The 112166-nt window shown below is 67.8% G+C and carries 104 protein-coding genes, 3 tRNA genes, 1 other RNA gene and 3 pseudogenes (2 of these 111 cut by a window edge); 52 read left to right on the top strand and 59 right to left on the bottom strand.

Annotation, left to right across the window (positions count from 1 at the left end; translation table 11 throughout):
• Positions 1-244, bottom strand: the beginning of a protein-coding gene (locus tag B0A89_RS11430) for a DUF4202 domain-containing protein (protein WP_085378259.1). 329 nt of this gene lie to the left of the window's left edge; 244 of the gene's 573 nt are visible here — the first part of the coding sequence; the start codon lies at positions 242-244; its stop codon lies beyond the left edge, outside the window.
• Between the two features lie 127 nt (positions 245-371).
• Between B0A89_RS11430 and B0A89_RS11425 the strand changes: the two genes are divergently transcribed.
• Entirely contained in the window at positions 372-980 is a 609-nt protein-coding gene (locus tag B0A89_RS11425) for a gamma-glutamyl kinase (RefSeq protein WP_085378258.1), read from the top strand.
• On the opposite strand, the gene B0A89_RS11420 is transcribed toward B0A89_RS11425, so the two are convergent.
• Complete coding sequence (locus tag B0A89_RS11420; protein ID WP_085378257.1) at positions 941-1420, bottom strand: type II toxin-antitoxin system RatA family toxin; 480 nt, start codon at positions 1418-1420, stop codon at positions 941-943. The genes B0A89_RS11425 and B0A89_RS11420 overlap by 40 nt on opposite strands.
• A 57-nt stretch (positions 1421-1477) precedes the next feature.
• On the opposite strand from B0A89_RS11420, the gene B0A89_RS11415 reads away from it, so the two are divergent.
• Positions 1478-1663, top strand: a complete 186-nt coding sequence (locus B0A89_RS11415; protein WP_085378907.1) for a hypothetical protein — start codon at positions 1478-1480, stop codon at positions 1661-1663.
• Here B0A89_RS11415 and B0A89_RS11410 read toward each other — a convergent pair.
• From B0A89_RS11410 to B0A89_RS11385, 6 genes are all read right to left on the bottom strand, one after another.
• Positions 1660-2322, bottom strand: a complete 663-nt coding sequence (locus tag B0A89_RS11410) for a DUF1045 domain-containing protein (RefSeq protein ID WP_085378256.1) — start codon at positions 2320-2322, stop codon at positions 1660-1662. The genes B0A89_RS11415 and B0A89_RS11410 overlap by 4 nt on opposite strands.
• Positions 2323-2394: 72 nt before the next feature.
• Positions 2395-2595 (bottom strand): CsbD family protein, encoded by a 201-nt coding sequence (locus tag B0A89_RS11405; RefSeq protein WP_085378255.1) that lies wholly within the window; start codon positions 2593-2595, stop codon positions 2395-2397.
• 66 nt (positions 2596-2661) lie between these two features.
• Positions 2662-3612 carry a 2-hydroxyacid dehydrogenase gene (locus B0A89_RS11400; protein WP_085378254.1) on the bottom strand — a complete coding sequence of 317 codons (951 nt, stop codon included), beginning with the start codon at positions 3610-3612 and terminating at the stop codon, positions 2662-2664.
• Positions 3612-3968, bottom strand: a complete 357-nt coding sequence (locus tag B0A89_RS11395; RefSeq protein WP_085378253.1) for a tRNA-binding protein — start codon at positions 3966-3968, stop codon at positions 3612-3614. Before B0A89_RS11395 ends, B0A89_RS11400 begins: the two co-directional genes overlap by 1 nt.
• Positions 3965-4774: a pyrroline-5-carboxylate reductase gene (proC, locus tag B0A89_RS11390; RefSeq protein ID WP_085378906.1), complete on the bottom strand. Its 810-nt coding sequence runs from the start codon at positions 4772-4774 to the stop codon at positions 3965-3967. Before proC ends, B0A89_RS11395 begins: the two co-directional genes overlap by 4 nt.
• Positions 4775-4938: 164 nt before the next feature.
• The gene (locus B0A89_RS11385) at positions 4939-5442 is read right to left on the bottom strand and encodes a type III secretion system chaperone family protein (protein ID WP_085378252.1); all 504 of its coding nucleotides are present in this window, start codon (positions 5440-5442) and stop codon (positions 4939-4941) included.
• A gap of 320 nt (positions 5443-5762) precedes the next feature.
• Between B0A89_RS11385 and B0A89_RS11380 the strand changes: the two are divergent.
• The 5 genes and pseudogenes from B0A89_RS11380 to B0A89_RS11365 all read left to right on the top strand — a co-directional run bounded on the left by B0A89_RS11380 (position 5763) and on the right by B0A89_RS11365 (position 9652).
• Positions 5763-6979 (top strand): annotated as a pseudogene (locus tag B0A89_RS11380) (glutathionylspermidine synthase family protein).
• A gap of 4 nt (positions 6980-6983) precedes the next feature.
• Positions 6984-7403 carry a DUF1190 domain-containing protein gene (locus tag B0A89_RS15400; protein WP_338045728.1) on the top strand — a complete coding sequence of 140 codons (420 nt, stop codon included), beginning with the start codon at positions 6984-6986 and terminating at the stop codon, positions 7401-7403.
• Complete coding sequence (locus B0A89_RS15395; protein ID WP_338045727.1) at positions 7379-7714, top strand: DUF1190 domain-containing protein; 336 nt, start codon at positions 7379-7381, stop codon at positions 7712-7714. The genes B0A89_RS15400 and B0A89_RS15395 overlap by 25 nt, the downstream gene beginning before the upstream one ends.
• A gap of 73 nt (positions 7715-7787) precedes the next feature.
• A complete protein-coding gene (eda, locus tag B0A89_RS11370; protein WP_085378251.1) occupies positions 7788-8429 on the top strand; it encodes a bifunctional 4-hydroxy-2-oxoglutarate aldolase/2-dehydro-3-deoxy-phosphogluconate aldolase in 642 nt (213 codons plus the stop codon).
• 62 nt (positions 8430-8491) lie between these two features.
• The gene (locus B0A89_RS11365; protein ID WP_085378905.1) at positions 8492-9652 is read left to right on the top strand and encodes an MFS transporter; all 1161 of its coding nucleotides are present in this window, start codon (positions 8492-8494) and stop codon (positions 9650-9652) included.
• On the opposite strand, the gene B0A89_RS11360 is transcribed toward B0A89_RS11365, so the two are convergent.
• Positions 9649-12534 (bottom strand): [protein-PII] uridylyltransferase family protein, encoded by a 2886-nt coding sequence (locus B0A89_RS11360; protein ID WP_085378250.1) that lies wholly within the window; start codon positions 12532-12534, stop codon positions 9649-9651. The two genes, B0A89_RS11365 and B0A89_RS11360, sit on opposite strands and share 4 nt — an antisense overlap.
• A 299-nt stretch (positions 12535-12833) precedes the next feature.
• Here B0A89_RS11360 and B0A89_RS11355 point away from each other — a divergent pair, with 299 nt between their 5' ends.
• The 3 genes from B0A89_RS11355 (at position 12834) to ilvN (ending at position 16374) form a co-directional block, all read left to right on the top strand.
• The gene (locus tag B0A89_RS11355) at positions 12834-13661 is read left to right on the top strand and encodes an arginyltransferase (protein ID WP_085378249.1); all 828 of its coding nucleotides are present in this window, start codon (positions 12834-12836) and stop codon (positions 13659-13661) included.
• A 158-nt stretch (positions 13662-13819) separates the two neighbouring features.
• Positions 13820-15580 carry an acetolactate synthase 3 large subunit gene (locus B0A89_RS11350; protein WP_085378248.1) on the top strand — a complete coding sequence of 587 codons (1761 nt, stop codon included), beginning with the start codon at positions 13820-13822 and terminating at the stop codon, positions 15578-15580.
• A gap of 236 nt (positions 15581-15816) precedes the next feature.
• Complete coding sequence (ilvN, locus tag B0A89_RS11340) at positions 15817-16374, top strand: acetolactate synthase small subunit (RefSeq protein WP_085378246.1); 558 nt, start codon at positions 15817-15819, stop codon at positions 16372-16374.
• A 330-nt stretch (positions 16375-16704) separates the two neighbouring features.
• On the opposite strand, the gene B0A89_RS11335 is transcribed toward ilvN, so the two are convergent.
• From B0A89_RS11335 to B0A89_RS11310, 6 genes and pseudogenes are all read right to left on the bottom strand, one after another.
• Positions 16705-17931, bottom strand: a complete 1227-nt coding sequence (locus tag B0A89_RS11335) for a glycosyltransferase (RefSeq protein WP_085378245.1) — start codon at positions 17929-17931, stop codon at positions 16705-16707.
• The gene (locus B0A89_RS11330; protein WP_240558536.1) at positions 17928-19490 is read right to left on the bottom strand and encodes an ABC transporter ATP-binding protein; all 1563 of its coding nucleotides are present in this window, start codon (positions 19488-19490) and stop codon (positions 17928-17930) included. Before B0A89_RS11330 ends, B0A89_RS11335 begins: the two co-directional genes overlap by 4 nt.
• Positions 19491-19618: 128 nt before the next feature.
• A complete protein-coding gene (locus B0A89_RS11325; protein WP_085378243.1) occupies positions 19619-20719 on the bottom strand; it encodes an ABC transporter permease in 1101 nt (366 codons plus the stop codon).
• The gene (locus B0A89_RS11320; protein WP_085378242.1) at positions 20716-21792 is read right to left on the bottom strand and encodes a microcin C ABC transporter permease YejB; all 1077 of its coding nucleotides are present in this window, start codon (positions 21790-21792) and stop codon (positions 20716-20718) included. Before B0A89_RS11320 ends, B0A89_RS11325 begins: the two co-directional genes overlap by 4 nt.
• Before the next feature lie 29 nt (positions 21793-21821).
• Positions 21822-23695: pseudogene (locus tag B0A89_RS11315) on the bottom strand (extracellular solute-binding protein).
• A 189-nt stretch (positions 23696-23884) separates the two neighbouring features.
• The gene (locus tag B0A89_RS11310; RefSeq protein ID WP_085378241.1) at positions 23885-24430 is read right to left on the bottom strand and encodes a c-type cytochrome; all 546 of its coding nucleotides are present in this window, start codon (positions 24428-24430) and stop codon (positions 23885-23887) included.
• A 118-nt stretch (positions 24431-24548) separates the two neighbouring features.
• Here B0A89_RS11310 and B0A89_RS11305 point away from each other — a divergent pair, with 118 nt between their 5' ends.
• Entirely contained in the window at positions 24549-25427 is an 879-nt protein-coding gene (locus B0A89_RS11305; protein ID WP_240558535.1) for a prephenate dehydratase, read from the top strand.
• Between the two features lie 30 nt (positions 25428-25457).
• On the opposite strand, the gene B0A89_RS11300 is transcribed toward B0A89_RS11305, so the two are convergent.
• The gene (locus B0A89_RS11300) at positions 25458-25916 is read right to left on the bottom strand and encodes a hypothetical protein (protein WP_085378240.1); all 459 of its coding nucleotides are present in this window, start codon (positions 25914-25916) and stop codon (positions 25458-25460) included.
• A gap of 145 nt (positions 25917-26061) precedes the next feature.
• Between B0A89_RS11300 and ffs the strand changes: the two genes are divergently transcribed.
• Positions 26062-26158, top strand: an RNA gene (gene ffs, locus B0A89_RS11295) — signal recognition particle sRNA small type.
• A gap of 48 nt (positions 26159-26206) precedes the next feature.
• Here the strand turns inward: ffs and B0A89_RS11290 are convergent.
• Together B0A89_RS11290 and nudC are read right to left on the bottom strand one after the other, a co-directional pair.
• Positions 26207-26590 carry a translation initiation factor 2 gene (locus B0A89_RS11290; protein WP_085378239.1) on the bottom strand — a complete coding sequence of 128 codons (384 nt, stop codon included), beginning with the start codon at positions 26588-26590 and terminating at the stop codon, positions 26207-26209.
• An 80-nt stretch (positions 26591-26670) separates the two neighbouring features.
• Positions 26671-27582, bottom strand: coding sequence for an NAD(+) diphosphatase (gene nudC, locus B0A89_RS11285; RefSeq protein ID WP_085378238.1), 912 nt, complete (start codon positions 27580-27582; stop codon positions 26671-26673).
• A gap of 162 nt (positions 27583-27744) precedes the next feature.
• On the opposite strand from nudC, the gene B0A89_RS11280 reads away from it, so the two are divergent.
• The 4 genes from B0A89_RS11280 to B0A89_RS11265 are packed head-to-tail and all read left to right on the top strand — an operon-like array spanning position 27745 to position 30965.
• The gene (locus B0A89_RS11280; protein ID WP_085378237.1) at positions 27745-29529 is read left to right on the top strand and encodes a DNA polymerase III subunit gamma/tau; all 1785 of its coding nucleotides are present in this window, start codon (positions 27745-27747) and stop codon (positions 29527-29529) included.
• 6 nt (positions 29530-29535) lie between these two features.
• Entirely contained in the window at positions 29536-29889 is a 354-nt protein-coding gene (locus B0A89_RS11275; RefSeq protein ID WP_085378236.1) for a YbaB/EbfC family nucleoid-associated protein, read from the top strand.
• 3 nt (positions 29890-29892) lie between these two features.
• Complete coding sequence (recR, locus tag B0A89_RS11270; protein ID WP_085378235.1) at positions 29893-30492, top strand: recombination mediator RecR; 600 nt, start codon at positions 29893-29895, stop codon at positions 30490-30492.
• Entirely contained in the window at positions 30489-30965 is a 477-nt protein-coding gene (locus B0A89_RS11265; RefSeq protein ID WP_240558534.1) for a thioesterase family protein, read from the top strand. Before recR ends, B0A89_RS11265 begins: the two co-directional genes overlap by 4 nt.
• A 100-nt stretch (positions 30966-31065) precedes the next feature.
• Here the strand turns inward: B0A89_RS11265 and B0A89_RS11260 are convergent, their stop codons facing one another.
• From B0A89_RS11260 to B0A89_RS11245, 4 genes are all read right to left on the bottom strand, one after another.
• On the bottom strand, positions 31066-31545 hold the full coding sequence (locus B0A89_RS11260; protein WP_085378234.1) for an Hsp20 family protein: 480 nt from the start codon (positions 31543-31545) through the stop codon (positions 31066-31068).
• A gap of 186 nt (positions 31546-31731) precedes the next feature.
• Positions 31732-33102: a glycolate oxidase subunit GlcF gene (glcF, locus tag B0A89_RS11255; RefSeq protein ID WP_085378233.1), complete on the bottom strand. Its 1371-nt coding sequence runs from the start codon at positions 33100-33102 to the stop codon at positions 31732-31734.
• Between the two features lies 1 nt (position 33103).
• Positions 33104-34240, bottom strand: a complete 1137-nt coding sequence (locus B0A89_RS11250; protein ID WP_085378232.1) for an FAD-binding protein — start codon at positions 34238-34240, stop codon at positions 33104-33106.
• A complete protein-coding gene (locus B0A89_RS11245) occupies positions 34230-35678 on the bottom strand; it encodes an FAD-linked oxidase C-terminal domain-containing protein (RefSeq protein WP_085378231.1) in 1449 nt (482 codons plus the stop codon). Before B0A89_RS11245 ends, B0A89_RS11250 begins: the two co-directional genes overlap by 11 nt.
• 147 nt (positions 35679-35825) lie before the next feature.
• On the opposite strand from B0A89_RS11245, the gene B0A89_RS11240 reads away from it, so the two are divergent.
• Complete coding sequence (locus tag B0A89_RS11240; protein ID WP_085378230.1) at positions 35826-36542, top strand: DUF599 domain-containing protein; 717 nt, start codon at positions 35826-35828, stop codon at positions 36540-36542.
• On the opposite strand, the gene B0A89_RS11235 is transcribed toward B0A89_RS11240, so the two are convergent.
• The 6 genes from B0A89_RS11235 to B0A89_RS11210 all read right to left on the bottom strand — a co-directional run bounded on the left by B0A89_RS11235 (position 36516) and on the right by B0A89_RS11210 (position 44068).
• Positions 36516-37703, bottom strand: coding sequence for an MFS transporter (locus B0A89_RS11235; RefSeq protein ID WP_085378229.1), 1188 nt, complete (start codon positions 37701-37703; stop codon positions 36516-36518). The two genes, B0A89_RS11240 and B0A89_RS11235, sit on opposite strands and share 27 nt — an antisense overlap.
• Before the next feature lie 405 nt (positions 37704-38108).
• Positions 38109-38894, bottom strand: a complete 786-nt coding sequence (locus B0A89_RS11230) for a crotonase/enoyl-CoA hydratase family protein (RefSeq protein WP_085378228.1) — start codon at positions 38892-38894, stop codon at positions 38109-38111.
• Positions 38891-39745: a hydroxymethylglutaryl-CoA lyase gene (locus B0A89_RS11225; protein ID WP_085378902.1), complete on the bottom strand. Its 855-nt coding sequence runs from the start codon at positions 39743-39745 to the stop codon at positions 38891-38893. The genes B0A89_RS11230 and B0A89_RS11225 overlap by 4 nt, the downstream gene beginning before the upstream one ends.
• Complete coding sequence (locus B0A89_RS11220) at positions 39738-40457, bottom strand: glutathione S-transferase family protein (protein ID WP_085378227.1); 720 nt, start codon at positions 40455-40457, stop codon at positions 39738-39740. The genes B0A89_RS11225 and B0A89_RS11220 overlap by 8 nt, the downstream gene beginning before the upstream one ends.
• Positions 40454-42379, bottom strand: coding sequence for an ATP-binding protein (locus tag B0A89_RS11215; protein ID WP_085378226.1), 1926 nt, complete (start codon positions 42377-42379; stop codon positions 40454-40456). The genes B0A89_RS11220 and B0A89_RS11215 overlap by 4 nt, the downstream gene beginning before the upstream one ends.
• An 84-nt stretch (positions 42380-42463) precedes the next feature.
• A complete protein-coding gene (locus B0A89_RS11210) occupies positions 42464-44068 on the bottom strand; it encodes a carboxyl transferase domain-containing protein (protein WP_085378225.1) in 1605 nt (534 codons plus the stop codon).
• Positions 44069-44271: 203 nt separating this feature from the next.
• On the opposite strand from B0A89_RS11210, the gene B0A89_RS11205 reads away from it, so the two are divergent.
• The gene (locus B0A89_RS11205) at positions 44272-44883 is read left to right on the top strand and encodes an OmpW/AlkL family protein (protein ID WP_085378901.1); all 612 of its coding nucleotides are present in this window, start codon (positions 44272-44274) and stop codon (positions 44881-44883) included.
• Positions 44884-45031: 148 nt separating this feature from the next.
• On the opposite strand, the pseudogene B0A89_RS11200 reads toward B0A89_RS11205, so the two are convergent.
• The 3 genes and pseudogenes from B0A89_RS11200 to B0A89_RS11190 form a co-directional block, all read right to left on the bottom strand.
• Positions 45032-46399 (bottom strand): annotated as a pseudogene (locus B0A89_RS11200) (AMP-binding protein); the annotation flags it as partial.
• A 118-nt stretch (positions 46400-46517) separates the two neighbouring features.
• The gene (locus tag B0A89_RS11195) at positions 46518-47678 is read right to left on the bottom strand and encodes an isovaleryl-CoA dehydrogenase (RefSeq protein WP_085378900.1); all 1161 of its coding nucleotides are present in this window, start codon (positions 47676-47678) and stop codon (positions 46518-46520) included.
• Positions 47679-47952: 274 nt separating this feature from the next.
• Positions 47953-48028, bottom strand: a tRNA-Val gene (locus B0A89_RS11190).
• Between the two features lie 281 nt (positions 48029-48309).
• Here B0A89_RS11190 and B0A89_RS11185 point away from each other — a divergent pair.
• Complete coding sequence (locus B0A89_RS11185) at positions 48310-49002, top strand: GntR family transcriptional regulator (RefSeq protein ID WP_085378224.1); 693 nt, start codon at positions 48310-48312, stop codon at positions 49000-49002.
• Here the strand turns inward: B0A89_RS11185 and B0A89_RS11180 are convergent, their stop codons facing one another.
• On the bottom strand, positions 49003-50367 hold the full coding sequence (locus B0A89_RS11180) for a formimidoylglutamate deiminase (protein ID WP_085378223.1): 1365 nt from the start codon (positions 50365-50367) through the stop codon (positions 49003-49005).
• A gap of 80 nt (positions 50368-50447) precedes the next feature.
• Between B0A89_RS11180 and hutI the strand changes: the two genes are divergently transcribed.
• The 8 genes from hutI (at position 50448) to B0A89_RS11140 (ending at position 58462) form a co-directional block, all read left to right on the top strand.
• Entirely contained in the window at positions 50448-51632 is a 1185-nt protein-coding gene (gene hutI / locus B0A89_RS11175) for an imidazolonepropionase (RefSeq protein WP_085378222.1), read from the top strand.
• Positions 51622-53157, top strand: a complete 1536-nt coding sequence (gene hutH, locus B0A89_RS11170) for a histidine ammonia-lyase (protein WP_085378899.1) — start codon at positions 51622-51624, stop codon at positions 53155-53157. The genes hutI and hutH overlap by 11 nt, the downstream gene beginning before the upstream one ends.
• Before the next feature lie 10 nt (positions 53158-53167).
• Positions 53168-54850, top strand: coding sequence for a urocanate hydratase (gene hutU, locus B0A89_RS11165; protein ID WP_085378221.1), 1683 nt, complete (start codon positions 53168-53170; stop codon positions 54848-54850).
• On the top strand, positions 54847-55386 hold the full coding sequence (locus B0A89_RS11160; RefSeq protein ID WP_085378220.1) for a HutD/Ves family protein: 540 nt from the start codon (positions 54847-54849) through the stop codon (positions 55384-55386). Before hutU ends, B0A89_RS11160 begins: the two co-directional genes overlap by 4 nt.
• A 106-nt stretch (positions 55387-55492) precedes the next feature.
• Positions 55493-56314: a transporter substrate-binding domain-containing protein gene (locus B0A89_RS11155; RefSeq protein ID WP_085378219.1), complete on the top strand. Its 822-nt coding sequence runs from the start codon at positions 55493-55495 to the stop codon at positions 56312-56314.
• A gap of 39 nt (positions 56315-56353) precedes the next feature.
• Positions 56354-57019 (top strand): amino acid ABC transporter permease, encoded by a 666-nt coding sequence (locus B0A89_RS11150; protein WP_240558532.1) that lies wholly within the window; start codon positions 56354-56356, stop codon positions 57017-57019.
• Positions 57019-57678, top strand: a complete 660-nt coding sequence (locus tag B0A89_RS11145) for an amino acid ABC transporter permease (RefSeq protein WP_085378217.1) — start codon at positions 57019-57021, stop codon at positions 57676-57678. The genes B0A89_RS11150 and B0A89_RS11145 overlap by 1 nt, the downstream gene beginning before the upstream one ends.
• A 1-nt stretch (position 57679) precedes the next feature.
• Entirely contained in the window at positions 57680-58462 is a 783-nt protein-coding gene (locus B0A89_RS11140; protein WP_085378216.1) for an amino acid ABC transporter ATP-binding protein, read from the top strand.
• A 35-nt stretch (positions 58463-58497) separates the two neighbouring features.
• Here B0A89_RS11140 and B0A89_RS11135 read toward each other — a convergent pair whose 3' ends face one another.
• From B0A89_RS11135 to B0A89_RS11105, 7 genes are all read right to left on the bottom strand, one after another.
• A complete protein-coding gene (locus B0A89_RS11135; RefSeq protein ID WP_085378215.1) occupies positions 58498-59739 on the bottom strand; it encodes a hypothetical protein in 1242 nt (413 codons plus the stop codon).
• Positions 59740-59756: 17 nt separating this feature from the next.
• A complete protein-coding gene (locus tag B0A89_RS11130) occupies positions 59757-61076 on the bottom strand; it encodes a putative Ig domain-containing protein (RefSeq protein WP_085378214.1) in 1320 nt (439 codons plus the stop codon).
• A gap of 3 nt (positions 61077-61079) precedes the next feature.
• Positions 61080-61556: a hypothetical protein gene (locus B0A89_RS11125; protein ID WP_240558531.1), complete on the bottom strand. Its 477-nt coding sequence runs from the start codon at positions 61554-61556 to the stop codon at positions 61080-61082.
• Between the two features lie 268 nt (positions 61557-61824).
• Positions 61825-61899: transfer RNA gene (locus B0A89_RS11120), tRNA-Val, on the bottom strand.
• Between the two features lie 76 nt (positions 61900-61975).
• Entirely contained in the window at positions 61976-62329 is a 354-nt protein-coding gene (locus B0A89_RS11115) for an HU family DNA-binding protein (RefSeq protein WP_085378213.1), read from the bottom strand.
• Between the two features lie 152 nt (positions 62330-62481).
• Positions 62482-64896: an endopeptidase La gene (lon, locus tag B0A89_RS11110; protein WP_085378212.1), complete on the bottom strand. Its 2415-nt coding sequence runs from the start codon at positions 64894-64896 to the stop codon at positions 62482-62484.
• Positions 64897-65010: 114 nt separating this feature from the next.
• Positions 65011-66336, bottom strand: coding sequence for an ATP-binding protein (locus B0A89_RS11105; RefSeq protein ID WP_240558529.1), 1326 nt, complete (start codon positions 66334-66336; stop codon positions 65011-65013).
• Positions 66337-66442: 106 nt separating this feature from the next.
• Here B0A89_RS11105 and B0A89_RS11100 point away from each other — a divergent pair, with 106 nt between their 5' ends.
• The 4 genes from B0A89_RS11100 to B0A89_RS11085 all read left to right on the top strand — a co-directional run bounded on the left by B0A89_RS11100 (position 66443) and on the right by B0A89_RS11085 (position 70485).
• The gene (locus tag B0A89_RS11100) at positions 66443-67312 is read left to right on the top strand and encodes an MBL fold metallo-hydrolase (protein ID WP_085378211.1); all 870 of its coding nucleotides are present in this window, start codon (positions 66443-66445) and stop codon (positions 67310-67312) included.
• A 157-nt stretch (positions 67313-67469) separates the two neighbouring features.
• Positions 67470-67544: transfer RNA gene (locus B0A89_RS11095), tRNA-Asn, on the top strand.
• A gap of 107 nt (positions 67545-67651) precedes the next feature.
• Complete coding sequence (locus tag B0A89_RS11090) at positions 67652-69220, top strand: site-specific integrase (protein WP_157115329.1); 1569 nt, start codon at positions 67652-67654, stop codon at positions 69218-69220.
• Positions 69221-69906: 686 nt separating this feature from the next.
• Positions 69907-70485 carry a response regulator gene (locus tag B0A89_RS11085; protein WP_157115328.1) on the top strand — a complete coding sequence of 193 codons (579 nt, stop codon included), beginning with the start codon at positions 69907-69909 and terminating at the stop codon, positions 70483-70485.
• A gap of 43 nt (positions 70486-70528) precedes the next feature.
• Here the strand turns inward: B0A89_RS11085 and B0A89_RS11080 are convergent, their stop codons facing one another.
• The 3 genes from B0A89_RS11080 to B0A89_RS15195 form a co-directional block, all read right to left on the bottom strand.
• Positions 70529-71953: a plasmid recombination protein gene (locus tag B0A89_RS11080; RefSeq protein WP_085378208.1), complete on the bottom strand. Its 1425-nt coding sequence runs from the start codon at positions 71951-71953 to the stop codon at positions 70529-70531.
• A 166-nt stretch (positions 71954-72119) separates the two neighbouring features.
• The gene (locus B0A89_RS11075; protein WP_169712164.1) at positions 72120-72704 is read right to left on the bottom strand and encodes a PDDEXK family nuclease; all 585 of its coding nucleotides are present in this window, start codon (positions 72702-72704) and stop codon (positions 72120-72122) included.
• Entirely contained in the window at positions 72691-72840 is a 150-nt protein-coding gene (locus tag B0A89_RS15195) for a helix-turn-helix domain-containing protein (protein WP_240558702.1), read from the bottom strand. Before B0A89_RS15195 ends, B0A89_RS11075 begins: the two co-directional genes overlap by 14 nt.
• Before the next feature lie 137 nt (positions 72841-72977).
• Between B0A89_RS15195 and B0A89_RS11070 the strand changes: the two genes are divergently transcribed.
• Positions 72978-73940, top strand: coding sequence for a DNA-methyltransferase (locus B0A89_RS11070; protein WP_085378207.1), 963 nt, complete (start codon positions 72978-72980; stop codon positions 73938-73940).
• 225 nt (positions 73941-74165) lie between these two features.
• On the opposite strand, the gene B0A89_RS11065 is transcribed toward B0A89_RS11070, so the two are convergent.
• Positions 74166-74789: an SOS response-associated peptidase gene (locus B0A89_RS11065; protein ID WP_240558528.1), complete on the bottom strand. Its 624-nt coding sequence runs from the start codon at positions 74787-74789 to the stop codon at positions 74166-74168.
• A 60-nt stretch (positions 74790-74849) separates the two neighbouring features.
• Here B0A89_RS11065 and B0A89_RS11060 point away from each other — a divergent pair, with 60 nt between their 5' ends.
• From B0A89_RS11060 to B0A89_RS11015, 10 genes are all read left to right on the top strand, one after another.
• Complete coding sequence (locus B0A89_RS11060; protein WP_085378206.1) at positions 74850-75548, top strand: phage portal protein family protein; 699 nt, start codon at positions 74850-74852, stop codon at positions 75546-75548.
• Positions 75545-77122, top strand: coding sequence for a PBECR2 nuclease fold domain-containing protein (locus tag B0A89_RS11055; RefSeq protein WP_157115327.1), 1578 nt, complete (start codon positions 75545-75547; stop codon positions 77120-77122). Before B0A89_RS11060 ends, B0A89_RS11055 begins: the two co-directional genes overlap by 4 nt.
• Before the next feature lie 113 nt (positions 77123-77235).
• Positions 77236-77835, top strand: a complete 600-nt coding sequence (locus B0A89_RS11050; protein ID WP_085378205.1) for a phage virion morphogenesis protein — start codon at positions 77236-77238, stop codon at positions 77833-77835.
• 263 nt (positions 77836-78098) lie between these two features.
• Positions 78099-79229 carry a hypothetical protein gene (locus B0A89_RS11045; protein ID WP_085378204.1) on the top strand — a complete coding sequence of 377 codons (1131 nt, stop codon included), beginning with the start codon at positions 78099-78101 and terminating at the stop codon, positions 79227-79229.
• A 10-nt stretch (positions 79230-79239) separates the two neighbouring features.
• Complete coding sequence (locus tag B0A89_RS11040) at positions 79240-79578, top strand: capsid cement protein (RefSeq protein ID WP_085378203.1); 339 nt, start codon at positions 79240-79242, stop codon at positions 79576-79578.
• A gap of 13 nt (positions 79579-79591) precedes the next feature.
• The gene (locus B0A89_RS11035) at positions 79592-80545 is read left to right on the top strand and encodes a major capsid protein (RefSeq protein WP_240558526.1); all 954 of its coding nucleotides are present in this window, start codon (positions 79592-79594) and stop codon (positions 80543-80545) included.
• An 11-nt stretch (positions 80546-80556) separates the two neighbouring features.
• A complete protein-coding gene (locus B0A89_RS11030) occupies positions 80557-81027 on the top strand; it encodes a DUF7210 family protein (RefSeq protein WP_085378202.1) in 471 nt (156 codons plus the stop codon).
• 63 nt (positions 81028-81090) lie between these two features.
• Entirely contained in the window at positions 81091-81330 is a 240-nt protein-coding gene (locus B0A89_RS11025) for an Acb2/Tad1 domain-containing protein (RefSeq protein WP_085378201.1), read from the top strand.
• 3 nt (positions 81331-81333) lie between these two features.
• Entirely contained in the window at positions 81334-81693 is a 360-nt protein-coding gene (locus B0A89_RS11020; protein WP_085378200.1) for a gp436 family protein, read from the top strand.
• Complete coding sequence (locus B0A89_RS11015) at positions 81693-82355, top strand: hypothetical protein (RefSeq protein ID WP_085378199.1); 663 nt, start codon at positions 81693-81695, stop codon at positions 82353-82355. The genes B0A89_RS11020 and B0A89_RS11015 overlap by 1 nt, the downstream gene beginning before the upstream one ends.
• On the opposite strand, the gene B0A89_RS14705 is transcribed toward B0A89_RS11015, so the two are convergent.
• Positions 82330-82608: a hypothetical protein gene (locus tag B0A89_RS14705; RefSeq protein ID WP_157115326.1), complete on the bottom strand. Its 279-nt coding sequence runs from the start codon at positions 82606-82608 to the stop codon at positions 82330-82332. The genes B0A89_RS11015 and B0A89_RS14705 overlap by 26 nt on opposite strands.
• A gap of 48 nt (positions 82609-82656) precedes the next feature.
• On the bottom strand, positions 82657-82935 hold the full coding sequence (locus B0A89_RS11010) for a hypothetical protein (RefSeq protein WP_169712162.1): 279 nt from the start codon (positions 82933-82935) through the stop codon (positions 82657-82659).
• A 32-nt stretch (positions 82936-82967) separates the two neighbouring features.
• Between B0A89_RS11010 and B0A89_RS11005 the strand changes: the two genes are divergently transcribed.
• The 9 genes from B0A89_RS11005 to B0A89_RS10965 all read left to right on the top strand — a co-directional run bounded on the left by B0A89_RS11005 (position 82968) and on the right by B0A89_RS10965 (position 94450).
• The gene (locus tag B0A89_RS11005) at positions 82968-83378 is read left to right on the top strand and encodes a DUF6950 family protein (RefSeq protein WP_085378197.1); all 411 of its coding nucleotides are present in this window, start codon (positions 82968-82970) and stop codon (positions 83376-83378) included.
• Positions 83378-88555: a phage tail protein gene (locus tag B0A89_RS11000; protein WP_085378196.1), complete on the top strand. Its 5178-nt coding sequence runs from the start codon at positions 83378-83380 to the stop codon at positions 88553-88555. The genes B0A89_RS11005 and B0A89_RS11000 overlap by 1 nt, the downstream gene beginning before the upstream one ends.
• Before the next feature lie 59 nt (positions 88556-88614).
• Positions 88615-89934, top strand: coding sequence for a phage tail tip fiber protein (locus B0A89_RS10995; protein WP_085378195.1), 1320 nt, complete (start codon positions 88615-88617; stop codon positions 89932-89934).
• The gene (locus B0A89_RS10990; protein WP_157115324.1) at positions 89931-90500 is read left to right on the top strand and encodes a hypothetical protein; all 570 of its coding nucleotides are present in this window, start codon (positions 89931-89933) and stop codon (positions 90498-90500) included. The genes B0A89_RS10995 and B0A89_RS10990 overlap by 4 nt, the downstream gene beginning before the upstream one ends.
• Positions 90497-90796, top strand: a complete 300-nt coding sequence (locus B0A89_RS10985) for a hypothetical protein (protein WP_157115323.1) — start codon at positions 90497-90499, stop codon at positions 90794-90796. Before B0A89_RS10990 ends, B0A89_RS10985 begins: the two co-directional genes overlap by 4 nt.
• 2 nt (positions 90797-90798) lie before the next feature.
• On the top strand, positions 90799-91392 hold the full coding sequence (locus tag B0A89_RS15340; protein ID WP_276207420.1) for a collagen-like domain-containing protein: 594 nt from the start codon (positions 90799-90801) through the stop codon (positions 91390-91392).
• A 44-nt stretch (positions 91393-91436) separates the two neighbouring features.
• Positions 91437-92201 carry a hypothetical protein gene (locus tag B0A89_RS10975; RefSeq protein ID WP_157115322.1) on the top strand — a complete coding sequence of 255 codons (765 nt, stop codon included), beginning with the start codon at positions 91437-91439 and terminating at the stop codon, positions 92199-92201.
• Complete coding sequence (locus tag B0A89_RS10970) at positions 92198-92590, top strand: hypothetical protein (RefSeq protein ID WP_085378190.1); 393 nt, start codon at positions 92198-92200, stop codon at positions 92588-92590. Before B0A89_RS10975 ends, B0A89_RS10970 begins: the two co-directional genes overlap by 4 nt.
• 645 nt (positions 92591-93235) lie before the next feature.
• The gene (locus B0A89_RS10965; protein ID WP_240558524.1) at positions 93236-94450 is read left to right on the top strand and encodes a hypothetical protein; all 1215 of its coding nucleotides are present in this window, start codon (positions 93236-93238) and stop codon (positions 94448-94450) included.
• Between the two features lie 52 nt (positions 94451-94502).
• On the opposite strand, the gene B0A89_RS10960 is transcribed toward B0A89_RS10965, so the two are convergent.
• From B0A89_RS10960 to B0A89_RS10935, 6 genes are all read right to left on the bottom strand, one after another.
• Complete coding sequence (locus tag B0A89_RS10960; protein WP_085378188.1) at positions 94503-95249, bottom strand: DUF6339 family protein; 747 nt, start codon at positions 95247-95249, stop codon at positions 94503-94505.
• Positions 95242-96147, bottom strand: coding sequence for a hypothetical protein (locus B0A89_RS10955; RefSeq protein ID WP_085378187.1), 906 nt, complete (start codon positions 96145-96147; stop codon positions 95242-95244). Before B0A89_RS10955 ends, B0A89_RS10960 begins: the two co-directional genes overlap by 8 nt.
• Positions 96144-97937 (bottom strand): hypothetical protein, encoded by a 1794-nt coding sequence (locus B0A89_RS14700; protein WP_169712161.1) that lies wholly within the window; start codon positions 97935-97937, stop codon positions 96144-96146. Before B0A89_RS14700 ends, B0A89_RS10955 begins: the two co-directional genes overlap by 4 nt.
• A gap of 50 nt (positions 97938-97987) precedes the next feature.
• Positions 97988-99007 (bottom strand): PD-(D/E)XK motif protein, encoded by a 1020-nt coding sequence (locus B0A89_RS10945; RefSeq protein WP_085378185.1) that lies wholly within the window; start codon positions 99005-99007, stop codon positions 97988-97990.
• Positions 99004-101838, bottom strand: a complete 2835-nt coding sequence (locus B0A89_RS10940; protein WP_169712160.1) for a Z1 domain-containing protein — start codon at positions 101836-101838, stop codon at positions 99004-99006. The genes B0A89_RS10945 and B0A89_RS10940 overlap by 4 nt, the downstream gene beginning before the upstream one ends.
• Positions 101839-102026: 188 nt before the next feature.
• Entirely contained in the window at positions 102027-103604 is a 1578-nt protein-coding gene (locus tag B0A89_RS10935) for a DNA cytosine methyltransferase (RefSeq protein WP_085378183.1), read from the bottom strand.
• Positions 103605-103671: 67 nt separating this feature from the next.
• Between B0A89_RS10935 and B0A89_RS10930 the strand changes: the two genes are divergently transcribed.
• Positions 103672-104136 (top strand): very short patch repair endonuclease, encoded by a 465-nt coding sequence (locus tag B0A89_RS10930; RefSeq protein WP_085378182.1) that lies wholly within the window; start codon positions 103672-103674, stop codon positions 104134-104136.
• 236 nt (positions 104137-104372) lie between these two features.
• Here the strand turns inward: B0A89_RS10930 and B0A89_RS10920 are convergent, their stop codons facing one another.
• The 8 genes from B0A89_RS10920 to B0A89_RS10885 all read right to left on the bottom strand — a co-directional run.
• Positions 104373-104630, bottom strand: coding sequence for a hypothetical protein (locus B0A89_RS10920; protein ID WP_085378180.1), 258 nt, complete (start codon positions 104628-104630; stop codon positions 104373-104375).
• Positions 104627-105301: a YcbK family protein gene (locus tag B0A89_RS10915; RefSeq protein ID WP_085378179.1), complete on the bottom strand. Its 675-nt coding sequence runs from the start codon at positions 105299-105301 to the stop codon at positions 104627-104629. The genes B0A89_RS10920 and B0A89_RS10915 overlap by 4 nt, the downstream gene beginning before the upstream one ends.
• Before the next feature lie 159 nt (positions 105302-105460).
• Entirely contained in the window at positions 105461-105748 is a 288-nt protein-coding gene (locus B0A89_RS10910) for a DUF6127 family protein (RefSeq protein ID WP_085378178.1), read from the bottom strand.
• Between the two features lie 19 nt (positions 105749-105767).
• Complete coding sequence (locus B0A89_RS10905; RefSeq protein WP_085378177.1) at positions 105768-106844, bottom strand: DUF2793 domain-containing protein; 1077 nt, start codon at positions 106842-106844, stop codon at positions 105768-105770.
• A gap of 7 nt (positions 106845-106851) precedes the next feature.
• A complete protein-coding gene (locus B0A89_RS10900; protein ID WP_085378176.1) occupies positions 106852-110817 on the bottom strand; it encodes a baseplate multidomain protein megatron in 3966 nt (1321 codons plus the stop codon).
• A gap of 10 nt (positions 110818-110827) precedes the next feature.
• The gene (locus tag B0A89_RS10895; protein ID WP_085378175.1) at positions 110828-111277 is read right to left on the bottom strand and encodes an NlpC/P60 family protein; all 450 of its coding nucleotides are present in this window, start codon (positions 111275-111277) and stop codon (positions 110828-110830) included.
• The gene (locus tag B0A89_RS10890) at positions 111274-112158 is read right to left on the bottom strand and encodes a DUF2163 domain-containing protein (protein WP_085378174.1); all 885 of its coding nucleotides are present in this window, start codon (positions 112156-112158) and stop codon (positions 111274-111276) included. The genes B0A89_RS10895 and B0A89_RS10890 overlap by 4 nt, the downstream gene beginning before the upstream one ends.
• Positions 112155-112166: the final stretch of a DUF2460 domain-containing protein gene (locus B0A89_RS10885; RefSeq protein ID WP_085378173.1), read on the bottom strand. It continues 615 nt past the right edge of the window; the window shows 12 of its 627 coding nt (coding positions 616-627); its start codon lies off the right edge, out of view — the gene reads right to left on this strand; its stop codon occupies positions 112155-112157. The genes B0A89_RS10890 and B0A89_RS10885 overlap by 4 nt, the downstream gene beginning before the upstream one ends.

Raw genomic sequence — 112166 nt, 5'->3', positions numbered from 1 at the left:
GCCGCCAGGTCAGATAGCCTTCGCGCCCCTCGGGATAATCCTGACGCGGCAGCAGCCAGCGTTCGATGTGCTGGCCGCGGCAGGCGATCGCCAGCGCATCCGAGGCATCGGGGTAAAGCCGCTGCTGTTCGGCCGTCATGCGCTGGCCGTAAAGCAGCTCGACCGGCTGGCCGTCTGCCTCGCGCCGGGGGTCGGCGGCGTTGGCGGCGTCGATGGCGGCAAAAACGGTCTGGCGGGCGGACATGGCATCTCTCGGCTGGGATCGACGATCCTAGCTGCCACGGCGGGGACGCGGGGTAAACCGCCGCGCTTGCCAAGGCGGCCGCGCTTGGCCGATACGGTGGCTCGCCCCATCCGCAGAAAGGACCGTCATGCTGGGCTTTGTCGCCCCCCGCATCGTGCTGCTGTCAGTGCCCAAGACCGGCACCACCGCGCTGGAGGAGGCGCTGGCACCCCATGCGCAGCTGGTCCTGCGGGCCCGGCCCGAGATCAAGCACCTGACGCTGCGCCAGTATCAGGCCGCGATCGAGCCGCTGCTGCAGGCGATCCCCGGCCCGCCCTTCCGCACGGTCGGGGTGGTGCGCGAGCCGCTGTCCTGGCTGGGCAGCTGGTATCGCTATCGCGCGCGGCCGCAGCTTGACGGGCAGCCCAACAGCACCGCCGGGATCGGGTTCGAGCGGTTCGTGACCGATTACCTGTCAACCGGCCCGCGGCCCCGCCATGCCGCGCTGGGCCGGCAATCGGCGTTCCTGCGCCCCGGCTCGGGGCGGAGCGGGCCTGACCTTCTGTTCCGCTATGAGGCGATGGGCGCGCTGGTCGGCTTTCTGGAAAGCGCCCTCGGCGTTCCGCTGAGCCTGGGGCGGGCGAATGTCTCGCCCCCCGGCGATCTGACGCTGGGCAGCGACACCGCGGCCGCCCTGCGCGCCGCACTGGCCGAGGATTATGCCCTGTGGGACGGCGCGTTGACCGAGGCGCCGTAAAGCGCGCGGGCGCGATCCTCGAAGGCGCGGACGATCCGGCTCATCGCCTCGGCAAAGACGACGCCGATGACACGCCGCAGGATGGCGTTGCGAAACTCGAAATCCACGAAGAAGCGCACCTCGCACCCGCCCTCGGGCCGGTCGGCGAAGGCCCAGCCGGAATGAAGATGGCTGAAGGGACCGTCCAGATATTCGGTGTCGATGCGCCGCTGCGCCGGATACAGCGTCACCCGGCTGCCGAAGCGTTCGCGGAACACCTTGAAGCTGATGACCAGATCCGCCTCGATCACCTCGGACCCGTCCGGGCCGGGCCGGCGCGAGCGGATGCGCGCCGCGCTGTTCCATGGCAGGAACTGCGGATAGCTTTCCACGTCGGCGACAAGATCATACATCTGCTGCGCGCCATAGGGCAGGACGCGGGTTTCGGCGTGGTTCGGCACGAGCGGTCCTTTGGTGGCACCTGAAAGGCGCCGCAGGTCTAGCAGAGGATGCAGGGGATGAACAATATGATGTGGCTTGTCCGCGCCGCGCACTGGGTGCGCAACCCGCCTTCGGCAGGGCGGGTCTGGCTGTCGGTCGCGGTGGTCGGGGCGGTCATCGCGCTCGGCACCATCGAATGGATGGGCTGGTGGCCCGACTGGGCGCATGTGAACGGACGCGGCATGCGCATGATGCGCCCCTAACCGCCCAGGGCGCAGCGCCGGATCAGGTGAAAGCGCCCTTCCGCATCCTCGCCCATCAGGGCCAGCGCGGCTACCGGATGGGGATCGGCCAAGAGGGGGTCGAGCAGCGGCGCGAGCCTTTCCTGCGCAGCGGCGCGCCCCTCGGCATCCAGATCGCCCGTCAGGGTCATGTGATAGCGGAAATCATCCATGACATGGGGATAGCCCCAGCGGTGCAGGTTCTGCCGCTGGCTGCCCGTCAGCCGCTCGGGCCGGCGGCGGGCGATCTCGGCCTCGCTCAGCGGCGCGCGAAAGGGGTCGAGCGCCGCAACCACGTCGGCCGCAAGATCGGTCAGCGCCTGCGGCTGGGGCTGGGGCATCAGCGCCAGAAAGCCGCCGGCATCGGTCAGGCGCAGCCGCGGCAGGGCGAGCGGCGCAAGCCGGGCGCACAGATCAGCGAAGGATTGCGACAGCGTCTCGGCCAGGGCCCCTTCGGCCAGGCGGAAGGGCGCCTTGATCGTGGCGTGAAAGCCATAGCGGCGGGGCGTGCCAGTCCAGCCCCCGCCCCCGGCCGGAACGGCCTGCCCGCTGCGCGTATCCCATCCCAGCCATCCGGCCCCGACCTGCGCCAGCGGGTCAGGGCCGAGGTCATAGACGGCAAATCGGCGAAAGGCGGGCATGGGGCTGACCTTTGATCCACAAGCAGAAGGGGGCACCAGCGGCGCCCCCATCCAATCCGTTCCGGCCTGATATCACAGGTGACGGCGGAAGAAATCGTTCATCTTTTCGTCGACTTCGGTTTTGGTCCAACCGTATTTTTCCTGCAGCTTGCCGGCCATCTTGTCGCGGCTGCCGGCGACCTGGGTCAGTTCGTCGTCGGTCAGATCGCCCCACTGTTCCTTGACCGAGCCCTTGATCTGGTCCCATTTGCCGTGGATGACATCCCAGTTCATGACGCATGCTCCATTGCTGCTGACTATGCCGGGAAAACGCCTGCAGGCCCGGACGGTTCCGCCCGGTCAGCCGACCGGGTCGCAGGGCGGCAGCCCGTCGCGCACCGCGACCAGATTGGCCAGCGCGCGCAGGGCCATGTCGGTGCGCACCTGTTCGGCCGCGGTGCCCAGATGGGGCAGCAGCACCACATCCTCGCGCATGCGCAGCGCCTCGGGCACCAGCGGCTCGCGCTCATAGACATCCAGGGCCGCGCCGGCGATCGTCCCGGCCTCCAGCGCCGCGATCAGCGCCGATTCGTCCACCACATCGCCGCGGGCGATGTTGACCAGGATGGCATGGCGCTGCATCCGGGCCAGTTCGGCCGCACCGACCAGATGGCGCGTCTGCGCCCCGCCGGGAACCGCCAGCACCACGATGTCGGCGCCCGCCAGCACCGCATCCAGCGGCACCTGCCGGGCAGGAAAGCCCAGCCCCCCCACCGCCGAGCGGTTGTGGAACAGCACCGTCATGCCAAAGCCGCAATGACAGCGCCGCGCGATCGCCTGCCCGATCCGGCCCATGCCGACAATGCCGACAGTGCGGCCGGTGACATGCATGCCCAGCATCTGCGTCGGCTGCCAGCCGGTCCAGCGGCCGGCGCGCACCAGCCTTTCGCCCTCGCCCGCGCGGCGCGCGGCCATCAGGATCAGCGTCAGGGCAATATCGGCGGTCGCATCGGTGACGACATCGGGGGTGTTCGTCACCGCGACCCCTGCCGCACGCGCCGCCGCCACGTCGATGTGGTTATAGCCCGCGCCGAAATTGGCCAGCACCCTTGCGCGCGGCGCCGGGCCGGCAAAGGCGGCGGCGTCAAAGCGATCGCCCAGCGTCGGCATGATCGCGTCATAGCGCGCCAGCGCCTGTGCCGCCTCGGCCTGCGTCAGGGCGGCGGCGCTGTCGCGAAAGCTGGCGTCAAAGGCGGCGGCGATGGCGGCCTCGGCCGCGGCGGTCATCCTGCGGGTCACGAGCAGGCGCATCAGAACAGCCGCGCCCCGTCAGGCACCGCAAGGCCAGGGCCGACCAGCACCACGGCCCCGTCTGCATCCGGCAGGCCGAGGACCAGCACCTCGGACAGGAAGGGGCCGATCTGCCGGGGCGGAAAGTTGACCACGGCCAGCACCTGACGGCCGACCAGCGTTGCCGGGTCATAATGCTGCGTGATCTGGGCCGAGCTGCGGCGTTCGCCCAGGCCGGGGCCGAAATCGACCCAAAGCCTGATGGCGGGCTTGCGCGCCTGAGGGAACGGCTCGGCGCGCCGGATGGTGCCGGCGCGGATGTCCACGCGGGCGAAATCATCCCAGGCGATCTGCGCAGGGGCTGCCGCGCCGCTCATGCGCCAAGCTCGCGTCCGCGGGCGGCGGCGGCGGCGACGGTGCGGCCGATCAGGGGAACAAGGCCGCTGCCCGCATCCATCAGATGGGCCAGCCCCGCCGCCGTGGTCCCGCCGGGCGAGGTGACCGCCTCGCGCAGGGCAGCCGGATCGGGGCCGTCCTGCATCGCCAGCGCCCCCGCCCCCGCGACCGTGGCGCGCGCCAGCGCCAGCGCGAGGGGGGCGGGCAGCCCTTCGGCCTCGCCCGCCGCGACAAGCGCCTCGATCAGGTGAAAGACATAGGCCGGGCCCGATCCCGACAAGGCCGTGACGGCATCCATCTGCGCCTCGTCCGTCAGGCGCACCACCTGGCCGACCGCGCCCATCAACGTCTCGGCCAGCGCCATGTCAGCCTCGTCCGCGCGGGCATTGCCGACGATGGCGGTGATGGCCTGCCCGATCGCGGCGGGCGTGTTGGGCATGGCGCGCACGACCGGGGCGGCGGGAAAGGCGCGCTCGTAAGCGGCGATGGTGACGCCGGCGGCCACCGACAGGACCAGCGCCCCGCCCCGCGCCGCATCCGTGACCTGCGGCAGCGCCGCGCCCATCATCTGCGGCTTGACCGCCAGCACGATGACCGCCGGCTCCTCGGGCAGCGCGCCTTGCGTGGCAATGCCGCGTTCGGCCAGCCAGCCCGGCGCCGCCGGATCCATGACGCGCACGGCGGCGGGGTCAAGGCCGCGGTCCAGCCAGCCGCGCAGCAGCGCCCCGCCCATCCGGCCGCAGCCGACCAGCAGCAGCCCCCGTTCGTTCAGTTGCGCCAGCGTCATGATCCCCCCCTCGGTCCTGCCCGCTGCAAGGGAACCCATCCCCGCGCCGCTGTCCAGAGCGATGGCGCCGGCCCCCTGCCCCGCCCGTCCGCGATGGCGCCGCGCCATCGGCTGCGCGACGGGCAAGGGGCGGCAAGGAACGGCGCGGTTCACAAGGGCGCGCGTCAGGCCCGCCCGTAGGCTTCGCCCATGGCGATCCCGATGGCGGCGGCCGGCGCGGTATCGCCCCAGCAAGTCAGCTGAAAGGCGGGGTAGAAGCGTTCGCAGCTGTCGACGGCGCTGCGGATCATCCGGTCGATCTGCTCGGGCGCGGCGATCGCCCCGCCCGACAGCACCAGGCCATAGCGCCACACCATCAGCCGCTGCGCCGCCCAGAAGGCGAAGCCACCCTCCCACACCGCGTCATTGGCCAGGTTCAGCACCTCGTAAAGCGCCGCCTGTCGCGCGACCGGCGGGTCCATGTCAAAGCTGCACACCAGCCGCAGGACCTCGTCGCGCCCGCACCAGGCCAGCGTGATCGCATAGCTGCGCCACTGGCCCTGCATGGCGAGGGTGAGCCGGTCATCGGCCAGGCGGTCACAGCTCCAGTCACGATGGGCCGCGACCGTTTCGGCAATGTCGATCGGGTGGATCGCATCGCTGAAAAGAGGATGGTCCAGCTGCGCCATGTCGCCCGCCCTTGCCCTGATCCCTGTGCTTGCACCGGCGGCCCGGTTTATCCCCAGCCCTTGGCGATCCGACCAGAGTGCGCGGTCGGCGGCGGGGCGGATACCATATGTTGATCAGTTCGGCTGGTGTGTAAAGCCGATTCGCCCATCCGCAAGGGCCCGGGCCGCCTGCGGGGCGCCGGGGCGCCGCCTTGTGCCCTGCGAACAGGCGGCCCGCGGCCGGCAACATGGCTCTGCCAGGCGCGCCGGGCGCGGCTGCGGGCTTGCATCGGCTGCCCTGCCTTGCCACATCGGGCTGGACAAGACCGCACAGGCGATCCATGCAAAAGCTGACCCTTCCCGAACGCCCCGGCTGGCGCGAACGCGCCGCCGAACTGGGATTCACCTTCGCCGACATGGGCGGCGAGCCGTATTGGGACGAGACATCGGCCTATCGCCTGACCCTGCGCGAGATCGAGGAGGGCATCGAGGCGCCGTCGAGCGAGCTGCATGCCATGTGCCGTGAGGCGGTGGCGCTGGCGGTGGGTTCCGAGGAATGGCTCTCGCGGCTGGACATTCCCCGCACCCACTGGGATCTGGTCGAGCAGTCCTGGTCGCGCGGCGAGCCGGAGCTTTATGGCCGCCTTGACCTTGCCCATGACGGGCGCGGGCCTGCCAAGCTGCTGGAATACAACGCCGACACGCCGACCTCGCTTTATGAATCGGCCTCGTTCCAGTGGCTGTGGTTCGAGGAAAGCCGCGATGCGGGCGTGCTGGGGCCGCATACCGACCAGTTCAACCGCATCCACGAGGCGCTGGTCGAACGCTGGGGGCAAATATGCGCCCCCGGCGAGGACGTGCATTTCGCCGCCGACAAGGACAACCCCGAGGATTACGCCACCGTCGAGGCGCTGGCCTGGGCCGCCCGCGAGGGGGGCTTGGCGCGCATTTCACCGACCTGTCCGAGATCGGCGTGACCGAGGAAGGCCAGCTTGCCGACGACCGGGACCGGGTGATCGGAACGCTGTTCAAGCTCTATCCGTGGGAGGACATGCTGCGCGACGACTTTGCGGCGCATCTGCAACCCTCGGGCGCGCGCTTCATCGAGCCGCCGTGGAAGGCGGTGCTGTCCAACAAGGGCCTGCTGGCGCTGCTGTGGCATATGTTCCCCGATCATCCGAACCTGCTGCCCGCCTTTTTCGCCGCCGATGTCGAGGCCGCGCGCCGGGGCGAGGCGACCCCCTTTGCCGAGGCGATCGCGGCCGCGGGCCCCGCCCTGTCGCGCGGGCATGTCACCAAGCCGCTGTTCTCGCGCGAAGGCGCGGGCGTCGTCATCACCGAGGCGGGGCGCGAGACCGAGCGCGCCCCGGACGACACCTATTCCCACCATCCCCGGATCGTTCAGGCGCTGGCGCCTCTGCCGGTGTTCGACGGCTTCCATCCGGTCCTGGGCGCGTGGATCGTGGGCGAGGAATGCGTGGGCCTTGGCATCCGCGAGGATCGCGCGCGCATCACCCACAACCTGTCCCGCTTCAAGCCGCATTTCATCGAAGGATGACCCGATGACCGCTCGTCCCGCCGCCCCGTTGCCGCGCCCCAAGCGTTCCCGCCATGTCGCCCTGGTGCTGGCGGGCACCGCTGCGATCGCCCTGGCGGGATGCAAGGACGACAAGGTCGATGCGCAGGCGTTCCCCGATCTCGAAAGCTGCATCGCCGCGACGCAGAAGGACGGCCTGTGGTTCACGGCAGACGACTGCCGCACCCAGTTTGCCGCCGCCCAGAAGGAACTGGCCGAAACCGCGCCGCGCTATGAATCCAAGGAACTGTGCGAACAGGAACACGGCCAGGGGGCCTGCGGGGCCGATCCGGCCGCAGCCCCCGCCGCGGCCCCGGCGGGCGATCCCAACGCCCCGCCCCCCCGGCGGCCCAGCAGCAGCAGGGCGGGGGCTTCAGCTTCATGCCGCTGCTGGTGGGCTACATGATGGGCTCGATGCTTTCACGCGGGGGCGGGGTGTTCAGCCAGCCGATGATCCGCACGCCGGGCGGCTTCTCGACCCCCTCGGGCAACCAGACCTTTGCCAGCAACAGCGGCGCGGGCCGGGTGCCGGCGACCACCTTCAACCGTGCGCCGACGACCGTGGGCCGCGCGCCCATGACCAGCGCGCAGGTGGCCCAGCGCGGCGGCTTTGGCGCCTCGCGCACCGCCGCCAGCCCGGCGGGCAGCACCGCAGGCAACAGCCGCGCGACAACCAGCCCGCGCAGCAGCGGCACCACTCGCAGCTATGGCGGCTGAGGGCGGCCGATCCGCCTTGCGCCCCGTCAGCCCTTGACGCAGGATCGGCCCGCAACCTGTCGGAGCCTGAGCCATGACCCCGGATCGCCAATCGGCGCGGATGCGTGCGGTCTGCGCGCTCGCCCCCGTCATCCCCGTCATCGTCATCGACGATGCCGCCCATGCCGAGCCGCTGGCCCGCGCGCTGGTCGCGGGCGGGCTGCCGGTGCTCGAGGTGACGCTGCGCACCCCGGCGGCGCTTGAAGCCATCGGCGCCATGGCGCGGGTGCCGGGCGCGGTCGTGGGCGCGGGCACGGTGCTGTCGGCGCAGGACGTGCGCCGCGCACGGGATGCGGGGGCGGGGTTCGCCGTCTCACCGGGCCTGACCGACGCGCTGGCCACCGCCTGCGGGGATGCCGGCCTGCCGCTGCTGCCGGGCGCGGCCACCGCGTCCGAGGCGATGGGCGCCCTTGAGGCGGGCTATGACATGCTCAAGTTCTTTCCCGCCGGTCCGGCCGGGGGGCCTGCCTATCTCAAGGCGCTTGGCGGGCCGCTGCCGGGGATTGCCTTCTGCCCGACGGGCGGGGTTTCGGTTCAGAACGCGGGCGATTATCTGCGCCTGCCCAATGTCGTCTGCGTCGGCGGCAGCTGGGTCGCGCCCGAGGCGATGATGCGCGCGGGCGACTGGGCCGGGATCGAGGCGCTGGCCCGCGCCGCAGCCCTGCTGCGTTCTTGACCGCCGCAATCGAGGATACGCCGCAGAACCGGCGGCGGGCCTGGCACAATATCGCGGTGCTGATGTGCGCCCAGGCCGTGCTGGGCGCGCAGATGTCGATGCTGTTCATCACCGCCGGCCTTGCCGGGGCGATCATCGCGCCCAGCCGCTGCCTTGCCACGCTGCCGGTTTCGATGGTGATGCTGGGATCGGCGCTGTCCGCCCGCTTTCTGTCGGGGTTCATGGCGCGCCATGGTCGCCGCGCGGGCTTTACGCTGGCCTGCCTGATCGCCGCCGGGGGGGCGGCGGTCGCCTTTGCCGGGCTGCGGGCCGGCAGCTTTGCCCTGTTCACGGGCGGCTGCGCGCTGATCGGGGCCTATATGTCGGCGCAGGGATTTCACCGCTTTGCCGCCGCCGATGCCGCCCCTGCCGCCCTGCAGCCGCGGGCGATCAGCCTTGTGCAGGGGGGCGGGCTGGCATCGGCGCTGATTGGCCCGCAGCTGGTGCGCATGACCGCCGAGGCAAGCGCCGTTCCCTTTGCCATGACCTTTGCCGCGATCATGGCGCTGAACCTGACGGGGCCGCTGCTTTACGGCCTTTTGCGCCTGCCCGGCGGGGCCGGGGCGCAGCCGGGCCGCGCCGCCGGGCGCAGCCTGTCCGAACTGCTGCGCACGCCCGCGATCGCCGTGGCGGTGATCTGCGCGACGGTGTCCTATGCGCTGATGAACCTGGTGATGACGGCAACGCCCCTGGCGATGGTCGGCTGCGGCTATCGGACCGAGGATGCGGCGAATGTCATTTCCGCCCATGTGCTGGCGATGTTCGGCCCCGCTTTCTTCACCGGCAGCCTGATCACCCGTTTCGGCGCGCGCCCCGTGATCGCGGCGGGTCTGCTGATCCTTGCGGGGGCTGGCGCGGTTGCCCTGACGGGCGTGCAGATCGAGCGGTTCGCTGCCGCGCTCGCCCTGCTGGGGCTGGGCTGGAATCTTGCCTTCATCGGCGCGACCGCGATGCTGACGCAGGCGCACCGCCCCGAGGAACGCGGCCGCGTGCAGGGGATGAACGATACGGCGGTGTTCGGCGGGGTGTTCCTGGCCTCGCTGGCCTCGGGCGGGCTGATGGGCTGCGCGGGCAGGACGGCGCAGGCGGGCTGGTCGGCGGTCAACCTGGCGATGCTGCCGCTGCTGGTGCTGGCGGGCGGGGCGGTGATCTGGCTGTGGCTGCGCCCGGCCGAGGCCCGCTAGGCCGGCCCGCCCGGCGCCCTGTCTGCCGGCCCGCTCGCTGGCTCGGCGGCTGTCTCGCCCGCCACCCCGATCGCGCCGTCGATGATCGCGCCGGCCGCCTCGACGGTCCGGCTCAGCCGGCCGGCCAGATCCTCCAATGTCGCGGCACCCGTCTCGCGCAGCAGGAAATCCTGCCCGCCCCGCCCCAGCCTGTCCATGTCGAGCCGCCCGTCTGTCAGCAGCCGCCCGCCGCATTGCAGCTGCCACAGGAACCGGCGCGCATCGGCCAGCAGGCGGGCATCGCCGGGCGCGACCAGCCCCGCGCGCTGCCCGGCGCGCAGCTGGGCCCCCCCGCCATGCGCCCCCGACCCGCTGCGCAGCGCCAGCGACTGGGCGAACAGTTCTATGTCCTGCAGGCGGCCGCGGCCGACCTTGGCCTCCCACAGGCCGTCAGGGGGCTTGGCGGCAAAGATGCGGCGGCGCATGTCGGCCAGATCGGGCATCACGCGGGCGTCCTGTCCCCGGCTGGCCAGAACTTCGGTCCGCAGCGCCTCGATTCGTGCGGCAAGGGCCGCGTCCGCGCCGGCGGGCACGGCGCCGGGAATGATGCCGACCACGCGCGCCCGCGTCAGGGCCAGGTGTTCCCAGGTCCAGGCCTCATCCATCTGATAGGCCCGGAACGACTGGATCGAGGTCGCCACCGGGCCCTGCCGCCCGGACGGGCGCAGCCGCATGTCCACCTCGTAAAGCCGGCCCGCCGCGGTCGGCGCGGAGAGCGCCGTCACCAGCGCCTGGGTCAGGCGGGCATAATAGGGCCGGGCGGCCAGCGGCCGTGGTCCCGCCGACGCCTCGGCCCCGGCCGGGTCATAGATCACGATCAGGTCTAGGTCCGAGGCCGCGTTCAGCTGCCGCGCGCCCAGCGACCCCATCCCCAGGACCGCCGCGCCCTGTCCGGGCGGCGGTCCGTGGCGGCGCGCGAACTCGGCCGCGACCACGGGGGCGAGGGCTGCGACCGCGGCCTCGGCGACATCGGCGTAATGATGCCCTGCCTCCTCTGCCTCGATCAGGCCGCGCAGGTGATGCACGCCGATGCGGAACTGCCATTCATGCGCCCACAGCCGGGCAGCATCCAGCGCCCGTTCGTATCCCCCCTGCGGCGCGCCCAGCGTCTGGTCCAGCAGCGCCGACAGCCCGGCCCGCAGCGCCGCCCCGCCCGGCCAGGGGGCAAAGAAGCTGCCGGCGACGACCGCGTCCAGAACCTCGGGGTGGCGCGCCAGATGGGCGGCCAGCGCCGGCGAGGTCGCGCAGATGTCCCCCAGCAGGTCGATCAGCGCCGGGTTCGAATCGAACATCGAGAAAAGCTGGACACCCGCCGGCAGCCCGCGCAGGAACTGATCCATCCGGTCCATCGCCTCGGCCGGATGGGCGGCGCGCGACAGCGCCGACAGGATGCGCGGCTCGATCCGGGCAAAGATCCGCCGTGCCCGGTCGGAGCGCAGCGCCGGATAGCTCTGCCAGCCTTCGACGACCTGCTCCTGCTCGGGGGTGAGGTCGGGGCGCTCGGCCTCGGGGGCGATGCTGCCGGGGGTCAGGAAGTCGCCGGTCAGTGTCTCGACCCTGGCCAGCCGCTCTTCCAGCCGGGCCGACCAGGCGGCGATGTCATCGCACCCGTCCAGGCCCACGACCGCGGCCAGTGCCTCGGGCATGGCAGGCACGACATGGGTCTGGGCGTCGTTCACCATCTGGATGCGGTGTTCGATCCGGCGATGCTGGACATAGTGGTCGATCAGCTCGTCCGCGACCTCGCGCGGGATCCAGCCCTTGGCGGCCAGGGCGGCCAGGGCATCGACGGTGCGGCGCGGGCGCAGGTCGGGATCGCGCCCGCCGGCGATCAGCTGGCTGGTCTGGGCGAAGAACTCGATCTCGCGGATGCCGCCGCGGCCCAGTTTCATGTCGTGGCCCGCGGCCCGTATCCGTCCGTGCAGGCCCTTGTGGTCGCGGATGCGGCGGCGCATCTCGTGGGTGTCCTCGACGGTCGCAAAGTCGAGATGGCGGCGCCAGACGAACGGGCGCAGCGCCGCCAGAAACCGCTCGCCCGCCGCGATGTCGCCCGCGCAGGGGCGCGCCTTGACATAGGCGGCGCGTTCCCAGCTGCGCCCCTCGGCCTCGTAATAGCCCAGCGCGGCCGAGGCCGAGATGCATACCGGCGTGACCGAGGCATCGGGGCGCAGCCGCAGATCGGTGCGGAAGACATAACCCTGCGCGGTCAGGTCCGACAGCGTGGCGGCGGCCTTGCGGGTGGCGCGGATCAGGGCGGCGCGCGCCTCGTGCTGGTCCTCGGGCGCATAGGCGGCATCGTCGTAAAGGACGATCAGGTCGATATCCGAGGAATAGTTCAGCTCGCGCGCGCCCATCTTGCCCATCGCCAGCGCAAAGAGACCGCCCGCCACCGGCTCGGCCCCCGGCCGCGGGGCGGGCAGCCTGCCGCGCCGCGCCTCGTCCGCGACATGGACGCGCAGCGCAAGATCGGTGGCGCGGTCGGCCAGGTCGGTCAGCGCGCCCGTCACCGCGTCCAGATCCCACACCCCGCCCAGATCGGCGAGCGCGGCGAACAGCGCGACGCGCCGCTTGGCCCGGCGCAGCGCCACGGCCAGATCGGCGGGCGGCAGCGATTCCAGCCCTTCGGTTTCCTGCGCCACCAGCGCCGCAGGACCCGGATCGCGCCGCAGCGCCCCGGCAAGCCAGTCGCCCTCGCGTTCGAGCAGACCGGCCAGATAGGGGCTGCAGCCCGCGGCCCCCGCGATCAGCGCCGCCAGGGGCGGCGGGGCGTCCGGCGCAAGGGGCGGGACGGGCGCACCCATGGGCGCGGCGGGAAGGCGAGTGATGCGGTCGGCGAAATCCATGCGCCGCAGCTTTCAACGCCGCGCAGTCCCGCGTCAATCACGCGCCGGGCGGGCGGCGGCGCAGGCAGCCCCCGTGCCGGCGCGCCTTGCGGTCTGCGCGGGGCGGCGCACACGACGATGTGCGCGGTTTGGGCGCTTGGCGGACGGGGCTTCTGTTGCTAGGTTTCCCTCAAGCCGATGTTCTCAGCCATGTCACCCCGTCCCGTCCGCCCATTGGTTCCGTTCCGCATGGCGTTTGCACCGTTGCTTTCCTGTTGCGGCACTCAGCCGCCCCCCGCCGCGCCACGGCAGGAGGGCTGATGCGCCACAGCCTTTCCACAGCGCCCCAATTCTATGTGACCGCGCCCCAGCCCTGCCCCTATCTGCACGGCCGGACGGAACGCAAGCTGTTCACCGCGCTGGCGGGGGAACGGGCCCGCGATCTGAACAACGCATTGTCGCGGCAGGGATTTCGCCGGTCTCAGAACGTCGTTTATCGACCCAGCTGCGAAAGCTGCGTTGCCTGCATGTCGGCGCGCATCCGCGTTGCGGATTTCACGCCCTCGCGCACGCAGCGCAAGGTGATGCGCCGCAATGGCGGGCTGACGCGCGCCAGCACCAGCGCCTGGGCGACGGATGAACAGTTCGATCTGTTCCGCCGCTATCTGGACAGGCGCCATGCCGATGGCGGCATGGCCGACATGGACATCTTCGAATTCGCCTCGATGATCGAGGAAACGCCGGTGCGCACCCGCGTGCTGGAATACCGCGCCCCTGCCGGACCCGGCCTTCCTTCCTCTGACGGCGCCTTGGCGGCCGTGTGCCTGACCGATGTGCTCGATGACGGGCTGAGCCTGGTCTACAGCTTCTACGATCCGGCGCGGCTGGCTGACAGCCTGGGCACCTGGGTCATTCTCGACCATGTCGCCATGGCGCGCGAGGCGGGGCTGCCCTATGTCTATCTGGGCTACTGGGTGCCAGGCAGCCGCAAGATGGATTACAAGGCCGGCTTCGACGCGCTGGAAATCTACAAGGGCGGGGTGTGGCGCGACATAGGCCGGCGCGAGGATCACATCGGCGAGACCCATCCGCTGGCCATCGATCCGATCGTCGAACAGGTGGCGCGCATTCACCTGCCCAATGCCTGAGTGGCCTTTTGCGCAACAAAGTTGCGCCCAGACCGGCTGATTGCGTCATTTTTCTTTCCGGTCCTCATTGACCCTTGCCGGGGGTGCGCATAGCTTGCGGCGGCGCAGCGGGGCTTTGCATCCGCCGCCGCAAGGCTTTCCTGAACGGAGACGAGGACATGACCCGAAGCATGACCGGGGCGCGGATGGTGGTCGAGGCGCTGCGCGATCAGGGCGTCGATACCGTATTCGGTTATCCCGGCGGCGCGGTCCTGCCCATCTATGACGAAATCTTCCAGCAGAACGACATCCAGCACATCCTGGTGCGGCACGAACAGGGCGCGGTCCACATGGCCGAAGGCTATGCCCGCTCGACCGGCAAGCCGGGGGTGGTGCTGGTGACATCGGGGCCGGGCGCGACCAATGCGGTCACGGGGCTGACCGATGCGCTGCTGGATTCGATTCCGCTGGTCGTGCTGTCGGGACAGGTGCCGACCTTCATGATCGGCACCGACGGCTTTCAGGAGGCCGATACCGTCGGCATCACCCGCCCCTGCACCAAGCATAACTGGCTGGTCCGCGACACGAATGATCTGGCGGCGACGATCCACAAGGGGTTCAGCGTCGCGACCCAGGGGCGCCCCGGCCCGGTGCTGATCGACATTCCCAAGGATGTGCAGTTCGCCGAGGGCACCTATCGCGGCCCCGACGAGATCGGGGCGCTGTACGCCACCCCCCGCCAGGGTGACAGCGCCGCCATCGCCCGTCTGGTCGAGCTGATCGAGCAGGCCGAGCGGCCGGTTTTCTATACCGGCGGCGGCGTCATCAATTCGGGGCCTGATGCAAGCCGCCTGCTGACCGAACTGGCCGATGCGACCGGCTTTCCCGTCACCTCGACCCTGATGGGCCTGGGCGCCTATCCGGCCAGCGGCCGGGGCTGGCTGGGCATGCTGGGCATGCACGGCCTTTACGAAGCCAACATGGCCATGCATGGCTGTGACCTGATGATCGCCGTCGGGGCGCGCTTTGACGACCGCATCACGGGCAGGGTCGCCGATTTCAGCCCCGGTTCGGTCAAGGCGCAGATCGATATCGACCCCAGCTCGATCAACAAGGTCATCCGCGTGGATGTGCCGATCCAGGGCGATGTGGGCGCGGTGCTGGCCGAGACATTGCGCCTGTGGCGCGAACGCGGCGGGCGCACCAGCCCGGCCCTCCGGCAGTGGTGGGACCAGATCGCGCAGTGGCAGGCGCGGGGCTGTTTGGCCTATCGCCGCTCGTCCAGCGTCATCAAGCCGCAATACGCGATGGAGCGGCTTGAGGCACTGACCGCCGGGCGCGACCGCTATGTCACGACCGAGGTTGGCCAGCATCAGATGTGGGCTGCGCAATATCTGAGGTTCGATGGGCCGAACCGCTGGATGACCAGCGGCGGTCTGGGCACCATGGGCTATGGCCTGCCGGCGTCGATCGGCGTGCAGATCGCCCACCCGGATGCGCTGGTCATCAATGTCGCGGGGGATGCCAGCTGGCTGATGAACATGCAGGAAATGGGCACCGCCGTGCAGTTCCGCGCCCCGGTGAAGCAGTTCATCCTGAACAACGAGCGGCTGGGCATGGTGCGCCAGTGGCAGCAGCTGCTGCATGGCGAGCGCTATTCGCAGAGCTGGTCGGAAAGCCTGCCCGATTTCGTCAAGCTGGCCGAGGCCTTCGGCTGCAAGGGCCGTCAGGTCAGCGACCCGGCCGAACTGGATGACGCGATCGCCGAGATGATCGCCTATGACGGCCCCTTCATCCTGGACGTGCTGGTCGAAAAGCATGAAAACTGCCTGCCGATGATTCCCTCGGGCAAGCCGCACAACGAGATGCTGCTGGGCGACATGGACGCGGCCGAGGATATCGGCAGCGCCATCCAGGATGACGGCGCGGTGCTGGTGTAAGGGGAAACGGTGATGGTTCGAAGCGAGGGTGCAGCGGTGCGTGCGGCCAGGTTGGCGCTGGCCGGATGCGCGGCAGGGCCGCAGACCCGGGATGGCGCGGCAGCGGCGCACTCGGGCGCCCTGACATGGCAGACGTTTGCGGCGGCCGGCAAGTTTTGCGAGCATAGTTCCAGCTGGGCAGGCAAGGCCGACGGCCTTGCGCGTGGCGACGTCTATGGGCTGGGGAGGATGGCGTCGTGACATTGGTGATCGAAAAGGGCGCATCCAGCCAGTCGGCCTATGACCTGCGCGATTATCACGCGGCTGGCGAGGCGCAGCATACGCTTTCGGTCATCGTGGATAACGAATCGGGCGTGCTGGCGCGCGTGATCGGGCTGTTCTCGGGGCGCGGCTACAACATCGACAGCCTGACCGTGGCCGAGGTCGATCACACCGGCCACCGTTCGCGCATCACGCTGGTCACGCGCGGCACGCCCGCCGTGATCGAACAGATCAAGGCGCAGCTTGGCCGGATCATCCCGGTGCATGAGGTGCATGACCTGACGGTCGAAGGCCCCTCGGTCGAACGGGAACTGGGCCTGTTCAAGGTCGCGGGAACCGGCGACAAGCGGCTCGAGGCGCTGCGCATCGGCGACATCTTCCGCGCCAAAGTGGTTGATTCCACGCTGGAAAGCTTTGTGTTTGAGATCACCGGCACATCGGACAAGCTGGACGCCTTTGCCGAACTGATGCGGCCCCTGGGCCTGTCGGAAATGGCGCGCACTGGCGTCGCGGCCCTCTCGCGCGGCCGCTGACCAGCGGGCAGTGTTCTGCCCTGCGGGGACCGGCGGCCCGTGCGCCCTGCCGCCGGCAGGGTGCAAAGGCCGCCCGCCCTGCCCCTCGCCGCGCGGGATCTTGGGCATGGTGCGGCGGCCTTTCCGCCGCCAGGGCGTGTTCAGCGCGTTCCCCTGAGGGCCGGGCATCGCCCCGGCCGTTCCAGCCAGCCTCGTGCCGGCGGCAAAGGCTATCGCGCCGGCTGCGTGCAAGGCCCCCAAGGGGCGGATGCCTCGCCGATTCCCAGGGCCGGATTGCCTTGGGTGAAAGGCACGCCTGGCCTTGCGCCGGGCAGCAGAGGGCCCGCAAGATCAGGCCGCTGCCGGATGGCCTGCGCTTTCCACCCAGCCCACCAGTTGCGGAAGGCAGATGCGCCTGAGGTCATAGCCCTCGACGATGGTTTTTCGCGCGGCCGCGCCCAGGCGCGCCGCATAGGGATCACCCGCAAGACCGCGGATCAGGGCATCGGCCAAGGCCGGCCGATCGAAAAAGCCGACAAGCCGGCCGTTATGGCCGTCGCGGATCAGCTCACGCACCGGTTCGGTATCCGAGGCCACGATCAGCTTGCCCGCCGCCATCGCCTCGGTCAGCGACCAGGACAGCACGAAGGGATAGGTCAGGTAGCAATGCACCCGCGCCACCTGCAGCAGCGACAGGTAGGTCGGATAGGGCACACGGCCAAGGAAATGCACCCGCGACAGGTCCAGCCGGTCGCCGAGCTCGGCCAGCAGCCTTGCCTTCCAGGACTCGGCGTCGCGGGGCCTGGCCCCATAGCTGACGCCCTCGCCGCCGATCAGCACCGCATGGGCATGAGGGCGGGCCGCCAGCACCTCGGGCAGAGCGCGCATCAGGACGTGAAAGCCGCGATAGGGCTCCAGCGAGCGGCTGACATAGCTGAGCACCTCGTCCCCTGCCCGCAGCACCCGGCCATCCGGCAGTGCCAGCGTGGCCGCCGGATCGGGGCGCACGGTATCGGTGTCGATGCCGTCATGGATGACCGTCAGCTTGGCGCGCAGTTCGGGCGGAAAGCTGTCCGCCTGATAGCGCGTCGGCGACAGCCCCGCATCGGCCTGAACCAGCGCCTGAACCAGATGGGCGGAACGGGCGACGGTGCTGACGCGCCCTTCGTCGGTGCCGGGCGATATCTCGGGGTCAAAGCCCACATCCTGCCCGCGGGTGCGATACATCAGTTCCGCATAGACCAGCAGCCTGGCATCGGGCCAGATCTCGCGCAGAAACAGCGTCTCGCCCCAGCCGGAATGGCCCAGGATCACGTCGGGGACATAGCCATGGCGATCGCGCAGCACGCGGGCCGCGCGGGCGGCCCTCCAGCCGCGTTCGGCCATTTCCGAATAGGTCCGCCCGAGGCCCGTCGCCTGCGCCTGTGGCGGGCTTGCATATCTGACCACCCGCACCGGCGCGGGGCGCTGGTTCGTTTCGGCCGTCAGGGCCAGCACATCATGGCCGCGGGCGGCCAGCGCGGGGGCAAGATGGGGAAACTGGCCCGGAAAGTTCTGGTGGACGAACAGGATCCTCAAGGCCGCCGGTCCCGGAAGGCGGCTTCCATCAGCGCGCGGGTATAATCGCTTTGCGGCGCGCCGAAGACCTGCTCGGCCGGGCCATGTTCGACGACCTCGCCCGCGCGCATCACCATGATCTGGTGGGACATGGCGCGCACGACCCGCAGGTCGTGGCTGATGAACAGGAAGGCCAACCCGTATCGGCGCTGAAGCCCCCGCAGCAATTCCACGATCTGCACCTGCACGGTCATGTCGAGCGCGCTGGTCGGCTCGTCCAGGACCACGACCCTGGGCCGCAGGATCATCGCGCGGGCAATGGCGATGCGCTGGCGCTGACCGCCGCTGAACTCGTGCGGATAGCGGTCCATCGCGGCCGGGTCGAGCCCGACCTCGGCCATCATCGCCCCGACCGCGGCCCGGCTGTCTTGCCCGCCGGGCACGCCATGCACGCCAAGCCCCTCGGCGATGATCTGGGCGACGGTCATGCGGGGGCTGAGGCTGCCATAGGGATCCTGAAAGACGATCTGCATTTCGCGCCGCAGGCGGCGCAGCGCGCGCCCGCCAAGGCCCGAGATGTCGCGCCCTAGGAACAGGATCGGCCCGCGGCTTTCGATCAGCCGCATGATCGCCAGCGCCAGCGTGGTCTTGCCCGAACCGGATTCGCCAACAATGCCCAGCGTCTCGCCCGCCCGCAGCGACAGCGTGGCGCCCTTTACCGCCTTGATATGCCCGGTGGTGCGCCGCAGGAACCCGCGCCGGACCGGGAACCAGACGCGCAGATCGCGCGTGGCGACCACCTCGGGGGCGGCCGGGTCGATGGCTTCGGCGGTGCCGGTGGGCTGGGCCGCCAGCAGCTTGCGGGTATAGGGATGGCGGGGCGCGGCAAAGATGGCCTCGGCCGGGCCTTCCTCGACGATCAGGCCGTCCTTCATCACGCAGACCCGATCGGCGATGCGCCGCACGATGCCGAGATCATGGCTGATGAACAGCATCGACAGGCCCTGTTCACGCTTGAGTTCGGCCAGCAGGTCGAGGATCTGCGCCTGGATCGTCACGTCCAGCGCCGTGGTCGGCTCATCGGCGATCAGCAGGTCGGGACCATTGGCCAGCGCCATCGCGATCATCACGCGCTGGCGCTGGCCGCCCGACAGCTGATGGGGATAATCCTGCAGGCGGCTTTCGGCATCGCGGATGCCGACCCGGTCCAGCAGCGCGATGATCCGCGCCCGCGCGGCCGCCCCCGTCAGGCCCTGGTGCAAGGCCAGGCTTTCGGCCAGCTGGCGTTCGATCGTGTGCAGCGGGTTCAACGAGGTCATCGGCTCTTGAAAGACAAAGCTGATGTCATTGCCGCGCACGGCGCGCAGCCGCTGTTCGGGGGCGCCGATCAGTTCGGCCCCGCCATAGCGCACGCTGCCCCCCAGGATCGCCGCGTCGCCCAGCAGCTGCACGGTGGAAAGGGCGGTGACCGACTTGCCCGAGCCGGATTCCCCGACCAGGGCAACCGTCTCGCCCCGGTTGACGGTGAAGCTGACGCCCTTGACGGCCTGGACGGGACCGCCCTCGGCGCGAAAGCTCACCGTCAGGCCACGGACTTCAAGGACAGCCCCGCCATCGGCGCCGGACCGGGGCGCTGCCCCGGACTCCGGGATATTTTCGGACCGAAGATCGGATGGCGGGCGCGCGGCGGCGGGTTGGGCTGGTCCGGTCATCGAAAGGTCTTGCGCGGGTCGAAGGCGTCGCGGATGCCCTCGAAGATGAACACGAGCAGCGACAGCATGATCGCGAAGGTGAAGAACGCGGTAAAGCCGAGCCAGGGCGCCTGCAGGTTCTGCTTGGCCTGCAGGGCCAGTTCGCCAAGGCTGGGGGCCGAGGCCGGCAGGCCATAGCCGAGATAATCCAGCGCCGCTAGGCTGGAGATCGTGCCCGCCACCACGAAGGGCAGCATGGTCAGCGTGGCCACCATCGCGTTGGGCAGGATGTGGCGGAACATGATGGTGCGGTCGCGCACCCCCAGCGCGCGGGCGGCGCGGACATATTCAAGGTTGCGGGCGCGCAGGAACTCGGCCCGCACCACGCCGACCAGCGCCGGCCAGCCGAACAGGATGGATACGAAGACCAGCAGCCAGAAGCTGCGGCCCAGGATCGCGAACAGGATGATGATGACGTAAAGCGAGGGGGTCGATCCCCAGATTTCCAGCAGCCGCTGGAACACGAGGTCGGTGCGCCCCCCGAAATAGCCCTGCACGGCGCCCGCCGCGATTCCGAGGACGGACGAGATCGCGGTCACGATCAGCGTGAAGAGGATCGACAGGCGAAAGCCATAGATAACCCGCGCGGCCACGTCGCGCGTTGTGTCGTCGGTGCCCAGCCAGTGGTTGCGGTCAGGCGCGCTGGGGGCGGTGCCCACGTCGTTGATGGTGCGGTAATCATACCGGATCGGCGGCCAGATCGCCCAGCCGCGCCGGACGCCCTGCGTCAGCGTGCCGGCGGCGACGGCGGCGGCGGTCGCCTCGGGTTCGTCGAGGCAGGCCTCGATCCGGCCGGTGGCGATCAGGCATTGCACGACCGGATCCTTGTAATTCGCCTCGGTGCGGAAATCGCCGTCGAATGTCGTTTCGGGATAGAAGCGATAGGCCGGAACGAAATATTCGCCCCGGTATTTCACCAGGATCGGCTTGTCATTCGCGATCACCTCGGCCAGCAGCGACATCAGGAACAGCGCCGCAAAGATCACCAGCGACCAGAAGGCGCGGCGATTGCGGCGGAAATTGCGCCAGCGGCGCCGGTTCAGGGGTGACAGATTCATCCGGCACGCTTTTCGAAATCGATCCGCGGATCGACGAGAACATACATCAGGTCCGACAGGATGCCGACCAGAAGGCCCAGCAGGCCAAAGACGTAGAGCGTGCCGAAGATCACCGGATAATCGCGCTGGACCGCCGCCTCGAACCCCAGGCGTCCAAGGCCGTCGAGCGAGAAGATCGTCTCGATCAGGATCGAGCTGCCGAAGAAAACACCCAGGAACATTGCCGGAAAACCCGCAATCACGATCAGCATGGCATTACGAAAGACATGGCCGTAAAGGACGCGCCGTTCCGTCAGCCCCTTGGCACGGGCGGTCATCACGTATTGCTTGTTGATCTCGTCCAGAAAGCTGTTCTTGGTCAGCAGCGTCAGCGTGGCAAAGCTGGAAATCGTCGCCGCGATCACCGGCAGGGTGATGTGCCACAGATAGTCCCTGATCTTGCCCATGGTGGAGAGCGTGTCGAAATCGTCGCTGGTCAGCCCGCGCAGGGGAAAGATCTTCCAGTAGCTTCCCCCCGCGAACAGCACCATCAGCAGGACCGCGAACAGGAATCCGGGGATGGCATAGCCGATGATGACGGCGCTGCTGGTCCAGGTGTCGAAGGCCGTGCCATCCCGCACCGCCTTGCGGATGCCCAGCGGGATCGAGATCAGATAGGCCAGCAGCGTGGACCACAGCCCCAGCGTGATCGACACCGGCATCTTTTCCACCACCAGATCGACGACCGAGATCGACCGGAACCACGACTGGCCGAAATCGAACCGCAGATAGTTGCCCAGCATGGTCAGGAACCGCTGGACCGGCGGCTTGTCAAAGCCGAATTCCCTTTCCAGCTCGGCCACGAACTCGGGCGGCAGGCCCTGGGCGCCGGCGTATTTCTCGCCCCCCCCGCCCTGCCCGGCATCGCCGCCGCCGGCGATGTTGCGGAACACGTCGCCCTCGCCCTGCACGCGGGCGACGATCTGTTCGATCGGCCCGCCGGGGACGAACTGTGTCAGGGTGAAGTTGACCAGCATGATCCCGACCAGCGTCGGGACGATCAGCAGCAGCCGCCGCAGAAGATATGCGCCCATGATCTGCCCTGCCCCCGGGCCGGTGGCGCCTAGCGGATCGCCCCGGCCTCTTTCAGCCTTGCGGCCTTATCGGCGTCGAACCACCAGAAATCAAGCTCGCCCAGCGCATGGGGGGCAGCGCCGCGGGATGGGCATACATGTCCCAATAGGCGACGGTGTGCTTGCCCTTGTACCACTGGGGCACCCAGAAACGCAGCGCCCGCAGCGCACGGTCGAGCGCGTGGACGGCGGTGGCCAGTTCCTCCTGCGTGCCGGCATGCTCGACGGCCGAGATCAGCCGGTCCACCGCCGGATTGGCCAGCCCCATCGCGTTGAACACGTCATCCGTGGACCTGCTGCCGAAATACTGCTGCAATCCCGATCCCGGGATCGCGTCCTGCCCCAGCTGAACGCTGATCATGTCAAAGTCGTGGTTGCGCCGGCGATCCTCGATCTGTGCGTCGTCCACGCGTTCGTTGGCCGCGTCCACGCCCAGAGCCAGCAGGTTCTGGACATAGGGATTGATGACGCGGTCAAAGGTCTGGCTGTCGTTCAGGATGCGCACCCGCAGCGTCTGCCCGTCCTTGCGGCGCAGGCCGTCGCGCGCGCCCTCGGGGATCACCCATCCCGCCTCGTCCAGCAGCCGCGCGGCCCGGCGCAGATTGCCCCGGTCAAGCTGCCGTTCACCGCTGACGGGCTGGACGGCCGCGTCCTCGGTGAACACCGTATCGGGCAGATCGGCACGCAGAGGCGAGAGCAGCGCCAGTTCGCCCGCGCTGGGCTTGCCCGAGGCGGCCAGGGGCGAATTGTCCCAGAAACCCTGCACCCGGTCGTAAAGCCCGTGGAACAGCGTGGCATTGGCCCATTCGAAATTGAACACCAGCCCCAGCGCCTCGCGCACGCGCAGATCCTGGAATTGCGGACGGCGCAGGTTGATCGCCCAGCCCTGCCCGCTGGCGATGTCGCCGTCGCGCAGTTCCTCGCGGACGACCCAGCCCTTCGTGAAGGCCGGAAAGTCATAGCGCGTGGCCCAGATGATCGAGGATGCCTCGTTGCGGAACGTGTATTCCCCGGCCTTGAAGGCCTCGAAGGCAGACTCGTAATCGCCGAAATACTCGATCCGGATGCGGTCGAAATTGTTGCGCCCGATATTGATGGGCAGCTTTTCGCCCCAATAGGCGGGGTTGCGCTTCCATGTGACCGACCGGCCCATATCCGCCTTGTCAAAGACATAAGGCCCCGAGCCGACAAAGGGCAGGGCCGCGCTTTCACCCAGGTCGCGCTTGTTGCGATCAAAATCGGCCCGCGAAAAGACCGGCAGGCCGCCCACCGTCTGGATCACGTCGCGGCGGGGATAGTCAGGGGTGAAGACAAAGCGGATGCGCCGGTCGTCCAGCACCTCGGCCGAGGCGACCAGCTGCACGATCACCGCGCGGAACGAGGACAGCCCCTTGTCGCGCAACTGCTCATAGGAAAACAGCACGTCGGCGCTGGTCATCGGGGTGCCGTCGGAAAAGGTGATGCCCTGGCGCAGGGTAAAGATCGCCCAATCCCGGCTGGCGGGGTATTCGACCGTCTCGCACAGCAGGCAATAGGCGGCGCCCACCTCGTCGGCGGGCGTGGTCAGCAGGCTTTCCAGCATGGTGCTCGACAGGGCGGCGGCCCGGCCCTTGATCGAGAAGGGGTTGTAGCTGTCGAACCCGCCGGCGGCCCATTCGCTGATCTCGCCGCCCTTGGGGGCGGCCGGGTTCACATAGGCAAGATGCGCGAAATCGGGGGGCAGCGCGAGATTGCCGAAGGTGGAGACCCCATGCGCGACGATCGTCCCGCCCGCGCCAGTCCCTGCGGCAGAAGGCGCCGCCGCGGCGCCCCCGATGGCCCACACCGCCACCGCCGCGGCCACAACCAGATTGCGCATCATCATGCCCGATACCCCGCCGCCTGCATTCCCGCCCGGCAGGCTAGGCCAGCGGCCCCGGCCCCTCAAGCCGCCTGTCGCTTTCGTGACAAAGGGGCGGGTGACAGGGAGGCGGGCGACGGGGGGCGGGCGACCGGGGCACATGCGAAAGGCGCCGGAACCATCCGGCGCCCTTGCACGGACCGCTGCGCGGGGTCAGTTCAGGGTCTGCAGATAGGCGATGATGTTGGCGCGGTCCTCGGGCTTCTTCAGGCCGGCGAAGGTCATCTTGGTGCCCGGCACGACGCCCTTGGGATCGTTCAGGAAGACCTGCAGCGCCTCGGGATCCCAGTTGGGGGCCTCGGCCGCGTGGCCCTTCATCGCATCGGAATAGCCGAAACCCTCGACGCTGGCGACGGCGCGCCCGACGACGCCGTTCAGGTGCGGGCCGGTCGCGTTGTTGCCATCGACCTTGTGGCAGGACTTGCACTTGCCGAAGACCTTCTCACCCGCCGCCGGATCGGCCGCAGACATCAGCGCGGCGAAATCGACCTGCGGCTGGGCATCGCCCCCGGCGGCATCGGCGGGAGCCGCATCCTCGACCGCGACCCGATAGGCCTGCGGAGCCTCCTCGCCCTCGGCGACATGCCCGGACGGGCCGACATGATACAGGGACGATGCCGCCCACGACGCCAGCAGCAGGAACAGAAGCGAACCGATCAGCGCACCGGCTGCCTTTGTCACCGTCATCGTGTTGAACATGGCGCGAAATCCCTTGCGGCCCAGCTTTGTCTGGGCGCTATGTATCCGCTTTCACTTTGCCGGTTCAAGGTATAGTTGGGCGCGGCCCCGCAGGACCGACCCCGCCGGCGACGAAAGAATGATGATGCCCGACCATCCGACCGCAGCCTTGGCCGCCCGCATTTCCTTTCAGGGCGAGCCGGGAGCCTATTCGCACCAGGCATGCCGGCAGTGGGACCCGCAGGCCGAGGCGCTGCCCTGCCCCACCTTCGAGGACACGATCGAGGCCTGCCGGTCGGGCGCCGCAGACCTGGCGATGCTGCCGGTCGAGAACTCGACCTATGGGCGCGTCGCCGACATCCATCACCTGCTGCCCGAATCCGGCCTGCATATCATCGGCGAAACCTTCGTGCGCGTGCATATCAGCCTGCTGGGGGTGCCCGGCGCCAGCATCGGTGACGTGACCGAGGCGATGAGCCATGCTGTCCTGCTGGGCCAGTGCCGCGGCTTTCTGAAGGCGCACGGCATCCGCACCGTCACCGGCGCCGATACCGCCGGCAGCGCGATGCTGGTCGCCCGCGCCGGCGAACGGCACCGCGCCGCCCTTGCAAGCCCGCTGGCGGGCGAGATCTACGGGCTGGAACGGCTGGCCGACCAGATCGAGGACCGGCAGAACAACACGACGCGGTTCCTGGTCATGTCGCGCGCGGCGGACCATGCGCGGCGGCCCAACCGGGCCGGCCGGCCCGACATGCTGACCAGCTTTGTCTTTCGCGTGCGCAACATTCCGGCCGCGCTCTACAAGGCGATGGGCGGCTTCGCCACCAATGGCGTGAACATGACCAAGCTGGAAAGCTACATGGTGGACGGGGTGTTCACGGCCACGCAGTTCTATGCCGATGTCGAGGGCCATCCCGACGATCCGGCGCTGGCACGCGCGCTGGACGAGCTGCGCTATTTCACCAGCGCGCTGACGATCCTGGGCGTCTATCCGGCCGATCCGCTGCGCTCGGGCTGACGCGGCTTGCCTGCGGGCGGATTCCCGTCCTCAGCCGCGCCGGGCGGACAGATCGTTCAGGAAGGCGCCGACGCGTTCGGCGAACTTGCGATCCAGCTGCGCCTTGCCCAGCCTTGCGGTCTGCAGCACCAGCCTGGCCCGCATGTTGCGGGCCTTCACCTCGGCCTCGAAAATCATGCGCGACTTGAAACGCGTCAGGGCGATCACCGTAACCGTGACGGCCAGATCAACCGCCTCGCCCCGGCCGTGCAGGATCATCTTCTCGGGCGGGTCGAACTGCGTGACCGTCAGGCGCAGATCGCGCCGCCGGCCGCGCAGGTCGAAGGCCACGTCCCAGGCCATGCCGGCGCCCGTTTCATGCGCGGGATCAACGCGGCGCACATCCGCCCCCCGCCGCACGAGCATCCGTTCGATCCGGTAGAAGTCGCTGAGCGCGGTGAACAGCGCGTCCGCCGGCAGTGCGGTGTCCTGGCGGACCGAGAACCTCATCGTTCGACATCCCGATCTTGAAACCGGGGGCCTCTTAGCCGCCGCACCCTGACAGCGCAAGCTGACCAACCAGACAGGATCGGCGCGGGCGGCGACAGTCCGCCCGCCCTTGCATCCCCCATCCGGCCGGTTTATCTGTCGCCGCGAGAGGTTGGCGCGGGCAGGCGCCTCGCCAACCCGGTCAGGTCCGGAAGGAAGCAGCCGTAACGATCCCCGTCTGGGTCGCTGTCCAGCCTCTCACCCTCCCCTCCCTCTTTCGCTCCCCATGCCCTGGCGCAGGGTCCGCGCGATCAGCGGCGGCATTCCAGCGCGACGTTCAGCGGATTGGGCACCAGTTCCAGCATCGCGCCGCTGCCCGCATCCACCGCAGCACCGATCACGCCGCCGGCGATGATGTTGCCCGCCATGGCCGCGCCGCCGCCGCTGGCCACGCGGTTGGTCACGCGCACCTGCTGGGGCTTGCAGCCCTCCTTGGTCACCAGCACGTTCAGTTCGGACTTGCGCGGCACCTTGAAGGTGCAGGGCGTGCCCGTGCAGGTCTGCCCATCGCTCATCTTGACCTGGGCGGCGCCTGGGGTCGAGTTCACGACCAGCACGTCGTTTGATCCGCGGGTGATGGTGGCGCAGCCCGCGGTGGCGGCCACAACGCCCAAGCAGAGCAGTCGAATCAGCATGTTGCATCCTCCTCATTGCAATCCATGCCGATTAGCCGGGCAGCGGTTAACGCCCGCCTTCCGCGCCCTCGCGCGATGATTCAAATGCCCTCGATCCAGCGCGCCAGCAGCCAGCGGGCAATCGCGCCCTCACGCGGCGCCCGGATGCGGGGATGGGTGCCTGCCATCACCCGCTCCACCTCGTCCCGCGCCAACCACAGGGCATCCTCAAGCTCGGCCGGATCAAGCGTGATCGCCTCGCTTTCCGCCTCGGCCACCATCCCCAGCATCAGCGATGCGGGAAACGGCCAAGGCTGGCTGGCGGCATAGCGGACCGCGCCGACCGTCACGCCGGTTTCCTCGGCGACCTCGCGGCGGACCGCAGCCTCGATCGTCTCACCCGGCTCGATGAAGCCCGCAAGGCAGGAATACATCCCATCGGGCCAGCCATGCGAACGGCCAAGCAGGATGCGGCCGCCCCGCGCCACCAGCATGATGACCACCGGATCGGTGCGCGGGAAATGGACGGTGCTGCAGGACGGGCAGGCGCGCTGCCAGCCCGACAGCCGCGGCTCGGATGGATGGCCGCAGGCGGCGCAGAAACGGTGGCTGGCGTGCCAGCCGGTCAGCGCCCGCGCGCTGGCCGCCAGTTCGGCATCCAGGGGCGCAAGCCGCGCCATGATGCCGCGCAGCTCGACAAACCGCGCATCGGCGATCAACGGGTGGACCTGCTCGCCAGGATCAAAGAACAAGGCCTGTTCCGACAGCGATGCAGGCGCCCAGACGGAAATGTCCTGCGCGGCGATCGCCTGCCCGCCATCCAGGCCCAGCAGCACCAGCGGCGCCCCGTCCGACAGCGCAGGATGGCCTGGCTCCAGCCGCACCAGCCCCTCGCCCCGCGCGCAGACCCTGCCCCGCCAGACCGGCAGAACCAGCGCCTCGCCTTGCCAGCCGTCCCCCGCGCGCAGATGCGCGGCCCGGTCCAGACCGCCGCCCGCAAACGCCATCTCCATCCCCGCACCCCTTCTGGCCAGACGGGCGCACTGTGGCGATGGCGGCCTGCAAAGCCAATATCTTCGGTCCCCAAATATCCCCGCCGGAGGCTCCGGCCCCGCCGCTCCGGTTGCCCTTGCCCATCGGGCAACCTACATTCCGCAAGGTCAGATGAGGGACGAATGACCGACCAACCCGCCTATCAGGTGCTCGCCCGGAAATACCGGCCCGAGACCTTCTCCGATCTGGTCGGACAGGACGCCATGGTCCGCACGCTGCGCAATGCGTTCGAGGCCGAGCGGATCGCGCAGGCCTTCATCATGACCGGCATCCGCGGCACCGGCAAGACGACCACCGCGCGCATCATCGCCAAGGGCATGAACTGCATCGGCCCTGACGGGACGGGCGGGCCCACGACCAGCCCCTGCGGCCTATGCGAACATTGCGTGGCCATCGCCGAGGGGCGGCATGTCGACGTGCTGGAAATGGATGCGGCCAGCCGCACCGGCGTGAACGACATCCGCGAGATCATCGAATCCGTGCACTATCGGGCGGCATCGGCGCGCTACAAGATCTATATCATCGACGAGGTGCACATGCTGTCCACCTCGGCCTTCAACGCGCTGCTCAAGACGCTTGAGGAACCGCCCCCGCACGTCAAGTTCATCTTCGCCACCACGGAAATCCGCAAGGTGCCGGTCACCGTCCTCAGCCGCTGCCAGCGATTCGACCTGCGCCGGATCGAACCCGAGGTGATGATGACGCTGCTGCGCCGCATCGCGGCGGCCGAAGGGGCGCAGATCACCGAGGATGCCCTGGCCCTCATCACCCGCGCGGCCGAAGGATCGGCGCGGGACGCAACCAGCCTTCTGGACCAGGCGATCAGCCATGGCGCGGGTGAAACCACTGCCCCGCAGGTCCGCGCGATGCTGGGGCTGGCCGATCGCGGCCGGGTGCTGGACCTGTTCGACATGATCTTGCGCGGCGCCGCGGCCGAGGCGCTGGCCGAGCTGCAATCGCAATATGCCGCCGGCGCCGATCCGCTGGCCGTGCTGCGCGATCTGGCCGAGATCACGCACTGGGTCAGCCTGGTCAAGATCACCCCCGACGCGGCCGAAGATCCCACCATCGGCCCTGACGAACGCCGCCGCGGCCGCGACATGGCCGGGCAGGTGCCCATGCGGGCGCTGACACGGCTGTGGCAGATGCTTCTCAAGGCGCTGGAGGAGGTGTCGGCCGCCCCCAACGCCATGATGGCGGCTGAGATGGCCGTCATCCGCCTGACCCATGTGGCCGACCTGCCCGACCCCGAGGCGCTGATCCGCCGCATCCAGGCCGGTCAGACCGCCGGAGAGTTCGCCCGTCCCGCCGCCGGCGCGCCCCGGGGCGCGGTCCATGCCCCCCGCATGAACGCGGCCCCGCCCCCCGCGATGCGCCGCGGCGGGGCGACGGCCGCCGCCATCGCCGCCGCGCCCGAGCCGCAGCGGGCCGCCGACGCGCTGGCCGCCTATGCCGACTTTGATTCCGTCGTCGCCCTCATCCGCCGGATGCGCGACATGATCCTGCTGACGCAAGTCGAGGATCACCTGCGGCTGGTGCGCTATCAGCCCGGCCGGATCGAGTTTCAGCCCACCCCGGACGCCCCGCGCGATCTGGCCCAGCGGCTGGGCGAACGGCTGCGCGGCTGGACCGGGGGGGCGCGCTGGGCGATCTCGGTCGTCGATCAGGGCGGCGCGGCGACCATCGCCGAAACCCGCGCCGCCGCCCGCGCCGAGGCCGAGCGCAGGGCGATGGAAAACCCCGTGATTGCCGCGATCATGGCAGCCGCGCCCTCGGCCCGCATAGCGGCCATCCGCGACGAGACACCGCCCCCCGCGCCCGAGGATCAGGACGCCGATCCGCACGCCACCGCCCAGGGCGGCCTTGCCGAGGCCGAGGAATGGGACCCCTTCGAGGATGAGGAGTAAGCAGGCATGAAGAACCCCTTTGGCGGCATGGCAGGCATCGGCGATCTGACCAAGATGATGAGCGCGGCGCGCGACATGCAGGGCCGCGTCGAGGAATTCCAGAAATCCCTCGAAGGTCTGAGCGTGACGGGAGAGGCGGGCGCCGGGCTGGTCCGCGTGACCGCCAATGCCAAGGGCGATCTGACCGGCATCGAGATCGACCCCTCGATCTTCGTTCCCTCGGAAAAGCAGGTGGTCGAGGATCTGATCCTTGCCGCGGTCAAGGATGCCCAGGGCCGCGCCACCGAACGCGCCCAGTCCGAGGCGCAGCGCATGGCCGAGGACATGGGCCTGCCCCCCGGCATGAAGCTGCCGTTCTGATTCATGGCCGAGGGCAGCGACGCCATCCAGGCCCTGATCGCCCAGATCGCCCGCCTGCCGGGCCTGGGCCCGCGGTCGGCGCGGCGGGTGGTTCTGGCGCTGATCCGGCGCCGGACGGGCCAGATGGCGCAGCTTGCCGCCCTGATGGCCGATGTGGCCGACCGCTCGTGCGCCTGCATCCGCTGCGGGAACATCTCGGAAAGCGAGCTTTGCCCGATCTGCGCCGATCCTGCCCGCGCCACGGGCGAGCTGTGCGTGGTCGAGGATGTGGCCGACCTGTGGGCGCTCGAACGCGCCCGCGTCTTCAAGGGCCGCTATCATGTCCTGGGCGGCACCCTTTCGGCGCTGGACGAGATCGGCCCGGACGAGCTGGGCATCCCCCGCCTGCTCGCGCGCGTCGAGGCTGAAAGCCTGTCCGAGGTGATCCTGGCGCTGAATGCCACCATCGAGGGGCAGACGACCGCCCATTACATCGCCGAGGCGCTGGTCCCCACCGGTGTCGCTGTCACCGGCCTTGCCCAAGGCGTGCCGATCGGCGGCGAGCTGGACTATCTCGACGACGGCACGATCGGCGCCGCGCTGCGCGCAAGGCGGGCGCTGTGAGCGCGCCGTTCACCTCGCCGCCGCTGGCCGTGCGCGGGGAATGGACGGATTACAACGGCCATCTGAACATGGCCTATTATCACGTGCTGTTCGACAGCGGGCTGGACGTGATGCTGGCATCCCTGGGCCTGGGGGCGCAAACGGCCAGGGACAGCGGATCATCGGTGTTCACCGCCCAGGCGCAGGTCCATTATCTGCGCGAGCTGCATGCCGGCGACGCGGTGATCGTCCGCTCGCGGCTGATCGCCTGCGATGCCAAGCGGCTGCACTATGTCCAGACAATGGATCACGCATCGGGCGGCTGGACCGCGGCGGTGACCGAAAACCTGCTGCTGCATGTCGATCTGCGCATCCGCCGCGTTGCGCCCTGGCCCGAGGCGACGGCGGCCCGGCTGGCACAGGCGGTCGCCGATCATGCCGGTTTGCCGATGCCCCCGCAGGTGGGGCGCCGCGTCGGGCTGGACCGAGGCTGAGGCCCTGCCCCCGGCCGTGCCCCGGCAGGGCCGGCAAGCCACGAAAAAGGCGCGGACCCGAAGATCCGCGCCCCGGCGCATTACGCAGTTTGCAATGCGATCACGAGTTGAGCTTGGCCGTCTCGGCCCCGGCATTGGCGTCGATGGTCGCGGGCGCGCTGCGCGAAATGGCGATCTTGCGCGGCTTCAGCGCCTCGGGCACCTCGCGCAGCAGGTCGATATGCAGCATTCCGTCGACATGGCTTGCCCCTTCAACGCGGACATGGTCGGCCAGGGTGAACTTGCGCTCGAACGCGCGGGTGGCGATGCCGCGATGCAGATAGGTGCGGCCAGCGTCTTCCTCGGCCTTGCGGGCCGACACGATCACCGCGCCGTCACGCATTTCGACCGACAGATCATCCGCGGCAAATCCCGCGACGGCGATCGAGATGCGATAGGCGTTCTCGCCGGTCTTCTCGATATTGTAGGGCGGATAGGTGGGGGCGGCGACCTCGGCGGTCAGCGCGCGGTCCATCAGGTCGGCCATCCGGTCAAAACCGACCGAGGCACGATAGAGCGGGGCCAGATCCATGTTACGCATGATCCATCCTTTTCAAGCGATGCGATGTGGTGCCCCCCGGAAATCGGGCGGGCGGTTGCGCCGGACGCCAGATGGCCGCCCGACAGCCAAGGATGTGGGCCTGCCTGCGCGGGTTTCAAGACCGCCGCGGCCCTCGGGCGGCCCGAAATATCCTCGGGGGGCGCGGGGGGCAGACAGCCCCCCGGCTCAGGCCGCGCCGCCGGCCAGCGACGGCGGCTGCGGCCCGCCAGTCGCCCAGTCCAGCAGCTGGACCGTGTGAACAACGGGAACAGCGGTGCCCGAGCCGATCTGCATCATGCAGCCGATATTGCCCGCCGCCACGACCTGAGGGGCCAGCGCCTCGATGCTGCGGACCTTGCGATCGCGCAGCGCCCCGGACAGTTCGGGTTGCAGCAGGTTGTAGGTGCCGGCCGAGCCGCAGCACAGATGGCTGTCGGCGGGCGTGACGACCTGGAACCCCGCCTGGGCCAGCAGATCCCTGGGCGCGGCGACGATCCGCTGGCCATGCTGGAGCGAACAGGCGGCGTGATAGGCCACGCGCATCCCCCCCGCCGCGCCGCCTGCTATGCCGCGCGCCGCGCCCGGAGCCGGGGACGGGGCGCCTGCATCGCCCGCGCCGCCGGGGCGGGTGACTGGCGGCAGGCCGCGTTCGGCCAGGAACTCGGTCACGTCGCGGGCAAGGCCCGCCACCCGCTCGGCCCCTGCCCTTTCCGGGTCATGGGCGAACATCCAGCCATAATCCTTGACCGTGGTGCCGCAGCCCGAGGCATTGATGATGATCGCGTCCAGCGGTCCGGCCGCGTCAACGTCCAGAAAGGCGCGGATCGCGGCGCGGGCGGTGGCCATCGCCTGCTCCTCGCGCCCCATGTGGTGGGTAAGCGCGCCGCAGCAGCCGAGGTTCGCCGGAATGACCACCTCGCACCCCGCCCGGCGCAGCAGGCGGATCGTCGCGTCGTTGATGTCGGCATCCAGCGCCTTCTGCGCACAACCGGTCAACAGCGCGACCCGTGCGCGGCGGGGGCCGATGGGGGCATGGACCGCGCCCAGATCATCGCGGGACGGCCCTGCGATGCGGGCCGGCGCCATCGCCACCATGGCGCGCAGCCGCCTGTCGGGCAGCAGCCGCGCAAAGGGCCGCGCCCTCCGTGCCCCCAGCAGCGCCAGCCGGAACCGGCCCGGATAAGGCAGCACCGCCGCCAGCAGGCTGCGCAACATCCGCTCGCGCCAGGGGCGGCGATATGTCCGTTCGACATGGACGCGGGCATGGTCGATCAGATGCATGTAATCGACGCCCGAGGGGCAGGTCGTCATGCAGGCCAGGCAGGACAGGCAGCGATCGACATGCAGCGCGGTCTTTTCGTCCGCAGGCCGCCCCGATTCCAGCATGTCCTTGATCAGATAGATGCGGCCCCGCGGGCTGTCGAGCTCGTCCCCCAGCACCTGATAGGTCGGGCAGGTCGCGGTGCAGAAACCGCAGTGCACGCAGGTCCGCAGGATCTTGTTGGCGGTGGCGATGGCCGGGTCGGCCAGCTGTTCGGCGGTAAAGTTCGTCTGCATCTCAGATCGCCCCTGCAAGGATGCCGCGCGGGTCGAACCGGGCGCGCAGGCCCTCGTTCAGGCGGGCCGTCACGGGATCGGGCAGGGGCAGATCCATCATGGCACCCGACAACCGCCGCGCCCGCGCCTGCGGCGGCAGGGCCGGCAGCGCGCCCGCGGGCAGGGGCAGGATCACCAGCCCGCCGCCCCAGTCCATCGCAAGCGGCTCATGCCCGCCATTCGCCGCCAGCAGCGCGTCGACCTGCGAGGGGCGGCAGAGGATGCGCCAGACCGCGCCCTCGGCCATGTCCTCGGCCATGTCCTCGGCGCCCGGCCCCCAGCCCGCCGCCAATGCGCCCAGCCGCCGCCAGGCGGCCGCCGCCTCATCGAGCATGCCGGCGGCGCCGAAAGGTTCCAGCCGCGCCGACAGTGTCCGGGCCCGCAGCGCCACCGAACCGGGCAATCCCTCAAGCCGCAGCACCACGCCCAGATCGGGCAGCCAGCCTGCGCCGCTGATGTCCCAGGGGCCGGTCAGCGCCGCCGTCATCGCCGGAACCGCCCTTTGCGCAGGACAGCGCAGCATCAGCGTCACGCTTGCCGGGGGCACCGGCGCGGTCCTGAGCGCGACCTCGGTCAGCACCCCAAGCATGCCGCGGCTGCCCGCCATCAGCTTGACGAGATCATAGCCGGTGACGTTCTTCATCACCCGCCCGCCATTGGCGATCACCTCGCCCGTCCCGTCAACGAAGCGCAGGCCGATCAGCGAATCGCGCGCCGCCCCCGACTGGATGCGGCGCGGCCCCGAGGCGTTGGCCGCGATGACCCCGCCGATGGTGCTGGCCTCGCGCCGGGCGCCCGGCGCGACATCCTCGCCGTCCCGCGGATCGCCGCCCGCCCAGGCATCGGCGCGGTTGGGCGGCTCGAAGGCGAGGCGCTGGTTCTCGGCGGCCAGCGCGGCCTCGATCTCGGCCAGGGGCGTGCCGGCGCGGGCGATCAGCGTCATGGCGGCGGGTTCGTAAAGGGTGATCCCGGTCAGCCCGCGGGTGGACAGCACATCCCCGCTGGCCGGCCGGCTGCGCGTGCCCCCGCCGATGATGGTCAGCGGCGCGCGCGCCGTGCGCAGGATCGCGGCGATCTCGGATTCCGACTCAGGCCGCATTGCGGCCCCCCTCGCGGCGGCTGGCCGAGACATGCAGCGGGAACACCTTGGCCGCGTTCAGCAGCCAGCGCGGGTCGAACACGTCCTTGACGCGCATCTGCGCCTCCATGTCGGCATCCGAAAACTGGGCCGGCATCAGGTCGCGCTTTTCGACGCCCACGCCGTGTTCGCCGGTCAGGCAGCCGCCGACCTGAACGCACAGGCGCAGGATGTCCGCGCCCAGCGCCTCGACCCGTTCCAGATCGCCGGGCCGGTTGGCGTCATAGATGATCAGCGGGTGCATGTTCCCGTCGCCGGCGTGAAAGACGTTGCCTACGGGCAGGCCCGCGGCCGCAGACAGCTCGCCGATGCGGCGCAGCACCTGCGGCAGGGCGCTGACCGGGATCGTGCCGTCAAGGCACATGTAATCGCCCATCTGCCCCATCGCGCCAAAGGCGGACTTGCGGCCCAGCCAGATGCGGCGGGATTCGTCCTCGGACCGGCTTTCACGGAACTCGATCGGGGAAAAGCCCGCGGCGATGCCCCGGATCACGGCCAGCTGTTCGTCGATCTCGGGGGGCGTGCCCTCGACCTCGACGATCAGCAGCGCCTCGCAGTCGGGGTATCCGGGGCGGGCGAAGTTTTCCGTGGCGACGATGCAGGGGCGGTCCATGAACTCGATCGCGACGGGCAGGACACCGGCGCGGATGATCGCGGCGACGCAGGCCCCGGCGGTTTCGCTGCTGTCAAAGGCGATCAGGACGGGCCGCGCCCCCGCGGGTTTCGGCAGGATGCGCAGCGTCGCCTCGGTCACGACGCCAAGCTGGCCTTCGGCCCCGCAGACGACGCCCAGCAGGTCAAGCCCCGGCGCCTCGCCCATCGGGCCGCCCAGATCGACGATGGTGCCATCCATCAGCACCATCCGCACGCCCAGCAGGTTGTTGGTCGTCACCCCGTATTTCAGGCAATGCGCCCCGCCCGAGTTCATGCCGATGTTCCCGCCGATGGCGCAGGCCAGCTGGCTTGACGGATCGGGCGCGTAAAAGAACCCCGCCTCGTCCACCGCGCCCGATACCGACAGGTTGGTGCGCCCGGCCTGCACGGTGATCTGGCGGTCGCCGTAACTGACGTCCAGCACCGCGTTCATCCGTGCGAGCCCCAGCACCACCGCATCGGCCGTGGGCATCGAGCCGCCCGCAAGGCTGGTCCCCGCCCCGCGCGGCACGACGGGCACATGCTCGGCATGGCACAGGCGCAGGATGGCGGCGACTTCCTCGGTCGTGGTGGGCAGCGCCACCGCCAGCGGCGGGCATCGGTAAGCCGACAGCGCATCGCATTCATAGGCCCGCGCCTCGACCGGATCGTCGATCACGGTGCCCGCGCCCACCGCGGCGCGCAACTGCGCCACGATGGCATCGCGCCGGGCCAGGATGGCCCCGTCGGGAACTGGCATCTGCATGAGCGGTCCTTTTCACCTGAGGCCCGAGACTAGCAGCAAGGCGCGGCGAAAGGGAAATGCGCAACAGGCGCTTTTCCCGCATCGTGAACAGCGCCGCCCCGATCAGCGGTCTGGCCAGCGCGGGGCCAAGCCCCTATGCAAAAGGGCATGAGAAGCGCCCTCGCCCTGCACCTGCCGATGTCGCTGACCGCTGCCGACCTGGTCGCGGTGGCGCTGCTGATGATCGTCTATTTCCTGACCGCGCATCTGATCGAACGCCCGCCCGCCCGCCTGCCGTCGGTCTCGGTGCTGATGAAGCGATATCGCCGCGACTGGATGGTGCAGTTCGTCCACCGCGACGCGCGGATCTTTGACAGCAACATCCTGGCCACCTTGCGCGAGGCGACCTCGTTCTATGCCTCGGCCTGCATGATCGCGATCGGGGGCGGGATGGCGCTGATCGGCAACACCGCGCCGCTGGCCGGCATCGCGCGCGATCTGGACGCGCAGGAAATCCCCGCCCTGATGTGGCGGCTGCGGATCCTGCTGGTGCTGGGCTTTGTCGTGAATGCCTTTCTCAAGTTCGTCTGGTCGCACCGGCTGTTCGGCTATTGCGCCATCATGATGGCCGCGGTGCCCAATGATGCGGACGCGCCGCAGGCCCTGCGCCGCGCCATGGCGGCGGCCGAGGTGAACATCCACGCGGCGCGCAATTTCAACATCGGGCTGCGGGCCGTCTATTTCGCGCTGGGGGCGATGGGATGGCTGCTGGGCCCCTGGGGGCTGATGGCGGGCACGGTGATCGTCACGGCGCTGACGCTGCGGCGGGAATTCGCCTCGGGCTCGCGCCGCGCGATCCTAGCAGATCTCGGCGAGCGGCGCTGACCTGCTGGTGCGGCGGGCATGCGCCCAGGCCGCCAGCAGCGCCGCGATTCCGGCGAATGACAGCCCCATGCCGACCACCCCCGAGGATCGCCAGCCCCAGCCCGCGGACAGCGCCAGCCCCGCCAGCCACGGACCCAGCGCATTGGCCGCGTTGAAGGCCGCGTGGTTCATCGCGGCCGCCATGGACTGTGCCTCGCCCGCGACATCCATCAGGCGCGACTGCAACGGGATGACCATGCCCGATCCCAGGCCCAGCAGGAAGGCCGAGGCGATCATCGCCCGCCAGTCGCCCACCGCCAGCGAGGCGATGCCCTGCGTGGCCGCCATGAACAGCATCGAGCGCAGGGCGGTGGGAAAGATCCCCCACCGCTCGGTCAGGCGCGCCAGGACGATGCTGCTGATCGTGCTGCCGACGCCGAACATCGACAGCGCCACCGGCACCGCCCAGGACGGCGGGCTGCCCGTGGCCAGCATGGCCGCCGACAGATAGGAATAGACCGCGAACATCCCCCCAAAGCCGATCGCGCCGACGGCAAGGGTCAGCAGCACGGCCGGGTTGCGCAGCGCGGCCAGTTCGCTGAACGGGCGGGCGCCGCTGTGGCCCCTGCCACGCGGCGCCAGCCTGAGGATCAACAGCGCGGCCAGCAGGGCCAGAACGCCGGGCAGGGCAAAGCCCCAGCGCCAGCCGATCCCCTGCCCCATCGCCCCGGCCAGGGGCACGCCGGCGATGTTCGCCACCGTCAGCCCCAGAAGGATCTGCGCGGTTCCCCGCGCCCGCTTTTCGGGCGGCATCGCATCGGCGGCCATCAGCATCGCAACCCCCAGGAACCCGCCATGGGGCAGCCCGGCCAGAAACCGCGTCGCCGTCAGCGCCGCCAGCCCCGGCAGGGCCGCGGCGGCAAGGTTCATCACCCCGAACCAGGCGATCAGCGCCGCAAGATAGCGCCGCCGGGGCAGCCTTGCCCCCAGAACCGAGGTCAGCGGCGCGCCGATGACCACCCCGATGGCATAGGCCGACACAACATGGCCCGCCTGGGGCTCGCTGATGCCGAGGTCGCGGGCAAAGAACGGCAGCAACCCCATGGCCGCGAATTCCGACGTGCCGATGGCAAAGGCGCCAAGCGCCATCGCCAGCACGGCGAGGGTTTTGGGGTCAAGCATGAGGAAATCCAGTGTCCGGGAATGTCGCCTGCGGCGATAGCAGCGATCGGGCGGCCCGTCACGCCGGCTGGATGCGAAGCGGCCTTGCTTGCAGCGCAAGGCTGGGATGCGCAGGCGCGCCGGCAGGCAACCGGGCAGACAGCCGGCCCGGCAAGCCAAGCGGGGGCCGCCCGCGCCCTTGGCCGCCAGGGCCACGGCCCCGCCGGGCTGCGGCAGCGCGCCCCGTTCTGTGCGCAGGCGCGGTGCCGCGCCCCCTTCACCTGCCCCCGCCGCAGGCAGCGGCGGGCAGGGCAGCGCGCCCCCCTTCGCCCTGCCCCAAAGACGCACCCGCCCCGGCCAGCCGGCGGGCCTGTCTTGCGATGCGGCGCGCCCCCCGGCGGCGCGCCGGGCGGGGCCGCGATCCGGTCAGCTCTGCCAGCGCGCCTTGCGCCGGTCAAAGAAGGCGGCGAGCCCTTCGGGGGCCTCATCGCCTTCCCATACGGCGATCAGCGCATCGATGCTGCGCGCGACCGTCTCGGGGTCGATGCGCGGGCCGAGGCTGCGGGCCAGCCGCTTGGCGGCCGCCACGGCACCGGGGGCGGTCTGCAGATAGGGGACGATCTCGTCCTCGATCGCGGCATCCAGATCCTCGGGGTCCACCGCATAGGCCAGCAGGTCCAGCGCCTGCGCCTCGGCCGCGTCAAGGAGGCGGGCCGACATGAACACCCGCCGGGCCTTGCCCTCGCCCATGCGGGCCAGCACATAGGGGCCGATGGTCGCCGGGATCAGGCCCAGCCGCGTTTCCGTCAGACCGAAGGACGCGCCCCGCGCGCCCACCGCCACGTCGCAGACCGACATCATCCCGACGCCGCCGCCAAAGGCATTGCCGTGGATGCGCCCGATCAACGGCTTAGGCAGTTCGTTGAGCGCGCCCAGCATCACCGCAAGCGCCGCCGCCCCCGTGCGCCGGGTTCCGGCATCCGCCGCCATCTGCTCCCGCATCCAGGCCAGATCGCCCCCGGCGCAGAACGACTTGCCCTCGGCCGCCAGAACGACGACGCGCACCGCCGGGTCTGCGCCCAGCTGCGCGGCGGCCTGCGTCAGCTCGCCGATCATCTGCGCCGACAGGGCGTTATGCTTGTCCGCCCGTGCCAGCCACAGCGTCGCCACGCCGCGGGCATCGGTGTCGATGCGGATGGTCTGATAGCTCATGCCCCTGCCCTCAGCTTTTGCGCCATCGCGGCGGCCTGCGCGATGATGTCCATGTCGAGGCCGGTGCCAAGGCCCCGGCCGGCCAGATGTGCGGCGACAGCCTCGGTCGCCACATTGCCCGCCGCGCCCGGCGCATAGGGACAGCCGCCCAGCCCCCCGACCGCGGCATCGAACACCCGCACCCCGTGCGCCAGGCTGGCGTCGATATTGGCCAGCGCCCGTCCCGCCGTGTCGTGGTAATGCCCCGCCAGCCGGTCTGCGGGCACTTCGTCAAGCACCGCGGCCAGCATGGCGTCGATCGTTTCCGGGCGGCCCTGCCCGATCGTGTCGCCCAGGCTGATCTCATAGCAGCCCAGCGCCAGCAGCCGCGCAGCGACGCGCGCGACCGCCGCCGGGGGGGTCGGCCCGTCAAAGGGGCAATCGGTGACAACGCTGACATAGCCGCGCACCGGGATGCCGTCGGCGCGCGCCGCCTGCATGACCGGGACGAATCGCTCGATCGATTCGTCGATGGTGGCGTTCAGGTTGGCGCGGCTGAACCCTTCGGAGGCGCTGGCGAATACCGCCACCTCATCCGCCCGCGCGGCGCGCGCGCCCTCATAGCCCTTGAGGTTCGGCGTCAGCGCGGCATAGCGGATGCCGGGGGCGCGGGCGATGCCTGCCAGCACCTCGGCGGCATCGGCCATCTGCGGCACCCATTTCGGGCTGACGAAGCTGGTCACCTCGATCCGCCGGAACCCGGCGCGCGACAGCAGATCGACCAGCGCGATCTTGTCCGCGGCCGGGATCAGGCGCTTTTCGTTCTGAAGCCCGTCGCGCGGGCCCATCTCGAAGATCTCGACCTCAGGCATCGGGCAGCTCATAGAAGTCGCGTTCGTAAAGGATGGGCTGTCCCTCATCGGGCAGGGCGCGGCGGAACGCCTCGCGCGCCGCGCAGCGGTCGGCATAGGCCTGCAGCGGCGGGGTCAGGCGGACAAAGCGTGCGGCCGTCCAGACAGACCAGCCGACCGCGCAATCGACGCCCGAAAAGCCGTCGGCCATCAGCCAGTCCTGCCGCTCGACCGTCGATTCCACCAGCCGCAGCGTGCGCGCGAGCCGGGCGGTTTCCAGCTTCATCACCGTCAGCGACCGCGTGGCCGGATCGCGCAGCATCAGGTGGCTCTGCGTCAGATTGGCGATGTGCTGGGCGATGGTTTCGGCAAAATGCAGCCAGTCGAGCCAGCCCAGCCGCCCGTCCGATCCCGGCGCGCGCCACAGGCCGGGGCCGCGCGTTTCGCACAGATATTCCACCATCGCGCCCGATTCGTGGATCACGCTGCCGTCCACCTGCAGGGCGGGGGCGCGCCCGACCGGGTGGATCGCGGCATATTCGCCCTGACGCATGTCCTTGCCGCGCATGTCCATGACGCGCAGCGCAAAGGGCACGTCCAGTTCATGCAGCAGCCACAGGATGCGCATCGAGCGCGACAGCGGCACGTGCCACAGCACGATCTGATCGCCCGCGCCCCTGACCGGGCCGCCGCTGGCGGGGGGCAGGGCGTTCGTGGGGGTGGGTTCGGTCATGCGTCATCCTCCTCAAGCCGGATCAGCGGGGCGCCGGCCTCGACCTGATCGCCGGCGCTGGCCAGCACCTCGGCCACGGTGCCGTCGCGGGCGGCAGTCAGCGTGTGTTCCATCTTCATCGCCTCAAGGATCGCCAGCCGGTCGCCCGCCGCGACGGTCTGGCCGGCCGAGACGAACACCGCCTTGACGAGGCCGGGCATCGGCGAGAGCGTCAGCGCAGCCCCCGCGGCCTCGGCCTCGCGGTCCAGCGGGTCGAGCGGCAGCAGCGTCACGCTGCGCCCGCCGAAGACCGACACCCCCGCCGGGTGCGTGACGATGCGCGAGCGGCGCGGCGCGCCGTCCACCCACCAGCGGCCGCCCTGATGGCTGACCTCATGGGCGGCGCCGTCCAGCGTCACGCGGGCGCGGCCGGGGCCGAGCACCTCGATGACGGCCTCGCCGCCTTCCCATGTCACGGTGCGGCGCAGGGGCGACCACAGGGTGATGCCCCCGCGCACATCCGGGTCGTGCAGCCCCGCGACGCCCAAGGCCGCCAGCGCGCGGGTTTCGACCGGCGGTTCCGACTGCGCGATCAGCGCGTCGAGATCGCGGCCGATCAGGCCCGTGTCCACCTGGCCCGCGCGGAACCCCGGATGGCGGGTCAGCGCGATCAGGAAATCGAGGTTGGTGACCGTCCCCGCAACCTCGGTATCGACCAGCGCCGCTTCCAGCGCCCGCAGGGCGATGGCGCGGGTGGGGCCGTGGGTGACGATCTTGGCGATCATCGGGTCATACCAGGGGCTGATGGTGTCGCCCTGCCGCACGCCGGTCTCAACCCGCGCCCCGTCCGCAAAGCGCAGATGCGCGAGCGTCCCCGTCGCGGGCAGAAAGCCCGCGGGCACGTCCTCGGCATAGAGCCGCGCCTCGAAGGCGTGGCCGTTGATCGACAGATCCTCCTGCCGGGCGGGCAGCGGCTCTCCGCTCGCCACGCGCAGCTGCCATTCGACCAGGTCGATGCCGGTGATCGCCTCGGTCACAGGGTGTTCGACCTGCAGGCGGGTGTTCATTTCCATGAACCAGAAGCCGTCGGGGCGCAGGCCGCGGCTGCCGTCCACGATGAACTCGATGGTGCCGGCGCCGCTGTAACCGATCGCCTCGGCGGCGCGGACGGCGGCGGCGCCCATCGCGGCGCGCATCTGGGGGGTCATGCCGGGGGCCGGGGCCTCCTCGATGACCTTCTGGTGGCGGCGCTGAAGCGAACAATCGCGTTCGAACAGATGAACGGCGCGCTGGCCGTCGCCGAAGACCTGAACCTCGATATGTCGGGGGGCGGTGACGTATTTCTCGACCAGCACGGCGGGGTTGCCGAAGGCGGTCTGCGCCTCGCCCTGCGCGCTGGCAAGGGCTGCGGCGAAATCCGCCGGGGCATCGACCAGGCGCATCCCCTTGCCGCCGCCGCCCGCGACGGCCTTGATGAGGACCGGATAGCCGATCCGGTCCGCCTGCGCGGCCAGATGGGCGGGATCCTGATCCTCGCCGTGATAGCCGGGAACGACGGGAACACCCGCCTTTTCCATCAGCACCTTGGCCGCGTCCTTGAGGCCCATGGCCCGGATTGCGGCGGCCGAGGGGCCGATGAAGACCAGCCCCGCGGCATGCACCGCGTCCACGAAATCGGGGTTTTCCGACAGGAAGCCATAGCCGGGGTGGATCGCCTCGGCGCCCGTGTCCAGCGCCGCCCGGATGATGGCGCTGGCGCGCAGATAGCTGTCGCGGGGCGCGGGTCCGCCGACATGCACCGCTTCGTCCGCCATGGCCACATGGCGCGCGCCGCGGTCGGCGTCGGAATAGACGGCGACGGTTCCCACGCCCAGCCTGCGGCAGGTGTCGATGACGCGGCAGGCGATCTCGCCGCGGTTGGCGATCAGGATCTTGCTGAACATCGGGCGGCCTTTCGGTTGCGCGGTCGGGACCGGGGGTTTTCCACCCCCGGACCCCCGGAGGATATTGTCATGCAGAAGAACGGGCTACATCCTGAACAGGCCGAAGCGGGTCGGCTCGATCGGGGCGTTGAGGCTGGCCCGCAGCGACAGCGACAGCACGTCGCGTGTCTTGCGCGGGTCGATGACCCCGTCATCCCACAGCCGCGCCGAGGCATAGAGCGGGTGGGACTGCCGCTCGAACATCTCGATCGTCGGGCGCTTGAACTCGGCCTCGTCCCCGGCGCTCCATGTGCCGCCCTTGCGCTCGATCCCCTCGCGCCGGACGGTGGCCAGGACCCCGGCCGCCTGCTCGCCGCCCATGACGCCGATGCGGCTGTTGGGCCAGGTCCACAGGAAGCGCGGCGAATAGGCGCGCCCGGCCATGCCGTAGTTGCCGGCGCCAAAGCTGCCGCCGACCAGCATGGTGATCTTGGGCACGGCGGTGGTCGCCACCGCCGTCACCATCTTGGCCCCGTGGCGGGCGATGCCTTCGTTTTCGTATTTCCGCCCGACCATGAAGCCGGTGATGTTCTGCAGGAACACCAGCGGGATCGACCGCTGGCTGCACAGCTCGATGAAATGCGCGCCCTTGATCGCTGCCTCGGAAAACAGCACGCCGTTGTTGGCCACGATCCCGACCGGGCAGCCCTCCACATGGGCAAAGCCGGTGACCAGCGTTTCGCCGAAGCGCGGCTTGAACTCGTCGAAGCGGCTGGCGTCCACCACGCGCGCGATCACCTCGCGGATGTCATAGGGGGTGCGCAGGTCGCCCGGCACCACGCCGAGGATCTCCTCGGGGTCATGGGCGGGCGGTTCGGGCGCCTGCCACACCACCGTCTGCGGCAGACGACGGTTCAGGTGGCTGACGGCGCGGCGGGCGAGCGCGAGCGCGTGGCCGTCATCCTCGGCCAGGTAATCGGCGACGCCGGACAGGCGGGTATGCACGTCGCCCCCGCCCAGATCCTCGGCGCTGACGACCTCTCCGGTCGCGGCCCTGACCAAAGGCGGGCCGGCCAGGAAGATCGTTCCCTGGTTGCGCACGATGATCGTCACATCGGACATGGCGGGGACATAGGCCCCCCCGGCGGTGCAGGACCCCATCACCACCGCGATCTGCGGGATGCCCTTGGCGCTCATCTGCGCCTGGTTGTAGAAGATGCGGCCGAAATGGTCGCGGTCGGGAAAGACCTCGTCCTGGTTGGGCAGGTTCGCCCCGCCCGAATCGACCAGATAGACGCAGGGCAGCGCGCATTGCTCGGCGATCTCCTGCGCGCGCAGATGCTTTTTCACCGTCATCGGGTAATAGGTGCCGCCCTTGACGGTGGCGTCATTGGCCACGACCATCACGTCCTGCCCGTGGACACGGCCGATCCCGGCGATGACCCCGGCGCCGGGGGCCGCGCCGTCATACATCCTATGCGCGGCCGTTGCGCTGATTTCCAGAAAGGGCGAGCCAGGGTCCAGCAGGTTGGCCACCCGTTCGCGCGGCGGCATCTTGCCGCGGCTGACATGGCGGGCCACCGCATCGGCCCCGCCGCCTGCCGCCGCAGCCTCGGCCGCCGCGCGCACCGTCTCGAGCATCGCCAGATGCGCCGCGCGGTTGGCGCGAAAGCCGTCCGAATTCGTCAGGACCGAGGATTTCAGCTTCATGCGGCAGTACTCACTTCGCAGCGTGGCGGGAGGATCGTCGTGGCGGGCCCGAGCGCCCCGCCCCGCGGGGCGCAGCAAAGGCGCGAGGGGGCGCGGCGGATCGCCGCAGGCAGGCCCCCGCGCGCCGGAATTTGATGCAGATCATGCCGGCGGGCACGGCCAGGACGCAGATCTGCCGCGTCGCACATGAAAGGAGCCGTCCGATGAAGACCCTCAGCCTCGCTGCGCTGATCGCCGCCGCCCTGGCCGCACCCGCCCTCGCCCAGTCCGCCGGGGACTGGACCGTCGGCCTCGGGGTCGGCAGCGTCATGCCCAAGGACGACACCGGCACCCTGGCCGGGACGCTGAAATCCGAGGTCGGCGACGACACCCGGCCCACCGTGACCGTCGAGTATTTCGTCCGCGACAATCTGGGGGTCGAGCTGCTGGCGGCCACGCCCTTTGAACATGATGTGCGCGTCAAGGGCGTGGGCCGGGTCGGCAGCGTCAAGCACCTGCCCCCGGTGCTGAGCCTGAACTATCACTTTGACACCGGATCGGCCTTCCGGCCCTATGCTGGCTTCGGGATCAACTACACCGGATTCTGGGGCGAAAAGACAACCGGCGCGCTGGCGGGTTCGGACCTCGACCTGGAAAGCAGCTGGGGCTGGGCGATGCAGGCGGGGGCCGACTGGTGGCTGAACGACCGCTCGGCCATCCGCGGAACGCTGCGCTATATCGACATCGACAGCGACGTGTCGCTGGACGGCACCAAGATCGGCGAGGTCGAGATCGACCCTGTGGCCGTCCAGGCGGCCTATGTGATGAAGTTCTGAGCGCGGCGCGCGCCCCCCACGGGGCGCGCGCCCTGCCCCGCCAGTCATGGCGCCCCCCGGCCAGCGCGCGCAGCGTGCGCCGCATCACCTTGCCCGTGATCGTCACCGGCAGCGCATCCAGAAAGGCGATCTCGCGCGGATAGCTGTGCGCGGCGCAATGGATGCGCGCGTGATCCTGCAAGGCGGCCGTCAGCGCGTCCGAGGGGGCAAGGCCGGGGCGCAGCACGATATAGGCCATCACGATCTCGGTGCGCAGCGGATCGGGCTTGCCGACCACCGCCGCCGCGGCGACGGCGGGATGGGCAAGCAGCACATCCTCGATTTCCGACGGGCCGATCCGGTAGCCGGCCGAGGTGATGACATCATCATCCCGCCCCAGAAAGCGGATATAGCCGTCCTCGATCGCCCCCCGGTCGCCCGTCACCATCCAGTCGCCGCGGAATTTTTCGGCGGTGGCGTCGGGGCGGTTCCAGTAGCCCAGCATCATGCTGCCAGCGCCGCGGCGGATGGCGATGTCGCCTTCCCCGTCCGTGGGCTGGCCGGCGGCGTCGATCACCTGCACGTCAAAGCCCGGCACCGCCTTGCCGATATATCCCGGCTGGGCGGGAAACATGGAGGACGCCCCCGAGGCGACCATGTTGCATTCCGTCTGGCCGTAGAATTCGTTGATGGTCAGGCCCAGCGCCTCGCGCCCCCAGGCCAGCATCTCGGCCCCCAGCGGCTCGCCCCCCGACGCGACCGAGCGTAGGCCGGGGATCGCCGCGCCCGCCGCCTTGAGCATGCGCAGCGCGGTCGGCGGCAGGAAGGTGGCGGTTACGCCGCAGTCGCGGATCAGGCGCAGGCAGGCCTCGACCTCGAACCGCGGCAGCCGCGCGGCCACCACGGGAACGCCCAGCGCAAGGCCCGGCATGGCCACGTCGAACAGACCGCCGATCCAGGCCCAGTCGGCCGGCGTCCACAGAACGTCACGGCCCGGTTGCAGCAGATCATGGCTCATCTCGACGCCGGGCAGATGGCCGGTCAGCATCCGGTGCCCGTGCAGCGCGCCCTTGGGGCTGCCGGTGGTGCCCGAGGTGTAGATGATGACCGCCGGATCCTCGGGTCCGGTATCGGCGCATGGGAAAGGGCCGCCCTCGGGCAGCGCATCCTCTTCGGGAACGATCACGCGCAGGCCGAAGGGGGCCAGCATCGCCCGCCCCTCGGGGTCGGTGATGACGGTGCGGATGCCCGCATCCGACAGGCGCAGGCGCAGCGCCTCGTCCCCGAACAGCTTGAACAGCGGGACCGAGATCGCGCCGCATTTCCAGACCGCGGCATGGGCGGCGGCAGTCCAGGCGGACTGGGTGCGCAACACGCCGACCCGGTCCCCCCGCGCCGCGCCCAGGGCATGGGCCAGCCGGTCGGCGCGCGCGTTCAGCGCCCCGTAGCTGACCGGGCGCGGCCCGCCATCCCATTCGATGATCGCCGTGCGGTCCGGCTGGGTGCGCGCCCAGTCGCCGATGGCCTGGTCGGCCATGTTCAGCCGGACCGGAAAGCCCCAGCGAAAGCTGCGCCTGAGCGCGGGATAGTCCGTTCCGGTCAGCAAGGGCTGCATGGTTCCTCCACCCTGGTCGAACGGCCCTGCACGGGGCGCCTCATTCCAGGGCCATCAGTTCGCGGCCGATCAGCATGCGGCGGATCTCGCTGGTGCCGGCGCCGATCTCCATCAGCTTGGCGTCGCGGAACAGGCGGCTGACGACCGAATCGTTCAGGAACCCCGCCCCGCCCAGCGCCTGCACGGCCTGATGGGCCTGCACCATCGCCTGTTCGCTGGCATACAGCACAGCGCCGGCGGCATCCTGCCGGGTGACGCGGCCCGCATCGCAGGCGCGCGCGACCTCATAGACATAGGCGCGGGCGGTGTTCAGCGCGACATACATGTCGGCGATCTTGCCCTGCATCAGCTGGAAGTTTCCGATGGGCTGGCCGAACTGGCGGCGCTGGCGCATATAGGGCATCACCTCGTCAAGGCAGGCCGCCATGATGCCCAGGCCGATGCCCGACAGCACCACCCGTTCGTAATCCAGCCCCGACATCAGGACGCGCACGCCCCGCCCCTCGGCGCCCAGAACATTCTCGAACGGAATCTCGGCATTGTCGAAGACCAGCTCGCCCGTATTCGACCCGCGCATGCCCAGCTTGTCGAAATGCGGCCCCTGGGTGAATCCCCTGGTGCCCTTTTCCACGATGAAGGCGGTGATGCCCTTGCTGCCCGCCTCGGGGTCGGTCTTGGCATAGACGACCAGCACATCGGCATCGGGACCATTGGTGATCCAGTATTTGGACCCGTTCAGGACATAATAGCCGTTCCGCCTTTCGGCGCGCAGGCGCATGCCCACCACGTCCGAACCCGCGCCCTCCTCTGACATGGCCAGCGCGCCGACATGATCGCCGCTGCACAGCCTGGGCAGATAGCGGCGGCGCTGCTCATCCGTGCCGTTCAGCTTGAGCTGGTTGACGCACAGGTTGGAATGGGCGCCATAGGACAGGCTGACCGAGGCAGAGGCGCGGGCGATTTCCTCGACCGCGACGGTATGGGCCAGATAGCCAAGGCCCGATCCGCCATATTCCTCGGGCACGGTGATGCCCAGCAGGCCCAGGGCGCCCATCTCGGCCCACAATTCGGCGGGAAAGGCGTTGCCGCTATCGACGGCGGCGGCCATCGGCCTGATTCGCTCCTGCGCCCAGGCATGAACCATCTCGCGCAGGGGATTGACGTCCTCGCCAAGGTCGAACTGCATCCCGGTGGTAAACATCAGCCCCAATCCTCCCCAGTATTGAACGGCTGTTCATTTCTTCAGTATGCGAAGCCTTGCGCGCCGGGTCAACATCCCTCGCGCGGCGCGGCATGGAAAGATGAAACACCGCTGGTCGTCCGGGCCATGCAAGGCCAAGCGCCTCCCCGGCCCCTGCCCGGCATCCGGCCGCGCCTGCTCCCCCTTTGGCGCCCAGGGCTGCCGAACGGAAAGCGCCGAACCTTGGCGCATATCGTCCAGGCAGGGCTGCAGAGGACAGATTTCCATAGGACAATGGTGGGCGGTGAGGGGTTCGAACCCCCGACATCCTCGGTGTAAACGAGACGCTCTACCAGCTGAGCTAACCGCCCCCGCCATGCTTATGGGATGGACGGAACCGGCGCGCAAGGCGCGACGCCCCCCGATATGGCGGGCAACAGCCCCGAATCAGGGCCGCCGGGCGGGAACGGGGCGCTCGGCGCACCACAGCGCGAGCGGCCCGGCAAGGCAGGGCCGGCAGCTTCAGGGCGGCAGGCAGGGGCCGGCAGGACGGGCGCATCAGGGCCGGGCGGCGGCACTGGGCCGGGGGACATTGTGCAAGTCGGCCAGTCCCCTATGATCGGCCTCCCCGACCCCTGCGCCGATCCGGACCATGCCGCCTGCCACCTTCAAAGCGATCAAGGCCGATCTCCTGCGCCGCATCCAGCATGGCGAATGGCCGCCCGGCGGGCGCCTGCCGGACGAGGTGGACCTTGCCGGGGCCTATGGGGTCGCCCGGACGACGGTCGGCCGAGCGATGCGCGAGCTGGTGGCCGACGGGCTGATCGAACGCCGCCGCAAGGCGGGAACCCGTGTGCGGGCCGCGCCGCTGCGTTCGGCCCGGTTCCAGATCCCCCTGGTGCGGGACGAGATCACGACGCTCGGCGCGGCCTATTCCTATCGCCTGCTGGCCTCGGACATCGCCGATCCCCCGGCCGGGGTGGCGGCCGCCCTGCGAATCGGGCCGGCAGCCCGGCTGCGCCATCTGCTGTGCCTGCATTTCGCCGATGGCGCGCCCTATCAGCTCGAGGACCGCTGGATCAACCTGGCCGCCGCACCCGACGCGGCCGAGGCCGATTTCTCGGCCCAGGGCCCGAACGAATGGCTGGTGAGCAAGATCCCCTTCACCAGCGCCGAGATCGGCTTTTCCGCCGTCGCCGCCAGCGCGGCGCAGTCGGCGCATCTGGCCTGCGAGCCCGGCACGGCCCTGTTCTGCATCGACCGGCGCACCGAATGGCAGCGCCAGCCCGTCACCCTGGTGCGCCTGATCTATCGCGAAGGGCACCGGCTGACGACGCGCTATTGATCAGACGCTGGCGCGCAGGCCCCGCACGGCGCGCCGATAGGCCTCGGTGATCGCCTCTCGCCCAGTATGGCGGCCGCCGCGGACCATGTGCCGCCCGCCCGCCCAGACATCGGCCACCATCCGGTTGCCCCCGGCCATGGCAAAGCTGTCGAGGATCAGATCCCCCTTCAGCCCTTCGAGATCGGGATGGCCCATGTCCAGCGCCAGCAGGTCGGCCGCCTGGCCTTCGGCGATGGTCCCTGCCCCGCGGCCCGCCGCCTGCGCCCCGCCCGCCGCCGCTGCCTGAAAGATGCGCCGCCCGGTGGACAGATCGGCCGTTGCCAGCGCCGCGCGGCTGTGATCGCGCAGGCGCTGCGTGGTTTCCAGCTGGCGCAGCTCCTCGGCAAGGGCGATCCGGATATTGCTGTCCGAGCCCAGCGAGATCGCGCCCCCCGCCCCCATCCAGCGCACCCCGTCAAAGATGCCGTCGCCGAGGCTCGCCTCGGTCAGCGGGCAGAGGCCGGCCACAGCGCCGGTGCGGGCCAGCGCCGTCGTTTCGGCCGGGGTCATCTGCGTCAGGTGGATCAGGCACCAGCGCGCCGACAGGTCCAGATTGTCCAGCGCCCATTCGACCGGGCGGGCGCCATAGGCGGCCTGCACCTCGTCAACCTCGGGCTGCTGCTCGGCCAGATGCATGTGGATCGGGCCGTCGGTCAGCGCGGCAAGCGCCGCGAAATCGCCGCACCCGACCGCGCGCAGGGAATGGGGCGCAACGCCCAGCCGCGCGTCCGGCAGACCGCGCAGCGCGGCCCACGCCCCCTCGATCAGCCGCGCAAAGCCGTCCGGGTCGTTGCCGAACCGCAGCTGCCCCCCGGCCAGCGGCCGCCCGTCGCAACCGCCGAACCGATACAGCACCGGCAGCAGCGTCAGCCCGATGCCCGACTGCGCGGCGGCCGCGGCGATGCGGGCCGACATCTCGGCCGGGTCGTCATAGGGGGCGCCGCCGGGACGGTGGTGCAGATAGTGGAATTCGACATTCGTGGCAAAGCCCGCCTCGAGCATTTCCATCTGCACGAAGGCGGCGATCGCCTGCACCTGATCGGGGTCGATCGCCTCGAGAAAGCGATACATCAGGCTGCGCCAGGTCCAGAAGCTGTCGGCGCCCTCGCCCCGCCGCTCGGTCAGGCCGGCCATGGCGCGCTGGAAGGCATGGGAATGGCTGTTGGCCGGCGCGGGCAGCAGCACGCCCACGCGCATGTCGGCGCCGCCCCCGTCGGCGCCGCCCGCCGCCACCTCGGCGATACGGCCCGAGCCATCAATGCGCACCCGCACGTCCTGCGCCCAGCCATCGGGCAGCAGCGCCTGATCGGCGTGAAGGATGGTCATGGCAGCACACCTCGCTTGACGGAATATGAGTAAGCATAATACGCTCCCTTCAACGCGACAAGCCCGCGAAGGAGCGGCGCATGATTCTCACCGATGTCACGCTGGCGGAGGCAGGACCGGACGGCTTTGCGCTGACCGGGGATGCCGCCATTGCGATCGAGGGCGGCCGGATCGCCTTTGCCGGCCCCGCGGCCGACCTGCCGCCGGGCGGGCAGCGGCGCTCCATGGGCGGGCGGCTGGTGACGGCAGGCCTGATCGACTGCCATACCCATCTGGTCTTTGGCGGCGACCGCGCGCGCGAATTCGACATGCGCCTGAACGGCGCCAGCTATGAGGAGATCGCCCGCGCCGGCGGCGGCATCCTGTCCACCGTCCGCGCGACCCGCGCCGCGGACGAAGGGGCGCTGCTGGCCGCAGCCCTGCGGCGCGCCGACCACCTGATCGCCGAGGGCGTGACGACGGTCGAGATCAAGTCGGGCTATGGGCTCGATCTCGAAACCGAGCTGCGGATGCTGCGCGTTGCCCGCCGCATCGGGCAGGAACGCCCGCTGCGCATCGTCACCACCTGGCTTGCCGCCCATGCCCTGCCCCCCGAATACCGGGACGACCGCGCCGGCTATATCGATCACGTCGTGATCGCCGGGATGGAGGCCGCCCATGCCGAAGGGCTGGTCGATGCCGTGGACGGTTTCTGCGAGGGGATCGCCTTTTCGCCCGAGGAGATGGAGCGCATCTTCGATCGCGCCGCGGCGCTGGGCCTGCCGGTCAAGCTGCATGCCGAACAGCTCTCGGATCTGGGCGGCGCGGCGATGGCGGCGCGGCACGGCGCGATCTCGGCCGATCATCTGGAATGGCTGGGGGCTGACGGGATCGCCGCGATGGCGGGTGCGGGCACCGTCGCCGTCCTGCTGCCCGGCGCCTTCTATGCGCTGCGCGAGACGCGGATGCCGCCCGTGCAGGGCCTGCGCGATGCCGGCGTTCCGATCGCGCTGGCGACCGACTGCAACCCAGGCACCTCGCCGCTGACCTCGATCCTGCTGGCGATGAACATGGGCGCGACGCTGTTCCGCCTGACCCCGGCGGAATGTCTGGCCGGCGTCACCGCCAACGCCGCCCGTGCGCTGGGCCTGTCCGACCGGGGCCGCATCGCGCCCGGCATGCTGGCCGATCTGGCGGTGTGGGACATCGCCCATCCGGCGGAACTGGCCTATCGCATCGGCTACAACCCCCTTCACGCCCGCATCATCGGAGGCGATCTTGCCTGAGACCCTGACCCTGACACCGGGCCACGCAACGCTGGCCGAACTGGAACGGATCTGGCGCGAAGGCCTGCCCGTGCGGCTGGACCCTGCCGCCATGCCGGGGATCGAGGCATCCGCCGCGCGCATCGCCGCCGCCGCCGCCGGGGATGCGGCGGTCTACGGGGTGAACACGGGCTTTGGCAAACTCGCCTCGGTCCGCATCGCCCCCGAGGACACCGCGACACTGCAACGCAACCTGATCCTGTCGCATTGCTGCGGCGTGGGCGAGCCCTGCGAGGGCAATGCCGTGCGGCTGATGATGGCACTCAAGCTGCTCAGCCTCGGCCGCGGCGCCTCGGGCGTGCGGCCGGTGATCGTCCGCCAGATCGAGGCGATGCTTGAGCGCGGCGTGACCCCGCTGATCCCCGCGCAGGGCAGCGTCGGCGCATCGGGTGATCTGGCGCCGCTGGCCCATATGGCCGCCGTGATGATGGGCGAGGGCGAGGCGCTCCACGATGGCCGCCGCATGCGCGGCGCCGAGGCGCTGGCCGCCGCCGGCCTCGCCCCCGTGACGCTGGGCGCCAAGGAGGGTCTGGCCCTCATCAACGGTACGCAGTTTTCCACCGCCTTTGCGCTGATCGGCCTGTTCCGGGCATTCGCCGCCGCCCGCGCGGCGGTCGTCACCGGGGCCATGTCCACCGACGCGATCATGGGCAGCACCGCCCCCTTTGCCGAGGAAATCCACACCCTGCGCGGCCAGCCCGGCCAGATCGCGGTGGCGGCCGAGGCGCGCCGCCTGATGGCCGGCAGCCAGATCCGCGAAAGCCACCGCGAGGGCGATGCCCGCGTGCAGGACCCCTACTGCATCCGCTGCCAACCGCAGGTGACGGGCGCGGCGCTGGACGTGCTGGGACATGCCGCCCGCACCCTGCTGATCGAGGCGAACGCCGTCACCGACAACCCGCTGGTCCTGTCGGACGGCAGCATCGTCTCGGGCGGCAATTTCCATGCCGAGCCGGTGGCCTTCGCCGCCGACCAGATCGCGCTGGCCATGGCCGAGATCGGCGCCATCGCCCAGCGCCGCGTTGCCATGATGGTTGACCCGGCGCTGAACTTTGGCCTGCCGCCCTTCCTGACGCCCGAGCCGGGCCTGAACAGCGGCCTGATGATCGCCGAGGTGACAACCGCGGCGCTGATGAGCGAGAACAAGTTCCTGGCGACGCCGTGCAGCACCGACAGCACCCCGACCAGCGCCAACCAGGAAGATCACGTCAGCATGGCCGCGCATGGCGCGCGGCGGCTTGGGCGGATGGCCGACAACCTTGACGTGATCGTGGGGGTCGAGGCGATCTGCGCCGCGCAGGGCGTCGCCTTCCGCGCGCCGCTGGAAACCTCGGCCCCGCTGGCGGCCGCGATCGCCGCGCTGCGGACCGTGGTGTCGGCGATGGGGCAGGACCGCTACCTCGCCCCCGACCTGACCGCCGCCGCCGCCCTGGTCGCGGACGGCACCCTTGCCCGCGCGGCGGGCGTCACCCTGGACAGCCATTGAGGAGGCGATGATGAACAACCCGCGCCACAACACCCGCGACGTTTTCCCCGCCACCGGGACCGAGCTGACGGCGAAAAGCTGGCTGACCGAGGCGCCCTTGCGGATGCTGATGAACAACCTGCATCCCGACGTGGCCGAAAACCCGCACGAGCTGGTCGTCTATGGCGGCATCGGCCGCGCCGCCCGGACCTGGGACGATTTCGACCAGATCGTCGCATCCCTGCGCGCGCTTGAGGATGATCAGACCCTGCTGGTCCAGTCGGGCAAGCCGGTGGGCGTGTTCCAGACGCACAAGGACGCGCCCCGTGTGCTGATCGCCAACTCCAACCTCGTGCCCCACTGGGCCACCTGGGACCATTTCAACGAACTCGATAAGCGCGGTCTGGCGATGTATGGCCAGATGACCGCCGGATCGTGGATCTATATCGGCACGCAAGGCATCGTTCAGGGCACCTATGAGACCTTTGCCGAAGCCGGGCGCCAGCATTACGACGGCAACCTCAAGGGCCGCTGGATCCTGACGGCGGGGCTTGGCGGGATGGGCGGCGCGCAGCCGCTGGCCGCCGTGATGGCCGGGGCCTGCTGCCTGGCCGTCGAATGCGACGAAACCCGCGCCGATTTCCGCATCCGCACCCGCTATTGCGACGCGAAAGCCCACAGCCTCGACGAGGCGCTGGCGATGATCGACCAGTGGACCAAGGCAGGCGAGGCAAAATCGGTCGCGCTGATCGGCAACGCGGCCGAGGTGTTCCCCGAACTGGTGCGGCGCATGAAGGCGGGCGGGCCGCGCCCGGACATGGTCACCGACCAGACCAGCGCCCATGACCCGCTGCACGGCTATCTGCCCAAGGGCTGGACGGTCGCCGAATGGCGCGCCAGGCAGGAAACCGATCCCAAGGCGGTCGAGGCCGCCGCCCGCGCCTCGATGAAGGATCATGTCGCGGCGATGGTCGATTTCTGGAACGCCGGCGTGCCGACGCTGGATTACGGCAACAACATCCGCCAGGTCGCGCTGGATGAGGGGCTGGAAAACGCCTTTGCCTTCCCCGGCTTCGTCCCCGCCTATATCCGCCCGCTGTTCTGCCGCGGCATCGGCCCGTTCCGCTGGGCCGCGCTGTCGGGCGACCCCGAGGACATCTACAAGACCGACCGCCGCATGAAGGAGCTGTTCCCCGAGAACGCGCACCTGCACCGCTGGCTGGACATGGCCGCCGACCGCATCGCCTTCCAGGGCCTGCCGGCGCGGATCATGTGGATCGGCCTCGGCGACCGGCACCGCGCCGGGCTGGCGATCAACGAGATGGTGCGCAATGGCGAGTTGAAGGCCCCGGTCGTCATCGGCCGCGACCATCTGGACAGCGGCTCGGTGGCATCCCCGAACCGCGAGACCGAAGCCATGAAGGACGGCAGCGATGCCGTGTCCGACTGGCCGCTGCTGAACGCGCTGCTGAACACCGCCTCGGGCGCGACCTGGGTGTCGCTGCATCATGGCGGCGGGGTCGGCATGGGGTTCAGCCAGCATTCCGGCATGGTGATCTGCTGCGACGGATCCGAGGATGCCGATCGCCGCATTGCCCGCGTGCTGTGGAACGACCCGGCGACGGGCGTCATGCGCCATGCCGATGCGGGCTATGACATCGCGCTTGATTGCGCGCGCGAGCATGGGCTGAACCTGCCGGGCATCCTCAAGTGAAACTGGTCCGACGGGCCGATCTGGTGCCGCAGCCGTGGAAGAACGGCGGCGGCGTCACGCGGGAAATCGCGGCCCATCCGCCGGGTGCGGGGCTGGAGGATTTCGACTGGCGCCTCAGCATGGCCGAGATTGCCTCCGACGGGCCGTTCTCGGCCTTTCCGGGGATCGACCGGACGCTGACCGTGATCGAGGGCGACGGCCTGGCCCTTGATTTCGGGGCGGGCGCGGTGGACCTGCCTGCCCTGCGCCCGCTGGCCTTTCCCGGCGAGGCGCCGGTCGCGGCGCGGCTGCGCGGCGGGCCCGTCACCGACCTGAACGTGATGACCCGGCGGGCGGCGCTGTCCCATGCCGTGCGGCTGCTGCCGCCCGGCGCGCCGATCCCTGCGGGCACGGCGGCGCTGGTCGCGCTGACGAACGGCATGGCGGGCGGGCAGGCCATCAGCCTTGGTGACACGCTGCTCATCGAGCCGGACGAGATGCCGCAATCGGATGCAACGATGCTGGCTGTGATGCTGTTCCCCGCGGACAGGACATGACGGCTGGATTCCCGCCGCGCCGCCGCTAATCTCGGCGCGGGTCATCACCGGCGGCTGCGGGGCACGGTCGCCGGATCAGACACCGCCCCTGACAGGAGAGGACATCATGACCATCCGCACCACCCTTCGCGCCGCCCTTCTGGGCGCAGCCGCGCTGGCCGCCGTCGCCAGCGGCGCGCTGGCCGACCAGCTTGCCGACATCAAGGCGGCCGGCAAGATCACCACCGCGACGGACATGCACTACACCCCCTTCGACATGCTGAACAACGGCACCTATGAAGGGATGACCAAGGATCTGTTCGACGAGGTCGCCAAGGAAATCGGCGTCCAGCCCGTCTATCAGGACATCCCCTGGACGGCCGAGCTGCCGGGGCTCGAGGTCGGCAAGTTCGACATCGTCATCGCCCCCGTGACCGTCACGGCCGAGCGGCTGGAACGCTATACCTTTACCCCGCCGATCGCCGATGCGACGGTGTCGCTGGTCAAGGCCGCGTCGAACAAGGAACTGACCAAGCCCGAGGACATCAAGGGCAAGACGGTCGGCGTTCAGCAGGGCACCGCGCAGTTCAAGCAGCTGCAGGCCTATGGCGAGTCGCTGGGCGGCGTGACGGTCAAGGAATACGGCACCACCGACGAAGCCTATGCCGATCTCGCCGCGGGGCGGCTGGACGCGGTGGCAGGCTCGCTGCCCAACCTGACCTACCTGGTCAAGAACCGGCCCGAAACCTTTGCCCTGTTCGAGCCGGCGCAATTCGGCAAGCCGTCCTATTTTGCCTGGGTGCTGCGCAAGGACGACAATTCGGAAAGCTTCCGCAAGGCGATCGAGGACGCCATCGCCAAGATGACCGCCGATGGCCGCGTCAAGGCGATCCAGGAAAAATGGCTGGGCAGCTATACCGAACTGCCGCTCAAGCCCGTCGTCAACTGACCGCCCTGCCGGGCAGGGATCGCCTTGCCCGGCATTTTCATGAAAGCCCGACGCCTGATGTTCTCGGTCCACACCTTTCTTGACGCTTTCGTGCCGCTTGCCTGGGCGGCGCGATATACGCTGCTGGTGTCCGGGCTGGGCATCGCGCTGGGGCTGGTGATCGGCGTCGCGGTCTGCGCCATGCGGCTGTCGGGCTCGTCCCTCGCGCGGCGGGCCGCCGCCGTCTGGGTCAGCTTTCTGCGCGGGGTGCCGCTGCTGGTGCAACTGCTGCTGATGTTCTATCTGCTGCCGGTGGTGGGGGTGGACGTGCCGCCGCTGGTGGCCGCGGTGGTGACGGTCGGCATCTGCGCCAGCGCCTATATCTCGGAAATCTGGCGCGGGGCGATCGGCGCCATGCCCCCCGGCCAGGCGGAGGCCGCGCAGGCGATCGGCATGGCCCCCCGCACGATCTGGACCCGCATCATCCTGCCGCAGGCCGTGGCGATGTCCCTGCCGGCGCTGGTCAACGAACTGATCCTGCTGGTCAAGGCATCCTCGCTGGTGTCGGTCGTGGGCATCCTGGAACTGACCCGCGCGAGCCAGGCGCAGGCCGCCACGACCTTCCGCCCGCTCGAGGTCTATCTGGCCGCCGCCTGCCTCTATCTGGCGATCAACCTCTGCCTTGCGGCGCTCGGCCGCTGGCTGGAATACAGGGCGGCGATCTGATGGCGCTGGACATCCTTCAACAATACGGGCCGATGCTGCTGCGCGGCTTCGGTGTCACGGTGTTCTGCTGGCTGGCCGGCACCGCCCTCGGCATGCTGCTGGGGCTGATGCTCGCGTTGGCGGTGCGCTATGGGCCGCGCTGGCTGTCCTGGATCATCCGGGCCTATGTCGAGGTCATCCGCGGCACGCCGTTTCTGGTCCAGCTCTTCGTGCTGTATTACGGCGGGCCGCTGGTGGGGCTGCGGCTGGACGCGCTGCCTGCGGGCCTGCTGGGGCTGACGCTGTATGGCAGCCCCTATTTCGCGGAAATCTTCCGCTCGGGCTTCAAGGCCGTTCCCCATGGCCAGATCGAGGCAGCGCGCGCCATCGGCATGGCCGAACCGGCCATCGCCCTGCGCATCCTGTTGCCGCTGGCACTGGTGTCGGCGCTGCCGGCACTGGTCAACTTCTCGATCATCCTGACCAAGGAAACGGTCATCCTGTCGATCATCACCGTGCCCGAGCTGATGTATCAGGTTCAGCGGATGTCCACCGAAACCTTCCGCTATCTCGAGGCGAACGCCGTGCTCGCCCTGTTCTTCTGGGGCCTGGTCGAGGCGATCTCGCGCCTGGGCCGGCGGCTGGAATCCCGTGTGACACGGCATCTGGAAAGGGCTTGAGATGGCTCAGGCAGCATCGGTTGAAATCCGCAATGTCAACAAGTTCTACGGCCCCTTCCAGGCGCTGCGGAACGTCAACCTGCATGTGCCGCCGGGCAAGGTCACCTGCCTGATCGGACCGTCCGGTTCGGGCAAGTCCACGCTGCTGCGTTGCATCAACTTTCTCGAGGAATATGACTCGGGCGAGATCCGGCTGGACGAGCAGCTGATCGGCTATGAAACGCCCGGCGGGCGGCGGATGCGGCCGCGCCGGCTGCGCGAATTGCGGCGCGACATCGGCATGGTGTTCCAGCAGTTCAACCTGTGGCCCCACATGACGGCGCTGCAGAACGTGGCCGAGGGGCTTGAGCGGGTACGCGGCATGGCCCGTGCCGAGGCGCAGGCGCAGGCCCGTGCCGCGCTGGACAAGGTTGGTCTGGGGGACAAGACCCAGAACCATCCCGGCCGCCTGTCCGGCGGCCAGCAGCAGCGCGTCGCCATCGCCCGCGCCATCGCCATGCAGCCCCGGGTGATGCTGTTCGACGAGCCGACCAGCGCGCTCGACCCCGAACTGGTGGGCGAGGTGCTGTCGGTGATGAAGCAGCTGGCGACCGAAGGGATGACGATGGTGGTCGTCACGCATGAGATGGGCTTTGCCGCCCATGTCGCCGACCAGGTGGCCTTCATGGAACGGGGCGAGCTGGTCAGCGCCGCCCCGCCATCGCAGATCTTCGGCGCGCCGACCGATGAACGCATCCGCAGCTTTCTGCGCAGCTATCACGAACGCAACGCCTTCGAGGTATGAGACGGCGCCGGGGGCACCCCCCGGCGCCCTGCCCCTCAGGCCACGGCAACCTCGAAGCTGGGCAACCAGCGTTTCAGCGTCAGCTCCAGCCCGCCGGTCGTGACGGCCCTTGTGCGGTCTGACCGCAGCATGCCGCGATGGGCGGTATAGCCCTGCTTTGCCGCATCGGTCAGCATGCGGTAATCGGTCGCCGTTTCCTGCATCGCATAGCGCAGGGCCGTCACCGGCCCCGACACCGCCAGCGTGATCGACTGCCCCGACAGGGCCACCGAAACGATGCTGCCCCCGCCCAGGGCCTCAAGCCCCAGATGCGCCGGATCGCCCCCGTAGGCGGCATATTTCCCCGCCGGCTCCTGCGTCAACGTCTCGCCGGGGGGCATCGTCATCGGGATGATGATGCTGTCCCCCGCCCGCGCCGCGCTCAGCGGCGGAAGGATGTTCCAGTCGCGCCCCGCAGCGGTTTCGGCGATGGCCCACAGGATCGTCTCGCACAATTCCAGATGGGCCTCGGCGGTCTTGTGAACGCCCTTACCGTCGGCATTGTCCACCTTGTAGGGATAAAGGGGCGTCGTCAGGATGCCGCTGCGCTGCCGCAGCAGGGCCAGCTGATCCAGCTTGCATCGGTGGCGGTTGATGTTGGTGTTCATCATGTATCCGCCCGTCTGTTCCAGAAACAGGCGCGGGGCGGCCGCCTGCCCGGTCAGGCGCAAGACCTGCTCGGTCATCTGGTCAAGCGCAAGGCCCGCCGCCGCGGCCCATCTGCCTGCCGGCCAGGCGACATCCGCCTCGCCCTGGTTCAGATGGATGCGGCGGACCACAGGCTCGCGCCCCGCCGCGCGCAGCAGGCGCACCGCTTCGGCCAGCCAATATTCGGCATTGTCATACAGGGTCGTGCCATTGCTGCCCGTCGCCGGATCGCTGTCGAGATTCTCGATCGACTGCCCGCCCGCATCATGGAACTGGAACAGCGTTTCCTGCGCCAGCCCGTCGCGGATCAGCCCCGCCGCGATGACTGCCCCCACCGGCAGCGAGGTCAGCACCGCCATCGGCGCGATCGCGGCGGCCGGCACCGTCCGGTCATAGCCCAGCAGCAGCGGGTTCGCGACACTGGCGATCGCCTGCCCGTCCGCGCGCTGAAGCCCCGTCAGATAGCCGGCCCTGGGATAGGCGGTCCCGTCATAGACATCGCGCCACCGCGTTCCGGCGGGACTGGCCAGCGCGCCCATGTTCGGGCCCAGCGACAGCGACTGCCCGCGCGCCATCACGATTTCGGTCACGGTATTGTCAGGCCCCGTCAGGCGGCCCGAAAATCCGCAACCACTGCATCAAAGGACATGGGCCATGCGCTGCCCTCGGGTCGAACCACGATGGCCAGCCGCTCAAGCGTGCCGTTGACGTTCTTCATCAGCGACAGGGCAGTGGCGCTGGGATCGGTGAGGGCGATCGGCGTCGTGGTGACCGATCCGTCCAGGGTCAGCGTGCGCAGGGTGTTGGCGACATCGTCCATCTCGCCCCCGACGACCAGGCTGGCGGGATAGGTCAGCGGGCCGGCCGCGACATTGGTCGCGTTGTCCCCGACCGCCTGCACGACCAGCGCCGTTCCGGGCGAAAGTGACAGGATGCGGGGGTATTTCCCGCTGCCGCTCAGAATGTCCTGGGTGCCCGATGCGGGGGGCGCGTTCAGCGTCACCCGGACCACCGCAAAAATGCCGTCGCCCATCGGCAGGTTGGCAAGGCCCGATCTGGCCAGCGACTTACCGGCCAAAAAGGCCAGCCCGCCCGGCCCGCTGGCAATATCTGCCCCGGTCCCAGTAGCCGTCATGGTGATGGCGCCGGTGCCGCGCATCGCGACACCCGTGACGGCGCTGGCCGAACCCAGCACCGGCATGCCTTTTTCATAATAGATCAGCGCACCTGCATCATAGTTCAGCGAGGGTGCCGCCGCGGCGTTGATCGGGTTTGAATCGGCCGTCGCGGCGCCCGCGCTGTTGGTCCAGGTCACCCGTGCGGTGATCGCCTGGCCGGCATCCGCGGCGGCCAGCCTAAGGGTTTGCCCTGTTGCCCCTGCGATATCGGTGCCGTCCCGCCACCACTGGATCGTGGCGGTCGGGGCCGGGGTGCCGCTGGCGGTGCCGATGTCCACCGTCAGCAGGCTGCCGGCCACCGCGTCGCCGGTAATTGTGGGGGCGGCGGTGACAACCGGGGCAATACCGGCCGCCGCGGCCACGGTCATCGCCGCGCTGCGCGAGACGCTGAGCCCGCCCCCATCGGTCAGCGTTACCGTGACGGTCGCTGTCCCGGCCTCCTCAGGCGTGCCGCTGATGAGGGGCCCGTCGGCAGCGATGCCCGCCGGAAGGCCGCTCCAGGCCCAGACCAGCGGCCCCTCGGCGTCAGAGCCTGCCGCGGTGAACGAGAAGGGCTTGCCGACCTCGGCGCTCAGCGCCGGGATGACGGCCAGGACGGGGGGGGTGTTGGCGGGCGCAGGCTCATCCGCGCCCGGCACGATGACACGGCCGTCGCCTGACAGCACGGCGATGCGCACGCCGCGCACATAGACGGACCCAACCCCGTCAAACAGGCGGCGCGAGACGTTGTCCAGGATCTGGATCGGCATGGATCACGCCCCCAGCACAAGCAGGGTATCGCTGTCGCGGCGCTGGCTTGCCGGCAGCGCCTGATATTCTTCAAGGCTTTCGACATAGATCAGGCGCCCCAGCACCCCGTCGCGGGCGGCCTTGCGGTTGATCTCGCTCGTGCGCTCGATCTCGGACATGGTGGCAGGGTCGGCGGTTGCCACGAACAGCCCCTTGGACTGAAAGACCGGCTCGACAAAGGCGTTATAGCCGGTCACGTCCCAGGCGGTTGCGGCATTCTCGCCTTCGCCGTTGACGATCAGCTCAAGCTGGTATTCGCCCCGTTCATTCGTGGTCGCCTCGATCTTTTGCGAGACGATGCGCACGCCGCCATCGAAATGGTCCGAGCCGGTCAGCACAGCAACGACCTTGCCCCCCGACACGGGGCTGAGCTGGGCATCCAGAAGCGTGCCGGTGATGGTCGCCCTGCTGGGCATGATGGTGGGGGTGGTCTCGGGCATCGCCGTTCTCCGTTCTTTCGGCTGGGCATCGGCCCGGTGACAGGGCAGCCAGCCCCGTTCCAGGACGGCGGCACTATCCACCCGCCGATGCGGCTGTTGCGGATCTGCGCGCAGCAGCGTCCGCACCGAGAAAGGCAACGGTTCGGGCCGGCCGGGCCGGCACTTGCAGCAGTGCGGAGGCGACAGGGGGCGGCGCCGTGAAGGCGCACGAATAGGCGGCGAAAACCAAAACGCGCGCCCTGAGGCGCGCGCTGGTCGTAAGGAATGATGGTGGGCGATAACGGATTTGAACCGCTGACATCTTCGATGTGAACGAAGCGCTCTACCGCTGAGCTAATCGCCCGGTGGGCTGCTGATTAGCCTGTGCCGCACCGGACGGCAAGCCCCTTTGCATCCGGCGCGGCACAGGCCGCCTTTGGTCAGGTGGTCGACTTGGCCGGCCGGTGTTCGGCCGGAACAGTGTTCCGGCGCAGGCGCACCAGGACGATTTCGCCCCCCGGCGCCGATCGGCGACGGCGCACGCGCACCGTGCCCAAGGGCGGCAGGACGAGGGCTTCGTCGCCGGTCAGTGCCTGGCCCAGTTCCGCAAGGGTTGCCTCGACGATCCGACGCACCTGCGCCCGCGGGACGTTGCTCGCGGCGCTGACGCGGTCAAGAAATTCGGCCTTGTGCAGGACCAACCCGGCATCGTCAGATGCGGATGAAGCCAGGTGCGTTCCCGGTGCCACCGGGTTGCTGGTTGCGTCATCCAAAGTCTGGTTTTCGTGTTCCATGAAGTCCGCCGGATAAGGAATGTGCGCGCATAGTTTAGCAGCCGGCAGATTCGGTCAACTTGGCGATTTGAACAGGTTTAATCAGCGAACTGCTGTTCAAACGCAAATCACGCGCCCCAGGGGGCGCGTGATTCTATCTTGATTCGCTTTGGTCAATGCGCGGTGGCAGAGCCGATCGTTCCATCGCGCAGGCTGGCCAGACGCTTGGCCTCGGCGATTTCCCAAGCCGCCTCATCCCATTCCATCGGTTCGGGCATCCGCACCAGCGCGTGGCGCAGAACCTCGCGCACATTGGACACGGGGATGATGGTCATGCCCTGTTTGACGTTGTCGGGGATGTCGGCCAGGTCCTTTTCGTTTTCCTGCGGAATCAGCACCGTCTTGATGCCGCCGCGCAGCGCCGCGAGCAGTTTTTCCTTCAGCCCGCCGATCGCCAGCGCGTTGCCCCGCAGCGTGACCTCGCCCGTCATTGCCACGTCCTTGCGGACGGGAATGTTGGTCATCACCGACACGACCGAGGTGACCATCGCCAGACCGGCCGAGGGGCCGTCCTTGGGCGTCGCGCCCTCGGGGACGTGGACGTGGATGTCGCGCTTGGTGAACTGGGGCGGCTCGATCCCCAGCTCGGGCGCGACCGAACGGACGAAGCTGGCCGCCGCGTCGATCGATTCCTTCATCACGTCGCCCAGTTTCCCGGTCGTCTTCATCACGCCCTTGCCCGGCAGCTTCAAGGCCTCGATCTGCAGCAAATCGCCCCCCGTCTGCGTCCAGGCAAGGCCCGTGACCACGCCGACCTGGTCGTCCTTCTCGGCCAGGCCATAGCGGTGCCGGCGAACGCCAAGGTAATCCTCGGCCTTCTCGGGCGTCACCTCGACCGATGTCACCTTGCCGCGCAGGATCTCGGTCACCGCCTTGCGGGCCAGTTTCGCGATCTCGCGCTCCAGGTTCCGCACGCCCGCCTCACGGGTGTAATAGCGGATGACATGGGTCAAAGCCTCGTCCGTGACCGAGAACTCGCCCTTCTTCAGGCCGTTGGCCTTGATCTGCTTGGGCAGCAGGTGATGGCGCGCGATCTCGCGCTTTTCATCCTCGGTATAGCCGGCAAGGGGGATGATCTCCATCCGGTCCAGCAGCGGGCCGGGCATGTTATAGCTGTTGGCGGTGGTGACGAACATCACGTTCGACAGATCGTATTCCACCTCGAGATAGTGGTCCACGAAGGTCGCGTTCTGTTCGGGGTCCAGCACCTCCAGCATGGCCGAGGCCGGGTCGCCCCGGAAATCCTGGCCCATCTTGTCGATTTCATCCAGCAGGATCAGCGGGTTGGTCGTCTTGGCCTTCTTGAGGGCCTGGATGATCTTGCCGGGCATCGAACCGATATAGGTCCGCCGGTGGCCGCGGATTTCCGATTCGTCGCGCACGCCGCCAAGGCTGATGCGGATGAACTCGCGCCCCGTGGCCTTGGCCACCGACTTGCCAAGGCTGGTCTTGCCAACGCCGGGCGGGCCGACAAGGCACAGGATCGGTCCCTTCAGCTTGTCCGAGCGCGACTGCACGGCCAGATACTCGACGATCCGCTCCTTGACCTTCTCAAGGCCGTAATGGTCCGCGTCCAGCACCTTCTCGGCCGCCGCCAGATCGCGGCGGGTCCGCGACTTGACGCCCCAGGGCAGGCTCAGCAGCCAGTCAAGATAGTTGCGGCTGACCGTCGCCTCGGCCGACATCGGCGACATGGACTTGAGCTTCTTCAGCTCGGACAGGGCCTTGTCGCGGGCCTCCTTGCTGAACTGGGTCTTGGCGATCTTCTCTTCCAGCTCGGCCAACTCGTTCTGGCCATCCTCGCCATCGCCCAGCTCGCGCTGGATCGCCTTCATCTGCTCATTGAGGTAATATTCCCGCTGCGTCTTCTCCATCTGGTTCTTGACGCGGGACTTGATCTTCTTCTCGACCTGCAGGACGGACATCTCGCCCTGCATCAGGCCATAGACCTTCTCCAGCCGCTGGGCGACATCCAGCGTCTCAAGCAGTTCCTGCTTGCGGGCGATGTCGATCCCCAGATGGCCCGACACGAGATCCGCCAGCTTGCGCGGATCGCGCGCATCCGCGACGGCCGAAACCGCCTCTTCGGGGATGTTCTTGCGGACCTTGACGTATTTCTCGAATTCCTCGGCCACGGCGCGGATCAGGGCCGCGACGCTTTCGGCATCGCCCTCGGTTTCCTCCAGCGGCTCGGCGGTGCCTTCGAAAAAGCGCTCGTTCTGGGCGAAACCGGTGATGCGCACGCGCGACTGCCCCTCGACCAGCACCTTGACGGTGCCGTCAGGCAGCTTGAGCAGTTGCAGCACATTCGCCAGAACGCCCGTCTCGAAAATACCGTCCGTGTCGGGCTCATCGACCGAGGCATCCTTCTGCGCGGCCAGCAGGATCGGGCGATCCTGCTCCATCACCGCCTCCAGCGCGCGGACCGATTTTTCGCGTCCGACGAACAGCGGCACGATCATGTGCGGAAACACCACGATGTCGCGCAGCGGCAGCACCGGATAGGTGACAAGTGTGTTGTCGGTCATTCGTCTTCCTTTCATGCCCGGACCGGGTCAGCCCCCAAGATGGCAAGCATGGGCCGGTCCTGCCTTGGGCTCCAATCTAGGAACCTGCCGGGGGCGCTTCAATACCCGCGCCGGTCAGCGCGGAATGGTGATTTCGGCCCTCAGGCCGCCAAGGCGCTGGCCGTCCAGCAGGCGCAGCTGGCCCCCATGGGCCCGCGCGATGTCGGCGGCGATGGCCAGGCCGAGGCCCGCCCCTTGCCCGCGGTCCTGGTTGCGCGCCTCGTCCAGCCGCACGAAGGGTCGCATCGCCTCGTCCCGCCGTTCAGGCGGGATGCCGGGGCCGTCATCCTCGACGGCGATGCGCAAGGCGCGCGGGGTCAGGGCGGCCTCGACCTCGGCCCGGCTGCCGTGCCGGACGGCGTTGCCGATCAGGTTTTCGACGGCGCGCCGCAACGCCTGCGGCCGCAGCGCAACCACCTGTTCGCCGGCCGGCATGATGCCCGCCTCGGGGGGGGCAAGTTGCACCGGCTGGCCGGCCCGCTGCGCATCGGCGACGATGTCGCGAAGAAAGGCCCCGACATCCACGGACTCGGCCCCCCCTTCCTGCGCCTCGGCCCTCGCATGGTCCAGGAAGGCGCCGATCATCGCGCCCATCTCGGCCACATCGCGTTCCATATCGGCGATCTCGCCCGGTTCGGGGGGCAGGTCGGGGGACAGCATCGACAGGCCAAGCCGCAGGCGCGTCAGGGGCGTGCGCAGGTCATGGCTGATCCCCGTCAGCATGAGGCGCCGCTGCTCGTTCTGCCGCTCGATCCGGGCGCGCATCTCGAGGAAGGCGCGCCCGGCGCTGCGCACCTCGATAGCGCCGGCGGGGCGATAGGGGGCAATCTGCCCGCGCCCATAGGCCTCGGCTGCGCCGGCCAGGCGCCGGATCGGGCGCAGCTGGTTGCGCAGGAAGATCGAGGCGATCACCGACATCAGCAGCGATGTTCCCAGCATCAGCACCAGCAGCTGATGCGGGTTGGACGCAGTCAGGCGCGTGCGCGCAAATTCCAGCACGAAGGGGCGCGCGCCGGCGACCAGCACCCGCACCCGGCGCGGATCGCGCAGGTCAACCGCCCTGACGGCCGGCAGCGCCTCGTGCAGCGCCGTCGTCAGCACGCGCCCCGAAAAGTCGTAAAAGCGCCGCTCCTCGACCACCCCGGCCGGAGGGGGCAGCGCCAGCGCGAGATCCAGCGGCCCCGCGATCGCCTCGCCCGCCGCGCGGGCTGACGCGGCATCGGGCGCAGCTTCCACATGGCCCGCCACCAGCGCCAGCTCGACCGCGGCCGAGCGCACCATCTGCCGCGTCACATCCTCGAAATGGCGCTGCAGGAACACCACGGTCACGACCAGCGTCACCACGACCACCGGCAGGATGAGGATCAGCGCGGCCCGGCCGTAAAGACCGCGCGGAAGCATTCGCTTGAGCCAGCCCAAATCCTGCGCCGTCCCCCTGCTGCGCAGCCATCCGCTGCTGCCTGCCGTGACGCTTGCGCGCGCCCTGCGGCCGGTCCAGCCTAGCAGCATGAGCGATGCGGTCAAACTGCGCGTGATCCGCGCCCCCAACCCCTCGGCCCTTACCGGACCGGGCACCAACAGCTTTCTGATCGGCGAGGAAGGGGTCGCGGTGATCGACCCCGGCCCCGACGACCCCGGCCACATCGCGGCCATCCTTGCCGCGGCGCAAGGGCGCATCAGCCACATCCTGGTCACGCATGCGCATCTGGACCATTCTGCCGGGGCGGCGCGCCTGTCGGCGGCCAGCGGCGCGCCGGTGCTGGCCTTCGGCCCCGCAGGCGCCGGACGCTCGCCCGTCATGCAGCGGCTTGCCGGGGCGGGCGACATGAAGGGGGCCGAAGGCGCAGACGAGGGCTTTCGGCCCGACATGCGGCTTGCCGACGCAGAGAGGGTGAGCGGCGCGGACTGGACGCTTGAGGCCATCCATACGCCCGGCCACATGGGGTGCCATCTCAGCTTTCGTCTGGGCGATGCGGTGTTCTGCGGCGATCTGGCGATGGGCTGGTCGACAACGCTGATTTCCCCGCCTGACGGGGATCTGATCGACTATCTGCGCAGTCTCGAGCGGCTGGCCCGCCTTGCCCCGCGCATCCTGTATCCCGCCCACGGCGCGCCGATCGAGGCCCCCCTGCCCCGCCTGGCCGAGCTTGCCGCCCACCGCCGCGAACGCACCGCCCAGGTCCTGGCGGCGCTGGAGGCCGGCCCCGCCACCGCGGCCGAGCTGGCAGCCCGCATCTATGCCGGCCTGCCCGGCCCGCTGCTGGCGGCTGCGGCGCGGAACGTGCTGGCTCACCTGATCGCATTGGGCGAGCTGGGCGCCGCCGAGCCGACCGCCGTCGCCCTTGCCGACGCCCCCTGGACCCGGCGGCAGGGCTGAGCCCGCGCGGCAGAAGGCCGGGCTTCGCCGGCATCGTGCAAAGGGGCGGTGCCCGCCAGCCTGGCACCCCTGAAGCAAATCATGTGACGCAGCGATGAAATTTCTGCCGCAACCCTCTGGACGCGCCCGAAATCGGCTGCTAGATCGCCCCCCGTGTTCCGGCGTAGCTCAGCGGTAGAGCAGTTGACTGTTAATCAATTGGTCGTAGGTTCGATCCCTACCGCCGGAGCCATATCCTAAGAAATCAATGCCTTGACGGCGAAATTGCGGCATATGGACCCCGTGTCCATTTGTTGACATCACGCCCGGCCCGCTGACCCTTCATAGAAGGGCCAAAGCGTGGCACTTGCGAACTATGTGATCCGCCGGGGCGCGTTCTACGCGTGGCGGCGCGTCTGGCGCGGAAAAGCCGTCCAAATCCCCCTTTCAACGACCGACCCGGCCCGCGCCCGGCGTCTCGCGTCTGTGGCAACCGCCGCATCGTCGGTGGGTTGCGGCTTGCTTGACGCAGGGCGCATCACGATTCACGATGTGAAAAAAGGGGTTCATGCCGCCGTTCAGCGTGAAATGCTGGCCCTCGATTACGAGGACGCGGGCGGAGACCCCGAGAACGCACGACCGGGAGGGCATGACTTCTTCTTTTTCTTCATCAGCGGCGAGGAGCCGGACGAGGAGCCGGAGCCGCCCAAGAAGCGGCATTCCCGCTCTGCGTCCCCGAAAGCGCCCGTAGCGCCCTCATCTCCCCCCGATTCAGCGCCCTTGACGCCCTTCGGCCAATCTGGCCCCGTGAAGGCCGTGGAGCGGCCCCAGAGGGCCGCACAGACGCCCCAGACGCCCTCCGGCGCCTCACCCCTCATAATGGACGCGGTTCAGCGGCTTTCGAGGGTTCACAAGCGCACCGGGCGGGCATCGGACAAGTCGATTGAGCAGTTCACGGGCATCGCGGCGCTGTTTGTCGAGATCACCGGAGTTGATGATGTGCGGGCCGTGCGTCAGCACCACATCGCAGCCTTCGTGGACGCGATGGACCGACTTCCGCCCACCTACCGCCGATCCGCCGCCGAGCGAGATAAGCCCATCGCCGCCATCATCGCGGAAGCGGAGGCGACCGGCGCGGAAACCGGGCTATCCGCCGCCACCGTCAACCGAAATCTCATCCAGTTGGGCAAGGTTTTCAAAGGGGCGCAATCCGAAGGCATCCGCGTTGACCCGTCCGTGAACCCCTCCCTTTTGCGGCGTTTTGAGAAGAAAAACGCCAAGGACGACCGCGACCCGTTCACGCCCGACGATGTGAAGCGGATCTTCGCCGCGCCGGTCTGGACCGGCGCGAAGAGCGCAAAGCGTCGCCGCGACCCCGGTGAAATCGTCGTCAAGGACTGGCTTTACTGGGTTCCGCTCATCGCCGCATACACCGGCGCACGCCGTGAGGAGATTTGCGGGCTGGAAACCGCCGACATTGACGAGGAGGACGGCGTTCCCGTCATCATCGTCCGGCCCAACGCCCGGCGCGGCCTGAAAAACGCCCAGTCCCAACGCCGCATCCCGATCCACTCGCACCTCATCGACCTGGGCTTTCTCGACTATGTGCGCGAACAGCGGATGAAGGACCGCACGAACCTGTTTCATGACCTGAACCGCAAGAGTCCCAAGTCTCAAATCGGTGACTCAACCGCTTACCTCTGGCGAAATATCCAAAACGACATGCTTGGCCCTCAGGCCAAGAAGTCGTTTCACTCCTTCCGGCACTACGCCGTTCAGGGGCTTCGTGCCGAGTCCGATGTTGAGAAGCATGTCCGGGCCGAGTTGTTCGGCCACCTTGTCGGTGACATTGAGGATGACCGTTATGGAGGACGCGCGCCTATCACCGCGCTTCGCGCCGCCGTGGAGGCTCTGCCCCGCGTCTTTTGACCAATCCCTCTCCCTGTAACGAATTCACGGGTTTTTTCGCGCCTCACAGCCGTCAGGATGAGCGATTTTGGCGCTCGGGCGAGCATCCGCCCGCCAGAGGCCACCAGAGACTCTCCTGACGCTAAAAAATTTTCTTGCTCCGCAGGAAAACGCCTTCGTCACCTGATTTCAGGTGACTGTTCGAAGAGTATATTTCGCACGCTCTTCTGCGTCCTTTTTCTGCCGCCCGGCGAGCCGGGCGGCACTTCCCGCGCGCGGACGCGCGCGGCGGGTCGCGTGGAGTGGCCAAGGCGTTGGGCACTCCACGCGACACACCGAAACAGCCTGCCTTGACGATGGCGCCAACGCCGCCTCCGACAGAGCCTCCGCCCATCCCATCCCCTTGTTTTATTTTGAGAAAACGGGGTCCGGGGTGTCCCCGGAGGCTCCTCTTGACCGGAAAAAGCCGCAGGCTGTTTCGGTTAAGAGGAGAATAAAGAAGCCTCAATCAAGAATCTTTTTAATTCAATGAGTTGTGACAAAGCATGTGTTCACAGTTGTGAACACTCCGAGTGTTCATAGCTGTGAACACCCGAAGTGTTCACCAGATGAACACTCCGAAACTCAAATTTTTCGAATTCTGTAATTTATGTTGACAGACTTGTGACGATTCGATTGAAGAGCCGACCTTTAACATGGAGACAGCAATGAGACATGAGGAAATTCTCACATCGCATGCGGAAGAGGTAGTTGCGGAAACCGAGCAGAAAAATCGGGACTTTGTTCAGGTTTATCCAAAAGGATGGGATGTCATGTTGAGCCTGCCTTCCAAAAGCCCGCATGTAGCGCGCTTGTATGCGTTTTTGGCGAAGCATATCGCGCCTCTCGGAGGAGCGGTGTGTGTATCTTACGACACGATGGCGGAGGCGCTCGGCATCTCAAAAATGACAGCACGCAGGGCAGCGGAATTTCTGGTTAACAACGGGGTTGTTGTGCGCTTCAAGATGGGAACGGGGGCATTCATTTACGCGATGAACCCGGAAGAAGTGTGGAAGAGCGCGGACAAGAACAAGAAGTATGCCGCGTTTCACACGCAGTCTCTCGTTTTGCGGCGAGACACAGAAGCACTTGAAACGCAGGTCCGGATGCTGGGAATGAGGGACACGAAGAAGCCAACAGCGACGAAACAGAAGACGACCCGAAGAGGCAAAAAGACTCCGGTGAAGAAATCGGAGGCTGACCCGATTTCCGACCTCATCGCAGAACTGGCGGAAGCATTCGAGTAAACTGTCACAATTCGTCTCACAAGTGAACACTCGGGATGTTCACTTATGGGCTTAATGCTTCGTTGATATTATCGGTCATGCGTGGTTCCTCTTCGATCACCTTCACAAGCGCCTCCCCGGCGCATTTCGCAGCGGTGGGGAGGTCAGGACGCGTCAACCAAGACTTGATAGCCCGCAGAGCGTTGCGAAGACGCTTACGGAGGCCCCTCACCTCCTCCCACGCATCTTCCGCCGCCTTGCGAGCCGCCTCTGCCTCTTCAAGTTCTTTGGCGGCCTTGCGGCGGTCTGCTGCGGCCTCTACTTCGAGACGCTTCTTGGCGGTCATCGCGTCGGCGGTGGCGATCACGGCGGGTCTCAACTCGGGATAACCCGATTTCAGGCCCTCCGGGTTTAGCGCCTGAACCCTGCCTGTTTCGGGGTTGCGCGAGATCGTTCCGGCGGCGGCTTCCTCCGCGAGAACGGTCAAAGCCCCCACGACGCGCGCGGCCGTCGCCCTGGCCGCCTCGGCCTCCGCCGTCGCCTCATCACGCGTCTGCGCCGCCGTCTGGGCCTCCTGACGGGCGATCCCGGCGAGCCGGTCAGCCTCGGACTTGGCGCTCTCTGCCGCCGCTTGGGCCGCTTCAAGTTCCGCCACTCGGTCAGCAAGCCGCTTCTCGTATGTCGCGAGCCGCTTCGCCTCCCTGTCCGACAGTTCGGCCTTCTCTCTCAGTTTGCTGACGCGCGCCTCAATCTCGTCAACGCGCGCTTGCGCGTCTGCCACGGCGGCGGCCAGTTCCTCCACCTCCGCGCGCTTCGCCGCCAGATCGCGGGGAAGGTCACGATGGAGTTCCTGCACGGAGCGGTGAAGCGTGTCCCGGAAATCCGCTCCGTTCTCGATCCGCTCGCCGTATCTGTGCCCCCGCTCGATCCCGGGGCAATGGCGGGCCATCACCTCCGCCGTCAGGTCTTGAAGACATGACATGACGCGCGGGGCCGTGGACCGCGAGAGCGGCACCCCGTCCTTGTCGTAGGCCGCAAGTTGATAGTGAGCGTGGATCGTCGACTCGTCCAGATGAACGGTCAGGCCGTGAAGCGTGGTGTTAAGCCGTTCCGCGATCTCGTGCGCCAGATCGATGAAAGCGGCGTCCTGCTGTTCCGGCTTCAACGCGGCAAAAAGAGCCGCCGCCTCCGCCCCGAACGTGATGATCCCGCCTGCTGCCACCGCCGCGTTGCGCTTCATCTTGCGCCGCGTGTCCCGGATTGCGCGTCGCCCTTCACATAGCGTTCTCATTGCCGCCGGTGTCGCGTGAGGGATGAGGAACCGATTAAGCTCTTTCCTGTCGGGATCGATATAAGCGGGCTGCTTCGCGCCAATCCGCAGGTCATGTTTTCGTTGACCCGCGAGGCGGGCAACATTAAGAAGGGCCAGCCGCGTTGACGCGGCACGGGGATTGCCTTTGGCAATCTCATTAAGTGGTGGCTTCGCCATATCATAACCTACTATACATAACTACGCCCCAAGGGGCTCCGTTATGTATCTCCGGCGAAGGGGCGAAAATCCCTAACGGTATTTTCCCCCTTTCGAAACCCCAACCAAGGCTTTCAGCCTCTGGAAAAAAACGGCGCTCTACCTTATCGCACCACGCAGCAAGATATTATTCCGTGCCATCCGGCAGTTCTGGGTTCTGCGGTTTTTTGCGCGGATTGGTGGGCACGCGCTTCACCCGCACGACCTTCGGCGGCGCCGCGCCCCAGATAAGCTTTCCAACGCTTGTGACGTATGAGACTGGGATCTTCGGATTGTTAATGTCCTTGCCGCCAGACGCGTGCCATTTCGCCTCCCACTTCGTGTAATAAGGCTCCATATCCATCGGGGAGAGCAGATAAACTGATTTCAGCTCGATATTCTGGTAGACTCCGAAGATCCATTCGACTTCCCGGTATTTCCGGATGATGACCGGATTCATGTGATGATGCGTCGAGAAGGAGCCGGTCAGGTTTAGGTTCACCGACTTCAACTCGTATTGAAGTCCCGCCGCGTCCATCGCGTCGTTTCCTTCCCGGCCCGGAATTGTTGTCAGTCCCAGCAGCAGAAGGACTTGCAGCAACTTTCCCCCGTTGTCTTGGAAGATGTCGTCGATGCCATGTCGTGCCGCAAGTTCCTGGTATTTGCAGACGGCCGGCCAAAGCCGTTTAAGTTCTTCCGCGTCGGCGTGTGGCCTAAACCTATTCGTCCTCATTGTCCCTCAACAGAGCATCCGGAGACACCCCGAAGGCGGCGGCGACACGAGCGATGTTGTCTATGGAGATGTTTCGTTCACATCTCTCGACCGACCCGATATAGGTTCGGTGAAGCCCGGCAGCGTCGGCGAGCACCTCCTGCGACCAGCCACGAGCTGCCCGCTCCCGGCGGACGTTGTTCGCGAACAGTTTTCTGGCAAGGGGAGTGTCTTGTTTCACCGCCCGAGGAAGAAGCTATTGCCGACTATGAGTCTACAGCCTATGAGTAGCGTATGACCCTCGCTTACCGCACACACTACGGCCAGGCCTTCGTAGGCGACTCACGGGACCTCCTCCGGGGCCTGCCCGACGACTCGGTGAACCTTGTCATAACATCGCCCCCGTTCGCCCTCCTTCGGAAGAAAGAGTATGGCAACGCGGAACAGCACGAGTATGTCGATTGGCTGGCGGAGTTTGGGGCCCTTGTTTTCCAGAAACTTACGCCCGACGGCTCGTTCGTCATCGACATAGGCGGAGCCTACGAGCGGGGCGTGCCCGTGCGCTCGCTCTATCCGTTCCGTGTCCTCCTGAAATTCGTGGACGAGATCGGCTTCTCGCTGGCCGAAGAATTTTACTGGCATAACCCTTCAAAATTGCCTTCTCCAATCGAGTGGGTGAATAAGCGTAAGATTCGAACCAAAGACAGCGTGAACACCGTGTGGTGGCTCTCGAAGACGGCATGGCCCAAGGCCAATGTCGCCAATGTCCTTACTCCTTATTCCGAGCGGATGAAGAAATTAATCGAGGACCCGGCAAAGTTCTACACGCCAAAAGTTCGCCCTTCCGGGCACGACATCGGGGCTGGGTTTGGAAAGGACAACGGTGGGGCCATACCGCCCAACCTGCTTTCCTTCCCCAATAGCGAGTCGAATGGCCGGTATATGGCGGGATGTAAGGCCACTGGCGAGAAAGGCCACCCTGCCCGGTTCCCCGGAAGGTTGCCGGAGTTCTTCATCCGATTCTTGACAGACCCCGGAGATACCGTTCTCGACATCTTCGCTGGTTCCAACACGACTGGGGAGGTCGCGGAGCGTGAGGGCCGCCGTTGGCTGGCGTTCGAGGAGAGGCGGGATTACATCGCTGCATCCGCGTTTCGGTTCGCGGACGAGGGAACTGATCTCGTTGACCTTCATCGCCGCATAATGGCGGGCGAAAAGCATGTCTTCGAGCAACGACAGAGCCGAATGGCCCTTTAAATCTCTTCTTCTTCGAAGCCGTGCGTCTGGCATTACTGGTTTACGAATGCGCCCAAAGTGCGATACATGGTGTCCATCCTGTCCCCGGTCAGCGTTCCGGGCGTGAGCCGCAAGGTCATGATTTTGGGTTGGATTCTCGCGGATTGGGTGTGAACCCTACCGCCGGAGCCAATAAATCAAAGATTTAGCTACCCCCTCCGGCCCTTGGCCTTGCGTGACGCGAGGTTAGAGCCGCCTCAGTGATCCGTCTGGCAGGGGCCGGCAAAGAGCCTGCGCTTCGGCCCAGGGGGCGCGCAGCCAGGTATTCCAGTGTTCCGGTTCCGTCAGGATCACCGGCATCGCCTTGGGGTGGATTTCCGCGACCTCGGCATTGGCCTGGGTCGTGAGAAAGGCGAACAGATCGTCAGTCGTCTCGCCGTCGCGAACCTTGCGGACGGATCGCCAGCCGCGCACCTCGATCCCAGCAAAGGCCGCAGGCTGGCCGCCCGTCAGGGCGAACCAGACGGGCACATGCTTGCCCTGCTCATCGCGCCCCGGCTCGGAAAACGCGCTCAGGGGCACAAGGCAGCGATGTTCCGGCCCGAGCCAGCGCCGCCAGTGCGGCGATGCGGTATTGCGCACGTTGGTCACGCCCGGATCGCGGGCCGTCTTCAAGACGGCGGGGGGCGAGGGAAGGCCCCACCTTGCGCGCACCAGTTCCCGGCCCTCAGCCCCGTTCCGCACGATCACGGCCTCGCGGTCGGGATAGACTTCCTCGGCGGCGGGATAGTTGCCCAGGCGATCCGCCGCCTGGAACACCGTCGCCATGAAATCTCGCGGCAGCTTGTTGCTGTAGAGATTGCACATCATCGCGCCCTTTCCATACCGCAGATCGCCCTACCACCTTCGGGGCGCGAGGGTGAAGGCTGCATGACGAAAGCCGCCGCTGCACCCGCCGCGCCGATCGCGCAGTCGCCTTATGGCCAGCTGACGGCCGAGCAGACTCGCCTGCTGAACACGCTCGAGAACATCCGCAGTTCCTCGGCCGTGGTGGTCCCGGTCAGCACCGACGTCAAGTTCCTCGAGGCGGCCCGATCCGGGGCGGTGACCTACAGCGACTTCCTGGCCTACTGGGATAAAGAGATCGCGATCTGCGTCACCGGCGAGACGCTGACCACGGACATCGGCGCGAACGGCTCTCGTGCGGCATCGGAAACCCACGCCGAGATCCTCGAGCTTCTGGTTGACAGCGACGCGGACCTGCTGTCGGCCACGCTGCGGCAGTCGCTGGTCGCCTGGATCGTCGATTACAACCTGCCCGGTGCGCGCGTTCCGAATGTGTGGCGCCCGCGGCCTGAGAACGAACTGGAGACGGCCAGCGTCGGCAAGGCCAAGGCCGAGACCAACAAGGCGCGGACCGCGGCCCTGCGCGACGCCCTGTCGTTCCTGGCAAATGTGGAGGACGACGCGATCGCGTTGGAACTGCTGCCGCACCTCGCTTCTGTCGAAGGGCTGAGCGAGGCGGCCCTGCGCAAGCTGGTCGAGGGGCGCGCGGCGCTCAAGGGCGCGCCTGTCGTAGTCCCCATGCCCGAGCCGGCGCCGCGGGAGGCCGGGGAGCCGCCGGCGTGAAGCATGTCTGTTTTGCAGAGGCGGACCATCCCGTTCGGCGCGCCGCCGACCAGCTGATCGCACTGCTGGCGCCGATCGGTGAAGCCAGGCTGCGAGCGGTCCGCACCGCCGTTCTTGCCGACGGGGCCGATGAGGCGATGCGGAACCTGCTGGAACTTGCGGCGATCTGGACGCCTGATGCCCAGGCGCATCATATCGGCAAGGCGCTCGAGCTGATGGCGCTGACCGGCCGGGGCGAGGTCCTCGACGAGCTGGCCGAGACGGCGGGCTTTGCCGGCGAGGCCGAAGGGATCGGGCAGAGCTTCGACGAGCAGTTGGCCTTCCTGAAGCAGAAGCAGCCCCAGCAGACCGACACCTGGACCGACCTCATGCGCGGCCAGCACGACCGCGCTTTCGTCATCGCCGGGGCCAAGGATGCGGCGATGCTGGATGATTTCTTCACAGCAGTTCAGCAGGCAGCCACCGACTGGGATCGGGACGCCTTCGCCGCCCGGTTCGACGAGATCGTGGACAAGTACGGCTGGTCATACAACGGCGGGCGTGAGTGGCGCATCCGAACGATCTTCGAGACGAACCTGCGCACCAGCTACATGGCGGGTCGGCTCAAGCAGATGCGCGCGCCGGCAGTCGTGAAGATGCGGCCTTACTGGCAGTATCGCCACGGCGAAAACGGCACCCCGCTGAACCCGCGCCCCCAGCATGTGTCCTGGGACGGGCTGGTGCTGATGCACGACGATCCCTGGTGGGACGTCCACTTTCCCCCGAACGACTGGCTGTGCAGCTGCGGCGTGCGGACCCTGTCCGAGCGCGATCTGGCGCGTCTGAAGAAGACCGGGCCGGACCTGGCGCCGGAAACCCGGACCCGGCCGATCGTCGATCGCCAGACCGGCAAGGTGATCGATCAGCCCGACGGCGTGGGATACGGCTGGGATTATGCGCCGGGCGATCACTGGACCAAGGGGCTCGTGCCGTCGGTGCTGATCAAGGAAGGGACAGAGCGCGCGGGCAAGAGTATCGTCGCGATCGACCAGCCCTCGCCACTGGATCAGCTGATTGCGGCGCGGCGCCCCTTGCCGCCCCAGCCTGCGGTCTTCGACTTTGCCTCTTTCGATCCGGCATTCGGCTTCGATGAAGAGGGGTATGAAGCGGCCGCGCAGTTCCTGAATGCTTTCGGCCTCAGTGCCATGGACCAGGAACGGTTGGTAGAAGATGTGGCAGGCCATCGGATCGCCATCTCGGCCGACCTTTTTCGACAGCGCGACGGGACGTCGAAAACTGGCAAGCGTGATCGCACCAGCTTCACCCCCTGGCTGCCACACGCCATTCTCGATCCCGACGAAATCTGGCTGCAGGTTCGTCGCGACGACGCTGGACGGATGATCGTGGGCCGCACCTATGTGCGTGTGGCCGAGATCGACGGGGAGACTCACGGATTGGTCGCGGGTTTTGAGCTTGCCGGGAAATGGTGGTCGCCGAATACGACGCATATTTCTGCCGACAGGAAAGGTCCTAACGTGCAAGCATTGAAGCCCAAGCGTTCAGGAAAACTCATCTGGTGCAGAAGCAGAAAATGAGGCGGCGACAGTGCCAACGCCGCCTCGCCGGTTTGCTTTTCCGGTGGGACACTCACTTTCGCCCCGGCTTTTAGAATGTAGCCCTAGAAGTTCATCCTGGCAAGGAGCTTACCATGGCCGGCACGCGCATCACCTTTGACGCCACCCTGGACGACGCCGCTGCGCAGACGCGGCTGGCGGAACTCTATGAGCGGATGGATAACCACCAGGGCTTTCTGCAGAACGTCGGCGAGCATCTGCTGAACGCTGTCCGCGATCGGTTCGCCGCCCAGGCCGGCCCCGACGGCGCGGAATGGGCAAAGCTGAAGCCCGCGACAATCCGAGAGCGGGAGCGCAAGCGCTTCACCCCGATCCAGATCCTGACCCGGCACACCCGGTCGGGGCTGCGCGCATCGATCAACCTCAAGGTCGGCAACGACCAGGTCACAATCGGCACCCCCAAGGCGTATGCGGCGATCCACCAATTCGGCGGGACGATCAACAAGCCCGCGCGTGAAGGCGTCATCTATCGGCACGTCAGCTGGAAGCCCCAAAAGCTGAGCAACCGCTTTGCACCGCTGAAGGGCCGCAAGGAACAGCCCAAGGCGAACCTGGCCGAGAAGGTGGCGATCAAGGCGCACGAGATCAGCATGCCGGCGCGCCCGTTCCTGGGCTTCTCGGCCGAGGACCAGGCGGAGGTCATTCGGATCGCGTCCGACTGGCTGGGAGACTAATTCCGAAAAAATCGCCGCACAGGCCCCGCGCGCCTCTGTCGGCTGTCAGGTGACCTGAAAACCGATTCCCCCCTGTTAACCGACCGTTAAAAACGCTGTGCGGTGCATCTGGGGGCTTGCCGTGGGCGCTAGATGCTGGTCTGGATCGGCCGGGGCGCGGAACGTGCCCGCGAGGAAGGCCTGAGGCGCGGACTTTGGGTCCAGTCGCAGGGCCGTCACGGGACGGACTAGGTGTCGGCGGACAGTTTCGCCTGGACGCCCCCATGAACGCAATCGCCCGTATCGAAGTCTTCCGCCCCGGCCGCTTCACGCCGATGGAAGGCGCGCCCCTGTCGTTCACCGCCGCCGACCTGCGCGCGGTGGCGGACAGCTATGATCCCGAAACCGCCCCCGCGCCGATCGTCGTCGGTCATCCCGTGACCGATGCCCCGGCCTTCGGCTGGGTGCAGAGCTTCGACTTCGACGCCTCGGCCGAGCGGCTGTACGCCAACATCGGCGAGATGGAGCCGGCATTCTCGGACGCCGTGAAGTCCGGCCGGTACAAGAAGGTCAGCCTGTCCTTCTTCCGCCCCGAACACTCCGCCAACCCGGTCCCGGGAACCTGGTATCCCAAGCACGTCGGCTTCCTGGGCGCCGCGGCCCCCGCCGTGTCCGGCCTGCGGAACGTGCAGTTCGCCGGGAACCCCGACGCCGCCGTGACCTTCTCGGCCGAGTTCGGCGTGGGTCGCGCGGCCGGCGGCCTGTTCCGGGGCCTGCGGGATTTCTTCATTGAAAAGTTCGGCATCGAGGACGCGGACCGCGTGCTGCCGACCTTCGAGATCGAATGGCTCTCCCAGTTCGAGGAGGACATGCGCCCGACGCCACGCTTTGCCGCCCCGGCCAGCGAGCCTGCGCCGCCGGCCGCGCCCGTTCCCGAAACCGCCCCGACCACCACCCAGGACAATCCGATGACCAATCCCACCGAAACCTATCCGGCCTTCGCTGCCCGCGAGGCCGAACTCGAGGCCCGCGCGGCGGCGATCGCCGAGCGCGAGGCCGCAGCACGCCATGCCGACAACGTCTCGTTCGCCGAAGGCCTGGTGACCGGCGGCAAGCTGCTGCCCGCCAGCCGCGACCAGGTCGCGTCCCTGCTGGATGACCTGGGCGGCGCAGGCGCTGCGTCCTTCTCGGCCGAGGCGGACCCGGTGGCCCGCCTGCGTGCGATCCTCGAGGCCCAGCCCGTGGTGGTCCAGTTCGGCGCCGCGGCCCTCGAAGATGACGCGGCCGCGCCGGCCAGCTTCTCGGCCGACGGCAAGCAGGTCGCGAACGCCGATGTTCACGCCCGCGCGCTCGCCTGGCAGGCCAAGCACCCCGACACCCCGTATCTCGACGCCGTGAAAGCGGTGCAGGCCTGAGGAACGCCCGATGAACCATTTCCACGACACCCTGTCGCTGACCGCGGTCGCGACGGCCCCCATCGCCGAGGGCGACCTGGTCGGCTTCAATGACGCGCCTGTCGCCGCAGTTGATGCTCCGGTGAAAGGCTGGGCCCGCAACCCTGCCGCCGTCGGCGACGCCGTTGCCGTCATCGCGATCGGGGCATTCCGCTGCAAGGCGGCGGGCGTCATCACCGCTGGCCAGATCGTCGTTTCGGGGGCAACCCCCGGCACGGTCCAGGCAGCGGGTGCAACCCCGGCGAACCCGCTGGGCCGCGCGCTGAATGCCGCCACCGCAGGCGGCTACGTCCTCGTCCTGGTCCGCTGAAGGAGAACGGCTGATGCCTGCACTGAATACCCGCACCGCCGGCGTCGTCGACGCCATCCTGTCCACCCATGCCCGCGGCTATCGCAACCTCGAGTTCGTCTCGCAGGCGCTGTTCCCGCGCGTGCCCGTGCCCAGCCGGAACATGCGGGTCATCCGCTTCGGCAAGGAAGGCTTTCGCATGATCTCGACCCGGCGCGCGCCGGGCGCGAACGTCAAGCGCGTGCAGTACGGCTACGCCTCGGACCCGATCAGCCTGGTCCAGGACGCGCTGGAAGGCGTGGTGCCGGTCGAGCACCAGCAGGAAGCCGAGGGCGCGCCGGGTGTGGACCTGGGCGCCGGCGCCATCGACATGGTCATGGGTGTCGTGGACCTGGGCCTAGAATACGAAGCGGCGCGCATCGCCCGCGACGTCAATACCTATGCCGCCTCGAACAGGGCTGCGCTGGCGGGCACGTCGCGCTGGACCTCGGCGACCTCGAAGCCCTTGTCGGACGTCCGCGCCGCGCGCGAGGTGATCCGCCGCAACATCGGGCGCTATCCGAACGTGCTGCAGCTCGGCCCGACCGCTGCAAACGCGCTGGTCGACCATCCGTCGGTCCGCGAGCAGTTCAAGTACACCACCAAGGAAAGCATCACCGTCGACATGCTGGCGGCGTATTTCGATGTCGAGAAGGTGGTGGTCGGCAAGGGCGTCTATCTGCCCGAGACCGCTCTGGATACCGACGCCGCGACCGACATCTGGGGTGATGACGCGATCCTGGCCTATGTGCCCCAGCAGGGCCAGGCCTACGGCGCGCCGTCCTACGGCTATACCTACGAGCTGGAGGGCTATCCGCAGGTCGAGGAGCCCTATTACGACCGGCCGACCAAGTCGTGGATCTACCCGACAACGGTCGAGCGCCGCCCCTATGTTGTTGGTGCCGACGCCGGGTTCCTGTTCCAGTCGGCCGGCGCGCCGGCGGCCTGAGGGGACTGATCATGCCGAACCGCAAGATCACCGTGACGCTGACCGGTCCCGTCAAGCTTGATGGCGAGGACCGGAAGGCCGGCGACCAGGTCGAAGTGACCATGAGCGTCGCACTGCAGCTGGTCGAGCTGGGCGCCCTCGCTGGCCTGCCCGAGGTGGACCTTGGCGACGCGCAGGCCGGCGAAGACCCCGTGCTGCACGAGAAGGCGCGGGCGATGGCCGAGACCCTCGTCGGCCAGAAGGTTGCCGAGGCGATGGCCGAAACCACGGCCGAGCTGGACAACGAACGCCGCCGCGCTGACGAGCTGGCGCTGCAGCTGTCGGAAACGCAGGCCGAACGGGACAGCCTGAAGGCCCAGCTGGCTGCCGTGCAAGCCGAACGGGACGATCTGGCCGTCGCCGCCACGACCGCCGAACCGGAAACCGCCGATCCCGCCGGCGGCGAGGTCACCGACACCGCGCCGAAAAAGCGCGGCAAGTGACCGACCCGGCCGGGCGGTGGCACCCGCCCGGCCAACCCCCGCAATCGAAGGATCAATCCGTCAATGTCCATTTCCCCCGAGGGCTGGCCGACGAGTAACGACCCGCTGCGCATCACCGCCGAAAACGGCCGCCTCGAAGAGGCTGTCCTGCATCAACTGGACCAGCTTGCCCGACTGGGTTCGATCGATCAGCGCTGGCTGTCTGTCGGCCGGACCCACATCGAGCAAGGCTTCATGGCTGTGAACCGCGCGGTTGCACGGCTGCCCAGGCAGACCCCGGTCAAACCTTCATTGGACGACTGACCCATGACCTATGCGAGCCTCGAGGATCTGGTCGAACGCGCCGGCATGGACGAGATCGTCCAGGTTGCCGATCGCGACGGCGATCTGATCCCCGATCCCGAGGTCATCGGGGCTGCCCTGGTTCATGCCGACAACATCGTCGATGGCTATCTGGCCGGGCGATACCAGCTGCCGTTCCCGCAGGTGCCCGACCTGGTGCGGACCTGGGCAACCGCGATCGCCCGCTATCAGCTGCACCGCTGGGACCCGCCCGACTATGTCGTTGCCGATTACAAGGATGCCCTGGCCCAAGCGATCCGGGAATACGATGACAGGCTGCCGCAGCGGCTGCGTGCGCTTCAATCCGACCCGAGGCAGCTCTGATGGCCCTGTCGTTTCCGCTGACCCATGCGCAGTTCTGGGGACTGTTGCCGATTTCCAGTTGCATCTTCGATCCGCGTGAGGCCGTGACCTCCTCGCGGACGCGGGGCGGTCAGACACTGCGGGCCGAGCGCGCCGCGCGGTTGTGGGCGGCCGAGGTGCGGCTGGGACCGATGATCCCTGCCGAAGCCGCGGCCGTGCTGCCGCTCATCAACCTGCTGCGGGGCGGCGCTGGATCGTTCATGGCCTCCGATCCCATGCGGCAAGCGCCTCGCAACGATCCAGCGGGAACGGCACTCGGCAGCGCGGCGCCCAGCATCTCGGCCCTTTCGTCGAACAGTCGCGAACTGGCGCTCAAGGGCCTGCCGAGCGGCTATATGCTGCAGCGGGGCGATCTGCTGGCGTTTTCCTATGGCACGTCACCGATCCGCTATGCGCTGCACCAGATCGTCAATGCCAGTGTCAAGGCGAATGCCTCGGGCATTACCCCGAACATCGAGGTGGTGCCGCCAATCAGACCGGGCGCGGTCGTGGACGCGGCGGTCTCGCTGATCCAGCCCGCCTGCAAGATGGAAATCGAGCCCGGTAGCTATCAGGCGGGCTCGCTCCGCAGCGGTGGGCTGGTCGAGGGCGTGTCGTTCAGCATCCAGCAGACATTGAGGTGATCCGGTGCAAGCACGTCCCGCCGCCCTCACCAACCATCTGGCCGCCCGCCAGCCGATCATGCCGCACCTGCTGGTCTGGATCAGCGGCCGCAATCGGTCCACGAATGCCGTCCAGACGCTCGGCTTGTGGACAGGCGATGATCACCAGGACGTCGTGGTCGACGGCCAGACCCGCGCCTATTACGGGGCCGGCAGCCTGATCGCCGTCGATCCCCATCCGGGCCGGCGTCGGCACCGACGTGCGCACCACCAAGGCGCGCCTGTCGCCGCTTGCGCCCGAGGTCGAAATGGAAATCCGGGGCTATGACGTGCGCCAGGCACCTGTCGAAATCCATCGCCTCGTGATCAACCCGGTCACGATGCAGGCGGTCGGCAGCCCTGTGCTGCGGCTGCGCGGCTGGGTCAACAAGATCGAGATCAGGACGGCGGGCGATGGCGGCGAAGGATCGTGCGAGTTGTCGATCGTGTCCTCGGCGCGGGCCGGAACGCGCAAGCTGTCGCTGAAAAAATCGGACGGCTCGGGGCGTCTGCGCAAGCTGCCGGGAGGCGGTCCTGACAGGTTCTTCCAGTACACGGACATCTCGGGCGCGGTGCCGGTCAAGTGGGCTCGAAATGAGGCTCTACAACTGGGAGGCCCGCCTGTCTTCTTATCTGGCCCGCGCCTCGCGCGAGCAGTTTGCCTGGGGGCGCCACGACTGTGCGCTGTTTGCGGCCGGCGGGGTCGAGGCGGTGACGGGCCACGATCCGGCGGCGAAGTGGCGCGGCCGCTATGGGACACGCGCCGAAGGGCTGCGGCTGATGCGCGCGGCCGGGTTCGTGGATCACATCGACGCCGCCGTCCAGTCGCATCCCCCCGTGCCCCGCGGTCAGGCCATGCCCGCTGATCTGGCCATCGTCCAAACCGATGACGATCGCGCCCTGGGCATCGTCCAGGGCGAGCTGGTCTATGTCCTGCCGGCAAGCGGCCGCGGTCTCGGCCTTGTGTCGATCGACCGCGCCGGCACCATCCTGGGGGTGCGCTGATGCCTGCCGTCGCCGCCGTCGTCACCACTGCCTGGGCCACCGCAGGCGGCAGTGCCCTGATCGGCCGTCTACTGCTGAGTGTCGCGGTCAGCGCGATCAGCACCGCCATCCAGAAGAAGATGGCAAAGCCCGTCCAGCAGGGCATCAAGACAGAATACACCACCGACGGCGGCGACAAGCCGATGACCTTCGTGCTGGGCTGGTATGCGACCGATGGCCATATGGTTTGCCCGCCGATGTCGCATGGCAGGTTCGACGACTGGTCGAACGCCTATCTGACCTATGTCATCGACCTTGGGAACGTGCCGCGCCAGCAGATCGACAAGGTAATCATCGACGACACCGAGGTCGAGTTCGAGACTGTGGACGAGACAATCCCGCAGGGCGGCGCCGTGCCTGCGGGCAAGCCCGACTGGTGGTATGTCCAGCAGGGCATCGACCCCGCCGCGCCCAACGCCGGGTCGGCACTGCGTCCGCTGATCACGCCGGGTCGGCCAATCAGGACCGAGAAATACAAGGACAAGGTCTGGCTGCGCTATTGCGACGGCACCCAGGCCGCGGCCGATCCCTATCTGCTGCAGGTCTATGGTCCGGGCACCAAATGGGCCGAGAAGTCTGAGCGCCCCTGGACGGCGGACATGGTCGGGGTCGGCACCTGCTATGCGATCCTGACCTTCCGCTACAGCACCAGAAGCTTCAGCGGCCTGCCGCGGTGCCGGTTCGTCATGCGGGGCACGCCGCTCTACGATCCGCGCAAGGACAGCACAGCGGGCGGCTCCGGCACGCAGCGCTGGGACAACCCGGCGACCTGGGCGACAACCACCAACGGCATCGTCCTGGCCTACAATATCCTGCGCGGCATCCCGATCGAGGGTGGCCCGCTCTGGGGTTACGGAGTGGCGGCCGAGGCGCTTCCCTATTCGGTATGGGCGCCGGCGATGACCGCCGCGGACCAGCTGGTGGACGGCAAGCCGCGATGGCAGGCGGCGTGGGAGGTATCGATCGACGAAGAGCCCGCGTCGGTGCTGGATGAGGTGCTCAAGGTCTGCTGCGCCAAAGTGGCCGAGGTCGGCGGGGTCTGGCGCGTGCGGGTCGGCCCTCCCGCTGCGCCGGTCTACTTCCTGACCGATGACGATCTGATCCTGGACGCCGACGCCACTGCCACCCCGTTCCCGGGGCTGGAGGCAACCTATAACGCGGTCCATGCCACCTATCCCGAGCCGGCCCAGCTATGGCGCTCGAAGGACGCGCCTCCCCGATACAATGCTGGCTGGGAGACAGCCGACCAGGGGCGCCGCCTTGTCGCCGAACTGACGATGCCGGCCTGTCCCTGGGGTGATCAGGTCCAGCGCATCATGCGCGCGATGATTGAGGAAGAGCGGCATTTCCGCCGCCACGAGTTCACCCTGCCGCCCGACGCCGAGGCGCTCGAGCCGCTGGACGTTATCGCCTGGTCCAGCACCGAGAACGGCTACGACACCAAGCTGTTCGAAGTGTTCGAGATTTCCGAGGACCCCCTGACGCTCAACGTCACCATCTCGGTCACCGAGGTCGATCCTGCCGACTATGATTGGCAGCCGGATTTCAAGCTGCCTTCGACGATCGCGCCGGTGACGCGACCGACGCCGTCCCCGGCGGTGCCGCAGTTCTTCACGGCCGAGGGGATCGCGCTGAAGGTCAGGGGCAGCCCTCGCGGGGTCGCGGCACGCCTGCGCTGGGGAGGCTGGGCGTTGGACGGCATCACCGCGGTTCGGTGGGAAACACGCCTGGCCGGGCAGACCGACGCCGCTCGCGGCATGATGGGCAGTCCCGAAGAAGGCGAGACAATCATTTCCCCCGGTTTCACGCCGCTGACCGCCTATGAGGCGCGCATCTCGTTCGTGGCCGCAGATGGAAGCGCGGTCAGCTGGACCGACTGGACGGCATTCTCGACGCCCGCCATTGTGGTTCCTTCGTCCGACATTGACACCACTGCGCCCGATACGCCGCCTTTGGTAACGCTGAGTTCCACCCCCAGCACGCTGACGGCAAGCTGGGCGGCGGATGATGCCGAGGCGGTGTATTCCGACCTCGAGATCACCGAGGCGGGCGGCAATCCGCTGTACGCCCAGACTTCTGGCGCCCGCTATACCTGGCAGGGCGTCACCCCCGGCACGTCCTATGCGGTTCGCCGCCGTCGTGTGGACCGGGTCGGCAACCGCTCGAACTGGTCGCCCGTGGCAACCCACACGGTCGCGCGCGACACGGTGCCGCCTGCCATCCCGACCGGCCTCAGGGCCACTGCCGGGTTCAACACCATCTGGATCGAGTGGAACCGCAACACCGAGGCCGACTTCAGCCACTACGAGGTCGCGGTCGGCAAGACCAACAACCCAAGCACCGTCACGAGCCGCACCCCGGCGGCCAGCGCGGTCATCACCGAAGTCCCCGACAGCGAGCTGCGCTATGTTCGCATCCGGGCCGTGGACACCTCAGGCAATATCTCGGGCTGGACTGCGAGTGTGTCGAAGGCTGCGGTCGCCGCGCCCGACCCGACGATCACGACCGAAAAGCTCAAGGGGCTTGTCGATGCCACGAGCTTCGGCAATGGGGTTCAGCCGATCCAGGTGTGGACTGGCACGGCTCTGCCGACGACCAGGCAGGCCGACACGATCTCTTGGAATGGTCGGCTCTATGTGTGGAACGGCACGGCCTATGTCGATCTGGTCAGCGCCTCCAACCTGACCGGGGCCATCCAGGCCACGCAGTTCGCGGCCGGAATCGAGCCTGTCACCGTTCATGCAGGCGCGACGCTGCCGGCATCCAGGCTGACGACCCAGATCTTCTGGCAAGGCCGTGTCTACAAATGGAACGGCACGGCTTATGTTCCGCTGGTCGATGCTGCCGACCTGTCCGGCAAGATCGCTGCGGCCCAGTTTGCCACGGGAATCGAACCTGTCACCATCCATACGGGCGCGGCGCTGCCGACGACCAGGCAGACAGCCTCGCTACTCTGGAACGGCAAACTCTATCGCTGGGACGGCAGCAAATACACGGCCGAAGTTGCATCGTTTGACATCGCGGGGCTGGTGAAAGCTGCACAGGTCGAGGCTCTGGAAGCGTCCAAGATCACCGGCAAGCTGTCCGACAGCCAGCTTGCCGACATTGCAGCCGCCAAGATCACGGGGCAGATCGTCGGCACACAGATCAGCGACGACGCCGTCACGACGCCAAAGCTGGCAGCCGGATCGGTGGTGACGGGCAAGATCGCGGCTGGCGCTGTCACTGCGGATGAAATCGCCTCTCTCGCCATCACCACCGCCAAGCTGGATGCCGGCGCCGTCAGTGCCGCCAAGATCGCCGCAGGCGCGGTCCAGGCCGACAAGATCGCGGCTGGCGCCGTGACAGCAGGAAAGCTCGCCGCTGATGCCGTGACGGCGGGAACGATCGCTGCCGATGCCGTAACGGCCGGAAAGATCGCCGCTGGCGCGATCAATGCCCGCGAACTGGCGGCTGGCGCAATCGTCGCTTCCAAGCTTGCAATTGCTGACTTCACCAATCTCGTTCCCGACGATCAGATCCAGGATGCGAGCGCATGGATCTCCACCAATGGCGCCTGGATTCATCAGAAGGTGACGGGCAGTAGCAGCATCCGCTCAGTCGGAAGCTGGCTCTATCGCACCGCCGACAACCCCACAGGAGCTGACAGCTCGTGCCGCACGGTCGGGTTCTTCCCTGTCACCCCCGGCGATGTCCTCTATCTGTCCTCGCAGATGATCCGTTCTGGCGGCACGAAGATGCGTTGCCTCTCCCAGATCGTTTATTACGACAAGAACGACGCGGCGCTGTCCGGTGGAAACGTGACCTTCGCGTCCGTCAACGGAACATCCAACACAGCCAATGATTTCACCGGGGAGCTGACCGTTCCGGCGGGCGCCTACCAGGCCCGCTTCCGTTTCTATGTCTATGCGGCGGATACGGATGGCAACATCATTTTCGGCTCGCCTACTGTTCGCATCAAGAACAAGGGCGAGCTGATCGTCGATGGGTCGATCACGGCCAGCAAGATCGACACGGATGCGGTGGTTGCTGGAAAGATCGCGGCTGGTGCGATCAATACCCGCGAACTGGCGGCGGGGGCGGTCGTCGCGTCGAAGATGACCGTCGCCGACTGGACCAACCTGGTTGCGGACGATCAGATCTATGACGCGAACGCCTGGCATCGGACAAACACATCCAAGATCGAGGTGAACGCCGGAAATCCCGCCGCCGTATCGCCTGGCAACATCAGGTTCCTGCCGAGCACGGGTTCGCTTGCCGCCGGAGCCACCTATGTTCCGGCACGAGCTGGCGATCAGTTCTACGCCGAGGCCGTGTTCCGGGGAGAGACAGAAGGCGCGTTCAACGCGCGCGTGAGCATCGAATTCTCCAACGCCACAAAGACGGCGATCGCTGAAATCCGCGGCCCTTCCATCACCTCTGGCACCAGCCCGCAGGTGTCGCAACTTCTGATGGCGGAGGCCCCGGCAGGCACGGCCTATGTTCGGCTGCGTCTTTATGCGGGTGCCAATGCCGTTCCGAACGTCGTTGCCACGAAACCGATCCTGCGTCGCAAGAACGGCGGCGAGCTGATCGTCGATGGGTCGATCACCGCCGATAAGATCAGCGCGAACGCTGTAAGGGCCGGGCACATCGACGCGGGTGCCGTGACCACGCAGAAACTTGCCGTCGGGTTCGGCGGAAACTTCATTCAGAACAGCAGTTTCGCATCGAGCACGGCCGGATGGGCGCTCACCGGCAACGGTGGGGCCGGCGCCGAGATCGAACCGCTGGCTATCCGCTCTGCAGGATCGGCCTATGCCGGGCCGACCTATCCGACCCTCGTCATCCGTCAGAATGGCAGCGCGTCCAGCGGCTATGCCGATCTCCGCTATCTGGGTATCTCAGCCAATACCGGACAGGGAAGCCAAGGCTGGCCAACCTCGCCTGGCGAATGGCTTGAGGTTTCGGTCCAACTGTCAACGCACCGATGCAAGGCGCAATTGCGGATCGAATGGCGGGCTGAAGACGGCACGACGCTCGGCTATACCGGAATGACGGAGCAGCCGCCGGCCAGCGGGTCTTCCACCAACCCGATCTTTGGCCGCGTATCTGGGTTAAAGGTCAGGCACCTGCGGGCACAGCCTATGCAGTTCTGAACCTGCGCAAGCTGCCGACCGAAAGTGAAACCGACAGCTATCTGTTCGTCCACAAGCCGATGCAGACAGGCTCGGCCGAGAGCCGCAGCGAGCCCACGCCCTATGCGCCGGGCAGCTTTACCTACATCGACGGCAACTCGATCATCACCGACACGATCAAGGCCCGTGCCGTTGATACCCCGAACCTCCTGGCGACGATCGCGACGATCAGGGAGGCTTTCATCACCGACGCCCATGTCGTCGAACTCAGCGCAGCCACGCTCAAGGCGGGCACGGCGCTGACCGGATCATTGACCGTCAACGGCCAGCCCCTTGCCACCATCAAGAACCAGGCTGAAGACCCCGCAGCGCGGATCAATGCGGCCAATACCCAGATCGACCCCGGCAAGATCAGGATTTCCGGCACCACAACCCTGTCCGACTGGCGCAAGGGCGGCGACGAAACGCGGATTGACGGCGGCAACATCAGCGCCAACACGGTCAAGGCCAATGCCCTCGAGATCGGCTCACGCAACATCACACTGACCGGCATCCAGTTCGAGCATAACAGCCCGTCCACGAACAAGGTGTCCTGGACGGCTGGCTATATTCGCTACATCGACGACACCGGCGCCACCGTCAGCCGGTCAATCCCGGCCGGCAACGCCACCTGGTCATCCGGTGTGATGTATATCTACTGGGCCAAGGGTTCGAACGCCTTCACGACAACAAGCACCCTTTCGATCGCGATGGCGACGGATAACGTCTGCATCGCCACCTATGAGGGCGGCACCAAGCTGGACGCTGACTATGGCCGCACCATCGTCGACGGCGCCTCGATCAAGACCGGGACTGTGACCGCAACCCAGTTGGTCAAGACCGCTGCTGTCTTGACCGACAGCGCCCAGATCGGCGACGGGATCATCACGAACGCCAAGATTGGCAACATCATCCAGTCGAGCAATTTCGTCACGGGCGAGGATGGCGTCGGCTGGCAGATCAACAAGGCCGGCTCGGCCGAGTTCAACTCGGTCAAGATCAGGCGGCAACTGGCGGTTCAGACCGGCACGTTCAATGTCAGCGCGACGACAGCGACGCTTCTCGACGGCAAGCAGCTTACCTCCGGTCCCATCCGCTATGTCTATACGGAGACCAGCGTCGGCATCTCCGCCTGGGCGGGTGCGAAGCGGACCTATCTCGCCGTCGCAGGAATGGTCGGCGCGACAGCCACTGCACAGTCCGCAACGGGGGCTGAGCTCTGGGGCTGGGTCGCCCATGTCGCGCCCCTGACCCGGTGGAGCGATCCCCAGAACCTGCGCATCATCTTCGAACTGTGGGCGCAGGGCATCACGTCGCTGTCCGCCCATCAGATCAAGTGGACGCTTTACGAGGTGTCATGATGATACCAGATGCCCCTGTGATCGGCGCGCATTTCCTGGGTGATGCCGACATCCAGTATTACCAGGACGTCGGGCCGGGCCAGACGCGCGTTGATCTGGCCTCTCCCCTGGATCCCGATTATCCGGCCCTGCTTGCGATGGTCCACGCGCAGCAGTTTGCAGCGCGCCGCGAATATCCCGCCCGCCCATCAGATCATCACACGTGGGATGCCGACGCAGGTGCCTGGACCGATCCTCGCAGCCCGGCCGAGATTGCCGCGCAAGCCGCAGCGGCCCTGGCTGCCGCCCGCCGGACAGCATCGCTCGACAAGTCCGAATTGCTGATCCGGCTGGTCGTCGCAGGCATCCTGACGCCTACCGAGGCCGAGGACGCCGCCGCGGGCGCCATCCCCGCCAGAATGGATGAGCTGATGTCATCGCTGCCGGCCGATGCCCAGATGGCGGCACGGATCAAATGGCGCACGGACAGCCAGATCAGCCGCACCCACCCCGTGATCGTCGCAGCAGCCTATGGATTGGGCGTCACCGACGAGGCGCTGGACGAGATTTTCGGAGTAAGGCCGTGAGAGCGATCGACTACACGATTGGCGAGACCAAGACTTGGCGGGTGGCCCCGCGGGTGGCCGGGGGCGCGCTGGCCGATCTGGCCGGCGCCTCGGCCGAGTTGCGGATTACCGCAGCGGCCGGGGTCTGCCTGCGGATCGCCGCCGCCCCTGACGCCCAGGGGTTCGCGTTCGAACTGTCCCCTGCCAGCGTGGACCTGCCGTCCGGTCGCTACCATGCCGCCCTCTGGATACGCTGGCCGGGCGGAGAGCTGCGCGCCTATGGCGACTGGGTGCTGATCGTGCGTAAGGGCTGCTGACGTTGGCGGATATCGAGGTGATCGAGGTCGGGTTTCAGGGGCCGCCGGGGACGGTGTCGCCCGAGGATCGCGCCCGGATCGATGGGGCGATTGCCGCGGCCAGGGCGCTCGATGAGACCGCCGCGCAGCTGCTGGCGGCGCGCGACCAGGCCCTGGCCGGCGTGCGGCAGATTACCGGCCTGTCGACCGTCGCCGGCGATGTGACGCGCTATGACCCGGCGACCGGGGTCCTGACGGTGGCGCGGGGAGAGGCCGGCCCGGCCGGTGCGCGTGGCCCGACCGGCCTCAAGGGCGACAGGGGCGATACAGGCGCGGCCGGCCCGGCCGGCGCGACGGGTCCGATCGGGCCGCAGGGACCGCAAGGGTCGCAAGGCGTGGCAGGTCCTCAGGGCCTTATGGGCCCGACCGGCCCAAAGGGGGACAAAGGCGACACCGGTGCCACGGGCGCCAAAGGCGACAAGGGCGACACCGGCGCCGCTGGCCCCACAGGTGCCGCCGGCAAGGACGGCACCAGCTGGACTGTGACCGTGGTGACCACGCAGTCCGCCTATGACGCCGCCGCGCCTGCCGTGAACCAGCTGGTGGTGCTGGTCTGATGCCAAAGCTGGACCTGACCAGGGCCAAACGGATCAAGGGGCCGATGGGCGAGATCAGGGCGTTGAAAGGCCCCGGCTATGCCTGGACGCGGCCGCTGACGATCCCGGACCTTTATGGCGTTGCCCGCGGTCAGGTCCCGATCCACCTCGCGGCGTCGCGGGCCACCGTCGGGGCCGATGGCAACGTTACCGCGGTCCCGAATGCCGGAGGCGCCGGCGCCATGTTCGACGCCGCCCCGGCAGATGCCGCCGTTCCGATCGTCAACGGCGGGCTGTCTCTGGATGTCGGCAGCCTGATGCTGGCCAATCCGGCCGATCTTATCGGCGTCCGCCTGTTCGTCGTCGCGACGCGCACCTCCGGCCAACAGGTCTATTTCCTGGGCGGGCCGGCCAGCATCAATGGGGGAACGGCCCGGACGATGCGGTTCTTCCATAGCAATTTCGCGGATGGGTCTGTCGCCTCGACGATCAACCTTGCAGGCTCGACGACCGGAAAGCTGCCTCGTGCTGTCGGGCAGATGGTTTTGAACGAGGTGCAGTTGCTGCCGTCAGGTCTGCGCGCCTGGCAGAACGGGGTCGAGGCGGACGCGGCCGGCACCGCCATCGGCCTCGACAAGGTGTTGATCAACGTGATCGGGCGTGGTGAACCGGCAAATCTATCCCCGCGTTGGACCGGGCCAGTCTTTGAGATCGTGTCCCTGATCACCGACGGCAGCGCCGCCCTCGATTCGCAGATCAGTGTGATCCGTCAGGCTTTGGCCGGCAAATACGGGCTCAGCTTGTCGGCCCCCGCAGGGGCACGCGCATGATCGCCCTGATCCGCGCCATGTTCGCCACCCCCGAGGCGCAGGCCGATCCCTATGTCTGGGCGGCGGCCCTGATGGGACACTGGGCCATCGGCGCCGGGCTGACCGCCTTGATCATGGCGATCTGGATCATCCGCGAGGCTTGGAACGCCGTTGCCGTGCTGAGCATGGCCTATCTGGTCGGCTGGGAAGGCGGGCAGCTGATCACGGCCGCAGGCCCGCAGCGCAGGCTGTCGTGGGCGCTGGTCTGGGACGGCATCCTGGACTGGAGCGCCGTCACCCTCGGCGCGATCACCGCCGCCGCGCTCTGGCACCGCCGCCGCCGCCTCATCGCCGCCGCCGTCGCCGCAACCGCCGTCATCCTGACCGCCGGCGTCGGTCGCCGGAAGTGAGCCGACCACCCGTCCCGTTCGGCTTGCGCTTTTGTCTCGTTCGGCCCGCCGCGCCACAAGCCGCCGCTGCACCCGCCGCGCCGATGGCAGCGGCAGGGCGGTCGGCCGGTGAGCAAGCGGGCTGATCCCAACCGCTGCCCCTGCCCGCCTGGCCATCCCTGCTGGCGGGCAACAGGTTGCCAAGGCAGGCTTAGGGCTCGCCCACAAGCGGGCATGCGCGACAGTGGCGCGCAGATGGCCTGCGCAAAGTGATCTTGGCCGGCCTCAGCCAGCCTGCCGTCGGCGATCTCTGCCGGGCCGATCGGCAGGTCTGACCGTCCTTGTTATCTTGATCCCATTGACAATGGCGCAGGTCCGGCCGCCGGCAACTGGTAATGCGCGCCGCGCTACAGCAGAAAACCGGCAGCTTGCCGATCCAGATGACCGGGCCCCTGCTGCAACAACCCGTGACACCAGGAAGAACTGGCGGAGGGGATGGGTCTGATATCCAACCTTCTCCAAGTTTCACCCGGGTCGCGATGACAGCTAAAACGGCGCTGCGGGATATTGCTTCCGCGCGAAGCTGTATTGCGGAGAGTTCAAGAATTGTTGACTTCACAGATACTTAGCCGTCGGGACCTCTACGACCTGGTCTGGAGCAAGCCGATGACAGCGCTTGCACAGGAATTCGGGATATCGGATCGGGGGCTCGCGAAGGCCTGCAGTCGTCATCGCATTCCCGTACCGCCCCGGGGGTACTGGGCCAAGGTGGCAGCCGGAGAACAACCGAAAGTGCCGCCCTTCCTTGAACTGAGGGATCGAAGCCTCGATCAGGTGAGCATCCGCGGGGCCAGCTCAGCTCTTCCTGACAGCGTCGCCGAACTCGCCCGGAAGCGAAAGGCTGAGCGCGAAGTCCGGGCTGCTACCATCAAGGCGACGCCAGAATCCCCAATGCCTCTGGTAGAAAACCCACACGCCTCGGTGGCGAAAACGGTGAGATTCCTTCGGACCAGGAAGCCGGACAAGGAGGGCGTCCTCAGCGCCACGGCGCCAGGCCAGTGTGGCGTGATCGTCGGCGCTCCGTCCGCCGAACGTGCTTGCTTTTTCCTCGACGCGTTGGCGCGGACGCTCGACGAAGTCGGGCTGAGCCTGACAGCGGACGGAGAGAAGATGTCCGTTCAGAAGGGCGCGGACAAGATCAGCTTCACCCTGCTCGAACGAACGAGAAGGCTGAAATACGTACCGACCCCAGAAGAAATCGCTCGGGAGGAGAAGAGGAAAGAGAAACGGGCACGGTCCCTTCGGCGCAACGATTGGGACAGCATTTCGTTCGGCAGCAGTCCACCCTGGCCGGAATATGTGACCGCGTGGACCGGCGAACTCGTGTTCTCGATCGATGCGTGGGCGGACGGCCTGCGGAAGACATGGGGTGACGGCAAGACGCAACGCGTGGAACGGATGGTCCCCGAAATAGTCGCCGGCATAGAGCTCATTCTAGAGACCATTCGTGTGCGCCGCGAGGAGCGTGAGGAGCGCGAGAGGCAATGGAAAATCCTGCAGCAACGGCGACAGCTCGCACAGGCCCGCCTCAAACGCGAGGAGACGCGACTCTCTCACCTACGGCAGATAATTGAGCTGCGTCGGGAGGCCCGCGAAATCCGCGAATGGATCTCCGGCCTGCCGCAGGAAGCCAGCCTAGCCGTCGACTCGGATCTGGGCCGGATGCTGCAGTGGGTAGAGTCACGGTTAGCCGAGCTTGATCTTCAAACCGGACTGGATGCTGCGAAATCCTTTGCGGGCGAAGGCGATCTGTTCCCGGCAGTCGACGAGCTTGAAGATCCGCTTGGCGATCCCCCCGTCAGCTCTGGTTGGGGCTACTGACTACTTCGCTTCGGCCTCAGTTGACCCTGCAGCAATCTTGTTGCCGCGAAGGTCATAACGCAGCCTCGTCGAAAAATCCCTGCAGTCGGCTGACAAGCTCTGGCTCACCCAACGAGGCCAGGCACGTAATCTCGTTGTCGATCCTGATTCTTCGCACCGCTCGGCGAGTCACATCCTCCATTCGGCGCGCACCAATCCGGTTCGCGGTCGCGAGCCAAGCTTCTGCAATTGCGCGAGCGAGCATGGGGTCGCCCCCGATGGATGGCCTTTCCACAATCTGAACCACCGCATCCTCCGACAGCGCCTCGACGAGTTGCCACCGTTGCGGCGCTCCTGCACCCCGATCCAGCGAACGTGCTCGGAGCCAGAGCCGCTGGAAGGTGTTGCGCAGACCACCATGGAAGCGATCAGCGTGGCCGTCCTCGAAGCGCCAGAGCACCACCTCCGGGGCGATACAACATGCAACGAATGCCCAGACATCATCCCGCAACGCCTCACCGCCGCTGATGATGGGAGCCTCCACCAGCCACTGCGCAAATTCTGCATCGAACGAGGCCCTGCCGGCGGCTCGACCCTCGTTCGGAAATCCGAAGCGTTTGGCAAGGGCAACGCTTTGCTCTTGGAGTACTTTCAGATCGGCCGCGTCGGCTCGCGATCCGCCACTGGAAGCATATGAGACCGAAGTGCCGGCCGCCTCCATTCGCTCGCTGATGGAGCCTGTTCGCAGCAAATCCGGCAGGCTAATCAGTCGCCGAACGCCGTGATTGTCGAGGCGGGGCATGAGGCGGAACTCACTCATTGCCGAGCTCTCCTGCAAAGAGGCTTCCGATCGCGAGTTCAAAACGTGACGGGTCATGCTGTGCCAGCGTCCGCACAGCCTCCGCCGACTGACCGGGGAACGCCTGTTCCACCCATGCCTCGATCACAGCTGACACCGAGGAAGGACTGGCCTCCGTTTGGTCCAGCGGAAAATGATCGAGATCGATGGCCGACCTGACCATCTGGGTGGTTACCGAGCACATTAGCATCCTCAGTGTGACCTCGTCCGCTTGCTGCACGGCTTCAACAAAGGCCGGCCTGTCCAGGTTGATCAGCAGTCGGACCGACGTTGCGAAGTCATGGTGTAGGGTCTGCGGTGACCAGTCGAGGTACCAGAGTGCATCACCATGGCCGGTCGGGAACACAGTCGCAAAGCTCACGGCTTCCATCGGGAAGCGCGCACCGAGCGGTTCTACCGCGGCGCGAAATTCGTCTCGCCAAAGTCTTGCACCTGTCGTGACTGGCGAGACCCGGCGACGAACCGTACCCGACGAAAGAAGGATGATTTCGGTCGTGAGCACGAAGAGCTCTGAGACCTCGCGACCATCGATTGCTAGCGCCAGTACAATGGCCTCGCGACCGGCTTGGATCACTTCCCGGGTAACAATTCTTCTCGCGCGCTGGAGGCGGCGGCCACCGGTGCCGAAAGTGACGACGCAGAGGAGCTTGATCTCGTCGGCCCTAAGCCCGGTGTCAGCGGCTACCCCTTCCACATCGACCTTGAAATGACGAACTGCCTCGAGGTTGGTCGAGTAGTCAAAGTGATCGAGGTGGCCGTCCGCGAAGACGCAGGGTTCGCCGTCACGCGTGACGAGCCAGGGCCCGGCGCTGATCCGGTCGGGGCCGGGACGAAGGAAGGGATAGGCAATGGCCGTCATGACGGTGCCTGCTCAGCTGCCGCCACTCGCACTCCGGCCGCTGCAACATCAGGCACGATGATACGCGCACGATAGCTGCCGCTCTCGTCCGGCGTTGCGACCAGCTCAGGCGACGTGGTCAGCTGATTGCCGTCCTGATCTTCCCAGCATACGAACGTGACGACGACGTCACCCTCGTCCGGACCTGCCAAGACACCATCGATCACAGGAGCAGGTATGGCGGTAAGGCGGATTGCCCGCTCCGTATTGTTGTCCACGTCGATCTCGAAGAGCGCTTCGGCCCCGGTAGCGCCTTCCTGCAACGCTACGAAACGTGGCTCGCTGACCCGCCAGCTACGGCCTCCGCCGCGACCACCGCCGCCTCGGCCATTTCCACGGCCGCGCGACCCGCCGCCACCGCCGCCCGTACCTCCGACTGCGGGCATGCAGCTGCCGAGAAGGTCGGCCGCCTTGGCAAGCGGTGGCTGCTCGGATGCTCCGGACGTGGAGGACGAAGCCGGATATGCGTATGATGCCGCGAGGTACTTCAGCCTTGCCAGCGCAACCCGCACGAAGGTCTTTGCCCAGCTCTTCGGCATCTTGTCCGGGATCCAGTCGTCGTGGGCAGGTGGCTCAGCGTCGGCGAAAGCTTGCTCAACTACGGGATCGTCGTCACAGATGAAGACCCCGGCCCATTCGACGGTGTCACTTGGCAGGTGGGTGCCCTCGATGTACTTCACGACCAGTTCAACCGGACGCATGAGGGCTATGTGCGCACTGGTGGCCGGGATGATGCTGCCAGCGGGGTCGCCGAGAAACTGCCGAGGCCTCCTGAAGCCGCGTCTGATGGAGCAGAGGCCGAGGTGCTGGATGGGCCGCTCGGAAGCGATCCTGGTCAGGTTTGGCCCTCCAGCCTTCACGGTGCGATAGGCCTCAACGAACAGGTCGAGTGGCGGGAAATCTTCGGGTGCCGGAAGCGGCAACAGCTCTCCGTTGAGTTCGACCTCGATGGCCATGGCCCTTTGGCCATCGGCGCCGAGGAGCATCTTTGGCCAGAGGTACCAGAGAAGCGCCTCCTGGATTTCGGCCGCAACCGCCTCGAGCGGGCGGTCCTCGAGATCGGGGTCGAGCACGACCAGCGTTGTTCCCGTGGCGTCGGCTCCCCGATCAGGAAGCCCGAGCGCCTTCCGCAGCCGAACGGCGCTGCGACCAGTAACCGGATCGACCACGTCCGCGTCGTCGGCATCGGCCACGCCCCACCAGTGGCGACCGGTCAGCCGGCCATGGCGCTTGCTGTCGTGGGCATCGCCCAAGTGGCATCCAATGAAGCGGTGAACGATCCGCGCGGAAGGAGTCAGCGAGACCGAGTCAACGAGGACCGTGGCACATCGACTGAGCTGATAGAGCGAACTCTTCCCGTAGCCATAAGTGCCGCCACCGCCCGCCATGTCACGACGGGCACCCATGTTGCGCACGAAATTCACGAAGTCGTTGTGCTCCCCTGGCTTCGGCAGCACGTTCGCCCGAGATGGACCGCCGAGGCCACGGGTCCTCCAGTCGGAAATCTCCATGACGACCGGATGCTTCGAGGAAAGGTAGGCAAGCAGTGGGTCTGCGGACTCCTTGGACGGAGGGAGCTTGGCGAGAATCTCATCGCGGAGAATGGCAGCCTCCTCTGGCCGCAGCTCTCGCAAGCCAATCCTGTAGCCGACGCCGGACTCGACGAGCCGTGCATCCCAGCTGTTCTGGACCGTCTCCCTCACCACCGTCTCCAGCAGGGACAGCGCAGGTGTGCCCAGAAGCTTCTTCATTCCGTCGGCAGCCATGCCACCTGCAGCCGCGAAGCGTTCCGCATGGAGACTCAGAGGCTTAGACATGACACTATCTCCTGAAGCGCATTGTCGGCCTCGGCGGGCCTGAATCGAAACTCCGACGCAAAATCGAGATTCACCCGGTAGCGGAAGTGGCTGACCCCGACCGGCAGTTCTCCCTCCGCAAACGAGGCGGGGGTGAGCCGCGGAAAGCCGTCGGTCACCGAATAGAGCTCCTGCGAGAACAGGGAGAACCTGAACGAGGACCACTCATCGGCCTGGGCTTGATCGTATCCGAGCAGGGCGAGCCGATCGGCCACGGCGGCAGGATCGCTTGCGATCGTGCACGCATGCGTCGCCTCACCCACAACCGAAAGAGGCCCAGCCCCGTCATACTCGAGCACGCAGTGCGCGAGCAGCAGATGTCCACCGGGGGGCGCTGCCAGCTGGTCAATTGCAGATACCTCCACGATTCGGGACTGGGCACGAAGCGAAGTCTTGACCTCGATTGCCCGGTCACCGCCACGGAAGTCGTGACGGCCGCCAGCCGGCCCGGTCCAGAGTTGCCAGGCGTCGGGATCAACAAGAAGTAGCCGATTCAGGATGATGAGCTCGCCAATCAGCCCGAGTGCGGTTTCGATCGAAGGACGCTCGCGGTTAGCGCCCGAGAGGAGATTGCGAAAGTCGGTGATTGCATCCTCGAGCGCGTTCGCCGGCGCGGCGCCCCCTCTCAGGCGCCGAACGACTTCATCGACCAGCTTCTCGAAGACGGCCTCGAGACGCTCGCCGCGGCAGGCGACATCGATGAACCGGACCGGCTGTCCCTGCAGCAGAAGCACGCTGTCCCTGAGTTCAAGACCGTGCGTATCGTGGACCATCGGGAACCGCTCACCGGCTGCGAGCGGGACAAGAAGCCGCGCTTCGCGCTCAGCTCCTATCGCGAGGCGGGCCGGGCCAGCGCCAGCCGAGGCGTCAAGCACCAGGGAGGGCACGCCCAGATCACTCGCCTGCGCACCTGACTCCTGCCGCAGGCGTTCCCAGCCGATGCCCGCACGGGTTCCGTCCGTCATTTCGCAGCCTGTCCGGCATCGCCGTCGATGTCTGCCTGAACGTCCTCCTCGTCGCCGTCGTCCTGGTTGATCGGGACGCGGACATAGCTTGTCTTCGCGCCCCGCTCTGGCAGAACGAGGCCAATTCCCAGCATGTCGCGCACCGCGCCGAGGGGTTCGCGCAGCTTCTCAGACCTCGGTACCGACGCCTCATCGATTGCGTAAAGGAGCAGCAGTGGAACCCGGTCACCGACCAGCGCCTGACGGAATTCCTTAACGCTGTCCCAAGACCTGTCATCGGGCGAGCCGGTGACGTCCATAAGCACGTCGTCCCGCGACATCAGAGCCTTGATGTCGGCGAGACCGTCGCGTGTCAGTCCCTTGAGGCGTGCCCGGTTGACGAGGCCGACATTGCCGAAGGCACCAAGCGGCTCAACGGAGCGGCGGGTTCCGCCTGTTTCGACGATCGCGATGTTCCAGGTTTCGTACGGCTGATCGGCCCGACTCGCCTCGAGCCGGATGTATTCCAACAGCTTTCCCGAGATCAGATCGCGCTGGTCACTTCTGTAAGTCTCCAGAAACTTCATGGCGAGATCGAAGGATACGCCTTCGATCAGACGGCCGCGCCGCGCAGGCTTGATACCTTGGCTCGCTGCCGCATCGACCAGCTCGGCCGCAGCCTCCCAGTTGTGCCGAAGAAAGTCCTCGTCACGGTGCGGGAAGCGTATGGTCTGGATGTGCTCTCCCGAGAAGCTCACGTCGCATGCCTTGGCCGCATACATCTTCTTGGCAGCGGTGATGGCCAATCCAGGAATGCGTCGCACCCGGATCGAGAAATCCGCCGGTGTCACCTCGCGTTTGCGGTACTGCTGAATGTCGGCCCGGATCTCGGCCTCGACCGTCGCCAGATCACGGAACGATGTCCGCAGGTCGTCGGTCATCCAGATCCGCGGGAGGTCCTCGTAACCGGGCCGATATCCGAACCATCGGCCCATCTGAAGGAGGGTGTCGTACTGGTTCGATGAGCGCACGAAGTAGCTGACGACCAGCCCCTCAATTGTGAGACCACGCGCGAGCACCGAGCCGCCGACCACAATGTACTTCTTCGGCCCCGACGCGTAGTCGAGCCGCGTCTCGCTGTCGCTGTTCTCGACCACGATCGCGATGTCATCGAGGACCTTCTCGAGCTCAGGCCTCAGCGCGCTGAACGATGTCGGCGCAAGGCCGAAGCGGCCCGCATCGACCTTGGCCACCTCTTCGAGCCAGAGCCTCTCAAGTCGATCGAACGTCTTCTCGTCGCCCTTCGAGATCTTCTTGGCGAGCCCGTTCTGCCAGGCCGCGATCTTGTCGGCCAGCGCGTGATGCGGGTGCGTGTAGACCGTCGTGTGCACCAGCATCGAACTGTGCTGGCGCGACTGCCCACGTACATAGCGGGCGGCGGTTGCAAGCACGAAGTAGGAAAGCGCCTTGTCGAGCGATTTCGGGATGCCGGGCTCAAAGGTGAAACGGTCCTTCGCTGACGGTGGACGGACGAGGGCTACCTCGGCGTCATCGACCCCACGGATCATGTCGAGTCCGGACTCCTCCGGTTTCTCGTCATCGGCATCGATCGGGTCGCGCCCGAACAGGCTCTCCGGACCGAAATAACCTTCGGGCTTTGGCAGGCTCGTGATGAAGTCCTCGGGATATAGGTCGTCCAGGCCGCCGGTCGGCTTCTCCGGGTTGATCAGCACGTTTGCAAAGGGCGTCGCCGTGTATCCGACGTATTGGACCTTCGGCAGTGCCGCGAGAATCTTGCGGATGAGCGCGTTGATCGCCGTCATGTTGTACTGACTGCCGGTCGCATTGACGCCGGCCTGATCGCATTCGTCATCTACAATAAGCACAGGCATGCGCGCGCGGTGCGTTGGCGGCGTCTTCTCGATCGTGCCGAGAAGCGCTTCAAGTGGCGCCACATTCTTCTTCACGGCAGCGATCTGCACCGGGTCCATAATCGAAAACCACTTACTCGCCGGCTTCCGGAAGTCGGAGTCGCTTGTGGTGTGGCTGTGCCACCCGTACTTGTTGCGCTCGACCAGATCGGACTCGATGCGATCCTGAGTCTGCGTTCGCAGCGAATTTGTCATGCCTGTCAGGATGATCACGAAGCGGTACCCTGCATCGACCGCCTTGGCGATGACCGCTTCCATGTTGGCAGTCTTCCCGCTCTGCACATAGCCGACCACCAGTCCTCGACCCCGGAACTCGCTCTGGGCGGGATTTTCGAGAAGCGAGACTACCTCGGTCGATGTTGCGTCGATGCTCGCAACGGTCTCCTTCGACCAGCCCTTGCGAGACAGCAGGAAGGCCTCGAGCTTCGGCCAGTGCAGATCGCCCGCGCGCGGACCGTCATACCAGTGCGGCCGTCGCGGCTTGCGGAGCGAATAGTTGCCAAGATACTCGATCTTCCGCTCGAACGCGGCTTCAAGCTCGCTGACAGCCGCCTTCCAGTTCGCCTCGTGCTGCGGGTCGAGCGGGCCAAGAAGTCGCTCGAAGGACGCGCGGGCCTCGTTTGCCGCGGTTTCGAGATCCAGCCCGGCAGCCTGCTCCTTCCGGATGTTGCTTACCCATGCCTCGACCTGACCGGCCACGGGCGGGGGCAACGGCGCCGCGTCGGCTTCGCCAATCAGCGTCGCAACGGAAACGCCGTAGTTGTGGGCGAGCGCCTTCAGCAGGTCGATGCCCGGGTTCTTCGCCACGCCGCGTTCGAGCTCGGACAGGTAGGCCTTGGACGAACCGACCTTTTCGGCGACCTGCTGGAGCGATTGGCCCGATTGGACGCGCAGGTCCTTCAGAAGGGATGAGAGCGACATGGGTTCTCCGCGATGATCTGGAAGGGAATGCGGTCGCAGTCGAAGAGACATCTCCACAGACCCGCCGTGGACTGGGCCCAACGACGCTTCTGCTCGGGATTTGCCTCGCCCCTACGCTCTATCCAGATGAGTTACACACAGTGCCGTATGCTGGCACGAACCATATATCTCACCTGAGCGAACGATTGTCAATCGTTCGCTGAAACGAACATGTTCGTTCGCTGGGTTGCTGGCTTTTGAAGCGTGACGTGCACAACCGCTGCGATCTGACGTGCCAGGAGCGGCGGCACAGCGTTTCCGACCTGGACATACTGCTGCGTTCGGTTGCCTAGAAACAGGTAATCGTCAGGAAATGTCTGCAGCCGGGCGGCTTCGCGAACCGTCAGGCTCCGGCACTGGATCGGATCGGGGTGAATGAAGTAGTGGCCATCCTTCGAGATGTGGCTCGTGACCGTGGTCGATGCCTCGTCCGCCAGCTGAACCCGGAAGCGGTCATTGAACACACCGCTGTGCCAGTTTCGGTGATCGGGGCTGAGCGCTAGAGGGAAATCGGCGGCTTTCGGGCTGCAGCCACGGACGGCTCCGAACACTGCAGCAAACAAGTAGCGGCCCAGGTCCGACGCCATGTGCCCGCGCGTCTCGTGCTGAGCGATCGCGCGAAGTTCCGGTCGCTCGATCCACTGTAGCAACTCATCGTTTGAAGTGCCGTAGCCGTCTGGCAACCGTGACGCAGCCCGAACGATAGGCGGATTTTCCTTCACTCGCTCCGAAACGCTCAGGAATGCCTCACGGAGCGCCTGGTCGTCCTTCCCCTTGGAAATGCCGGCCAGCATGCTCGCGGCGCCGACGACTTCTTCCCGCCAGGCGGCCGCGTCGTCGAGCCCGCGGCTGATGCCGCTCCGCAAGGATGGCATCGTTTCGATTACATCGCGGACGGTCCGCACTCTACCCGACACAGCGATCTGCGCATCCCTGGTCCGTCCTGCGAGGTCCGAACGGATGCCGACGATGATCACCCTGTGGCGACGCTGGGGGACTCCGAACGCCTCGGAGCGCACGATGAAGTCCGAGGGCTGTGACGCTTCCTGCAGGCTGGCCTTGCCATCCTCGACCCGGACGGCACGAAGTTCGTAGTGATGGGCGTGACCCGTGCCGAGCGAGGACAGATCCTCCATCAGCATCTCGAAGACAAGCCGGCTCTCGACTGTCGACGAAAGCATGCCCTTGACGTTTTCCATAACGAAGGCGGCCGGGCGAAGCTTGTCGAGGACCCGGATGTACTCGCGAAAGAGGTAGTGCCGCGCATCCTCCTCCGGGACGTAGCCGACCTTGCCTCTGGAACGGACACGCCCCACCAGGGAATAGGCCTGACAGGGCGGGCCGCCGATCAGGATCGTGTCGTCGTACTTTGCTTTCAGCGTCGCGATGGCGCCATCAATGGCGGTCGCCGCAGCCTTGGTGCCGAGCTCAAGCGCGCGGGCTTCGTCGATGGCATGCTGCCAGGCTTCGGCATCGACGGCTGACCAGTCCGGTTCGGATGCCAGCCCGGCATGGAAATCGATGAGCTCCTTCGGCAAGACGCCATGACGTGCACGGTACTCGCGCAGAAAAGCACGCAGCGTCAGGGTCCGATGGGCCGACGCCTCCTTCTCGACCGAAATGCCGATCCGGAACGGCGCATGGCCGTCCTCGACGAGGGAAGCGAACCCCTCGCCAAGTCCGCCCGGGCCGGCGAACAGATCGACAATGCCGAAAGTGGAAGGCAAATCAGGCTCCTGACGAATTTCATTCAGCCGGTGTATACCAGGTTCAGGGACGAAGACCAGGACGGATATGACCGATATCGTGGACCAGCAGACCCGTTCCCGGATGATGTCGGGAATCAGGGGAAAGAACACCAAGCCCGAGCTGGCTCTCAGGCGCGCATTACACGCGCGCGGTTTCCGCTTCCGGCTCCATTCCGGCAAGGTTCACGGTCGACCGGACCTTGTCCTTGCGAAGCACCGCGCCGTGGTCTTCGTGCACGGCTGCTTCTGGCACCGACACGAGGGGTGCCGCTACACGACCGTACCGGCAACCCGGCGGGAGTTCTGGCGGGCGAAGTTCGATGCGAACACCGCTCGAGACAGTGCCCTTCGCACAAGACTCCTCGAAGACGGGTGGCGCGTGGCGACGGTATGGGAGTGCGCCCTGCGGAAGCTGGAACAGGTGGAAGCCTCGACGGAAAGCCTGTCGATCTGGCTGCGAACAGAAGAACTTCAGATCGAGATTGGCGACGACAACGCACGTCGATCCTGAGCGGAAGAGCCGTTTCCCTTTCGGGGCCATGAAACCAGCACTGTGGTGATCGAGCGGCCTTGCTGACCGCGCTGCGCTATCCGCAGGCCCGCGCCTGGTTGCGCATGACAGCGTAGTCGCTCAACATGTCCGCGAGCGCCGATCCCTGTGGCACCAAGGCCAGCTCCTCGGCCGCCCGCGCCTGGAACTCCCTGCCATACTCGACCACGGGCGGGCATGTCGCCAGCCTCCCGTTCTCAGAACGAACCGTCGCGCAGCCGCTCAGCAAGCTCGTGGTGATCGCGAGGGCGGCGAGCCGCTGCTTCCAGCATCTGGCGTTGGACATCATTGACCTTCTCCGTTGTCTCAAGGCGTTCGGCGAGGCGTCCCGCTCGCTCGCCGGACCGCCGAAGCGCAAACAGGAACAGCAGCACGGCGAGCGCGATGGCGCCGTAGCGCAGCGCGGACCGCATCCACGGGCTGGCGGCGATCCCGGTGAGGAGCCCGCCGATCATCGCCGCCCCCGCTTCCAGTCGTCGAGGCGGGCATAGATCGTGACTGCGATGCCGCCGAGCGCGACGGCGATGAACACCCAGCGAAGCGTGTCGAGATACGGCACGAGCGGCAGAATGGCGGATTGCGTCTCGGCCAGGACGCTCTGCGCAACCTCGACCCCGGCTGCGCCCAGCGTCGCCACACCAGCTGCCCCGCCACCCTTCATGGTGCGGCTCTGCGCCAAAACCTCGCGCGCGGGCGGCGTCTCGGCTGCGAATGCCGTCGCCCGGACCGGGAAGCGCTCGCCCCACTGCCGCGCGGGCCCAAGGTCGACATGGATGAAGCCCGAGCGCGGATAGAAGCCGAAGCCGAGGAACCCGACCTCCCGCGCCGCCGCCTCGAAGGCCACCGGGTCGTGGTTCGCCATGGCGATGTCGAACGCGGCGCCGTCGAGGTGCTTCGAGCGGGTGGCGCCGCCCACGGCGCGGTTGTGCTCGGGGCTGCGGTAGGCCGAGCGGACGATCAGCGGCTTGCCGAGCCGGTCGCGCAGCGCCTGCAGCTTGTCGATCGCGGGTTCGTTGATCAGCAGCTTGCCGGTGCCCCGGCAGGCGATTTCGGCCGGGCTGAAATTCGGCCAACGCCAGGTGCTCTCGGACACGTCGCGCCAATGGCGGTGGAAAGTCGTGGTCATGGGGGCCTCCAGAACGAGTTTCCGGCCCCTCGCAGGGCTCGGTGCGTTCGCCGCTTGGGAAGGTCCACTGGACCTTCCCGTCTGCCTGTCAGGCAGACCACGGCTCACCCCGCCACGAGGGCGGGTCATTGCGGGCTGATGAATGGGGATGGGGCGCGGCTACGGGCTGCCGCCGAAGATCTTCAGCTTGATGGCGATGCCCGCGAGCAGCGCCAGCATGACGCCGGTGGTGATCATGCGGACGGCGGTCTGCATGGCGGTGCGGCGCACCAGCCGGATGCAATCCACCAGGGATCGCAGGTCGCGGATGTCGAGCGCGGCCTCGTCGCCGTCGAGCCCGACATCGGCCAGCGCACGCTTTGCGCCTTCCTCGGCCGCCCGCGTCAGGATCGCCTCGAACTCGGCGTCGGGCATGCGCACGAAGCCCTCGGATCGGGGTGGTGTCATTGGATCCTCCTTCCGCCGCTCAGCCGACCTTGCAGCCCCAGAAGGACGTGTGATCGGCGGCGAAGTAGCCATCCGCGACCCGGAAATATCCCTGCAGCTCGACGGTATCGCCCGCGGTCAGCGGCACCATGGTCTGCAGCCAGATCGCGGTGGCGAGCGAGACGTGGGTGGCGGAGATTTCGCCGAGGGAGCCGCGGATTTCGGTGGTGCCGTTCAGGACGAGCCGCCCGCGCATGCGGGCCGTGGCGCTGGCGTTGATCTTGTAGAGCAGCGTCGCGCCGAAGAGGTAGGTGCCGTCAACCGGCGCCACGAAGTGGTTGTTCGCGGCGTCGAAGGCGCCCTGGTCGTTGTGGTCGGTGTTGTTGAGGCCGATCTTCGTCCAGGCCCCGACGCCGACATAGTTGTCGTAGTTGGTGTACGCCTTGAAGCGCGGCAGCCGGGGCTGATCGACGATGCCGTTCGCGTTGTCGACGCTCAGCCCGTCGAAGAAGGTACTGCCGTCAGCCGAGACGGCGAGCCGGAACCTGTCCGAGCCGAACAGGCCGACCAGCGCCTTGGTCACAAAGCCGGTCTGCAGCGTCAGCCCGAGATCGTCGCCCGCGGCCTCCTTGTTCATGGTGTAGAACAGATCGCCGGTGCCGCCTTCGGCGACGGTCTTTGCCGTCCAGAGCGCGGCGTTGAGCTTGGCTGAGAACGCGTTCGAGGCGTCCCCCGTCGTGCCGAGGCCCAGCAGTGCGAGGTTCTGCAGCGCTGCGGGCGTGGTGCCGACCCAGACAGACCCATCGTAGACCAGCAGCAGGCCCTCGTCCTCGACCCATGCCCGCCAGCCGGTCCGCGGCGGCAGGCGCAGCCAGGCGCCATCGGTCCAGAGCGCGACATTCAGGTCCCAGCCCGCCCAGTCGCCCGTCGCGCCCGAGGCGACGATGTAGCGATTGCCATCCGCGGGGCTGCCGGGCGGCGCGGTCAAGTCCCGGTCGAGAACCGAGAGCTGGACGAGCCCGTCGAGGATCCGCAGCGCCTCATTGTGTGTGACATGCTTCTGGGCCTGCGCCGCGAGGATGTAGGGCAGCAGGAGATGGGTGGTGGCGTCGGACATGGGGTCCTCAGAATGTGAGCGTGACGGTTTTCGGTGAGCCCTGCCCGACGAGGGCGGAGAGCTGGTAGATGCGGACGGTGAGGCTGTCGCCGAGCCCGAGCGGCCCGCCCCAGTCGGCGGTTTGCTGGGCGGTGGTGTAGAGCGCGCTGGTCGTGGTCGTGCTCAGCAGCCGCTTCACGGCAGCGCCGTCGAGGAGCTCGACCTCGTAGGCTTCCAGTTCCTCTGCCAGCGGCACCTCAAGCCCGCCCCAGCTGTCGGCCGCGAGCGCACGGGACCGGCGCGTCCAGCGGATGGTGAGATCGCCGGGCGAGCGCGGCTTGCGCCACGGTTGCTCGACATGGGCGACGGAGAACGGCCGCAGCCCGACGCCTTCGGGCGTGAAGGCCTGCGCGACATAGGTCTCGTCGCTGACCGGACGGCTCGCGGGGCCGATGCGCCAGTTCCATGGGATACCGAGATCGGCCTCGGCGATCGGCAGGAACGCCAGCGCGGTGTCCAGCATGACGACCCGCGCGCCAGCAGGCGCCGGATTGCCCATGGTGCCCTCGGTGCCGCGCTGGCCGCGCAGCAAGCGGGTCAGCCGATACCGGCCGGGCGCCAGCAGCTCGGCCACGCCCGCCTGCACGATCTCCCAGGCGCCGGGCGCACTCTCGATCGCGAGCGCGTTGGCGCTGCCGAACAGCGTCAGGTCGGTGACGCTTTCCAGCGTGCCGGTCAGCAGATCGACCACAAGCGCATTGCCGAGGTCGAAGCGCGATGTGGGGCCTGCATAGAAATCCGAGACCAGCGAGCCGAGCCGGGCCCGCGTGCCGAAGCTGGTAAGCAGCTCGAAGCCATCCGTCGAAGGGCTGCGAAACACCGCCATCTCGCCCGGCCAGGGAACCGCGTGCGCCGCAATGAGGGGCCGATGCGCCGGCTGGTCCTCGGTCAGCTGCGGCAGGTCCATCAGCACCGCATCCGGCGCGCCGAACACCACGGCGCGCGTCAGCGACGCCGCGCGCGGATCGCCGGGCGGCAGATCGTAGGTCGCGCGATCCTGGCGGACCGCCTCGATGCCGCGCGCCTCGGCGTCGGCGATGGAGACGAGCCGCAGATCGACCAACCGCCCGTCATGGGCGAGCCGGATCGCGTCGGCCGGATCGAGCGCGAGGCGCGAGGGCGGCAATCGGAACGCCGCCGTCTCGCGGCCCACCCACGCCTCCATCAGCGCGCGGCGGCAGCGCCGCTCGGCCTCCTCGGGCGGCACGGCCATCGGGAAGGATTCCGAGGCGATCCGGGTCGTGTCCACGGTGATGCGCCGCGCCTCGACGAGGGCCGCGTCGTAATCCTCGTCGGCACGCGCGAACTGCCATTTCAGGGCCTGCGGCAGTTCCGTCTCCTGGCCGCGCGTGAGCTCGAGGATGTCACCCTCGCGGGCCGCGACCAGATCGTCGGGCGCTAGGGTGGCGACAGACGCCCGGCCGCGCATCACGAACCGGATCACCCCTTCGGTCTCGACGGCGTCGAAGCCGAAGTGCCGCGACAGCATGGTGATCGAGGCGCGCGGGCTCTCCAGCGCCGTGATGGCGTAGCCTTCGACCGCGCCCCAGAGACCGGAGACGTCGATCCGGGACTCGGACAGCCCGGCGCGGAGACAGAGGTGCCGCACCAGTGCGGCCAGCGACACCGCGCCGAGACGCCCGGTCAGCCAGTGCCCGAGCCGCCAGTTCGCGCCGTCCGTCCAGACGTCAGTCAGCGCGGGAAAGAATGGGTACGGCCGCGCGTCCCAGGTCCAGGCGGCGCATTCGGGCACATGCACCATCCGGCCGCCGTAGACCGAAGACACCGGGTTGTTCGCAGCCTCGCCCCACCAGAGATATGTCGCCTCGAGATAGGCGCGCTGGATGGCGTCATCGCGCCAGCCCCGCGAGAAGTACGGCGTGAAGCTCTCGGACGACTTCGGGTCGAAGAAGACGTTGGGCTGGTTCGTGCCCCAGTCGATGGCCGGGCAGCCCAGCTCGGTGAACCAGATCGGCTTGGACTCTGGCGTCCACGCTGTCGGCGTGCCGCTCTCCACCCCGCCCGGGCGGTCGTAGTGCGGGGTCGACCACCAGCTGCGCAGGTCCTTGTAGCGGAAGACCCACGGCTTGCCGGCGGCACCGTCGGTGATCGGAGTGCGGACCTGCGCGGAGCGATCCGCCGCGCTGGCATAGAACCAGTCGAAGCCTTCGCCACCCGCGATGTTCCCCTGCAGGTAGGCCCGGTCGTAGATTGCCGGCCAGCCCTCGGCCGCGTCGGCATGTTCGAAGCCGTCGCGCCAGTCCGACAGCGGCATGTAGTTGTCGATGCCGACGAAATCGATCTCCGTATCGGCCCAGAGCGGATCGAGGTGGAAGAACACGTCGCCGGTGCCGTCGCCCGGCTGGTGCCCGAAGTACTCCGACCAGTCGGCGGCATAACCGATCTTGGTGCCGGACCCGAGGATCGAGCGGACATCGGCGAGCAGATCCCGATACCCCTGCACGGCCGGATAGGTGGAAGCGCCCGCGCGGATCGTCGTCAGCCCCGGCATCTCAGTGCCGATCAGGAACGCGTCGACCCCGCCCGCCGCCGCGCAGAGATGGGCGTAGTGCAGGACCATACGGCGCAGGCCCCAGTCGCCGGGGGATCCGATCCAACTGACGCTCTCGCCCGAGACGCTGAAGCTGGCGGGTGTGGCCGCGCCGAACAGCGCCGCGACCTGACTTGCGGCCGTCGCCGTCTTGTCGACCGATCCGGCATATCCCGCTGCAGGCGAACAGGTGATCCGCCCCCGCCAGGGGAATGCAGGCTGGCCCACCTCGGCGGCATTGTCGGAATACGGGTTTGGCAGACTGTTGCCGGGCGGCACGTCCATCAGGATGAACGGGTAGAAGGTGACCCGCAGCCCGCGCGCCTTCATCTCCTGGATCGCCTGCACCACCGCAAAGTCGGACGGCGTGCCGCCATAGACTGGGCGGTCTTGCTCGTCGCGGCTGACGAGGAAAGCATTGGCGCGGCTCACGCCATTCACCGACCAGCTGGTGGGTGTCGTCGACTTGGCCGACACCTCGACGCCCGGCCGCACCTTGCACGACCCCGCGCGCAGATCGTTGCCGAACCATGCTACGACGAGGCTGACGCTCTCGACCGCCGGGGCCATGGCCTGCAGCCGGTCCAGCGCCTCCTCCATGTCGGTGGCGTCCGGCAGCGCGTTCAGGTTCTCGGGCACCGTCGCGCCGCCATCGGTCTTGCGGATGGCCTGCGTCGCATAGGTGAACTCGCCGGAGGCCGGGATCATGGTGACGGCGCAGGTCAGCCCCTCGGCGGTGTCGGGATCGGCGAGCGGCCGGAACACCTCGAAAGAGAGCTGCGGCAGGCGGTTGCCGTAGGTGGAGAGCGCCAGCTCCTCGAAGACGACATAGGCCGTGCCGCGATAGGCGGGCGTGTTCGCCGCGCCCATCTTCGCCGCGATGAACGGATCGGGGCTCTGCACCTCGTCGCCGGGATACCAGCGCCACGTGACGCCGGAGAGGTCCATCGGCTTGCCGTCGGCCCAGATGCGCCCGATGCCGGTGATTGGCCCCTCGCAAAGCGCCACGGCGAAGCTGGCGTAGTAGAGATACTCGGTCGTCTTGACTTTTCCTCCGCCGCCGCCCTTGCCGCCGCCTTGGGTGGTGGTCTTCGTCTCCTCGCGGAAATCCGTCGCCCAGATGATGTTGCCGCCCATCCGCATACGGCCGTAGAGCCGCGGCATGACCGCGCCCTCTGTGGCCGAGGTGATGCGCAGCGTGTCGAGCCGCGCGCCCTCGATGCGCTGCGTGGGCGCCAGCGACGAGATGATCCAGCTGTCGACGACCGAGCCGATGCTGGAGCCGATGAAGCCGCCGATGGTCGCGGCGCTGACGCCGAGGATCGCACCGCCGATGCTGCCGCCAATGGCGGCGCCAGCGGCGCCGAGGACGAGGGTGGCCATGTCGGGGCTCTCAGCGTTGCGGGAACAGGAAGGCGAAGGCGATGCGCCGCCGCCAGGATTGGGTGAGCGCCTCCTCGATCACGCCGAGCCGCTCGTAGGCGTGTAGGAAGCTGTCGGGCGCGGTCAGGATCCCGACATGCTTGGCGATGGCGCGCGGCTTCATGCGAAAGAGGACCAGCGCGCCGGGTCCGGCCGTCTCCGGTTCCACTTCGGTCATCATGCGCCGTGCGCCCTCGGCCAGCACCTCGCGCGGTCCGGTCTCGCCCCAGTCCCGGCTGTAGGTCGGGATTGGGAACGGCTCCGGACCCACCACCTCGCGCCAGACGCCCCGGGCCAGCCCAAGGCAGTCGCAGCCGACGCCCTTTAGGCTTGCCTGATCATGATACGGCGTGCCGAGCCAGGAACGCGCAATCGCGATGACGCGCGCCGGGTCGGCCGCCGCTGCGAGAGGTTGCGTCACAGCACGCCACCCTCGTGCCCGCCATCCTTCGTGGCATAGCGGAGCACGGCGTCCTGGCCGGGGATATGCGGGAAACCCCGGAAGTTGGCGGTGTTGGCGAACTTCGCCCCGCAGGTTTCCATCCGCTTGTCGCAGCCCGCACGGATGGTGAAAGCGTCGCCCTCGGTGATCGCGCGCACCGGCGCCTCGAGCAGGGTCAGGATTGCCACGCCATCCGTGACGTCATGGCCCAAAACCTCGGCGTGCCGTCCCGTGTTCGCGCCGCTCGTCCAGTCCAGCGTGCCGAAGGTGAACCAGCCGGGGGCGAAGGCGCCGAGGCCCGAGGCCGTGAAGGCACGGTCGCGCAGAAGGTCGATCACCGCGCCCGTGCCATTGTAGGCGGGATCCTCGAGGTCGACACCGCAGCGCGCGTCGCCGAGTGCGGCATCACAGGTCGCCTGGAAGGTCCGCCCGACCGTCTGGCCCAGCACATGGGCGAGCGAGCGGACTTCGGCGACGAAGGCCAGCCGCCCGCGCCGGATCTGGCCGATGGCCCCGCGGCGCATCAGGACGCGCTGACTGGAGTCGGCCCAGTTTACCCGCCAGACCTCGACCTCGGCGTTGTCCCAGCGGCCGTCCAGGATGTCGGTCTCGGTGATCCGGTCCGAGGTCAGCACACCCTCAGCGTCCTGAGCATCGACGGACAGGTCCGAGCCCGACCGCACCTCGGAGGCGGTGAGCCCGCTCTCGGGTTCGAAGTCCGTCCCGTCGAAGGTGAGCGTCCGGTCGTGGTCGGTGAAGCCGAAACTCATGCCGTCGGCGCGCGCGATCCGCCAGCACCAGGCGAGCGTGGTCGTGCCCTCGTCGAGATGAGCCTGCAGGTCGGGGTCGAGGGTCTTCATCGGCGCAG

Source organism: Paracoccus contaminans (assembly GCF_002105555.1).
Taxonomy (GTDB): domain Bacteria; phylum Pseudomonadota; class Alphaproteobacteria; order Rhodobacterales; family Rhodobacteraceae; genus Paracoccus; species Paracoccus contaminans.
This window is presented reverse-complemented; position numbering and strand designations above follow the sequence as displayed.

What these genes read in the sequence shown, in the direction of transcription:
- B0A89_RS11425 (WP_085378258.1), top strand. Translation starts at nt 372, where the DNA reads ATGCTGGGCTTTGTCGCCCCCCGCATCGTGCTGCTGTCAGTGCCCAAG.
- B0A89_RS11415 (WP_085378907.1), top strand. Translation starts at nt 1,478, where the DNA reads ATGAACAATATGATGTGGCTTGTCCGCGCCGCGCACTGGGTGCGCAAC.
- B0A89_RS11410 (WP_085378256.1), bottom strand. Translation starts at nt 2,322, where the DNA reads ATGCCCGCCTTTCGCCGATTTGCCGTCTATGACCTCGGCCCTGACCCG.
- B0A89_RS11405 (WP_085378255.1), bottom strand. Translation starts at nt 2,595, where the DNA reads ATGAACTGGGATGTCATCCACGGCAAATGGGACCAGATCAAGGGCTCG.
- B0A89_RS11400 (WP_085378254.1), bottom strand. Translation starts at nt 3,612, where the DNA reads ATGCGCCTGCTCGTGACCCGCAGGATGACCGCCGCGGCCGAGGCCGCC.
- B0A89_RS11395 (WP_085378253.1), bottom strand. Translation starts at nt 3,968, where the DNA reads ATGAGCGGCGCGGCAGCCCCTGCGCAGATCGCCTGGGATGATTTCGCC.
- proC (WP_085378906.1), bottom strand. Translation starts at nt 4,774, where the DNA reads ATGACGCTGGCGCAACTGAACGAACGGGGGCTGCTGCTGGTCGGCTGC.
- B0A89_RS11385 (WP_085378252.1), bottom strand. Translation starts at nt 5,442, where the DNA reads ATGGCGCAGCTGGACCATCCTCTTTTCAGCGATGCGATCCACCCGATC.
- B0A89_RS15400 (WP_338045728.1), top strand. Translation starts at nt 6,984, where the DNA reads ATGACCGCTCGTCCCGCCGCCCCGTTGCCGCGCCCCAAGCGTTCCCGC.
- B0A89_RS15395 (WP_338045727.1), top strand. Translation starts at nt 7,379, where the DNA reads ATGCCGCTGCTGGTGGGCTACATGATGGGCTCGATGCTTTCACGCGGG.
- eda (WP_085378251.1), top strand. Translation starts at nt 7,788, where the DNA reads ATGACCCCGGATCGCCAATCGGCGCGGATGCGTGCGGTCTGCGCGCTC.
- B0A89_RS11365 (WP_085378905.1), top strand. Translation starts at nt 8,492, where the DNA reads ATGTGCGCCCAGGCCGTGCTGGGCGCGCAGATGTCGATGCTGTTCATC.
- B0A89_RS11360 (WP_085378250.1), bottom strand. Translation starts at nt 12,534, where the DNA reads ATGGATTTCGCCGACCGCATCACTCGCCTTCCCGCCGCGCCCATGGGT.
- B0A89_RS11355 (WP_085378249.1), top strand. Translation starts at nt 12,834, where the DNA reads ATGCGCCACAGCCTTTCCACAGCGCCCCAATTCTATGTGACCGCGCCC.
- B0A89_RS11350 (WP_085378248.1), top strand. Translation starts at nt 13,820, where the DNA reads ATGACCCGAAGCATGACCGGGGCGCGGATGGTGGTCGAGGCGCTGCGC.
- B0A89_RS11325 (WP_085378243.1), bottom strand. Translation starts at nt 20,719, where the DNA reads ATGAATCTGTCACCCCTGAACCGGCGCCGCTGGCGCAATTTCCGCCGC.
- B0A89_RS11320 (WP_085378242.1), bottom strand. Translation starts at nt 21,792, where the DNA reads ATGGGCGCATATCTTCTGCGGCGGCTGCTGCTGATCGTCCCGACGCTG.
- B0A89_RS11310 (WP_085378241.1), bottom strand. Translation starts at nt 24,430, where the DNA reads ATGTTCAACACGATGACGGTGACAAAGGCAGCCGGTGCGCTGATCGGT.
- B0A89_RS11305 (WP_240558535.1), top strand. Translation starts at nt 24,549, where the DNA reads ATGATGATGCCCGACCATCCGACCGCAGCCTTGGCCGCCCGCATTTCC.
- B0A89_RS11300 (WP_085378240.1), bottom strand. Translation starts at nt 25,916, where the DNA reads ATGAGGTTCTCGGTCCGCCAGGACACCGCACTGCCGGCGGACGCGCTG.
- B0A89_RS11290 (WP_085378239.1), bottom strand. Translation starts at nt 26,590, where the DNA reads ATGCTGATTCGACTGCTCTGCTTGGGCGTTGTGGCCGCCACCGCGGGC.
- nudC (WP_085378238.1), bottom strand. Translation starts at nt 27,582, where the DNA reads ATGGAGATGGCGTTTGCGGGCGGCGGTCTGGACCGGGCCGCGCATCTG.
- B0A89_RS11280 (WP_085378237.1), top strand. Translation starts at nt 27,745, where the DNA reads ATGACCGACCAACCCGCCTATCAGGTGCTCGCCCGGAAATACCGGCCC.
- B0A89_RS11275 (WP_085378236.1), top strand. Translation starts at nt 29,536, where the DNA reads ATGAAGAACCCCTTTGGCGGCATGGCAGGCATCGGCGATCTGACCAAG.
- recR (WP_085378235.1), top strand. Translation starts at nt 29,893, where the DNA reads ATGGCCGAGGGCAGCGACGCCATCCAGGCCCTGATCGCCCAGATCGCC.
- B0A89_RS11260 (WP_085378234.1), bottom strand. Translation starts at nt 31,545, where the DNA reads ATGCGTAACATGGATCTGGCCCCGCTCTATCGTGCCTCGGTCGGTTTT.
- glcF (WP_085378233.1), bottom strand. Translation starts at nt 33,102, where the DNA reads ATGCAGACGAACTTTACCGCCGAACAGCTGGCCGACCCGGCCATCGCC.
- B0A89_RS11250 (WP_085378232.1), bottom strand. Translation starts at nt 34,240, where the DNA reads ATGCGGCCTGAGTCGGAATCCGAGATCGCCGCGATCCTGCGCACGGCG.
- B0A89_RS11245 (WP_085378231.1), bottom strand. Translation starts at nt 35,678, where the DNA reads ATGCAGATGCCAGTTCCCGACGGGGCCATCCTGGCCCGGCGCGATGCC.
- B0A89_RS11240 (WP_085378230.1), top strand. Translation starts at nt 35,826, where the DNA reads ATGAGAAGCGCCCTCGCCCTGCACCTGCCGATGTCGCTGACCGCTGCC.
- B0A89_RS11235 (WP_085378229.1), bottom strand. Translation starts at nt 37,703, where the DNA reads ATGCTTGACCCCAAAACCCTCGCCGTGCTGGCGATGGCGCTTGGCGCC.
- B0A89_RS11230 (WP_085378228.1), bottom strand. Translation starts at nt 38,894, where the DNA reads ATGAGCTATCAGACCATCCGCATCGACACCGATGCCCGCGGCGTGGCG.
- B0A89_RS11225 (WP_085378902.1), bottom strand. Translation starts at nt 39,745, where the DNA reads ATGCCTGAGGTCGAGATCTTCGAGATGGGCCCGCGCGACGGGCTTCAG.
- B0A89_RS11220 (WP_085378227.1), bottom strand. Translation starts at nt 40,457, where the DNA reads ATGACCGAACCCACCCCCACGAACGCCCTGCCCCCCGCCAGCGGCGGC.
- B0A89_RS11215 (WP_085378226.1), bottom strand. Translation starts at nt 42,379, where the DNA reads ATGTTCAGCAAGATCCTGATCGCCAACCGCGGCGAGATCGCCTGCCGC.
- B0A89_RS11210 (WP_085378225.1), bottom strand. Translation starts at nt 44,068, where the DNA reads ATGAAGCTGAAATCCTCGGTCCTGACGAATTCGGACGGCTTTCGCGCC.
- B0A89_RS11205 (WP_085378901.1), top strand. Translation starts at nt 44,272, where the DNA reads ATGAAGACCCTCAGCCTCGCTGCGCTGATCGCCGCCGCCCTGGCCGCA.
- B0A89_RS11195 (WP_085378900.1), bottom strand. Translation starts at nt 47,678, where the DNA reads ATGTTTACCACCGGGATGCAGTTCGACCTTGGCGAGGACGTCAATCCC.
- B0A89_RS11185 (WP_085378224.1), top strand. Translation starts at nt 48,310, where the DNA reads ATGCCGCCTGCCACCTTCAAAGCGATCAAGGCCGATCTCCTGCGCCGC.
- B0A89_RS11180 (WP_085378223.1), bottom strand. Translation starts at nt 50,367, where the DNA reads ATGACCATCCTTCACGCCGATCAGGCGCTGCTGCCCGATGGCTGGGCG.
- hutI (WP_085378222.1), top strand. Translation starts at nt 50,448, where the DNA reads ATGATTCTCACCGATGTCACGCTGGCGGAGGCAGGACCGGACGGCTTT.
- hutU (WP_085378221.1), top strand. Translation starts at nt 53,168, where the DNA reads ATGAACAACCCGCGCCACAACACCCGCGACGTTTTCCCCGCCACCGGG.
- B0A89_RS11155 (WP_085378219.1), top strand. Translation starts at nt 55,493, where the DNA reads ATGACCATCCGCACCACCCTTCGCGCCGCCCTTCTGGGCGCAGCCGCG.
- B0A89_RS11150 (WP_240558532.1), top strand. Translation starts at nt 56,354, where the DNA reads ATGAAAGCCCGACGCCTGATGTTCTCGGTCCACACCTTTCTTGACGCT.
- B0A89_RS11145 (WP_085378217.1), top strand. Translation starts at nt 57,019, where the DNA reads ATGGCGCTGGACATCCTTCAACAATACGGGCCGATGCTGCTGCGCGGC.
- B0A89_RS11140 (WP_085378216.1), top strand. Translation starts at nt 57,680, where the DNA reads ATGGCTCAGGCAGCATCGGTTGAAATCCGCAATGTCAACAAGTTCTAC.
- B0A89_RS11130 (WP_085378214.1), bottom strand. Translation starts at nt 61,076, where the DNA reads ATGCCGATCCAGATCCTGGACAACGTCTCGCGCCGCCTGTTTGACGGG.
- B0A89_RS11125 (WP_240558531.1), bottom strand. Translation starts at nt 61,556, where the DNA reads ATGCCCGAGACCACCCCCACCATCATGCCCAGCAGGGCGACCATCACC.
- B0A89_RS11115 (WP_085378213.1), bottom strand. Translation starts at nt 62,329, where the DNA reads ATGGAACACGAAAACCAGACTTTGGATGACGCAACCAGCAACCCGGTG.
- lon (WP_085378212.1), bottom strand. Translation starts at nt 64,896, where the DNA reads ATGACCGACAACACACTTGTCACCTATCCGGTGCTGCCGCTGCGCGAC.
- B0A89_RS11105 (WP_240558529.1), bottom strand. Translation starts at nt 66,336, where the DNA reads ATGCTTCCGCGCGGTCTTTACGGCCGGGCCGCGCTGATCCTCATCCTG.
- B0A89_RS11100 (WP_085378211.1), top strand. Translation starts at nt 66,443, where the DNA reads ATGAGCGATGCGGTCAAACTGCGCGTGATCCGCGCCCCCAACCCCTCG.
- B0A89_RS11085 (WP_157115328.1), top strand. Translation starts at nt 69,907, where the DNA reads ATGAGACATGAGGAAATTCTCACATCGCATGCGGAAGAGGTAGTTGCG.
- B0A89_RS11080 (WP_085378208.1), bottom strand. Translation starts at nt 71,953, where the DNA reads ATGGCGAAGCCACCACTTAATGAGATTGCCAAAGGCAATCCCCGTGCC.
- B0A89_RS11075 (WP_169712164.1), bottom strand. Translation starts at nt 72,704, where the DNA reads ATGAGGACGAATAGGTTTAGGCCACACGCCGACGCGGAAGAACTTAAA.
- B0A89_RS11070 (WP_085378207.1), top strand. Translation starts at nt 72,978, where the DNA reads ATGACCCTCGCTTACCGCACACACTACGGCCAGGCCTTCGTAGGCGAC.
- B0A89_RS11065 (WP_240558528.1), bottom strand. Translation starts at nt 74,789, where the DNA reads ATGATGTGCAATCTCTACAGCAACAAGCTGCCGCGAGATTTCATGGCG.
- B0A89_RS11060 (WP_085378206.1), top strand. Translation starts at nt 74,850, where the DNA reads ATGACGAAAGCCGCCGCTGCACCCGCCGCGCCGATCGCGCAGTCGCCT.
- B0A89_RS11050 (WP_085378205.1), top strand. Translation starts at nt 77,236, where the DNA reads ATGGCCGGCACGCGCATCACCTTTGACGCCACCCTGGACGACGCCGCT.
- B0A89_RS11045 (WP_085378204.1), top strand. Translation starts at nt 78,099, where the DNA reads ATGAACGCAATCGCCCGTATCGAAGTCTTCCGCCCCGGCCGCTTCACG.
- B0A89_RS11040 (WP_085378203.1), top strand. Translation starts at nt 79,240, where the DNA reads ATGAACCATTTCCACGACACCCTGTCGCTGACCGCGGTCGCGACGGCC.
- B0A89_RS11035 (WP_240558526.1), top strand. Translation starts at nt 79,592, where the DNA reads ATGCCTGCACTGAATACCCGCACCGCCGGCGTCGTCGACGCCATCCTG.
- B0A89_RS11030 (WP_085378202.1), top strand. Translation starts at nt 80,557, where the DNA reads ATGCCGAACCGCAAGATCACCGTGACGCTGACCGGTCCCGTCAAGCTT.
- B0A89_RS11025 (WP_085378201.1), top strand. Translation starts at nt 81,091, where the DNA reads ATGTCCATTTCCCCCGAGGGCTGGCCGACGAGTAACGACCCGCTGCGC.
- B0A89_RS11020 (WP_085378200.1), top strand. Translation starts at nt 81,334, where the DNA reads ATGACCTATGCGAGCCTCGAGGATCTGGTCGAACGCGCCGGCATGGAC.
- B0A89_RS11015 (WP_085378199.1), top strand. Translation starts at nt 81,693, where the DNA reads ATGGCCCTGTCGTTTCCGCTGACCCATGCGCAGTTCTGGGGACTGTTG.
- B0A89_RS11010 (WP_169712162.1), bottom strand. Translation starts at nt 82,935, where the DNA reads ATGTCCGTGTACTGGAAGAACCTGTCAGGACCGCCTCCCGGCAGCTTG.
- B0A89_RS11005 (WP_085378197.1), top strand. Translation starts at nt 82,968, where the DNA reads ATGAGGCTCTACAACTGGGAGGCCCGCCTGTCTTCTTATCTGGCCCGC.
- B0A89_RS11000 (WP_085378196.1), top strand. Translation starts at nt 83,378, where the DNA reads ATGCCTGCCGTCGCCGCCGTCGTCACCACTGCCTGGGCCACCGCAGGC.
- B0A89_RS10995 (WP_085378195.1), top strand. Translation starts at nt 88,615, where the DNA reads ATGCAGACAGGCTCGGCCGAGAGCCGCAGCGAGCCCACGCCCTATGCG.
- B0A89_RS10990 (WP_157115324.1), top strand. Translation starts at nt 89,931, where the DNA reads ATGATGATACCAGATGCCCCTGTGATCGGCGCGCATTTCCTGGGTGAT.
- B0A89_RS10975 (WP_157115322.1), top strand. Translation starts at nt 91,437, where the DNA reads ATGGGCGAGATCAGGGCGTTGAAAGGCCCCGGCTATGCCTGGACGCGG.
- B0A89_RS10970 (WP_085378190.1), top strand. Translation starts at nt 92,198, where the DNA reads ATGATCGCCCTGATCCGCGCCATGTTCGCCACCCCCGAGGCGCAGGCC.
- B0A89_RS10965 (WP_240558524.1), top strand. Translation starts at nt 93,236, where the DNA reads ATGACAGCGCTTGCACAGGAATTCGGGATATCGGATCGGGGGCTCGCG.
- B0A89_RS10960 (WP_085378188.1), bottom strand. Translation starts at nt 95,249, where the DNA reads ATGAGTGAGTTCCGCCTCATGCCCCGCCTCGACAATCACGGCGTTCGG.
- B0A89_RS10955 (WP_085378187.1), bottom strand. Translation starts at nt 96,147, where the DNA reads ATGACGGCCATTGCCTATCCCTTCCTTCGTCCCGGCCCCGACCGGATC.
- B0A89_RS14700 (WP_169712161.1), bottom strand. Translation starts at nt 97,937, where the DNA reads ATGAAGAAGCTTCTGGGCACACCTGCGCTGTCCCTGCTGGAGACGGTG.
- B0A89_RS10945 (WP_085378185.1), bottom strand. Translation starts at nt 99,007, where the DNA reads ATGACGGACGGAACCCGTGCGGGCATCGGCTGGGAACGCCTGCGGCAG.
- B0A89_RS10940 (WP_169712160.1), bottom strand. Translation starts at nt 101,838, where the DNA reads ATGTCGCTCTCATCCCTTCTGAAGGACCTGCGCGTCCAATCGGGCCAA.
- B0A89_RS10930 (WP_085378182.1), top strand. Translation starts at nt 103,672, where the DNA reads ATGACCGATATCGTGGACCAGCAGACCCGTTCCCGGATGATGTCGGGA.
- B0A89_RS10920 (WP_085378180.1), bottom strand. Translation starts at nt 104,630, where the DNA reads ATGATCGGCGGGCTCCTCACCGGGATCGCCGCCAGCCCGTGGATGCGG.
- B0A89_RS10915 (WP_085378179.1), bottom strand. Translation starts at nt 105,301, where the DNA reads ATGACCACGACTTTCCACCGCCATTGGCGCGACGTGTCCGAGAGCACC.
- B0A89_RS10910 (WP_085378178.1), bottom strand. Translation starts at nt 105,748, where the DNA reads ATGACACCACCCCGATCCGAGGGCTTCGTGCGCATGCCCGACGCCGAG.
- B0A89_RS10905 (WP_085378177.1), bottom strand. Translation starts at nt 106,844, where the DNA reads ATGTCCGACGCCACCACCCATCTCCTGCTGCCCTACATCCTCGCGGCG.
- B0A89_RS10900 (WP_085378176.1), bottom strand. Translation starts at nt 110,817, where the DNA reads ATGGCCACCCTCGTCCTCGGCGCCGCTGGCGCCGCCATTGGCGGCAGC.
- B0A89_RS10890 (WP_085378174.1), bottom strand. Translation starts at nt 112,158, where the DNA reads ATGAAGACCCTCGACCCCGACCTGCAGGCTCATCTCGACGAGGGCACG.